General features: G+C 42.5%; 98 protein-coding genes, 1 tRNA gene and 1 riboswitch (1 of these 100 cut by a window edge). Of the genes, 45 read left to right on the top strand and 54 right to left on the bottom strand.

Annotated elements, in window-relative coordinates; genetic code table 11:
* Positions 1-214: 214 nt before the first annotated feature.
* From AC570H_RS10775 to AC570H_RS10755, 5 genes are all read left to right on the top strand, one after another.
* Complete coding sequence (locus tag AC570H_RS10775) at positions 215-832, top strand: hypothetical protein (protein WP_497354559.1); 618 nt, start codon at positions 215-217, stop codon at positions 830-832.
* 1,124 nt (positions 833-1,956) lie between these two features.
* A complete protein-coding gene (locus tag AC570H_RS10770) occupies positions 1,957-2,556 on the top strand; it encodes a TetR/AcrR family transcriptional regulator (protein ID WP_497354557.1) in 600 nt (199 codons plus the stop codon).
* 146 nt (positions 2,557-2,702) lie between these two features.
* Positions 2,703-3,821, top strand: coding sequence for an efflux RND transporter periplasmic adaptor subunit (locus AC570H_RS10765; protein ID WP_497354555.1), 1,119 nt, complete (start codon positions 2,703-2,705; stop codon positions 3,819-3,821).
* A gap of 9 nt (positions 3,822-3,830) precedes the next feature.
* Entirely contained in the window at positions 3,831-7,001 is a 3,171-nt protein-coding gene (locus AC570H_RS10760) for an efflux RND transporter permease subunit (RefSeq protein ID WP_497354553.1), read from the top strand.
* Positions 7,002-7,218: 217 nt separating this feature from the next.
* A complete protein-coding gene (locus AC570H_RS10755) occupies positions 7,219-8,628 on the top strand; it encodes an efflux transporter outer membrane subunit (RefSeq protein ID WP_497354551.1) in 1,410 nt (469 codons plus the stop codon).
* Between the two features lie 72 nt (positions 8,629-8,700).
* Here AC570H_RS10755 and AC570H_RS10750 read toward each other — a convergent pair whose 3' ends face one another.
* From AC570H_RS10750 to AC570H_RS10720, 7 genes are all read right to left on the bottom strand, one after another.
* Positions 8,701-10,062: a DUF3526 domain-containing protein gene (locus tag AC570H_RS10750; protein ID WP_497354549.1), complete on the bottom strand. Its 1,362-nt coding sequence runs from the start codon at positions 10,060-10,062 to the stop codon at positions 8,701-8,703.
* A gap of 5 nt (positions 10,063-10,067) precedes the next feature.
* Positions 10,068-11,513: an ABC transporter permease gene (locus AC570H_RS10745; RefSeq protein ID WP_497354547.1), complete on the bottom strand. Its 1,446-nt coding sequence runs from the start codon at positions 11,511-11,513 to the stop codon at positions 10,068-10,070.
* Between the two features lies 1 nt (position 11,514).
* Positions 11,515-14,019, bottom strand: a complete 2,505-nt coding sequence (locus AC570H_RS10740; RefSeq protein WP_497354546.1) for a TonB-dependent siderophore receptor — start codon at positions 14,017-14,019, stop codon at positions 11,515-11,517.
* Between the two features lie 8 nt (positions 14,020-14,027).
* Positions 14,028-14,723 carry an ABC transporter ATP-binding protein gene (locus AC570H_RS10735; RefSeq protein WP_497354544.1) on the bottom strand — a complete coding sequence of 232 codons (696 nt, stop codon included), beginning with the start codon at positions 14,721-14,723 and terminating at the stop codon, positions 14,028-14,030.
* A gap of 101 nt (positions 14,724-14,824) precedes the next feature.
* Positions 14,825-15,187 (bottom strand): hypothetical protein, encoded by a 363-nt coding sequence (locus tag AC570H_RS10730; RefSeq protein WP_497354542.1) that lies wholly within the window; start codon positions 15,185-15,187, stop codon positions 14,825-14,827.
* Positions 15,188-15,244: 57 nt separating this feature from the next.
* Entirely contained in the window at positions 15,245-15,937 is a 693-nt protein-coding gene (locus tag AC570H_RS10725; RefSeq protein WP_497354540.1) for a response regulator transcription factor, read from the bottom strand.
* A complete protein-coding gene (locus AC570H_RS10720; protein WP_497354538.1) occupies positions 15,937-17,361 on the bottom strand; it encodes a sensor histidine kinase in 1,425 nt (474 codons plus the stop codon). The genes AC570H_RS10725 and AC570H_RS10720 overlap by 1 nt, the downstream gene beginning before the upstream one ends.
* Positions 17,362-17,480: 119 nt before the next feature.
* Here AC570H_RS10720 and AC570H_RS10715 point away from each other — a divergent pair, with 119 nt between their 5' ends.
* A complete protein-coding gene (locus AC570H_RS10715) occupies positions 17,481-18,560 on the top strand; it encodes a serine hydrolase domain-containing protein (RefSeq protein ID WP_497354536.1) in 1,080 nt (359 codons plus the stop codon).
* Positions 18,561-18,782: 222 nt separating this feature from the next.
* Here the strand turns inward: AC570H_RS10715 and AC570H_RS10710 are convergent, their stop codons facing one another.
* The 20 genes from AC570H_RS10710 to AC570H_RS10615 form a co-directional block, all read right to left on the bottom strand.
* Positions 18,783-19,535: a LytR/AlgR family response regulator transcription factor gene (locus AC570H_RS10710; RefSeq protein ID WP_497354534.1), complete on the bottom strand. Its 753-nt coding sequence runs from the start codon at positions 19,533-19,535 to the stop codon at positions 18,783-18,785.
* A complete protein-coding gene (locus tag AC570H_RS10705) occupies positions 19,536-21,071 on the bottom strand; it encodes a sensor histidine kinase (RefSeq protein WP_497354532.1) in 1,536 nt (511 codons plus the stop codon).
* A gap of 15 nt (positions 21,072-21,086) precedes the next feature.
* Entirely contained in the window at positions 21,087-22,355 is a 1,269-nt protein-coding gene (locus tag AC570H_RS10700) for a TlpA family protein disulfide reductase (protein ID WP_497354530.1), read from the bottom strand.
* Positions 22,356-22,613: 258 nt separating this feature from the next.
* Positions 22,614-22,952, bottom strand: coding sequence for a HepT-like ribonuclease domain-containing protein (locus tag AC570H_RS10695; RefSeq protein ID WP_497354528.1), 339 nt, complete (start codon positions 22,950-22,952; stop codon positions 22,614-22,616).
* Positions 22,939-23,250, bottom strand: a complete 312-nt coding sequence (locus AC570H_RS10690) for a nucleotidyltransferase family protein (protein ID WP_497354526.1) — start codon at positions 23,248-23,250, stop codon at positions 22,939-22,941. The genes AC570H_RS10695 and AC570H_RS10690 overlap by 14 nt, the downstream gene beginning before the upstream one ends.
* Before the next feature lie 87 nt (positions 23,251-23,337).
* Positions 23,338-23,973, bottom strand: a complete 636-nt coding sequence (locus tag AC570H_RS10685; protein ID WP_497354524.1) for a class I SAM-dependent methyltransferase — start codon at positions 23,971-23,973, stop codon at positions 23,338-23,340.
* Between the two features lie 102 nt (positions 23,974-24,075).
* Positions 24,076-24,723, bottom strand: a complete 648-nt coding sequence (gene tenA / locus AC570H_RS10680; RefSeq protein WP_497354522.1) for a thiaminase II — start codon at positions 24,721-24,723, stop codon at positions 24,076-24,078.
* Complete coding sequence (gene thiD / locus AC570H_RS10675) at positions 24,710-25,558, bottom strand: bifunctional hydroxymethylpyrimidine kinase/phosphomethylpyrimidine kinase (RefSeq protein WP_497354520.1); 849 nt, start codon at positions 25,556-25,558, stop codon at positions 24,710-24,712. Before thiD ends, tenA begins: the two co-directional genes overlap by 14 nt.
* Before the next feature lie 7 nt (positions 25,559-25,565).
* Positions 25,566-26,201, bottom strand: a complete 636-nt coding sequence (gene thiE, locus AC570H_RS10670; RefSeq protein ID WP_497354518.1) for a thiamine phosphate synthase — start codon at positions 26,199-26,201, stop codon at positions 25,566-25,568.
* A complete protein-coding gene (gene thiM, locus AC570H_RS10665) occupies positions 26,201-26,998 on the bottom strand; it encodes a hydroxyethylthiazole kinase (RefSeq protein WP_497354516.1) in 798 nt (265 codons plus the stop codon). The genes thiE and thiM overlap by 1 nt, the downstream gene beginning before the upstream one ends.
* 61 nt (positions 26,999-27,059) lie before the next feature.
* A riboswitch (TPP riboswitch) is annotated at positions 27,060-27,152 on the bottom strand.
* A gap of 228 nt (positions 27,153-27,380) precedes the next feature.
* Positions 27,381-28,076 (bottom strand): 3-keto-disaccharide hydrolase, encoded by a 696-nt coding sequence (locus AC570H_RS10660; RefSeq protein WP_497354514.1) that lies wholly within the window; start codon positions 28,074-28,076, stop codon positions 27,381-27,383.
* Positions 28,077-28,109: 33 nt separating this feature from the next.
* Positions 28,110-29,567: a Gfo/Idh/MocA family protein gene (locus AC570H_RS10655; protein ID WP_497354512.1), complete on the bottom strand. Its 1,458-nt coding sequence runs from the start codon at positions 29,565-29,567 to the stop codon at positions 28,110-28,112.
* 21 nt (positions 29,568-29,588) lie between these two features.
* Positions 29,589-29,981, bottom strand: a complete 393-nt coding sequence (locus AC570H_RS10650; protein WP_497354510.1) for a c-type cytochrome — start codon at positions 29,979-29,981, stop codon at positions 29,589-29,591.
* Between the two features lie 241 nt (positions 29,982-30,222).
* Positions 30,223-31,923: a GMC oxidoreductase gene (locus AC570H_RS10645; RefSeq protein WP_497354508.1), complete on the bottom strand. Its 1,701-nt coding sequence runs from the start codon at positions 31,921-31,923 to the stop codon at positions 30,223-30,225.
* 23 nt (positions 31,924-31,946) lie between these two features.
* Complete coding sequence (locus AC570H_RS10640; RefSeq protein WP_497354506.1) at positions 31,947-32,522, bottom strand: gluconate 2-dehydrogenase subunit 3 family protein; 576 nt, start codon at positions 32,520-32,522, stop codon at positions 31,947-31,949.
* 43 nt (positions 32,523-32,565) lie between these two features.
* On the bottom strand, positions 32,566-34,299 hold the full coding sequence (locus AC570H_RS10635; protein WP_497354504.1) for a RagB/SusD family nutrient uptake outer membrane protein: 1,734 nt from the start codon (positions 34,297-34,299) through the stop codon (positions 32,566-32,568).
* A 17-nt stretch (positions 34,300-34,316) separates the two neighbouring features.
* Positions 34,317-37,316 (bottom strand): SusC/RagA family TonB-linked outer membrane protein, encoded by a 3,000-nt coding sequence (locus AC570H_RS10630; RefSeq protein ID WP_497354502.1) that lies wholly within the window; start codon positions 37,314-37,316, stop codon positions 34,317-34,319.
* Between the two features lie 293 nt (positions 37,317-37,609).
* Positions 37,610-38,305: a LytR/AlgR family response regulator transcription factor gene (locus tag AC570H_RS10625; RefSeq protein WP_497354500.1), complete on the bottom strand. Its 696-nt coding sequence runs from the start codon at positions 38,303-38,305 to the stop codon at positions 37,610-37,612.
* 95 nt (positions 38,306-38,400) lie between these two features.
* Positions 38,401-40,215 carry a SusR-related protein gene (locus AC570H_RS10620; protein ID WP_497354498.1) on the bottom strand — a complete coding sequence of 605 codons (1,815 nt, stop codon included), beginning with the start codon at positions 40,213-40,215 and terminating at the stop codon, positions 38,401-38,403.
* 180 nt (positions 40,216-40,395) lie between these two features.
* Complete coding sequence (locus tag AC570H_RS10615; protein WP_497354496.1) at positions 40,396-40,743, bottom strand: nuclear transport factor 2 family protein; 348 nt, start codon at positions 40,741-40,743, stop codon at positions 40,396-40,398.
* A 350-nt stretch (positions 40,744-41,093) separates the two neighbouring features.
* On the opposite strand from AC570H_RS10615, the gene AC570H_RS10610 reads away from it, so the two are divergent.
* The 8 genes from AC570H_RS10610 to AC570H_RS10575 all read left to right on the top strand — a co-directional run bounded on the left by AC570H_RS10610 (position 41,094) and on the right by AC570H_RS10575 (position 53,163).
* Positions 41,094-41,687, top strand: a complete 594-nt coding sequence (locus tag AC570H_RS10610; RefSeq protein ID WP_497354494.1) for an RNA polymerase sigma factor — start codon at positions 41,094-41,096, stop codon at positions 41,685-41,687.
* Between the two features lie 112 nt (positions 41,688-41,799).
* Positions 41,800-43,002: a FecR family protein gene (locus AC570H_RS10605; RefSeq protein ID WP_497354492.1), complete on the top strand. Its 1,203-nt coding sequence runs from the start codon at positions 41,800-41,802 to the stop codon at positions 43,000-43,002.
* Positions 43,003-43,313: 311 nt separating this feature from the next.
* Positions 43,314-46,919, top strand: coding sequence for a SusC/RagA family TonB-linked outer membrane protein (locus AC570H_RS10600; protein ID WP_497354490.1), 3,606 nt, complete (start codon positions 43,314-43,316; stop codon positions 46,917-46,919).
* An 11-nt stretch (positions 46,920-46,930) separates the two neighbouring features.
* Positions 46,931-48,385, top strand: coding sequence for a RagB/SusD family nutrient uptake outer membrane protein (locus AC570H_RS10595; protein WP_497354488.1), 1,455 nt, complete (start codon positions 46,931-46,933; stop codon positions 48,383-48,385).
* A gap of 24 nt (positions 48,386-48,409) precedes the next feature.
* Positions 48,410-49,270 carry a zinc-binding metallopeptidase gene (locus AC570H_RS10590; RefSeq protein WP_497354486.1) on the top strand — a complete coding sequence of 287 codons (861 nt, stop codon included), beginning with the start codon at positions 48,410-48,412 and terminating at the stop codon, positions 49,268-49,270.
* A gap of 57 nt (positions 49,271-49,327) precedes the next feature.
* Positions 49,328-50,602: a DUF4302 domain-containing protein gene (locus AC570H_RS10585; RefSeq protein ID WP_497354484.1), complete on the top strand. Its 1,275-nt coding sequence runs from the start codon at positions 49,328-49,330 to the stop codon at positions 50,600-50,602.
* A 546-nt stretch (positions 50,603-51,148) separates the two neighbouring features.
* A complete protein-coding gene (locus tag AC570H_RS10580; protein ID WP_497354482.1) occupies positions 51,149-52,459 on the top strand; it encodes a hypothetical protein in 1,311 nt (436 codons plus the stop codon).
* Positions 52,460-52,470: 11 nt separating this feature from the next.
* Positions 52,471-53,163, top strand: coding sequence for a GIY-YIG nuclease family protein (locus AC570H_RS10575; RefSeq protein ID WP_497354480.1), 693 nt, complete (start codon positions 52,471-52,473; stop codon positions 53,161-53,163).
* Positions 53,164-53,194: 31 nt separating this feature from the next.
* Here the strand turns inward: AC570H_RS10575 and AC570H_RS10570 are convergent.
* Positions 53,195-53,269 (bottom strand) — tRNA-Arg (locus AC570H_RS10570).
* A gap of 137 nt (positions 53,270-53,406) precedes the next feature.
* On the opposite strand from AC570H_RS10570, the gene AC570H_RS10565 reads away from it, so the two are divergent.
* A complete protein-coding gene (locus AC570H_RS10565) occupies positions 53,407-56,931 on the top strand; it encodes a T9SS type B sorting domain-containing protein (protein WP_497354478.1) in 3,525 nt (1,174 codons plus the stop codon).
* Here the strand turns inward: AC570H_RS10565 and AC570H_RS10560 are convergent.
* Positions 56,928-57,938, bottom strand: a complete 1,011-nt coding sequence (locus tag AC570H_RS10560) for a PorP/SprF family type IX secretion system membrane protein (protein ID WP_497354476.1) — start codon at positions 57,936-57,938, stop codon at positions 56,928-56,930. The genes AC570H_RS10565 and AC570H_RS10560 overlap by 4 nt on opposite strands.
* 519 nt (positions 57,939-58,457) lie before the next feature.
* Here AC570H_RS10560 and mgtE point away from each other — a divergent pair.
* Positions 58,458-59,834: a magnesium transporter gene (mgtE, locus tag AC570H_RS10555; RefSeq protein WP_497354474.1), complete on the top strand. Its 1,377-nt coding sequence runs from the start codon at positions 58,458-58,460 to the stop codon at positions 59,832-59,834.
* An 876-nt stretch (positions 59,835-60,710) separates the two neighbouring features.
* On the opposite strand, the gene ychF is transcribed toward mgtE, so the two are convergent.
* Positions 60,711-61,805 (bottom strand): redox-regulated ATPase YchF, encoded by a 1,095-nt coding sequence (gene ychF / locus AC570H_RS10550; RefSeq protein WP_497354472.1) that lies wholly within the window; start codon positions 61,803-61,805, stop codon positions 60,711-60,713.
* 313 nt (positions 61,806-62,118) lie between these two features.
* Here ychF and AC570H_RS10545 point away from each other — a divergent pair, with 313 nt between their 5' ends.
* Positions 62,119-62,580, top strand: a complete 462-nt coding sequence (locus AC570H_RS10545) for a DUF5362 family protein (protein WP_497354470.1) — start codon at positions 62,119-62,121, stop codon at positions 62,578-62,580.
* A gap of 144 nt (positions 62,581-62,724) precedes the next feature.
* Here the strand turns inward: AC570H_RS10545 and AC570H_RS10540 are convergent, their stop codons facing one another.
* Both AC570H_RS10540 and AC570H_RS10535 read right to left on the bottom strand, forming a co-directional pair.
* Positions 62,725-63,054 (bottom strand): DUF3276 family protein, encoded by a 330-nt coding sequence (locus AC570H_RS10540; RefSeq protein ID WP_497354468.1) that lies wholly within the window; start codon positions 63,052-63,054, stop codon positions 62,725-62,727.
* A gap of 144 nt (positions 63,055-63,198) precedes the next feature.
* Positions 63,199-64,983, bottom strand: a complete 1,785-nt coding sequence (locus tag AC570H_RS10535) for an ABC transporter ATP-binding protein (protein ID WP_497354466.1) — start codon at positions 64,981-64,983, stop codon at positions 63,199-63,201.
* A gap of 113 nt (positions 64,984-65,096) precedes the next feature.
* Here AC570H_RS10535 and AC570H_RS10530 point away from each other — a divergent pair, with 113 nt between their 5' ends.
* From AC570H_RS10530 to AC570H_RS10490, 9 genes are all read left to right on the top strand, one after another.
* Positions 65,097-66,185 (top strand): Glu/Leu/Phe/Val family dehydrogenase, encoded by a 1,089-nt coding sequence (locus AC570H_RS10530; RefSeq protein ID WP_497354464.1) that lies wholly within the window; start codon positions 65,097-65,099, stop codon positions 66,183-66,185.
* A gap of 36 nt (positions 66,186-66,221) precedes the next feature.
* On the top strand, positions 66,222-67,175 hold the full coding sequence (nusB, locus tag AC570H_RS10525) for a transcription antitermination factor NusB (protein ID WP_497354462.1): 954 nt from the start codon (positions 66,222-66,224) through the stop codon (positions 67,173-67,175).
* A gap of 4 nt (positions 67,176-67,179) precedes the next feature.
* Complete coding sequence (locus tag AC570H_RS10520) at positions 67,180-67,632, top strand: DUF1573 domain-containing protein (RefSeq protein ID WP_497354460.1); 453 nt, start codon at positions 67,180-67,182, stop codon at positions 67,630-67,632.
* Positions 67,633-67,792: 160 nt separating this feature from the next.
* Positions 67,793-68,104, top strand: a complete 312-nt coding sequence (gene yajC / locus AC570H_RS10515) for a preprotein translocase subunit YajC (RefSeq protein ID WP_497354458.1) — start codon at positions 67,793-67,795, stop codon at positions 68,102-68,104.
* Between the two features lie 68 nt (positions 68,105-68,172).
* Positions 68,173-69,120, top strand: a complete 948-nt coding sequence (locus AC570H_RS10510) for a CdaR family protein (RefSeq protein ID WP_497354456.1) — start codon at positions 68,173-68,175, stop codon at positions 69,118-69,120.
* A complete protein-coding gene (gene coaE, locus AC570H_RS10505) occupies positions 69,120-69,710 on the top strand; it encodes a dephospho-CoA kinase (RefSeq protein ID WP_497354454.1) in 591 nt (196 codons plus the stop codon). The genes AC570H_RS10510 and coaE overlap by 1 nt, the downstream gene beginning before the upstream one ends.
* Before the next feature lie 8 nt (positions 69,711-69,718).
* The gene (locus AC570H_RS10500) at positions 69,719-70,675 is read left to right on the top strand and encodes an exonuclease (protein WP_497354452.1); all 957 of its coding nucleotides are present in this window, start codon (positions 69,719-69,721) and stop codon (positions 70,673-70,675) included.
* Positions 70,675-70,878, top strand: coding sequence for a C1orf53 family protein (locus tag AC570H_RS10495; RefSeq protein ID WP_497354450.1), 204 nt, complete (start codon positions 70,675-70,677; stop codon positions 70,876-70,878). The genes AC570H_RS10500 and AC570H_RS10495 overlap by 1 nt, the downstream gene beginning before the upstream one ends.
* Positions 70,856-71,305, top strand: coding sequence for a MarR family winged helix-turn-helix transcriptional regulator (locus AC570H_RS10490; RefSeq protein ID WP_497354448.1), 450 nt, complete (start codon positions 70,856-70,858; stop codon positions 71,303-71,305). Before AC570H_RS10495 ends, AC570H_RS10490 begins: the two co-directional genes overlap by 23 nt.
* On the opposite strand, the gene AC570H_RS10485 is transcribed toward AC570H_RS10490, so the two are convergent.
* From AC570H_RS10485 to AC570H_RS10475, 3 genes are read right to left on the bottom strand one after another with little or no spacing between them, the layout of a single operon-like run.
* A complete protein-coding gene (locus AC570H_RS10485) occupies positions 71,302-72,021 on the bottom strand; it encodes a ZIP family metal transporter (RefSeq protein WP_497354446.1) in 720 nt (239 codons plus the stop codon). The two genes, AC570H_RS10490 and AC570H_RS10485, sit on opposite strands and share 4 nt — an antisense overlap.
* On the bottom strand, positions 72,021-72,584 hold the full coding sequence (locus tag AC570H_RS10480; RefSeq protein ID WP_497354444.1) for a phosphatase PAP2 family protein: 564 nt from the start codon (positions 72,582-72,584) through the stop codon (positions 72,021-72,023). The genes AC570H_RS10485 and AC570H_RS10480 overlap by 1 nt, the downstream gene beginning before the upstream one ends.
* A complete protein-coding gene (locus AC570H_RS10475; protein ID WP_497354442.1) occupies positions 72,581-73,312 on the bottom strand; it encodes a class I SAM-dependent methyltransferase in 732 nt (243 codons plus the stop codon). Before AC570H_RS10475 ends, AC570H_RS10480 begins: the two co-directional genes overlap by 4 nt.
* A 170-nt stretch (positions 73,313-73,482) precedes the next feature.
* On the opposite strand from AC570H_RS10475, the gene glmM reads away from it, so the two are divergent.
* Together glmM and AC570H_RS10465 are read left to right on the top strand one after the other, a co-directional pair.
* Positions 73,483-74,871: a phosphoglucosamine mutase gene (gene glmM, locus AC570H_RS10470; protein WP_497354440.1), complete on the top strand. Its 1,389-nt coding sequence runs from the start codon at positions 73,483-73,485 to the stop codon at positions 74,869-74,871.
* 11 nt (positions 74,872-74,882) lie between these two features.
* Positions 74,883-76,031 (top strand): cysteine desulfurase family protein, encoded by a 1,149-nt coding sequence (locus AC570H_RS10465; protein ID WP_497354438.1) that lies wholly within the window; start codon positions 74,883-74,885, stop codon positions 76,029-76,031.
* Between the two features lie 75 nt (positions 76,032-76,106).
* Here AC570H_RS10465 and AC570H_RS10460 read toward each other — a convergent pair whose 3' ends face one another.
* Positions 76,107-76,445: a hypothetical protein gene (locus tag AC570H_RS10460; RefSeq protein WP_497354436.1), complete on the bottom strand. Its 339-nt coding sequence runs from the start codon at positions 76,443-76,445 to the stop codon at positions 76,107-76,109.
* Between the two features lie 294 nt (positions 76,446-76,739).
* Here AC570H_RS10460 and AC570H_RS10455 point away from each other — a divergent pair, with 294 nt between their 5' ends.
* From AC570H_RS10455 to AC570H_RS10440, 4 genes are all read left to right on the top strand, one after another.
* Positions 76,740-76,946, top strand: coding sequence for a hypothetical protein (locus tag AC570H_RS10455; protein WP_497354434.1), 207 nt, complete (start codon positions 76,740-76,742; stop codon positions 76,944-76,946).
* A gap of 63 nt (positions 76,947-77,009) precedes the next feature.
* Positions 77,010-77,909, top strand: coding sequence for an MBL fold metallo-hydrolase (locus AC570H_RS10450; RefSeq protein WP_497354432.1), 900 nt, complete (start codon positions 77,010-77,012; stop codon positions 77,907-77,909).
* Positions 77,910-78,268: 359 nt separating this feature from the next.
* Complete coding sequence (locus AC570H_RS10445; RefSeq protein WP_497354430.1) at positions 78,269-79,591, top strand: cytochrome ubiquinol oxidase subunit I; 1,323 nt, start codon at positions 78,269-78,271, stop codon at positions 79,589-79,591.
* Positions 79,592-79,593: 2 nt separating this feature from the next.
* Positions 79,594-80,598, top strand: coding sequence for a cytochrome d ubiquinol oxidase subunit II (locus AC570H_RS10440; protein WP_497354428.1), 1,005 nt, complete (start codon positions 79,594-79,596; stop codon positions 80,596-80,598).
* 264 nt (positions 80,599-80,862) lie between these two features.
* Here the strand turns inward: AC570H_RS10440 and AC570H_RS10435 are convergent, their stop codons facing one another.
* The 5 genes from AC570H_RS10435 to accD all read right to left on the bottom strand — a co-directional run bounded on the left by AC570H_RS10435 (position 80,863) and on the right by accD (position 85,527).
* Positions 80,863-82,068 carry a S41 family peptidase gene (locus AC570H_RS10435; RefSeq protein WP_497354426.1) on the bottom strand — a complete coding sequence of 402 codons (1,206 nt, stop codon included), beginning with the start codon at positions 82,066-82,068 and terminating at the stop codon, positions 80,863-80,865.
* A 71-nt stretch (positions 82,069-82,139) separates the two neighbouring features.
* Positions 82,140-82,604, bottom strand: coding sequence for a YciI family protein (locus tag AC570H_RS10430; RefSeq protein WP_497354424.1), 465 nt, complete (start codon positions 82,602-82,604; stop codon positions 82,140-82,142).
* Between the two features lie 77 nt (positions 82,605-82,681).
* A complete protein-coding gene (locus tag AC570H_RS10425; protein WP_497354422.1) occupies positions 82,682-83,770 on the bottom strand; it encodes a winged helix DNA-binding domain-containing protein in 1,089 nt (362 codons plus the stop codon).
* A 4-nt stretch (positions 83,771-83,774) separates the two neighbouring features.
* Positions 83,775-84,512, bottom strand: coding sequence for an N-acetylmuramoyl-L-alanine amidase (locus AC570H_RS10420; RefSeq protein ID WP_497354420.1), 738 nt, complete (start codon positions 84,510-84,512; stop codon positions 83,775-83,777).
* A 169-nt stretch (positions 84,513-84,681) separates the two neighbouring features.
* Positions 84,682-85,527 carry an acetyl-CoA carboxylase, carboxyltransferase subunit beta gene (gene accD, locus AC570H_RS10415; protein ID WP_497354418.1) on the bottom strand — a complete coding sequence of 282 codons (846 nt, stop codon included), beginning with the start codon at positions 85,525-85,527 and terminating at the stop codon, positions 84,682-84,684.
* 213 nt (positions 85,528-85,740) lie between these two features.
* On the opposite strand from accD, the gene fbaA reads away from it, so the two are divergent.
* The 4 genes from fbaA (at position 85,741) to AC570H_RS10395 (ending at position 88,383) form a co-directional block, all read left to right on the top strand.
* Positions 85,741-86,820, top strand: a complete 1,080-nt coding sequence (gene fbaA, locus AC570H_RS10410) for a class II fructose-bisphosphate aldolase (RefSeq protein ID WP_497354416.1) — start codon at positions 85,741-85,743, stop codon at positions 86,818-86,820.
* Positions 86,821-86,933: 113 nt separating this feature from the next.
* Positions 86,934-87,404: a low affinity iron permease family protein gene (locus AC570H_RS10405; protein ID WP_497354414.1), complete on the top strand. Its 471-nt coding sequence runs from the start codon at positions 86,934-86,936 to the stop codon at positions 87,402-87,404.
* A gap of 4 nt (positions 87,405-87,408) precedes the next feature.
* Positions 87,409-87,834 (top strand): GNAT family N-acetyltransferase, encoded by a 426-nt coding sequence (locus tag AC570H_RS10400; RefSeq protein ID WP_497354412.1) that lies wholly within the window; start codon positions 87,409-87,411, stop codon positions 87,832-87,834.
* A 9-nt stretch (positions 87,835-87,843) separates the two neighbouring features.
* Positions 87,844-88,383, top strand: coding sequence for a hypothetical protein (locus tag AC570H_RS10395; protein WP_497354410.1), 540 nt, complete (start codon positions 87,844-87,846; stop codon positions 88,381-88,383).
* Between the two features lie 4 nt (positions 88,384-88,387).
* Here the strand turns inward: AC570H_RS10395 and AC570H_RS10390 are convergent, their stop codons facing one another.
* The 5 genes from AC570H_RS10390 to AC570H_RS10370 all read right to left on the bottom strand — a co-directional run bounded on the left by AC570H_RS10390 (position 88,388) and on the right by AC570H_RS10370 (position 95,780).
* On the bottom strand, positions 88,388-89,239 hold the full coding sequence (locus tag AC570H_RS10390) for a hydroxymethylglutaryl-CoA lyase (protein WP_497354408.1): 852 nt from the start codon (positions 89,237-89,239) through the stop codon (positions 88,388-88,390).
* A gap of 238 nt (positions 89,240-89,477) precedes the next feature.
* Positions 89,478-90,800, bottom strand: a complete 1,323-nt coding sequence (locus AC570H_RS10385) for an NAD(P)/FAD-dependent oxidoreductase (RefSeq protein WP_497354406.1) — start codon at positions 90,798-90,800, stop codon at positions 89,478-89,480.
* Positions 90,801-90,947: 147 nt separating this feature from the next.
* Positions 90,948-93,905 carry a protein translocase subunit SecDF gene (secDF, locus tag AC570H_RS10380; protein WP_497354404.1) on the bottom strand — a complete coding sequence of 986 codons (2,958 nt, stop codon included), beginning with the start codon at positions 93,903-93,905 and terminating at the stop codon, positions 90,948-90,950.
* A 118-nt stretch (positions 93,906-94,023) separates the two neighbouring features.
* Positions 94,024-94,509: a dihydrofolate reductase gene (locus tag AC570H_RS10375; protein WP_497354402.1), complete on the bottom strand. Its 486-nt coding sequence runs from the start codon at positions 94,507-94,509 to the stop codon at positions 94,024-94,026.
* 476 nt (positions 94,510-94,985) lie between these two features.
* Positions 94,986-95,780, bottom strand: coding sequence for a thymidylate synthase (locus tag AC570H_RS10370; protein ID WP_497354400.1), 795 nt, complete (start codon positions 95,778-95,780; stop codon positions 94,986-94,988).
* A 148-nt stretch (positions 95,781-95,928) separates the two neighbouring features.
* On the opposite strand from AC570H_RS10370, the gene AC570H_RS10365 reads away from it, so the two are divergent.
* The 5 genes from AC570H_RS10365 (at position 95,929) to AC570H_RS10345 (ending at position 100,251) form a co-directional block, all read left to right on the top strand.
* On the top strand, positions 95,929-96,513 hold the full coding sequence (locus tag AC570H_RS10365) for a DUF1287 domain-containing protein (RefSeq protein ID WP_497354398.1): 585 nt from the start codon (positions 95,929-95,931) through the stop codon (positions 96,511-96,513).
* A gap of 50 nt (positions 96,514-96,563) precedes the next feature.
* Positions 96,564-97,367, top strand: coding sequence for a 4-(cytidine 5'-diphospho)-2-C-methyl-D-erythritol kinase (gene ispE, locus AC570H_RS10360; protein WP_497354396.1), 804 nt, complete (start codon positions 96,564-96,566; stop codon positions 97,365-97,367).
* Between the two features lie 424 nt (positions 97,368-97,791).
* Positions 97,792-98,205 carry an OsmC family protein gene (locus AC570H_RS10355; protein ID WP_497354394.1) on the top strand — a complete coding sequence of 138 codons (414 nt, stop codon included), beginning with the start codon at positions 97,792-97,794 and terminating at the stop codon, positions 98,203-98,205.
* A 75-nt stretch (positions 98,206-98,280) separates the two neighbouring features.
* The gene (locus AC570H_RS10350) at positions 98,281-99,447 is read left to right on the top strand and encodes a trans-sulfuration enzyme family protein (RefSeq protein WP_497354392.1); all 1,167 of its coding nucleotides are present in this window, start codon (positions 98,281-98,283) and stop codon (positions 99,445-99,447) included.
* A 129-nt stretch (positions 99,448-99,576) separates the two neighbouring features.
* The gene (locus AC570H_RS10345) at positions 99,577-100,251 is read left to right on the top strand and encodes a DNA alkylation repair protein (RefSeq protein ID WP_497354390.1); all 675 of its coding nucleotides are present in this window, start codon (positions 99,577-99,579) and stop codon (positions 100,249-100,251) included.
* 110 nt (positions 100,252-100,361) lie between these two features.
* On the opposite strand, the gene AC570H_RS10340 is transcribed toward AC570H_RS10345, so the two are convergent.
* From AC570H_RS10340 to tgt, 5 genes are all read right to left on the bottom strand, one after another.
* Complete coding sequence (locus AC570H_RS10340) at positions 100,362-100,643, bottom strand: hypothetical protein (RefSeq protein ID WP_497354388.1); 282 nt, start codon at positions 100,641-100,643, stop codon at positions 100,362-100,364.
* Between the two features lie 2 nt (positions 100,644-100,645).
* A complete protein-coding gene (locus tag AC570H_RS10335) occupies positions 100,646-103,429 on the bottom strand; it encodes a TolB family protein (RefSeq protein WP_497354386.1) in 2,784 nt (927 codons plus the stop codon).
* 1,354 nt (positions 103,430-104,783) lie between these two features.
* Positions 104,784-105,683 (bottom strand): DMT family transporter, encoded by a 900-nt coding sequence (locus AC570H_RS10330; RefSeq protein ID WP_497354385.1) that lies wholly within the window; start codon positions 105,681-105,683, stop codon positions 104,784-104,786.
* A 1-nt stretch (position 105,684) separates the two neighbouring features.
* Positions 105,685-106,788, bottom strand: a complete 1,104-nt coding sequence (locus AC570H_RS10325) for an LptF/LptG family permease (RefSeq protein WP_497354383.1) — start codon at positions 106,786-106,788, stop codon at positions 105,685-105,687.
* Entirely contained in the window at positions 106,788-107,918 is a 1,131-nt protein-coding gene (tgt, locus tag AC570H_RS10320) for a tRNA guanosine(34) transglycosylase Tgt (RefSeq protein ID WP_497354381.1), read from the bottom strand. Before tgt ends, AC570H_RS10325 begins: the two co-directional genes overlap by 1 nt.
* A 213-nt stretch (positions 107,919-108,131) precedes the next feature.
* Here tgt and AC570H_RS10315 point away from each other — a divergent pair, with 213 nt between their 5' ends.
* Positions 108,132-109,286 (top strand): glycosyltransferase, encoded by a 1,155-nt coding sequence (locus tag AC570H_RS10315; RefSeq protein WP_497354379.1) that lies wholly within the window; start codon positions 108,132-108,134, stop codon positions 109,284-109,286.
* Between the two features lie 10 nt (positions 109,287-109,296).
* Positions 109,297-109,932: a 16S rRNA (guanine(527)-N(7))-methyltransferase RsmG gene (rsmG, locus tag AC570H_RS10310; RefSeq protein WP_497354377.1), complete on the top strand. Its 636-nt coding sequence runs from the start codon at positions 109,297-109,299 to the stop codon at positions 109,930-109,932.
* A gap of 20 nt (positions 109,933-109,952) precedes the next feature.
* On the opposite strand, the gene AC570H_RS10305 is transcribed toward rsmG, so the two are convergent.
* The 3 genes from AC570H_RS10305 to AC570H_RS10295 form a co-directional block, all read right to left on the bottom strand.
* The gene (locus tag AC570H_RS10305) at positions 109,953-110,594 is read right to left on the bottom strand and encodes a TlpA family protein disulfide reductase (RefSeq protein ID WP_497354375.1); all 642 of its coding nucleotides are present in this window, start codon (positions 110,592-110,594) and stop codon (positions 109,953-109,955) included.
* Positions 110,595-110,675: 81 nt separating this feature from the next.
* Entirely contained in the window at positions 110,676-112,364 is a 1,689-nt protein-coding gene (locus tag AC570H_RS10300) for a M56 family metallopeptidase (RefSeq protein ID WP_497354373.1), read from the bottom strand.
* The gene (locus tag AC570H_RS10295; RefSeq protein ID WP_497354371.1) at positions 112,364-112,732 is read right to left on the bottom strand and encodes a BlaI/MecI/CopY family transcriptional regulator; all 369 of its coding nucleotides are present in this window, start codon (positions 112,730-112,732) and stop codon (positions 112,364-112,366) included. Before AC570H_RS10295 ends, AC570H_RS10300 begins: the two co-directional genes overlap by 1 nt.
* A 144-nt stretch (positions 112,733-112,876) precedes the next feature.
* Here AC570H_RS10295 and dprA point away from each other — a divergent pair, with 144 nt between their 5' ends.
* Together dprA and AC570H_RS10285 are read left to right on the top strand one after the other, a co-directional pair.
* Positions 112,877-113,968, top strand: a complete 1,092-nt coding sequence (gene dprA, locus AC570H_RS10290) for a DNA-processing protein DprA (protein WP_497354369.1) — start codon at positions 112,877-112,879, stop codon at positions 113,966-113,968.
* Between the two features lie 131 nt (positions 113,969-114,099).
* A protein-coding gene (locus AC570H_RS10285) for a pyridoxal-phosphate dependent enzyme (RefSeq protein ID WP_497354367.1) crosses the window boundary here: on the top strand, positions 114,100-115,343 show its 5' portion. It continues 118 nt past the right edge of the window; 1,244 of the gene's 1,362 nt are visible here — the first part of the coding sequence; its start codon is at positions 114,100-114,102; its stop codon lies beyond the right edge, outside the window.

Genomic DNA, 115,343 nt, shown 5'->3' with positions numbered 1-115,343 from the left:
CAAGTCAGGCCTTTGTAGGCTTAGGCGCTAAGACTTGCACTAGATTGGGGTACAGTCAATAATTCACTGACAGATTATAATGATCCGGATACCAGGATTACTAGTTCGTTAAGAAGAGACGAGTTTTGTACCCGTAGAATTGATTCACAGATTCGAAAAGAGCAAGGCAAGGTAGAAAGAGCAGTGCCTTCGTTCAAAAAAAACATACTGATATATGAGATATTTTATTTTGATTTTAGTAATATGTATTATAGCTACAGGCTGTAAAATTAAAAGCACATATCATGAGCCTAATGATATATCAATATTGAAACAATGGAATGAAAAAACAATGAATTCTATTGAAGAGGAGTTAAATTCAAGAAAAGAATCGTTGTTAAAGGATAGACTTCAAAATCAGCTAGATGAAACGAAAGTTTTCATATACAATAATACCACAGGAGCCCTCGGTGGAGAGGAAAAAACACTTAGGGCTAAGTTTCTGGAGGAAATTTCAAAAAGTAAAATCAGGAATTATTTTGTGTTAGAAGTTGTAAAAAGTGGCGAAAAGATTGAAATAAAAAACTTACTCATATTAAACATGAAAGACGAATTATCAGTAGCGTCCTATGAATATTTTGGGAATAAATGGAACAAACTAAAAGATACAACAATAAATAAAATTGATTTTCACGCTGAACTAATGAAAAAAAGACATGTAAATGATCGTAGAGATAGTGGGCTACTCCATGTAATACTTAGCGAGTTTAATGGCTCTAATATCACTTCTCGGTTTTATCTAGGGGATATGATTAGTAAACAAGATGCTTTTTTTGAACTATTAAGTCAGTAACTGATAATTCAGAAGTATCCTTAATACATGGCTTAATAAAAACCCAAGTCAGGTCTTTGTGTAGGCTTAGGCGCTAAGACTTGCGCTAGATTGGGGAATTGAAATAGGTGCTGAGTTCAGCTAATGCTTATGAGAGATTTAGTTATAAAAGCAATTCCATCGGTACCCAAGCTCACGATGAGGAAGCAATGAGGAAATATTATAGTTCAAATAGCTCTTCCACTGGGATGTTTGGCATGTCGCTTCTACCTAGCTTAGATGGACATAATTTTAACGCTGATTATTTAAGGAATTATCCTTGCCTCTAAACCTAATGAAGGTACAGGCTGGGGGAGATCCACACATAAAATCTAAACCACACAATCACTAAGTTATGAGATGCTATATTCTATTTTTTTTAATAATTATTTTGTTCCCATCCTGTACCAATCAAATGGATGGGGAAAAGGCAGCAAAACAATATTGCGATTGCATGAAAAAAAATCAATACAACCGTTACTATTTTTACGCTTCAACGATTTGCGAAGCGGAAATTGCAAAGAAGTATAGGTTTTATAGGATATTTTATATGGACACACAAGATAAAGAATTCAACGAAAGCCTACCTCAGTCAACAAGGGATAGTACAAAGAAGTTCATTGATGCTTTTCTTGATTATCGCAATAAAAATGATTGTCCTCGTTAGCTTCAAACTTCAGCATACAGAGCGAGGGGGGCAAGGGGTTGATATGGGAAAGGTAAGCTATTAATAGACTTAAAAGTCGTGAAAATGTATTTAGATGTTATTGTTAAGCTGTTCAAAGTGCTTGCACTTGTCTCACTTGGGATCTATCTTATTAAAATTACTTCAAAGGAATCTGAAAATTATTGGCTGAAAGATACTCGTAGCCGAATGAAGATATTCATTCTGGCAATCGCCCTAATCGTATCAGCTATTGTGCTAGCTTTTGAATATATTAATCAGCCTTCCTGACTCAAAACCATAATTTTTTCAATCAAAAATCTCCCTTTAAGCCCTCTAAACATGTATTTCATTTTATCTGACAAATAAATGATACGGTGTTTCAAAATCCTTTCTACATTTGCCTAACGGTGTTAGATTATTTTATATCATTTAATCGGCCATGGGAAGTAAAGAGAGAATTCAACGACAAAAAGAAGATACCCGTAAAGGGATACTGGATGCGGCCCTGCAAATTGTAAGGCACGAAGGGTGGAATGCGTTGAGTATGCGTAAGATTGCAGATGCAATTGAATATACAGCTCCAATCATTTACGAGTACTTCCCCAACAAAGAGGGCCTTTTGATAGAATTAACCCGACAAGGCTATACTACCCTGGGCAAGAAGATTAAAAAGGCCCAAGACAGCGAAACCGAACCGGCCAAACAATTAGAAGCCATGTGGATGGCCTACTGGGAATTTGCCTTCAAGAGCAAGGAAATGTACCAGCTAATGTATGGTGTAGACATGAACTGCTGCGAGCTCAAAAAATCGTTGCCCGAAGCAGAATATACAACTAAGCTTTTTTCAGATGCAATAGAGAAGCTGATTACAAAAGATCCGCTACCCGAAGACATCATCTGTTTAAAATATTATACTTTTTGGTCGGTCATACACGGCCTCATATCGATCAACCTAACACAAAAAGGTACCAACGAGGAAATTAATCAGCAGATTTTGAGAGGCGCTATCCAGGCGATTATCAGAACCATCAACGATTAAAATTTTTTCCGCTTCTACTTAACACTGTTAGATTAATTTATTAACGTAAAATAAACATTAAAATCCCAATAATCATGAAATATATCTCCAATTTCACTCCGTCGCTTAACAATGTTAAGTTATCTAACTATGTTAGATTATTTGTCTTGTCAACAGCCCTATTCTTAGCAAGCTGTGCAGGCAAACAGGAGCAGGCTCCAGCAGGCGCAGCTCCATCACTACCAGTAATTACCATTAGCCAAAGTTCGCAAGAAACATTTGTAGACTACCCTGCTGCCATTGAAGGCGCTGCAGATTTAGAAATCCGTCCGCAGGTTTCGGGTATCATAGATCGCATTTATGTAAACGAAGGCCAATTGGTAAGCAAAGGCCAATTGTTGTTCCAAATTTCGCCATTGCCATTCAAGGCCCAATTGAATAACGCCAAAGCTGCCCTACAAGCCGCACAGGCTGCGGTTTTAAATGCGCAATTAGAAATAGACAAGCTTACGCCATTGGTACAGAACAAAGTGGTTTCTGCTTTTCAGTTGCAAACTGCAAAAACAGCACATCAAATTGCGATAGCCAATGTAGAACAGGCCAAAGCCAGCGTAAATAATGCCCAAATCAATTTGGCTTATACCGAAATCAAAGCACCAATTAGTGGTTACATCGGCCGTTTGCCAAAGAAACAGGGAAGCCTGGTTGGCCCGGCAGATCCTGAGGCTTTAACCAACCTTTCTGATGTGCACGAAGTACATGTGTATTTCTCCTTAGCCGAAACAGATTTTATCAATTTCAATGCTAAATACGAAGGAAATTCGGTAAACGACAGGTTAAAGCATTTGCCTCCAGTTGCATTGGTATTGGCCGATCAGACTCTGTATCCAATCAATGGCAAAATTGATATGGTTGATGGCCAGTTCGACAAAACTACTGGTGCCATTACTTTAAGGGCAAGTTTCCCTAACGCCAAAGGCATATTGAGATCTGGCAATACCGGTAAGGTAAGGTTAGGCATCGAGCACAGCAATATCCTTTTGGTGCCACAAGCAGCAACCATCGAAGTACAGGATAAAGTATTTGTGTATGCTGTTGGCAAAGACAACAAAGTAAGTAAACGTCCAATTAAGGTACTAGGTACAAGCGGTACCAATTATTTAATACAAGATGGCCTAAAATCGGGTGAGCAGATCATTTCTAAAGGCTTCGAGAGCTTAAAAGAAGGCGACTTGATCCAACCAGAAATCAGCAAACCTGTAACAGCCTACAACGCTTCAAAATAAGACAAAATCATGTTCAAAATATTTCTAAACAGGCCGGTACTCGCTACGGTCATATCTATCCTATTGGTTATACTTGGGGTTTTGGGACTGTCCAAATTGCCCTTGCAGCAGTTTCCTGATATAGCGCCACCGGCGGTTCAGGTAATGGCTTTCTACCCAGGTGCCAATGCCGAAACCGTATTGCGTTCGGTAGCGCCATCGTTGGAAGAATCAATCAACGGTGTTGAAAACATGAGCTATATGAGCTCAACAGCCAGTAACGACGGTTCATTGGTGATCACGGTTTATTTTAAACTGGGCACCAATCCCGATCAGGCAGCGGTAAACGTACAAAACCGTGTATCGCAAGCCACCAGCCAATTGCCTGCAGAGGTAGTACAAGCTGGTATTACTACGGCCAAACAACAGAACAGTTTGATTATGGTGGTCGATTTGTTTACAGACGATGAAAAGAACTATGATCAGACCTTCTTGGCCAATTATGCCCAAATCAATATCATTCCAGATATTAAACGTATCCCGGGTGTAGGTTCGGCCACTATTTTCGGTGGTAACAAAGACTACTCGATGCGTGTTTGGCTTAATCCTTCGAAAATGGCGACTTATAATTTGACGCCAAAAGAGGTGATGGGCATTATCCAAGACAAAAACCTGGAAGCTGCGCCGGGTAAATTCGGCGAGAGCAGCAAAGAGTCTTTCGAGTATGTAATTACCTATAAAGGCAAGCTCAATAAGCCAGAACAGTATGGAGAAATGGTAATCAAAGCCAATCCAGATGGTTCTGTATTGAGGCTAAAAGACTTGGCCAGAATTGAATTTGGCGCCTATTCTTATACCAACTTTACCCGTGTAAACGGCAAGCCTGGTGTAAACATCGGTATTGTACAATTGGCAGGTTCAAACTCTAACGAGATCCAGATCGCGATAGACAAATTGATGCAAAAGCTGTCTAAAGACTTTCCGAAAGGCGTAAAACACCTCATTTTATACAATACAAAATATTCGTTAGACCAATCAATTGATCAGGTAATCCACACTTTAATCGAGGCATTTATCCTTGTGTTTATTGTGGTGTTCGTGTTCCTGCAGGATTTCAGGTCGACCCTAATTCCAGCCATTGCAGTGCCGGTGGCCATTTTGGGAACTTTCTTCTTTATGTGGATTTTTGGTTTCTCTATCAATCTGCTTACCCTATTTGCATTGGTATTGGCCATTGGGATTGTGGTAGATGATGCCATTGTGGTGGTAGAGGCGGTTCATGCCAAAATGGAACACCGGCATTTGCCTCCTAAGGCGGCAACGGCTGCAGCCATGAGCGAGATTACGGGTGCGATTATTTCCATCACCTTGATCATGTCGGCGGTATTCTTGCCGGTAGGTTTTATGGAAGGCTCTACAGGTTTGTTCTACAGACAGTTTGCCTTTACCTTGGCCATTGCGATCGTTATTTCGGCAGTAAACGCCTTGACCTTGAGCCCTGCATTGGCAGCCTTGTTCTTAAAAGAGCATCATCCGGTAGCAGGGGAGAAGAAGACCTTCAAGCAAAAATTCTTTGCAGGCTTTAACTCTGGCTTCCAAAAAATAACCGATCAATATACCAATACCTTGAAGTTCTTGATCCGTTTCCGTTGGGCTACCGTTGTGGCACTGATTGCCGTAATTGTGGCTACCGGAGTGATGATCAAACGCACACCATCGGGCTTTATTCCTTCCGAAGACCAAGGTTTCATTGCTATTTCTTTATCTATGCCAGCGGGTGCCTCTTTAGACCGTACCACTGCCGTGATCAAGGAATTGGAAAGCATCTTGGGATCGATGGAATCGAAACAAACCTTGATGGGCCTTTCTGGTTTCAATATGCTAACCCAGTCTTCAAGCCCTTCATCAGGTGTGGCTTTCGTGTTGTTGAAACCTACCAAAGAGCGTGGAAAAATCAAAGATATCGACGGCATTATGGGCGAGGTGAGACAAAAACTTGCGGCCATTAAAGGAGCGAACTTCTTTGTGTTTACTTTCCCAACGGTACCTGGTTTTAGTAATATTGATGGTTTAGACCTCGTATTGCAAGACAGAACCGTAGGCAAACTGGATAAATTTAGCGAGGTATCATCTACTTTTATCGGCGAGCTGATGAAACGTCCAGAAATTGCGGTAGCCTTTACTTCGTTCAGGTCTGATTATCCGCAATTGTCTATGGAGCTTGATGAAGTGAAAGCAGCTCAGTTAGGCGTAAGCGTAAGAGATATTCTGCAAACCATGCAGGCTTATTTTGGTAGTGCACAAACGTCCGATTTCAACCGCTTTGGCAAATACTATCGCGTGGTGGTACAGGCTGATCAAGAAGACAGGGCCAATCCGGCAGCCATGGATGGGGTGTTTGTAAAGAACAGCAGTGGCGAAATGGTGCCAATTAATACCTTGGTTAAACTGAAAAGGGTTTATGGTCCAGAAACGGTATCACGTTACAATTTGTTCAGCTCTATCGGCTTGAATGCCATTGCAAAACCTGGCTACAGTTCGGGTGATGCCATCAAAGCGGTAGAAGAAGTAGCGGCCAAGCATTTGCCTGGCGGTTATAGCTACGAATTTTCGGGGATGACCAGAGAAGAGATCTCTTCTGGAGGCCAATCGGTGATCATTTTCTTGCTGTGTTTGTTGTTTGTATATTTCTTGTTGGCGGCACAGTATGAAAGCTATATCCTGCCTTTCTCGGTAATCCTGTCTATCCCAACTGGTATATTCGGTGTATTTGCTGCCATTGGCTTTACAGGTATCTCTAATAATATTTATGTACAGGTGGCACTGGTGATGTTGATTGGTTTATTGGCCAAAAACGCCATCCTGATTGTAGAATTTGCCATCCAGCGCAGAAGAGCCGGACAAACCTTGCTTTCATCGGCATTGGAAGCTGCCAAATTGCGTTTACGCCCAATTATCATGACTTCATTGGCCTTTATTGTAGGGATGATCCCGATGATGAGGGCTACTGGTCCATCGGCATTGGGTAACCACTCTATCAGTATTGCCGCTGCTGGTGGTATGTTTTCGGGAGTAGTACTTGGGGTATTATTTGTTCCGGTACTCTTCATCATCTTCCAGTTTTTACAAGAAAAAATTACTGGTGCGCCTACAAACGCTCACCACGAAGAAGATCAACATTTAGTTCACGATGGAAAATAACCCAATTACAACGCAAGAGCCTTCGCTCATTGAAGAGTTTTTGCCCCTCGTTTCTTTATGGTTGAAGAAATGGTATAATTAAATTCATGGAAAGCATGGTTTTTTAAGCTGTGCTTTCCATTACAACACTATTAAATCATCATGATTTTAACAAAGCCTGCAAAGGAATGATTACAAAATCATGATAGCTTCATTACAGTTGAAAATAGATAAACAAATGAAAACAATTATAAATAGCTTTTTGGCCTTGTTAATCTTGGTCGTAAGCAGCTGTAGTTTAACCAAAAACATAGTCAATCCCATTAAGGATGTGCCTATGAATTTTAGGGATATAAACGCTACAGATACCAATAGCATCGGTTCTTTGCCGGTGAAGGATTTTTTCGGCACGGCTGCTGTTCGCAGTTTAATTGATAGCGCTTTGTTGAGGAATATCGATTTGCAGCTAGCATTAAAAAACATTGATGCTACCGATCTGATGCTTAAAAGAGCCAAAATGGGCAATGTACCCCAGCTCAACCTACAGGTTACGGCTAGCTCTAACCGTCCATCAGATAACAGCCTTAACGGATTGAGCACTTCGCAGTTTTTAAAAACGACACATATCGAAGATTTTAATGCCAATTTGGGATTAAGTTGGGAAGCAGATATTTGGGGAAAGATCAAAAACCAAAAGGAAGCGGCTTATGCGGGTTACTTGCAGTCGGCCGAAGTAAAGAAAGCCGTACAAACCCGTATCGTTGCCGAAGTAGCCTCTGGCTTTTATCAGTTATTGATGCTTGATGCGCAATTAAAAGTGGCGCAAAAGAACATCGAACTGAATAACAACACGCTTAAAATGATCAAAATGCAATTTGATGCAGGTCAGGTAAGCTCGTTGGCCATTCAGCAGGCAGAAGCCCAATTGTTGAGCGCAACCCAATTGATTCCACAAATTACAACTGCGATCAGTATTCAAGAAAATGCCTTGAGCGTATTGACGGGCAAATTTCCGACCGCAGTTGAGCGTGCTACAACTTTAGATCAACTGACTATTCCAGACCAACTGGCTGTAGGTGTTCCGGCAAATTTATTGAGCATCAGACCTGATGTTAAAAGCGTAGAACTGGGTTTGCGGATCGCGAATGCCAAAGTGGGTGTTGCCAATGCAATGATGTATCCCAGCTTAACCATTTCGGCCAGTGGCGGATTGAATTCTTTTAAAGCCAGCAATTGGTTTAACATTCCTGCTTCTTTGTTTGGTGTAGTTGGCGGTGGCATTACACAGCCCATCTTCCAAAGAAAAGAATTGAAAACACAATTCGAATTGGCCAAAATAGAAAGAGAGAAATCGGTATTGCAGTTTAGACAGACCGTAATTGGTGCTGTAGCCGAAGTTTCGAACGAACAAGCCAAACTCCTCAACCTTAAAAACGAATATGCTACGGTACAAACGAGGGTACAAACCTTGCAGTTAGCCGTTAAAAATTCTGACCTGTTGTTTAAAAGCGGCATGGCCAACTACTTAGAGGTCATTACTGCCCAAGGAAACCTATTGAGGGGAGAATTAGATTTAACTACCATTAAAACGGCCCAATTGAATGCCGGTGTAGCTTTATACCGTGCATTGGGTGGCGGCTGGCAATAACAACTCGATCATAAAAATAAAGCCCCGTTCAGATTTTATCAGGACGGGGCTTTTTTACGGGTAAATGCAGGGTTAATTAAAGGCGTGTTTCAAACGTCTGCTAGCTAAGCCTATGAGGATGAGCGTGAACAACAGAATCGGTAAAAACTGGCCAAAACGAATAGCTGTTTGCGGGCTGCTGTATTTTTGAAGTTTGAATTGCTCAAAGTTCATATCCGATACTGATTTTTCGCTAAAGATGTAGGGATAAAAATGAAACCTCATCTGTTCATGCCGGCGTCTGGTGGCTTGCTGAAAATCCAGGTGTTGGCTCAGGTCTGAACCCGCAGCTTCATTTAAACTAAGCTGGGCTTGTACCACAGGCATAAACAATGCCGAAATTGTAGTGAACTTTTGCCTTTTTTCCAGCTTCTCGGCTATGGCTTTTTTACTGGACAAAGCCTGGTCATCGCCCATTTGCTGCATGGCATAATACCAGTACCAGCTAAAGCTTTTTTCGGCAGGGAAAGGATATTTCTTAAACTGCGGATAGTGGCTGTAAAACTTTTCCATGGTGAGTTCTTTTGGCATATCCCACTTTTCGTGATAGCCTTCCCGCTGGTTGATCACGTTTTGCATGGCTTCGTTTACCGGATAGGTTTTGCTGAGCGTTAAGTTCAAAGAAGCTGGCAAAAAGATGCACATCAATACCCAAAGGCCAATTAAAGCCGAGGCATTAAAGCTAGACGATTGGCCAAAGGAAATGATGAAAAAGGCAAGTGCAAACCAAAAAAGCAGGTAAAAGCCAATCATCAGCAAGATGCTTAAAAAATGAAGATCTATCGGGAGGCTTAGATAAAAGCAGGCGATAATCATCAGCAAGAAGGCTAATAGGTAAACCAAGGCCATTCTTACCAATAATTTGCTCAAGATCAGTCGGAACAACCCATTGGTTTGGGCCTTGAGCAATGGCCACACCCCAGATTCCTTTTGCGCCGAAAGCAGGTTATAGGTAAAGGCTACAATGATAATGGGGAAGAGATAGATAAATACGAAGCAAAGATCCATGTTGCCTAACAAGGAAGTAACCGGATTATTGAGTTCGGTATCGTACAATTGTCCCTCAAGAGCCAGCATGGTTACGTTGGTTAAATAGGGATTGATGTCGCGCTGTCCGTTGGCAAAGGCAACCCAATTGCTGGGCTCATCGGCAAATGAAAACTTATGGTGGTAAAGCAACAGGCCCAATTCATTTCCAAAATGATGAATGTCTTTGGCCATATTTGTCTTTTGAAGCAATGTGGCCTTTTCAATAACGGATTTTTGATGCTCGACAAACGTTTTTCCAAAGTATAAGCCAGCCAATCCGTTTAAGAAAAGCACCAAGAGGCCTATCCAAGTGGCTTTATTACTTAAAAACAATTTAAATTCAAGTAGATATGGTCTATTTTTCATAATAATTAAAGTGTTTTAGTGAACCTTGGAGCAATTTGAACAAATAAGACAGCAGCAAAGAGCCAAAAGCAAAGCGCTAAAAGAGAAGTTGCCCTTTGCCCAATAACCTCATCGATAGTTGCAAAGCGATAATTGAAATCGGGTTGACTGGCCCAGTTAGATCGGTTAATCGTCAATGGTTTTTCATGATCGCCCGGTGCAATGTTGCTGATTTTATCTATTTGGAGCTTGTTCATCTGTTGGGCCAAGCTATAGCGATAGGCTTCTGCCTGTTGCTGAAAATCAATATAGGTCCTAAAATCTGATGCCGTAAGTGCCATTGAAATGTTCTTGAGGGCGAGGTAGGGATTTAAAAAACCTGTGGCCATGGTGATGTTGTTCTGTTGCTCAAAAATCTGGTTCAGTTGCTTTTGATGATTGCTGTAAATGTTCGATGTAATTTTTTCTCCTTCGGCCATAATGTAGCCGCCATAATTAAATGGGAGTTTTTTTACATCATCTACTTGGTAGGTCCTCAAGAGTGAATCTTTGATCGAGGCATAATGCGGATCGTTTGGATTGTGGCTATCACCCTGTTGCTGTACATCTTTGGCAATGGCATCCAAAAACTCAATTTTAGATGGAGAGGGGTGGAGCTGTACGCCAATCGCCTGCGTAATCCTGGGCATAATCACCATAAAAAACAGCCAACAAGCCAAAAGCAAGGTTAGTGAAGCTCTTGAACTCCGTTGAAATGCCGATACCAATACGGTAAGCGCCGCGCAGACAAAGAAATAGCCCGAATAGCAAAGCAAAATCAAAGCCATTCGAATGGCCGAATCGACGCCGATGCTCCAATTGCTGAGCATAGCCCACAACAATAGGGTGAGGAACATGATCGGCAGAAACAGGGTGAGGCTTAGGCCGATAATACCCAGGGTTTTACCCCATAACAGCTGACGCCAATTAACACCTTGACAAAGCAGGATTTTTAAGGTGCCATTTTCACGTTCTTCGGTAATACTATTATAGCCTAAAAAGATGATGAGCAGGGGCACCAGCAACTGCAAAACCATAGCTACGTTGATTTCGCCAAAGCGGAGCATGCCGTTGGAGAAACCTGCTTCACTAAAATTAACCGTGTTTTGTTTATGTGCCTCGAGGAAAACAGATACCCCGGCAAAGCTTTCGATGCCGAAATCAAAAAAGCTCAGCTCATGTTTCTCACGGAAGGCCAAATAGCCATAATGCGCCATGCGGTGTGGATGTTTATCGGGCTTATCCAGCCATAATTTCCGTACTAATTCTTTGTAATGCAGCCTTTGTTCTTGTTGCATCTTGAAGTTTTGCCAACCTACATAGGTAGCCAGGAAAAGCGTTAAGCCCAATAACAGGGTTAAACTCAATGTGGCTTTATTGGCAAAGGCAGCCTTCCAAGTGCTTTTGGCAATGGTGACAATCGGATTGTTCATTTTAGAATTTATAAGTGATGTTGAACATTACATTTCTTGGTGTGCCTGGGAAAAGCCTCAGGTAGTTTTGTGCACCTACCCAATACGTTTTATCCAGCACGTTGTTCATATTCATGGCCAGCTGTACCTTAGCGCCTGCTGGCGAATAATACAAAGCCAAATCAACCAAGGTATAGGCAGGAATGGCAAAATCGCGGATGTAAAGCGGCAATTTGTTGCTACTATATTGTACGCCTAAACCAAAACCAATGCCTTTTAACAGGGTGTTGTCTGTTAAATCGTACCTGGTCCAAACACTGGCACTATGTTTTGGCGTATTTTGAATGCGCTGGCCGATGAGGGCTGGATTGGAATCCTCTTTAATAATGGCATCGATAAAGCTATATCCCGCATTGAACTGCCAGTTGGGTCTAATCATGCCTGAAGCTTCCAATTCTATGCCTCGGCTGCGCTGCGCACCACGCGCCACCAACAGGTTAGCCTCAAACTGGTCGTTAAGCAATAGGTTTTTCTGATTGATCTCAAACAGCGAAAGGTTAAACATCAGGTTGCCGTTCATCCACTCGGATTTAAGACCAAATTCCTTCAAATCACTTTCTAAAGGCTTGAAATAAGTGCCGGCAGGTGGTGGCAAAATAACAAGGGTTGCCGTATTGCCTTGTGGCTGATAACCCTGTAGGTAGGTTGCGTATAAATTGATGTTGGCCGTAGCACTGTAGGTAAGGCCGGCTCTTGGCAAGAGTTTATGCAGGCTTACCTTTTTCTCGGCAGGAAGCTTGTAAGAACTGTAGTCCTCATACCATTCCTGTCTCAGGCCAAGGGTTAGGGTCAATTTATCATAGCTGATCTGATCCTGGATGTAAGCACCATTGACCAAATAATAAGCTGGCGGAATTTCATTTTTGGTAAAAGCATAATCGCTCAGGTTGCGCAAGGTATAAGCCGGATTGGCCAGGTTAAAATGCTCCACATTGGGAACTGGGGCATCCACTCCGTTGATGGCTTTCATCTGGTAAAGGTCTTTCTTGGCAGGATCGTATTTGGCCGCAATGGTTCCATCCTTTAGTTTGTAGCCTTGGGCCGAGTTTTCGGCACCGCCCCTAAATTTTTGGGTATTCATCCGGTCGTAGCCAATAACCAGTTTGTGCTTAATGCCAAATGTTTGGGCATTGATGCTCAAATACGTGCTCAAATTGTCTGTATTCCATTTTTGTTGGCGCTGTATGGCCCGCATGGCCGCCAATGTAGGTATGGCTTTGTTAAATTCGTCGACGCCAAAGGCATTGGTGGTACGGTGTTCCAATAAATCTTCGTTCCAGGTTTGTTTCATGTAGGCCAGGTTCCAAACGATATCCTTTGTAAAGGCATGCGACATGTTGGCCATCAGCATCAGGTCTTGTGTGTTAAACTTATCGTTGGTTGCCCCCATGTTAAAAGTAATGGGTGTGCTATTCAAGTCTGTTTTTCCGGCTATGGCACCAAAAATCGCCTGTCCGCGGTCTAACCTCGAATTGCTGTTGTTGAGTACCATTTCCACATTAAAACTCGTCTGTTGGTTCGGGATGTAGGAAAAAGAGGGGGAAATCAGATAAGCTTTTCGGTACTGCAGATCCCTGAAGCTTTTGCTGTCTTCGTAGGCAACATTTAAGCGGTAAAGCAATGTTTTTTCTGTATTCAAAGGGCCGGTAAAATCCAAGGCACCACGAACGGTACTAAAACTTCCGGCCGAGATGCTCACTGTTTTACGCTCTTCTGCTAATGGCTTTTTGGTCACCAGGTTAATGCTTCCACCAGGGTCTACACTCGAAAAAGTGGCACTGGCCGGACCTTTGATGACCTCAATGCGCTCTAGATTGGCAGTTAGAGGCTGGTTAAAGTAATATTGTCTGGTCCGCATGCCGTTAATGATCGCACCTTCTTCGTTTTGGTTGGTGCCCCGGATGGAAAACTGGTTGTAAAAACTGCTCTGCGATACGCCAGTTACGTTCTTCACCGCATCGGCTAACATAGCAGCCTGTCTATCGGCAATGAGTTCTTTGGAAATGGAGGAAATCGCCTGTGGAATATCCTTGTTTAAGGTAGCGGTTTTAGTCGCGGAGAAGGAATACTTCCCATAATATTTCTGTTTACTGGTGCCTATTACCTCAACGGTTTGCAAAGCCTCATTGGTATGGCTTAAAATAATCGGATCTATCTTAAATTCGGTAACATTTACAAGGCTATAAGTGCCATTGTGTGCTGCGAAACCCATGGCAGTAACCGTTAGGATATAATTTCCTTCTTTTTGGAGGACAAGGCTAAAATTACCTGTCGAATCGCTTAGCGCCACACTGATATTTTTGCCGGTTTTAAATTTTAAGGTGGCGCCTGGTATGCCTTGTTTTTGAGGGTCGAGTACCTGACCCGTCACTTTGATTTGCGCAATAACGTGCAGTTGGAGAAAGCTGATCAAAACCAGGATCAACATTGTTCTGATGTTTATCAGTTGATTGAATATTGTTTTCATTAAGGATTTTAAATGGTCTGTAAGTACAATTTTTGAAGATCACCTGCGGTAATGTCGCTGGCCTTTAAGGTGTGGATGAGTTCGCCTTTTTTCATAATGCCAATGTGTGTAGCCACATTTACGGCATTAAAAATATCGTGGGTGGCCATCAAGATTGATTTCCCTTCTCGCGCTAGTTGTTGCACAAGCACCGTAAATTCTTCGGTAGCCTTAGGGTCGAGGCCACTGGTAGGCTCATCCATTAAAATGGCAGATGCATTTTTGGCCAAAGCGATGGCAATGCCCACTTTTTGTCGCATGCCTTTGCTAAAGCCCGAAAGGTATTGATGATGTGCTTCTGTTTGCAGGCCACATTGCGACAAGAAAGCTGCCAGCTGCTCTTTTGAATAGCTAAAGCCTGCCAGTTTGGAGAAGTAATCGAGGTTGTCTATCGCCGAAAAATTCTGGTAAAGCATCACCACTTCTGGAATATAAGCCAAAGACTGCCTTCTGTCGCTGTCTTCAAAAAGGGCTTCTTTGTTATTGATGATGATCTTGCCGGCACTCGGCTTGATAAAACCCAGAAACAGGTTGATGGTGGTGGTTTTACCTGCGCCATTTTGCCCTAAAAGGCAATAAACTTCGCCTGGATTAATTTGAAGATCGAGGTTGCGCAACGCTTGGTGCGACTGATAATTTTTGGATAATGAAATTGCCTGTAGCATAATTAAAATAAAAAGCATAGCAAAAGCCGTATGGCTCCGCAATTTTGATGAATTGGAAAGGGTACGCTGCTCAAGAGCGTTAGAGGTAGAGAAAGGGTAGGTTAGAAGCTTGGGGGACCTTTATTGGTACAGCTTAATATAAAAGCCTTGGCTTGTCGTTCAAGAAAATGAACATAGTTGATCACGAGTTCGGGCTGGATGACCGAATAATGAGCAGTTACGGGCAAATCGTAAAAATGGGCATTATGTTTAATCAGGTCGCACAATTTACATTTGAACTGGGCCGAAAGGATAGAAGTCTGCTGATGGGCTTTGCCCGGTTTTTGAATAGCTATGGCTGTTTTGGCCTGAGTATGGTGGTGAAAACTCTCCATCAGACTGGCATTGAGGAAAGCAGCCAATAAGAAAATCGCCCAAATTTTGGAGAACAATTGCTGTCTATATAATTGGCCAATGGTTTTCAATGCAACAAAGTTACATTTAAAAACCGAAATGTAAAGATTTAGGACTTTTAAATCAGGCTAACAAATAAATTTATAGCCTATACCACGAATATTGATGAGCTGGATGGCTGGTTCCGATTTGAGGTATTTCCGTAGGTTGGAAAGAAAAACATCCATGCTTCGGGTGTTGTAGTAGCTATCGTCGCCCCAAATCTGGCGCAAAATATGTTGCCTTTCCAAAAGTGTATTCTTATTCAGCAACATGATTTCGAGCAAGGCTACTTCTTTAAAAGAGAGCTTATAAGTGCGTACAGAAGTGGTCAATTCTTGGAGCAAGGTATCTAATCGGCAGTTGCCAAACTCGTAAAAACGTTCGCCTTCTTTTTTATTCGATGCTGTTTCAGGCTCAATTCTTCCCAACAGCGATTTGATCCTGATCAGCAGTTCGTCAATGCTGAAGGGTTTGCGCATATAATCGTTTCCACCGCTTTTAAAGCCTTTAATTACATCATCGGTTAAGGTTTTTGCACTTAAGAATAAGATGGGCACCTTGGCATCTATCTTTCTGATTGCTGTCGACAGTGTGTAACCATCTTTCATGGGCAACATTACATCCAACAGGCAAAGCTGAGGCCGTTCTTTAATGAAATGTTGCAGGGCCAATTGGCCATCGCTCAGGTGGCTCACGTCATAGCCGCTGCTCCGCAGGCCATCGCTTACAATTTTCGCCAGAAAAGGCTCGTCTTCTACATACAAAATCTTCGCTGCCATTATTGATAAGGAATTAAGAGGGTAATGGTGGTGCCTTTATGGACTTCGCTTTCTACTTGAATGCTCCCTGAATGGGCTGCTATGATTTCTTTTACATAATTGAGGCCCAAGCCGGTACCCTTCACATTGTGGAGATCGGCAGTTGGGATCCTAAAAAAGCGCTCGAATATCTTTTGATGATAAATTGGGTCGATACCTGGTCCATTATCCCTAAAACTAATCGATAGCCTATCGCCCTTTGGCTCACAAACAATAGTAATTAAGGCATTGGGCGAAGCATATTTCAAGGCATTCTCTAGCAGGTTGTAAAACACATGGGTGAGCTGCAAGGCATCGGCCTCAATCACGCAGTCGCTATTGCATGCTACCTCAATCTTGGCCTCATGAACCGTGATTTGTAATTTTAGGGAAGCGATAACTTCTTCCAATAGCTGACGAACGTTAACCCGTAGCTTTTTGGGTTGTTGATAGGCATCGCCATCATTTAAGCTGAGCACTTTTTCAATCATGATATTTAGCCTTTTCAATTCGCTTTGGCTAATTTCTAGGTATTCGTGCAGCTTTTCGGGCTCATTGGTCAATTTGTATTTCACAATCGATTCTAAGGCAACTGCTACCGTAGCTACTGGTGTTTTAAACTCATGCGTCATGTTGCTGGTAAAAGAAAGTTTGGCATCGGCATACAGCTTTTGGCTTTTGAGCAGGCGCAACAAGAAATAGAAAGCCATTATGGTAAGCAGTACCATCAGTAAAGAAGAAAGCAGGTAATAGCGCATTTGGTAAAATACTGCACCGTTTAAGCCCTTATACAGTAGCTGGTAAGTATGCGCATAAGCCAAATGAAAAACGTAACGATCGCTGCGGTAATGGCTTTGGGCTTGGCTTTGGTAAAACAAACTGTCGTTGTTATAGCTGTAAAGTGCATAGCCAGTTTTGTTGATGCCCAATTTTTCAACACCCGCCTTAACCAGCGAATCCATCAATTTCAACGAACTTTTTTCGCTTAGGCTTAGCGGTTCATTTTGTGGCGATTGCTTTTTTTGATGGCTAGCAGGCGCATTTTTGAAATTGAACTGCATATGGAGCAAGGCGCTATCTAGGCCAATTTCATAGTGGAAACCGGTGTGTACACCATCGATTTTTAAATTATCAAATGCTTGCTGCAACTGTAGCCATTGGGGCGATAAGAGGAATTCCTTGAGTTTTGGGAAGTTTTGCAGCTGTTGCTTGCCACGTTCATCACTCACAAAAGAACGGTACCTTGCTTGTTTGGCAGCTGAACCTACTACGTCTTCAATGCTTTTCTTCAAATCGTTGCGCTGAGATACATATAGCCCGTTTAGCCAAACAAACTGCAAAGCGATGCTGGCTATTAGCGAGAAGAGCACCAGCGGGTATATCAATTTTGACGAAAGCCATTTCACATTTTAAATTGATGAAATTTTACAACAACAAACAAGAGCCGACGAAGATTTAACTCTATTTAACGGAGCTTAACTTTCCATTAGCCAAGCCTTGCCTAATTTAGGGCAAACAATAAAAAATGAAAATCAATAAACTTTTAGCCCTTTGTCTCTCGCTGTTGCCTGTATTTGCTGTTGCCCAACTGTCAAAAGTTGAGAAAGTAATGGATTCGTGCATCAACCAGCGCAATTTTAATGGAGTGGTACTCATTGCCAAAAATGGCAAAATCGAGTATTTGAAATACACGGGTTTGTCCAATAGGCATTACAGCATCAAATATGATGAAACTACAAGGTACCAGATCTGGTCGCTAACCAAAACCTTCACCACGGTTTTGATCATGCAACTGTATGAACAGGGCAAAATCAATCTCGATTCTACAGTTCATACCTATTTCCCCGAGTACAAAGGAGAGGGTGCTACAAAAATCACCATCAGAAATCTGCTCACCTATAGCAGCGGCAGGTTTCATAAAGACATCAGTAGCCCAGAAATGATCCATGAGGCCTACAATAAGACCATTTGGGGCTTAGATGAATTCATTAAAAGATACCTTTCCGAAAAATTGATTGATACGCCGGGAACCAAGTTTGCCTACAACAACGGCGATTTTATTTTGCTGGGGAAGATAATCGAAAACATTTATCAAAAACCTTATGAGCAGGTATTGAGGGAACAGATTCTGATTCCCTTGAAAATGACGGAAACCGATTTCTACCACCACGAAGATATCATCAAAAACATGGACGAGGGTTATTCGCCTCGAGAAACCAACGTGAAAGAGGTTTACATGCCAACCAATGGGTATATCGATAATTTTTATTCGGCAGGGGCCATGTATTCCACGCCAAAAGACCTACTCAAGTTTGACCAAGCCATTTTCAAACATCAGATCCTTAAAAAAGAAACAGTTGAACTGATGACAACTAGCTACCCGAAACTGGGCGATGTGGCCTTTGGCTTTTGGGTTTACCCGGCAAAATTCGGAACGGTAAATACCATTTTAGCCGAAAGGCAGGGCGGAGGCTATGGCCATACGGCTAATTGGGTACACCTGATCGATAAAGACCTGACTTTTATCCTGATCTCTAATACGACTGAAATAGACGAGCTGAACAAAATGCGAATGAAGGTGATTGGTGCGTACCTTGGGCAGTAATTTAGGCTTATGTTTTCTTTAATCGTTTAAACACATAGGCACATAGGTGAAACTGGTTTGTTTTTTACCATGTGAGGCATATAAGCTGGTTGCTTTCTATGTGCTACTAGGTGTCTTTAATAGTTTAACCACATAGGAGAAGCTATTGATACTTACCATATGATGCATGTAAGCTGTGCTTCCTATGTGTTCCTATGTTTCTATGTGTTTATTAACAGAAGCTTAAGCTTTGAATAAGGACTTGATCAGGGCTTTTTTCTGTCGGGAGATTGGGATTTTAACATTGTCATGATCCATGATAAGATAGCCCGAATCTTCGTTTAAAATACTTTTCACATGTTTTTTGTTGACCAAATGCGATTGGTGGCAACGGATGAACCCGTAGGGCGACAATAACTCGTCGTATTCGTAAATGGGCCTCGAAATGAGATGGGAGAGGCCGTTGGTTAAAAAGAAAGTGGTATAATTATTTGACGATTCGCACCTTACAATGTCTTTGATTGGCGTGAGGAAGATTTCTTTTTGGGTAGGCAAGGCGATTTTCTCATTCTCATCCAGCTGTTGTTTGTCTAGCAGCTGCAATAGGTTATCCAGTCTTGAGTTCTTCTTCTTGCTGTTTACCGAATCCTCTATTTTGCTTACTGCTGTTTTCAGTTCTGCTACATTAATGGGTTTGAGCAAATAATCTAAGGCTGAGAATTTGATGGCCATAATGCCATATTCATCATAGGCAGTTACAAAAACCACTTCAAAACAAGGTTCCTTGATCGATTTTAACAGGTCGAAGCCATTCTTTTCGGGCATTTGGATATCCAGAAAAACCACATCCGGTTTGAGTTCCAATATCAATTCTTTGGCCTGATCGGCTGTTGTTGCCGTTGCAATGACTTCGATTTGTGGACAATGGCTGGTTAGCAGCGCTTTCAAATTACCGATGTTGATGGACTCGTCGTCGACTAATATGGCTTTGATCATTTAGTTTATCCAGTTGTGAAAGGTGAGAATAGCTTCTGTACCATTCTGCCTGTCGAATTTAAGCACAATTTTCTTTTCTTTTCTCAGTTTGTTGATGGCCGAAATCCTATCTGCAGTTAACTGAAGCCCATAACCAAAACTGATTTGATCAGCTGGCCATTTGCCGTTGTCTTTGATGCTGATGCTTAGGGAATCATCATTTTCGTCTGTAGTACAGCTGATCAGCAATTTTCCTTCACTACCTAGTGTGGCTATGCCATGTTTAATGGCGTTTTCTATCAAGGGTTGTAACAACAGTGTGGGGATTTCTATTGTTGAAGAGCTCATGTTGAGTGATAACTGGATCTCCCAACTAAAATTATAACGCAGTGCCTCTAGCCTGATATAGGTTTGCATCATTTCTAGCTCCTGATCTAAAGTATTGAAAATCTGCTGACCTTTGCTCAGCGTTTTTCGCAGCAATGAACTGAAATCCTGTAGGTAATCATTGGCTTCTGCAATCCGATTGGTATTCATCAAACCTTGAATGGAACTTAAGGCATTAAAGGTAAAGTGGGGGTTAAGCTGTGATTGGAGCCTCAAAATAGATTGTTCGATCTCTGTTTGCTTCTTTTGTGAGAGGTTAACCTTGTTTTTTAAACGGAAAATAATGATAAAAGCGATGATCAAAATGACAAGCCCTGTTGCAAAGCCATAAACAATTGGCAATTGGTACCATTTCGCCTTTACATGGATTCGGTAAATGCTTGCACTTTCGGGCTGGATACTGTAACTGCATCGCAGTTCGTAATCAGTGTTGGCTATCAGCACTGGAAGTTTTATAAACGCCTTGTCGTTAAAGTACTTTGGCTTTCCGGTTTTAAGGTTGATTAAGGTATAATTGATGCGCTGGTCTTGCAAACCGTCTTTGTCTTCAGACCTTAACTCAATCTCGTCAGTTGCGGAAACTGAGAGTTGCCTATTTTCGGTGACCTGTATTTTTGTGCCACTTGCTTGATTTGGCGCTAATCGATAAATGCCTATTTCGGGAATTGCCCTTAGTCTTTTGATCGAATACCTCTTGACTAAGGTATCGGTTTGATTATCCAGGATGTCTATGTTAAAAATATCGTTAACCCTTAAATAAGCCAAGCCCATTTTTTGGTCTTGCATGAACAATTTTTTTGAAGCAGCGTTTGGAGAAAGATCAGTTTGATTGTTGTCGGCCCCCTTTGTTGCAAAGTAGGTTTTGTAATAGAGGCTATGGAGGCGGTAATAGTTGAGCGAGGCGCTATCGGCAGCTTTCCCCAATTTCGAAAAACGAATTGCTGTTCCGAGCCTATTATTGGTTGGGCGCATACTGATAAAACCGCCCGCAAGGTAAATGTAATTGGTTTTTCCCTTGTTGATTTGGATAGATTTTTCAATTTGTCCTACCAATAAGCCATCGCCCGTGAGGAACAAAGAGGGCTTGTCTAAAAGTGTAAATTGCCTTTGTGCAGAGGCCAAATGACTGCAAAGGAGCAACAACATGGCCATATATCTTCTTCTATTCATTGCTGTAAATTTAGATTATTGTTCTTTGGTTAAGGCAATCATGGCTTCCATTTCGTTAATCAGTTCGGTGTCTGAAGAAAATCCAACCGACAAAAACCTTTGTATGCCCTGCTTATCGATTACAACCTTGGCCGGAATGCCTTCGGGCTTATAAGCCGATAATGCCTCGAACATTTTTGGTTCATTGGCCAAAGGAATATCCAGCAGTACCTGAAAGGCATATTTGTTATCCTGAAGATAGGTTTTGATCCGGGTCAAAGCATTTGCTTCGGTTTCGTTGGTGGCAATAAACAAAAATACAACCTCTGGATGTTGTTTCACGAGTTTTTCCATAGCCGGAAATGAAGCCTTGCAGGGTGCACACCAGGTTGCCCAAAAATCGAGGACTACTATTTTGCCTTTCAGTTCGGCAAGCGATACTTTTTTGCCTTCTAAATCAAATAACGTAAATGCTGGTGCTGGGCGATCCAACATTTTTTTCTTGAGGGTGTTTTTTGTTTCCCGAAAAATATCATCGTTAATGCGGGCAAAAAATGCATCTATATCGCTGTCGTTGCCGTTCTTTTTAAGGTATAGCCTCTTCAGTTGTGTATTCATGTTCGTACTGGTCTTGCCCAGCTTGGCCAATTGCAATAAGAGGTCATAAGCTTTTTCATTTTGGTTGTTTAATTCGAGGAGCAGGCTATAACGTTCTGCCGATGGCAAATACGCTTCTTCTATAGTCGTCTCTGCCAATGCTTTTTCTTGGTAAACAAGTGCTTGCTGGTACTTTTTATTGGCAAACAAGGCCGAAGCATAGGTATCGCAATAAGGACTGTTGGCCATTTTCATGAACCTGTGCCAATCTTCTAGAGGGAAATTGACAGGTTTGGCGCTCGGTTGGTCTTTATAGGAATAATAGCGGTCGAGGGTTTGTTTGGCTATCTTTTCGGCATAGACTGTGATTTTTTGTTGCAGCAATTGTTCTGCGGCCATGTTCAAATAAGAGGTTTGATTAAACTTGTTGCTGATCATTCCAATATATTTTTCAAACTGTGGGTATTGATGGGCACTCAGAAAAGAGAGGGCAATGCTGCCTTTCATGACGTCTAAATCTTCGGCATCTTTAACGGGATCAAGCTTGTAAGTTTTGATCAGTTTGTTCATGAACGCGATTTTCTTTTCAGGATTTTTTTCCTTTAACAACTGCTGCACATGCACTTGAAACGAACTGTCTTTTTGGGCACTGGCGCTCAAGGCCATGTAGCAAAGAACTATAATTAAAAGAGTTTTAATCGTTTTCATCTTTTGTCGATTTGTATTTCATAGGCCAAAGATGAGCCACGGAAGTACAAAAAGATAACAGCAATGTGAAAGCGGGAATAATGGCTGTGAATCTGTTCAGGGGTCGTTGCTGTAGTACTTTTACCACCTTAGACACCCAAGATAGGCTAAGTTATGGGTTAACCGCAAACCTGCCTGCTGGTAGGCGGGATATCAATCCTATGCTTCCGTACGATGACGTTAGCCTCAAATAGGCGTAATGAAAAGCTTCTATTCTCCTTAATGCTCTGAAATGATTGCTTGGATTTCTATTTCAAGATTAGGCAATTTAGCAACTATAATATCCCAAACTATGTCATAATCCACCCCAAAATAGTCATGAATTAATCGATTTCGAGTATGGGACATTTTTTTCCACTCCACATTAGGATATATAGATTTAAAATCTGGGTGGACTTTAGTACTTGCTTCACCAATGATTTCTAAGCTTCTGATAATCGCTCTTGAGAGTATAGGATCGTTAATTACCGAATCTTTTTCTTTTCCCTTAACTGCATTTAGAACAAAAGATACCTCATCTACAATATGCCTTAGCAATTCTATATTAGATGGCAACATGTTCTGCCTGTTTTAGGATATGCGAACCAATATATTTGCTTAGTGACTTTGGCGTTACCACCTCAACTCTTCTGCCTAATAAATCCTCTAGAAAGAATGATAAATCCATAAAATTATCATAACTCTTTTCATTTGGATTAAAATCAACCAAGAGATCAACATCGCTTTCTGCATTGATTTTTCCAGTAATAAACGAACCAAATATGCTAAGATTCGAAACCCCATAAGATTTCAATTGTTGGCCATTGGCTTTAAGCAATGATATTAACGTTTGTTTATTTTGAACTGCAGTTTGCATATACAAAGGTACTAAAATATGATATTACTAAAAGTATCTTTATTTGCTATGTGATTGACCTTATGGATGCTATGTGGTAATGTTATCCTAGCCTTTCTTGCATTTAATCAGAAAAAACGGTTGGCTTTCGCTAATGGGCACGATTTCGAACAATCCGTATGCGTCGAACTCCGCATGGATGGTTTCTTCATCATAAAAGAACATCTGAACCCCATCAAATATTTCATAACGGTCTTTGCTGATCAATTTGCCTTGTCCATAGGTGCGGGCTTCTTTTGAAATGCCTGTAAAGATCACGTACCCGCCATCAGCAAGTTGGTTGTAACAGTCGCGGATGAGTTTTTTCCTTTCCTTGCTGCCTAACAAATGGATTAAGGCATAGCAGAAGATGCCCTCATACTTGTTATCGTCAAAAGGCATATCCGTAACCGAGCCATGATGAATCACCATAGCCGTTCCGTAGTGCTTTCTCGCCATTTCAATGGCTGTTTTCGAGATTTCGATCCCTGTTACCGCCATGCCATGGTCAATAAAAAGCTGTGCATTGCGCCCATAGCCAATGCCGGGAACCAATACGTTTTTTACCGATTGCTCCACAAAAAAGTCCTTCGTCAATACCGCCGATTTGGCCGGTTCGAAGCCCCACATTTCCTGTTTTTCGCCAAAAGCTGTTTCCCAAAACTCTGGCTTATCCTCATTTGTGTTGTTGCTATGATGTTGCATTTGTGCAAAATATAAAGAAGTAACGAGTATTTGTAAAGCAGATAAGATTTAGACAAGAATTTGACGAAAGCAAGTAGCAACTTGGATAAACTTAAGTAGCAATTAACTGCCGGTTTTGAGTCGGTACGCACTATCCCAAAAATCAAATTCTAAGCGACTGGCGGTTATAAATGCTTCAGTCATCGCCACCTGTTGCTGGTCGCTGGCATTAGCGGCCAGCCGGTCGCAAATGGAAATCGCTCGGTTTACCAAGATGCCAAATTCTTCACCTGCATAAGTGTCGATCCATTTTTGGTATGGATTGGCCAAGCTTTGCTGATTTTGGTAGATAAAATCGCCTACTTCCTTATAGATCCAAAAACAAGGCAACACCGCTGCTGCCGCTACTTCCACACTTTCTAAGGCTGCGGTACTTTTCAAAAAACAGGTATAATGATGACAGGTTGGACCCATCAAGCCTTTTTCTACATTAAAATCTACGAAATAGGATTCGTGCAATGCCGACTCTACTATAATTGCACCTTCGGCAAAACGGATAAAAGCCAGGGCATCATCCAAGTTTTGCAACCTTGAGGCAATCAGCGAGAGCGCTCTTGCAAAATGCTCGAGGTAATGGGAATCCTGTGCGATATAGAATTGGAATTTTTCAATAGGAAGCGTGCCATTCATCAGTTCTTCGATAAAAGGCATGGCTATAATTCGCTGATAGATGGGCTGCGCCTGCATCCAGGTATGCTTAGACCAATTCATTTTTGATTAGTTTTTCGGGGTTAAAAAAATGGTTCAATGGGCCGTTTCCCTTTCCGGTTACAACGTCTTTCCCGTTATAAATGGCTTGTTGCACATAGTCTTGGCCAAGGCTAACAGCTTCTAAAAGTGATTTTCCTCTCGCCAGGTAAGTGGCAATGGCCGATGAAAGCGTACAGCCAGAGCCATGGGTATTGTTGGTTTCGTATTTTTCGAAATGAAATTCATGCACCTGCCCATGTTCATCGAAGAAAAGGGAGGTTAGTTTGCTTGATCCGGTAGCAATCGGATTGAGGTGGCCACCTTTGAGTAAAATGGCATTGGCACCCAATTTCTGGATCTTTTTGCCAGCAATATACATTTGGTCAACAGTCGAAACTTCCATCTCCACCAGCACCGAAGCTTCGTCGAGGTTAGGGGTAATCAAGCTAGCCAAGGGGAAAAGGTGTTTGATGATGGCCAAAATAGTATCATCCTCAATCAATCGATGGCCACTCGTGGCTACCATAACCGGATCAAAAACCAGGGGGATATCAGGATGCGATTTTAAGGCTTCAACGATGGTAAGTACCAGTTCGCTGGTGTGCACCATGCCAATTTTGATGGCATCGGGATAAATATCGTCCAAAATGGTATCGATTTGTTCTTTTACGGCCTGATCAGGGATGGGATAGATCGATTTCACGCCCCTTGTATTCTGCACGGGGAGCGCGGTGAGTACTGAGGTGGCAAAACAGCCCAGTGCCGAGATGGTTTTCATATCGGCCTGTATGCCGGCACCGCCACTGCCATCAAAACCGGCAATGCTGAGTACGCTTGGATAAGTATATTTTTTCATCTGTTGTTTACAATGCTTTTTCAATTTGTTCCCTGATTTGATGCGATGCTTTTAAGGGATCTTTTGCGCTACAAATAGCCGATACCACAGCAATACAATCGGCGCCAGCTTCGATTACGCTAAAAGCATTGTCTGCATTCATGTTGCCAATGGCTACCAGTGGTTTGGTCGTCAGCGATCTGATTTTTCGAATGCCCTCTAAACCCCATTGCGTTACGGTATCTGTTTTGGTGGGGGTGGCAAAAACCGGACTGATCCCCAAATAGTCTGCTATTTGGCTTTCCCTCGATTCGAGTTGCTGCAGATATTCGATCGAGTAGCCAATCGATTGGCAGTTGTTCCATACAGCTTTGATTTGGCTGGGAGGAATGTCTGAATTGCCTACATGGATGCCAAAAGCATTGACCTGCATCGCAACGTTGAGGTTATCGTTAATCACCAATGGGACGTTGTATTTGGCTAAAACTTCCTGTACCCGCAATGCACTGTCGATAAATTCAGGGTCCGATAGATTTTTCTCCCTCAGTTGTACCAAGTCTACGCCTCCTATAACGGCCTGTTCAACCAATTCAGGCATGCTTTTCCCAGCACAGTTTGCTGCTGCAACTACGAGGTATAAACGATAGGGAAATTTGTTGATCATTAGTTTTGCTGGAGCTTGATGTATTGCAGAAATTCTTGCTCCTTTAGGTTATAGAGCTTGTCGAGCAGCAGGCTTTGCAAGCTACCAGGGCCTGTAGCTGTAGCAGCGGCCAATTCTCCTGCGATGCTCATCAGTGAGGTTGCGGCGGCAACTGCTGTTAAGGTATCGTCGATTACGGCAATAAATGCGCCGATAATTGCAGTGGCAGAACAGCCTAAACCAGTTACCTTGGTCATCAATTCATTTCCGTTTTGGAGGAAGAGTTGCTGGTCTTTAGCAACGATGATATCTGTTGCTCCCGAAATACAGATCACCGAGCCAAACTGCTCATTCAGGCTCATTGCGGCTTCGATTGCCTCATTGCTTTGGGCAGTACTGTCTACACCCTTTGTTTTGCTGGTGTTAAAGTTGGCCAGCGCCAAAATTTCTGATGCATTTCCCCTGATCACCTTTGGCTTAAAGGCTAATAACTGTGCTAAAACGGTGTTTCGGTAAGTTGTTGCGCCAGCACCAACAGGATCCAGTACAAAAGGCTTTTGAAGCTCATTGGCCTTTGCTGCGGCTTTGAGCATAGAAGCCACCCAATATTCATCCAAAGTGCCGATGTTAATCACCAGTGATTGGCAAATGGCTGTCATTTCATCGATTTCGCTATGCGCATGCGCCATAATGGGCGAGGCACCAACGGCCAATAGCGCATTGGCGGTATTGTTCATCACTACAAAATTGGTAATGTTGTGTACCAAAGGCGATTGTTCACGAACGAGTAGGGTGTGCTTCCAGAGTAATTTTTCCATAATTTTTTAAAATATAATTATGGCCAAAGGGTTCCCACCATGGAGAACAAATAAAGGAAGAAATGGAATTCTAACTTTTCCCTACGTCAGTATCAACTGAATCAGGTTCAAAGGGACTGTCTCAATTCTTTGCAGAATACCCCTAAAGCCAAAACAAAGTTAACGATTTTCTGCTTAAGGGAGAAGGTTTTTCTGCATTGGAAAATGCTCCAAACACCAGTTTAGTTAGTTTTTAGGTAAAATGTAAGATGGAAGATGGAGGACAGGCTGTCCATTGTCATTCCATATCCTACATCTTTATGTTCTTGATATAGGAATGGAAAATGCAAGATAGAGGAACAAAGCTGTCCATCTGCCATCTTACATCTTCCATTCTGCATCCCTATAGTTCCTTGATCATGATATTCCTGTACCATACCTCGTCGCCGTGGTCCTGCAGGGCGATTTTGCCGGTCTGGTAGGTGCCGAATCCCTGCCACTTGGCAAACTTGCTGCCCGCGACCAGGGCCTTCCAACTGTCGTCCCATAAAGTGGTATTTACAACCTTCACGCCGTTCAGAATAAAGGTCAGTTTGCCTTTGTCGCTGATGATCTCGGCCTTGTTCCATTCGCCAACCGGCTTTACGGGCTCCGAAGAGCTTTTTACCAGGTCGTACAGGTCGCCGGCGCGGTGTTTTGCAATCTTTCCGTCGGGGTGGCCGTCGTTGTCCAAGACCTGCATTTCCGGGCCTGTGCTGTAGGTCTGGCCATATTTGGGCAGTTCCTCGTGCACAAAGAAAATGACGCCGCTGTTGGCCTTTGGCGCCACCTTCCATTCGAGGCTCAAATGGAAATTCGAATACTCTTTATCGGTTACGATATCGCCTCCGTCGTTGTTCTTCGCTTTCGGATCGAGATGCAGGGCACCATCTTCCACTTTCCATCCCTGGCCAACCGTAGTCTTTCCGTAGGAATGCCAGCCGGCAACAGATTTGCCATCAAACAGCAATTTAAAACCCTTGGGCACCTTGGCGGTCTGTGCAGCCGCGCCAAAGCCCATCGCCAATAAAACGGCAGCTGATAATAGATACTTTTTCATTATAATATTTTTAATATAGCTTTTTTAATCTCGTTAGGCGCCAAGGGTCCAGCCCTTGCGGTATTCCCTTTTTACGAACTGGTTCACCTCGTCGAAATTGGTCACCTTCATCTGGTCGTTGTCCCAAAGCAGCTTGGTGTACCTGCCCGGATAGCTGATTTTGCCGTCGGCGCCCTTTCTCTGGATATCGGCCCCCCTAATGGCCAAATTCGCCATCAATAAAGCTTCGGTTAATGGACCTGCAATCTCAAATGGCGAGCTGACCTCGTTTTTGCCATAGCCGGCAATGGCGGCTTCAACCCATTGGGCATAGTGGCCGTTGGCCTGGTTGGGCACGCGGGCAAACTTTGGCGCCACCCTGATGTCGGCATTTTTAGACAAAGGCAGCAAACGCGGATTGGCACTATAGGTGCTGGCCATCATTTTTCCCTTGGTACCGATAAACAGTGTTCCGTTGCCTCCGTCGCCAAAAGTTTCGCTGGCCTGGAGCTCTTCCGGCCTTTCCGGCTGGATGCCGCCGTCCATCCAATGTACGGTTACATCGCCTTTGGTCTTGGTGGTTTTGGGAAATTTGAGGGTAACATGGCTCGATGGAGGGCAGCTTTCGGGGAAGTAGCCACGTTTGAATTCGTCGACATAGACAGAGCCCACGCTGGCCTGTACCTCGGTGGCGTATCTGAGGTTCAATACACTGAATGGAGCTTCGAGCAGGTGGCAGCCCATATCGCCCAGCGCACCGGTTCCATAATCCCACCAGCCGCGCCAGTTAAAAGGCACCAGTTTGTCTACATAGTCCTTGTATGGAGCCGTTCCCAGCCACAGATCCCAATCCAGTTCCTTTGGCACTTCGGCCCTGTTGGCAGACCAGGCAATGCCCTGCGGCCAGACCGGCCTGTCCGTCCAGGCGTAAACGGTATGCACGTCGCCGATGAGGCCCGCATCGTACCATTCCTTCATCTGGCGCGGACCGTCGTTTGATGCGCCCTGGTTGCCCATCTGGGTTACCACCCTGTATTTCTTTGCCGCTGCGGTCAGTGCGCGGGCCTCGTAGATATCGTGGGTCAGAGGCTTCTGGACGTACACGTGCTTGCCCAGCTGCATGGCAGCCAGGGTTTGTACGGCATGGTTGTGGTCCGGGGTAGATACCGAAACCGCATCGAAGTTCTTATGCTCCCTGTCGTACATTTCGCGCCAGTCGCGGTAGTATTTCGCCTTCGGGAAATCCTTTATGCTCCTGGCTGCACGGCGGTCGTCTACGTCGCACAGAAAGGCGATGTCGGCCTTGCCGCTGGCTGCGAATGCCGCGATGTCGCTCTGGCCCTTGCCGCCCACGCCTACGCCCGCCACCAATAGCCTGTCGCTGGGGGCGAGAAAGCCCCTGCCGCCCAATACGTGGCGCGGAACGATCGTGAATGCAGCGGCGGCTATCGCTCCCGCCTTGATGAAGCTGCGTCTGCTTTGTACTTCCGGTTCTTTTTTTTCCTTATCCATAGCTTAAGTTTTTAGGGGATGTTATTTTTTGAGCGATAAGATATATTTTACCATCAGCTGCGCATCGTCGCTGCCGATTTTTGGATGCGGGGTCATCGGGATTGCTCCCCAAGTGCCTTTGCTTCCCTTCATGATCTTTCCTGCCAGTGCGGCAACGGTTTCCGGCGTATTTGGATATTTGGCTGCGATTTCCCGGTAGGCGGGTCCGATCAGCTTGTCTTCCTTGTGGTGGCAGCCGATGCAGTCCGACTTGACGATCAGCAGTTCGCCGGGCTCCATGGCCGGTTTGGCCGCCGCGGAAGGCGGCGTTTCGGTATTTGCCGCTGAAGATTCGTCCGGACTGGAACCGCCGCAGGATGCAAGAAATAATGCCAGTCCGCTTAAGAATAAAAGTGTTTGCTGTGAAAGTTTCATTGGTGTACTTGTATTGGTTTTGTTTAAATGGATATTGCTAATTTTTACAAATCCGGTTATTGGCTTCCAAGCGATGGATAACGCCAGTAAAGGCATCTTTTCCACCGCCAATCATGCCCATTTTTTTATTATTCATAGGTTTTGAGATGTAGGGTCTCGGGTTGAGGATTTTAGATTTAAGGTTTAGGATTTAAGGTTTTAAAATTTACCCGATACCTCAACCTTTACCTGCTTCCTCTATTTAAATGTTGCCTTTCTTTAATTCGCTTACGGCGTAATCTGCTGCCCTTGCGGTTAATGCCATATAAGTTAGCGAAGGGTTTTGGCAGGCTGCCGAAGGCATGCATGAACCATCGGTTACAAATACGTTCTTCACCTCGTGCATCTGGTTCCATTTGTTTAAAACCGAAGTTTTTGGATCCTTGCCCATGCGTGCCGTTCCCATTTCGTGGATGGCCATGCCCGGTATAGAACCGCTATCGTAGGTATTTACATTTTTAATGCCCGCTGCTTCCAGCATTTCTGCTGCATCGTTCATCATGTCTACCCGCATTTTTTTCTCGTTCTCTCCAAATTCGCAATCGATGGCCAAAACATTTTGGCCCCATTTGTCTTTTTTGGTTTTGTCGATGTACACCTGGTTTTTGTGGTAGGGCAATGACTCGCCGAAACCGCCCAAGCCCATGCTCCAAATGCCCGGTGTAGAAATCAGGTCTTTGAAATCGCCACCAAAGGCCAATTCAGCTACATTTTTGTGCCAGCCCGAACGGCCTGCACCGCCTTGGTAACCAAAGCCGCGAACATAATCGCGCTTGTCGTTGCCTATGTTTCTGTAGCGGGGAATATAAATGCCATTGGCTCTTCTGCCATAGGTGTATTTGTCGTCAAAGCCCTCCGCTTCGCCAGATGCGCCACAACGGAAATGATGGTCCATCAGGTTATGGCCCAATTCGCCACTGGCATTGCCCAAGCCGTTTGGATGCTCGGCCGAAACAGAGTTCAGCAATAAGAAAGTAGTGCCTAAAGTAGAACCGTTCACGAAAATGATTTTGGCGAAGTACTCATGGTGTTCCATGGTTTCCGAATCAATGATGCGGACGCCTTTTGCTTTTTGGGTTGCCGCGTCGTAAATAATTTCGTTTACCAAAGAAAAAGGGCGCAAGGTCAAATTACCGGTTGCTACTGCCGCGGGAAGGGTAGAAGATTGGGTGCTGAAGTAGGCCCCAAACGGACAGCCCCGGCTACAGAGGTCCCTGTATTGGCAGCTGCCCCGGCCACCGTGTTCCACGGTAAGGTTTGCCGTACGGCCAATGGTCATGATACGGGCCTTGTTATAATGCTTTTCAATGCGTTCCTTCACCGATTTTTCTACGCAGTTCAGCTCCATGGGTGGCAAAAAATGTCCATCGGGGAAATGCGGGTAGTTTTCGGCCTGGCCACTGATTCCTGCAAATTTCTCTACATAATCGTACCAAGGGGCAATGTCTTTATAACGGATCGGCCAATCTACGCCATGCCCGTCTTTGGCATTGTCTTCAAAGTTAAGGTCGCTTAAGCGGTAACTCTGGCGGCCCCACATCAGCGATTTGCCGCCTACATGGAAGCCACGGTACCAATCGAAGCGTTTCACTTCGGTATAAGGGCATTCCAAATCGTTTACCCAAAAACTTTCATTGTATTCCTGATAGGGATAGTCACGTTTTTGAACGGGATGGCTGGCTTTCTGGGCTTCAGTTAAGCGGCCCCGGTGCTCAAATTCCCAGGGCTTTTTCATGGCCGTGGTGTAATCCTTAATGTGTTCGATGTTTCTGCCGCGTTCCAGGAGCAATACTTTCAAGCCTTTTTCGGTTAGTTCTTTTGCTGCCCAGCCTCCGCTAATACCCGAGCCCACTACAATGGCATCGTAGGTGTTTTGTGCTGTAGCTTTTGTGTTTAAGTTCATGTGTGTGTTTTAGAAATATTAAATTAAGATGCCCAAACCCGCTGACCCGGTTTCAGGTCTACGCAACCATCGTAACGACCCGGTATTTGCACATAGTCATAAGCTTTGGTAGCGCCAATTTCTGAAGTGAAATAACCCAGCATGGTGAGGTCTCTAGCGATAGGGAAAAACAAGGGTGTTTCTTTAGCTTTTTCTTCCTTTTGTGCAGTTAGGGTTTCATCACGCAATTTGCTGAGCAACTGCTCGCGCTCTTTTACCGAGATGGCCAGGAAAGACTTGCCGAAATCTTTTTTCGAACGTTCTTCCAGGTCGTTGAGACCTTTAACAAAGGCTTTTTGAGCATCTTCAGGATAGCAGTCTTTTATCATCATGGTTATAAAAGGCCCCACACCGGCCGCTTTGGCGCCTGGCGATTTTTCGGTAGTTGGGATAATGATGTCGGCCAGTTCGGCAACTAGTTTTTCATGCTCGGCAGTGAACAAGTGCGCACTGTTTTTCCCCGGCTCATTGCAGCTGTCGAATAGGGTGGTAATCGTAGTTGCACATAAGGCGCCGCCCATTAAGAAAGCGACACTCTTTACGGCTTCTCTTCTGTCCATAAAATTTGATTTAGGTTAATAGTGTGTTGTAAATGAATGTTTTTTAATAGCCTGGGTTTTGTACAAGCTGAGGATTGGCCCCAAGTATATCCCGGCCAATGGGGAAAATCTCGGTATGTTTGCCTCCATCAGGCTGTTTATCCCACCAAGTACCGCTGCTGAAAACGCCCCAACGGATCAAGTCTGTACGTCGCCTGGCCTCTCCCAAAAATTCCCGTCCCCATTCGTCCAGCATTTCCTGATCGGTTAATTGGCTGCCGTCAGTCAGGTATAAACTAGGCGAACCAGCTGGGTAATTTCGTTTGCGTACCGCATTTAAGAGGGTGGCGGCTCCTCCTTTATCACCGGCCCTGTATTTACATTCGGCCAGTGTATAATAAATTTCCGATAGCCTTACTTCTGCATAGGCAGAGGTGATCCGATTTGGGTCTGGTGTAGGGTATAGGGGATATTTTAAGAAGAAAACACCCGAATTATGATCTGCATAATTCATGTTTGATTGCTTGTCGGCAATTTTGGTACCTGGTTTGGCATCCAAAAAGCGTCCCACTTGATCGCGAATAAACAAAGGGTATTTGCCTTTGTTACCCTGTACATATTCTGTTGTGGTAGTACCGTTAACTGTTTTTTGATAAGGCAGATAACCATATAGGAACATGCCTTCTCTTTGGCTGTTGCCCAGGTTTTTATAAAGCTTCAGCCTGTAGTCGTCGGGATATTTTTGGAATTTGACAAAGGGCTTGCCCAGTTTAAAACTGTATTCTACACTGTCTACGTCTCTGCCAGGCTGCAAAGCATACTTTGGATTGGCCTGTCCGAAATCGGTAAAGCCACAGTAAAGCGGAGCGGCATCATAAGTCATCGCAAAAAAGTACATGCCCCCGTCGTATTGCCAATGGGTACGCGAAAGGCTGCTTGGAAAACCATAGATCACCTCAGAGTTAAGCGTGGTATTGGTATAATCAAAAGGCGCATCCCATTTGGTGTCTAAGAGGTAAGCTCCATATTTTCCATCAATAATATCCTGGCAAACGGCAGCGCATTCGGTAAATTTATCAACGCCGGTGTATACTTTCGAATTAAAGTACAAGCGGGCCAGTAAAGCGGCTGCGCCAGCTTTTGTCCACCTGCCAATACCTTTTGCGCCTAATTCTGCACGAGTAGGCAAGTTGGGTATGGATGCCTTAAGTTCTGATTCGATAAAATTAAAAGCCTCTTGGGGTGGTACCTGTTTGTTGCCCTGAATGGCGTTTTTTACATCTGTGATAATTTCTATGTTTCTGTAAAAATCAAGTGCCCTCAGGTTAAACCATGCCCTTAGGGTTTTCAGTTCGGCCTTAAAATCGGCTAGTTCTGCAGGTGTTACATTCAGTTTTGTAGGGTCTTGAATGCTTTCCATGTCCTGTAGCGAATTTGTAGCCAGTACAATGCCCTGGTATAGATTTGTCCATACCCCGCTGGTAAAGCCATCATTAATGGTCCAGGTATGGTAGTGCATCCGTTGGTAGTAGCCGCCGTCCTGCCAGTCGCCCTGTCTATTGATCGTCGCCAGCTCATCGGTGCTGTTTTCTACGGCCGCATAGTAATCGTTTCCCTGTATGCTCCAGTAGGCATGTTCAAACGGTCTCAAAAAATCCCTGATCACGTCGTCTCTGCGGGTCAGAAATTTACCGGCATCCACTTTATCATATACTTCCTCGTCTAGCTTGGTACAGCCATTGGCAAACAGCAATAGGCTTACGATGAGGCTGCTGTAGATTATATTTTTATAGTTCATGGTTACAAAAATTTAGATTAAAAAGTGATTTGGGCCCCGAACATCAACTGCATCGTCGACGGGTAATAGTTTAAGCTTGTATTTACGCCTGGATCGAGCCCATTAATGGGTACCAGGTCTGGATCGCCCCCTGTGTATTTAGTAAAGGTGTACAGGTTTCTGGCGGTGGCGTAGAACCTGGCTTTGCTGATGTATTTTGACTTAATAGGACCAGTGGTGTAGCCCAGGGCTACGTTGTCTATCTTTACGAACGAACCTGATTCAAGAAAATAATCTGATGGTATGGAAGTAGTAGCGGTATTGGTGAGTTTTGAGTATTTGCTATTGCTGTCGAATGCCGAAGAAAGCAGGTTGGCATCGGGCTGAGAAGAGGGGGTGCCAAGGTAGAAGGCTGGTGTGTTGAATATTTTATAGCCAAAGTTGCCACGCAAAAAGATGCTCAGGTCCCAGTTTTTATAGCTAAATGTATTGCCCAAGGCAGCGGTAAATTTAGGAAGGCCATTGCCTACAAATTGCTTATCGTCATTATTGGCCAAATTTCCCTTTACAATGCTGCCGTCTTTCTTGTAAACCAATAAAGTACCGGTTTCGTCGACACCTGCCGATCTAAAGGTATAGAAGGATCCAACTCTTTCTCCCTCCTGCAGGCGCTGTATCGTGCCTGGGCTGCCTGGAGCCGGCAATCCGGCGCGGTCTTGAAAAGGCGCCCCCTTGTATAAATCATTAGAAAAAGAAACGAATTTATTCTTGATAAAAGCTCCGGTAAAAACAAGGTTGTATTTAAAGTTTTCCTGGTTTACGGCACTAACGTTAAGCTGCAGTTCGATACCCGAGTTTTTAAGCGTGCCTACATTGGTATAGGTGGTAGACTGTGGATTTGGCGGCAAAGGTACATTGTAATCGCCAAGCAAATCTTTATTGGTTCTGATGTAATAATCTAGCGATCCGGTAAGCCTGCCTTTAAACAATTCAAAATCGACACCTACGTTAAAGTTGACTGCTTTTTCCCAACTCAAATAAGGATTTGCATTTTGGCTTGGACCAAAAACCTGATAAGTAGTACCGTTAAAAGGGAAATAGCCAAAACCTCCATACAATAACAATGACCTATAGTTGTCGAAATTCTGATTGCCCGTTACGCCATAATCGGCCCTTAATTTGAGGTCGTTGAGCCATGAGATCTTATTTTTAATAAATTCTTCGTCCGAAATCCGCCAGGCCGCAGATACTGCAGGAAAATTTCCCCATTTATTGTTCGGCCCAAATTTAGAGGAGCCTTCTCGCCTTAAACTGGCCGTAAGAATGTACCTGCTGTTATAGGAATAGATCAATCTCCCAAAAAAGGCAATCAGCGTAGAGCCATTTTGGGTTGAACCCACTGCGCCCTGCCCGTTGCCCTTATCGCCGCCATTAAAGGCACCAGAACCCAAATTGTTCCAAAGAAAGGTATCGAAAGGAAAATCGTAGTTGTTGGCATTAAAAGATTTGTAGTTCGATAGCGCGTAAGAATAGCCACCCAAGAGCTTAAAGCTGTTCTTGTTGATGTTCAAGGCATAATTGCCGATCCACTCTAAGTTTTTGGTGTCGTATTCTTCTTGTTGCTGAGAGGCATAATTTGTTTTAACCGTTGTATTTGAATTGACAATGCTGCTTCGGGTAGAAGGGTTAAAATTAAGATTTTTAAAAGAGCTGCCCACCTGGGAGATGGTGACCGTAGAACTTAGGTTTTCGAGGATGTTCACCTTAAGCGAGGCGCTGATATCCAATCTTTTTTGTTCCTGTTGAGATGAATTGACCAAGGCATTTTCTACCGGATTTGGCGAGAAAAAACCAGTGTTGATAAAGGCATATTTCCCCTTGTCGTCATAAATGGAAAGTGTTGGATTTAAGGTGAGCGCACTATTAAAACCACCATAATCGGCATGGTTTACCTTGCCATACCGGGGCGCAGCGGTTAAGGTTACCGTATAAATGTTATTGGCCGAAGTATGGTTGAGGTTAATCCTCGTGCCGTATTCCCTTTTATTGCCCCTAAGGTCTATGCCGCCCGCATCTCTGTAATCGGCAGAGGCGAAGTAATTCGTCTTGGCCGAACCGCCTGAGAGCTGCAAGGTATGTTTTTGTCCAAAGGCAGGCGATTTGCTTACTGCTTTTAGCCAGTCGGTATCGCCACCATAGTTCTGTCCCTGAGGTTTGTCTACGTTTACCCTGTATTTTAAGAAGTCAGCAGTTGAGAGTACCTCCAGTTTATTGGTGGTATAATCAAAACTAGCATAACCATCATAAAACAAAGTTGATTGGGAACTGCCTTTTTTGGTGGTGATAATGATTACGCCATTGCTGCCCCGTGTACCATAAATGGCAGAAGCCGCGCCACCTTTCAGCACATCGATAGACTCGATATCATTTTGGTTAATGTTATCAACGCTGCCACCAGGTACGCCATTCACAACATACAAAGGCCCCAAGCCCGCATTTCTGGAAGAAACGCCCCGCATCTGTACACTTGGTGATGAATTGGGATCGGCCGAAGACGTATTGGAAATGGTAAGCCCGGGCACCTTGCCCTGCAAAGACATCAAAGGACTATTGCCGGCAACGGCCAACAGATCTTTTGAGTCCACATGCGAAATGGCACTTGAGATCTCTCTCTTATCTAAGGTACCATAGCCCACGCTAACCACCACCACTTCCTGTAAAGTGGTTTGATCTTCTGTTAAGCTGATATTGAAAACAGTGCCTTCTTTTACGCCAATGCTTTGCGTCCTGTAGCCAATCATAGAAACAATGAGCGTATCGGCAGTTGCAGGGAGCGATAGACTAAAATTTCCCTTTGCGTCTGTAGTGGTACTGATAGCAAGGTTTTTGGCCTTGATGCCTACGCCTGGAAGCGGCGCATTGTCCTTTTTGTCGGTTACCTTTCCAGTTATGGTTTTTTGCTGTGCCATTGCAGGCAAGGCAGCAAAACTTAAACATACAAAAAGGCCCAAATGGAATAATTGTCGAAGTTTGATCATAGGTCAATAATATTTGGTTAGGTTTTTTTGCTACCTGGAAATGCAGTCAACCTTAATCGCCTTTACTGATGAATGAAAGATCAAAGCCTATAGGTATCCTGCCATCCAATGGACTGGAGCAATAATAAAAGTAAAAGACTTTGCAATGCAGTTATAGAGATGTTGTGTGGATAGGCACTTACTTGATCTTAACAATGCCTAACTTTTTGCGAATGCCGAACAATTGCCTCGGCCAAAGCAAGAAGGGCAGCTATTTATGACAGGAAAAGCCTATTGACATTAAGCGGAAATACTTAAAGAATCTGTATGCGCTTGTTTAAATCGCCTCGGTAGGCATCAGATACCGGAATAACGGCTTTGTTGATGATCAGTGATTTTCCCTCTATGGTATCTACTTTGTTAATGTTGATGAGGAAAGAGCGGTGTACCCTTACAAAAATATGGTTTGGCAATTTTTGTGCGATTGTACTGATGGAAGAGTGGATGGAATAAACCTGGTTTGAAACATGGATGCTCACATAATTGCTCTTTGCTTCCAAATACAAGATCTCATCTAATTTGATCTTTCTGATGGTGTAAGAATCGCGAATAAAGATAAATTCGCCGTTGGCAATAGGTTTGGCCGAATGATTGGCCTCAAATAAGGTTTTGGCCTTTTCAATGGCCTGATTAAACCTGGCAAGGGTAATGGGCTTAACGATATAGTCTATAATGTTGAGGTTATAGGCTTCGAGCGCATGGTCAGGCTCTGAAGTGACCATGATAATCAGGGTCTGTTTGCCCTCAAGGATTTTGGCCAATTCAAGGCCACTCATTCTGGGTAATTTAATATCGAGAAAGAGGAGGTCGATTTGCTGACTCGTAATTTCATGATAAGCGCTTACGGCATCCTCACATTCGCCAATCAGGTTGAGCGTGGGGTAGAGGCCGATCATATCTTTAATCAGCTCGCGAAAAATTACTTCATCATCAACAACCAAACAATTCATAGGGATCTTCTAATAAACAGCCTGCTATTTTAGGGTTCATTCAAATATAACAAAGTTTTGGTGCTTCCAATGTCCTGGCGCTTATTTGGATGTATTTAGGCCAATGGCAGTTCAATAAAAAAGATGGTTCCGTTATTGCCGTTGCTTTCTATCCAGATCCTGCCTCCATGTGCTTCTACAATCTGTTTGCAGATAAAGAGGCCAAGCCCAAAAGATTCTTCGCCAATTGTTCCAGTCCTGTTGGTTTCTGAAGAAAGCTGGAAGATCTCTTTTTGCATTTCCTGCGGGATGCCGATGCCGTTGTCTTGGATGCTGATCAATGCCTGCCCGGCCTTTCTTTCCAATTTGACATTGATAAGGGTGTCTTTAGGACTAAATTTGATCGCATTAATGATCAGGTTGCTCATTAGCCTCCAGATTTTTTCCCTATTCACGTTCAGGATGATTGGTGTTGTTTCGACCTTGATTTGCTGCCTCTTTTCCGCCGCTTTGTACTGGAGCAGACTTACAGAATAATGGATGAGCGTATGCATTTCAACAGCTTCTTTTGCCAACCCATCGGCTGTAGCATTCATGTTCAGCAGGTCGGCAATCATTTCCATCGCGTTGCTGCTCGATTCTTCTAGCAGCTGGACCATGTTTCGGTTCTTTTCGTTAAGATCGGTATTCCTCAATAAGGAGCCGGTTACGCCCAGGGTGGCTGCCATTGAGCCCCTAAGGTCGTGCGCCACAACCTTCATCATCCAAGTATTTTCTTTCTGGCTTTGCTCAAGGGCAACAAGCGCCTTTTGCATATCGGCATTTTGCGCATGGATTTTCCCGTTCAGCGATTTTAGCCGGGTCCTGCTGTACCATACCCCAATAATGACGAAGGCCAATATAACCGACACCAATATGGCCACCACCACCTTGCGCTCTGCCCCCAACATGTTTTTTGCAGCCACATAGGGGAGAAGGGAAGAAATTTCGACCTTGCGCGATCGCGATCCAAAGAAATCTGCACTTTCCATGGCTTCCTGCATGAAGATATAGGCGTTTTTTAGATCGCCCAACTTGTTGAACTCTTCCCCGAGCCTAAACGCGGCCGCGGTTTCCTTGGTAGAAGACCGAATGTCATTAATAGCCGCAACGAGCAATAAATCTATTTTTTGTTGGCCACTGTACAGGTCGCTTAGCATATAAGCTACCATTGCGTTTTTATGGAGGGCTATATTGTCGCTGCGCGATAAATAATTTATGTAATAGTTGTAGTTTCTGAGCCGATTGGCCTTTGTGCTGTCGGAAAACCTACCCAAAATCTCCCGCTCAAATAAGCCAGGCCTGAGCAATAATAGCACAGAATCGTTGTATTTGCTGCTTTTTTCACGATAATAAGGCGCATAGATATTATCGGCATCGTAGTCTGCCAAGCCCTCGTACAAGCGCCTGTTCATATCGTAGTATTCTCGCTTAAGCTCGTCATTTTCAAAGCGTATCGTTACTGTTCCTATGCATTCGGTTGCTTCCATGTACATTCCCGACGAAATAAGGACATTGCCCAATTTGAGCTTGGCCGTATTGATCTTTGACCGGTCATTGATTTGAAGGCCTATCCGAAGAAGCGTATGGGAGTAGACCAAGGCAGAATCTCTTTGATAGGCATAGTATTCCTTCCAAAGAGACAGGTTAAGCTGATATAGAACTTTAAGGTTGTTTTTTGGGCATGAAGCTATCGCTTTCTTGATCTTGCTGATCCGATTTTCTTTTTGCTGGTCGTAGGTTTTTTTCTTGAGCAGCTCTTCTTTAAACACAAGCAGCAGGCTGTCCTTGGCGCCGAAGGAAAAAACAGACAAATGGGCGAATAACAATCCTAAGAGTAGGATTAGCGTCTTGATGCAAACATGTTTTTTTTCTGTTTTGATCCCAGTCATAAAAATCTCCAGCTTAAGCTAAATATAATTGTTTTATGCTTACAATCTAGAGCTTGTTCCGATAATCAGCAGGAATTAGGCTTTTTTGTTTTGACGCTTTAGGGCTCGATGCTCAGCCTACTCCAATTTGGAGAATCAGGTGGCTGGTGTTGCTAGCACCTCAGGAAATGGGCTCGATGACTAGGCTTTGATCACGAAAGCCCTTAATGCAGCCATTTGGCCATCGCGAAATTTCCACACGTCGCAATAGTGATAATCGACCGTTTTGCCGTCTTCCTCCTTTAAGCTTATTTTGCCAATTGCGGTCACGAACTCACCTTCGGCAATGAGGTCTTCCACTGCGAATTTCGGTGGTTCCTTATAGGTGATGGCCATATACTGTCGTACGGCTTCCTTGCCCTTTAAGGCCCTGTCGCCTATAAATACCCATTCGGTATCTTCAGTGCAACAAGCTAAAAAGCCTTCATAGTCGCCAGCAGTGATTGCCGCATTTGCCTTTTCTAGTGTTGCTTTGTTTTTCTGTGTCATAGGGATATTTATTTGATGTGTTTGAATAGCTAATGAGTGGCTATGCTTTAGTTAAACAGCTGGCGTTATTATAAGTTTTGCTGGTTATATCCATCAAATAAAAAAAGCCTGCAAATAATTAGCTCAGTTTAATACCTGCGATTACTAATGGTAGTTATTACTTAGCTTAATATCATTAGCTTTTAATGTCATTATTTGCGGATTTAACTTTTGCTGCTCATGCAATTCGTTCGCTATTGATTCATATTGTTCAGCATCATTTATTTTTTCAAAGGCAATTCAGCTAAGAATGAGCACAATCGGCCAGTTGTATAACATTTTTGTTATATTAGCCTCCGGGAGAAGATCGGATGTCGGTATATCATACATATAATGAGGAACAATTGATCGAGTTTTTACGATCAGGTGATCATGCGGCCTTTACAGAAATCTACAATCGCTATTGGGAAAAATTGGCCGACGCTGCTTACCAGCGTTTGCATTCTCGTGAAGATGCAGAGGAAGTGGTACAAGAGGTGTTTGTAAGCCTTTATATGCGTAGAAAAGAACTCAACCCAAAATCTACTATAGAAGCCTATTTAAAAACTGCTTTAAAATTTAAGGTGATTGATGCCTACCGGGCCCAGCAACTCCATTACAACCATATTGATAAACTGATACAGGAGGGGAGCCTGCCACAATTGGCTATTGATGATCAGCTGGACATAAAAGAACTGCGGCAGCGTGTAAGAAAGGCAACAGAAAAACTGCCAGAAAAATGCCGCGAAGTTTTTATGCTGAGCCGTTTCGAACAACTATCTCTCCAAGAAATTTCGGTACGTATGGGAATTACAAAAAGTACCACAAAAAAACACTTGCATAAAGCCACCCAATTTTTAAAAGAAGAATTTAAGGGTAACCAATTTGATCTTTTATTGGTACTGCTTTTACTTTTTGCAAGATAAAATCTTTTATTTATTAAAATTATTTTATTGATAGTCAGTTGTTTATATTTTTTTATTTAAAAAAGATAGCATTTGAGTAGAACCTTCTGCCTGCTTTTACGAATAGGAGTATATGGACAGCAATGAAGAGGAATACAAAAAACATCTGTTAGAAATCATAGCTCGGTTAAAAAACGGCAAGGCAAGTGAGGCCGAAAGTCGTGAAATAGATCGGTGGTATGAAGAATCTACATCTGAAGAAAAGTATGCAGATGGGATGTCGAATGCTGAAAAGTTGCAGGCAAAGGAGAAAATGCTACAGCGGATCAACAACCGTATTTACCATGAAGCGGTTCCCGTAAAAAAAATCAGCGCTTATGCCAACTTAAAAAAATGGGCAATAGCTGCGGTTTTGTTGATGGTAGTGGGTGGAAGCCTGTTCTATTTCTTGAGCAATAAAGCACCTAAATTTGATGCGGAAGCACAAGCCCATAACATTATCCCAGGTGGAAATAAAGCAATTTTAACGCTAGAAAATGGCCAAAAAATTAGCCTCACCGATGCCCTTAATGGCCAATTGGCTACCCAAGCCGGCATCCGGATTACCAAAACAGCACAAGGCCAATTGATTTATCAGGTGGCCGAAAGTGTTCCATCAAAAATCGATGAGCCTAAGTACAATACCATAGAAGTTCCTGCTGGTGGCCAATGGCAGGCAGTGCTTTCAGATGGTACCCATATTTGGCTGAATGCACTTTCCAGTATTACTTTCCCTACAACTTTCATTGGAAAAGAAAGAAGGGTAGAAATTATGGGAGAAGCCTATTTTGAAGTTGCCAAAGATCAAGCCCACCCTTTTATTGTAAAAACGAAAACCCAGGAAGTCGAAGTGTTAGGTACCCATTTCAATATCTGTAGCTACGAAGAAGAATTGGTAACCAAAACCACTTTGTTGGAAGGAAGCATCAGGGTTTCTCCTAGTGGCAGCAATGCTTCAGAAATCTTGAAACCTGGAGAACAAGCGGTGGTTTCTAACAAGGGCATTAGTGTAAATAACACAGATGTGGAGGAAAGTGTAGCCTGGAAAAACGGATACTTTATGTTTAACAATGAAAAACAGGAAAGCATTATGCGGAAAATTTCCAGGTGGTACAATGTAGAAATTGAGTATGCCGATCCTGCAGCTAAAGAGGTAACCTATTACGGTACGGTAGGGCGCTTTGAAAAAGTAGGACAGCTTTTGCGCAAGCTAGAACAGACCGGAGAAGTAAGTTTTGAGCTTACAAAAAACAAGATCATTGTACACAAAGAAACTAAGAATAACCAAAAGGACTAACCAGCCTTTCTTAATAAACTATTAATCAAACACCTAAACTAGAAAACATGCAACAGAAACAACAAGCCACTTAAACTGACTGGGTTAACAAAAAAAAGGAGTGCCTTGGAACACCCCTTTTCAATTACCTGTTTAACCCGCTGGCAAAGCCAGCTATCGATCAAAAAATCAATTATTTCTTGGATTAACCACGAAACGCTTTTTCGCGCTTAAACAAATCAGTGTTTCGTAAAAAAACAGACTATCAAATGTATAAAATTTATACTAAAATTTTATGTACGCTTCCCGGCTACATACCAAAAACGTTATTGATGATGAAGCTAATTACGGTGATACTGCTTGCCTCGCTCATGCAAGTGAGCGCCGCTTCTTTTGGCCAACGGATTACCTTAAAGGAGAAGAACGTAACGCTCCGGAAAATGGTAAAGGAAATCAGAAAACAAACGGGCTACGATCTGTTGCTTTCTACCGATAAGATAAGCGTTGCTTCAACATTAGACGCTAATTTCGAAAATGCGACTATTGAAGAGGTAATGGGCAAAATCTTATTGGATAGAGATTTAACCTACACTATTGAAGACAGAACCATCCTGATTAAGCCCAGGCAGAAGAGCCTGATCGAAAGAATAGTCGATTACTTTACCGTAATAGAAATCAAGGGTAAGGTAACAGATGCAGATGGAAAGGGCATACCCGGCGTAAGCGTACGCGAAAAGGGCGGAACCAGCCTTGTTACAACAGGCGCCAATGGAGAATATGTAATTAAGGTAGACGACAAAGCAACCTTGGTTTTTACCTATCTGGGCTATAATTCTGTAGAGATGCCAATTAATGGGCGTACCACCATCAATGTAGAGATGAAAGAGAATGTTAACGCACTTAAACAGGTTGATATCGTTTCTACAGGCTTCCAGAATTTAAATCCGAAACTGTTTACCGGTGCGGCAACTGCAATTAAGGGCTCAGATGTAAAACAAGAAGGGATAACCGATGTAAGCCGCATGCTCGAAGGACGCGTAGCCGGTGTATCGGTGCAGAACGTTTCCGGTACATTTGGGGCAGCGCCAAAAATGCGTATTCGTGGTGCTACTTCTATTACCGGCGAAAATAAGCCGCTTTGGGTAATTGACGGAGTAATATTAGAAGATATCGTTAATATTTCTAACGAACAACTCTCCTCAGGTGATGCCAGTACCTTGATCGGTTCGTCTGTTGCAGGATTGAACGCTGATGATATCGAAACCTTTAACATCCTGAAAGATGCTTCTGCAACTGCACAATATGGTGCAAGAGCCATGAACGGGGTAATTGTAATTACCACAAAGAAAGGGCGGATAGGTAATCCGATAGTAACCTATACGGGAAATTTTTCTACCTATCTCAAGCCAAACTATAACCAGTTCAATATCATGAATTCTGCTGATCAGATGTCGGTAAATGCAGAACTGGCAAGAAAAGGTTGGCTGAACCATGCCGATGCCGCCAACCAGATCAATGGTGGGGTTTTTACCAAAATGTACCAGTTAACGGATACGTTTGATCCGGCAACCGGCACTTTTGGCTTGGATAATACACAAGAAGCCAGAGAAAATTTCTTAAGCCGCTACGCCAGGGCCAACACCAATTGGTTCGACGTTTTGTTTAAGAATTCATTATTGCAAGAGCATGCAATCAGTATTTCAACCGGAACAGAAAAATCGCAGGTCTATTTTTCTACCAGTTATTTGAACGATAATGGCTGGGCCATGGGCAATGAAGTAGAAAGGTACACAGCTAACCTGAATGCGAACTTTAACCTGACCAAGAAGCTAACAGTAAACTTTATTACTACAGGCTCTATCAGAAATCAAGCTGCGCCAAATACGGTAACCCGCGCAAGTAACCCAGTAGAGGGCAAATACTCGAGAGATTTTGACATTAATCCTTTCAGCTATGCCTTAAATACCAGTCGTACGCTTACTGCTTTTGATGAGCAGGGCAACAGGGAGTTCTTTACCAGAAATCTGGCACCATTCAATATCCTCACTGAGCTGGAAAACAACACTTTAGATTTGAGTGTGGTAGATTTTAAACTGCAGGGTGGTGTGAAGTATGACATTACTAAAGAGTTGAAATTTGAAAGCTTGGGTTCTTTGAGGTATGTAAAATCTACTTCCGAAGGAAAGGTAAGAGAGAATTCGAATATGGCCAATGCCTACAGGGCTATGGGCACAACGGAGATTATGGACAAAAACCGTTTCTTGTACCGTAATCCTGATAATCCGGATCTGCAACCAATTTCTATTCTCCCTTACGGTGGTTTTTACAACCCATCTGATGATTTCTTGAAGGCCTATACGGTTCGAAACTCCTTAGAATTTAATAAAACCATCAACCAGGATCACCTGATGAACTTTTATGTGGCCCAGGATATTCGTATTGCCAATCGTCAGTACAGGTCGTCTACAGGCTATGGTTATCAGTTTGACAAGGGTGGAGTGCCTTTTATCGATCCAAATGCCATTAAACAGGCTGTTGAAGGTAATCAGGCCTACTATGCCATGGGAAATAAATACGATCGCTTTATAGCCTTTTTAGCTAGGGGAGCCTATTCTTACAAGGGTAAATACAGCTTTAACGCTACAGCTCGCTACGATGGCTCCAACAAATTGGGCAAGTCGACAACGGCCCGCTGGCTGCCAACCTGGAATGTTTCTGGTGCCTGGAACATCGATACCGAAAGTTTCATGACCGAAGACATCAAAAAGACACTGAACAGGGCAACCCTGCGTGCTACCTATGGTTTAGTGGCAAGTATTGGTGCGGCAACCAATTCTAGCGTAATTTTCAGCAATGGCAGCCCATACCGCCCAACCCTGCGCGATTTGGAATCTATCCTCCGTATCGAAAGTTTGGGAAATGACGACCTCACTTGGGAAAAGCAATATGAAACCAACATTGGTTTAGATTTAGGCTTTTTTGGCGATAAACTAAACCTTGTGGTCGATGTTTACAAAAGGAAAGGGTTTGACCTCATCAGTCCCTACCGCACAACCAGTATCGGCGGCCAGTACATTAAAAATGTGAACTATGCCGATATGGAAACAAAAGGTATCGAAGCTACCTTGAGCGGCGCAGTAGTCAACACGAAAGATTGGGGCTGGAGAACCAACCTGAATTTTGGCTACAATAAAAACAAGGTTACCCGTTTGTTAGGCGGACAAAGAACCATATTTGAACTGGCTGCAAATGACGGTGGACCAATGCAAGGCTTCCCATACAGGGGATTGTATTCTATCGATTTTCAAGGCCTTAACCATGATACGGGTAATCCCGAGTTTATCAATGAGAAGGGCGTGCGGAGCGGAAATGTAGATCTTCAGTCTCAACAAACCCAATACATGAAATATGAAGGTCCAACCGATCCGAAATTAACCGGAGGTTTTTCTAATCAGCTCCGTTACAAGAACTTTACCTTTAGTGCCTTGTTTACTTTCGCAACGGGTAATGTAGTGAGATTGAGACCGATCTTTGCCACTTCTTATTCAGATCTGGATGCCTTGCCTCTAGAGTTTAAAAGAAGATGGACATTGCCGGGCGATGAGCTCACTACCAACATTCCTTCTATTCCAAGCCGTTACAATGCCAACGATATATCGGGTACCTATCCTTATAACAACTATAACTATTCAAGTGCCAGGGTGGCCAAAGGCGACTTTCTGAAGTTGAAGACAGTAACAGTTGGCTATAACCTGCCGGTAAAATGGATTGGAACTATTGGTGCCAAAAACGCATCTCTTACGGTAGTAGCCAATAATTTTTGGCTGATTTACGCCGATAAAAAACTGAACGGCCAAGATCCCGAGTTTTTTGAATCAGGCGGGGTTGCCCTTCCTATCCCAAGGCAATATACCTTATCTCTTAAAGTTGGTTTTTAAAAATATTCGATATGAAAAAATACTTATTTCTATTATTGCTTACGGCGCTGAGCTTTAGTGCCTGTAAAAAGTTTCTGGACCACCAGCCAGACGACAGAACGGAATTGAATGGCGATCCTGTTAAAATTGGTGAATTAGTGGCTACAGCCTATCCAAAGGGAAGTTATATCACTTTCGCTGAGGCCATGTCTGACAATGCTTACGACAAGGGTTTGCTCGATCAGGTGGAAGTGAATGCCTTTCCATGGCAATACATCGATCAGGATAAAACAGATGACGATACTCCCAATAATTATTGGCAGAGCTGTTATGCAGCAATTTCTGCGGCTAACCATGGTTTAGCGGCTATAAAAGAGGCGGGAGATGGCCCCAAATTTTCGGCAATCAAAGGTGAGGCTTTATTGGCAAGAGCTTACGCACATTTTATGCTGGTTACCTTATTTGCCAAACCCTACGATGCTAGCACTGCAGCTACCGACCTGGGGATACCTTATGTAACCAAACCCGAAACTATTGTAGAAGGTACTTATACCAGAGGCACAGTAGCATCTGTTTACGATCAGATTGAGAAAGACCTGTTAGAGGGGCTTCCATTGCTTCGCAACGAATCTTACAAAGGCAGAGACGTTTGGCATTTCAGCACCACTGCCGCCAATGCATTTGCCTCGAGGTTTTATCTTTTCAAAAAGAACTATCCAAAAGTAATTGAGTATGCAAATGCAGCATTCCCGGGAACTTCTATTTCAAACAATATGAGGCCATGGAACTCTAGCTATAGCGTTTTAGCTTATTACGAATTTCAGTCGCAATACAACAGCTCTACAGAGCCTTCAAACCTGTTGCTGGCAGAAGCCAGGAGCAATTGGGGAGCTACTTTTCCAGGTTACTGTTATGGATTTGACAATACCATGCTCACTTTTATGGGCAGAAGTCCAATTGGAGGAACTTTGGTTTTTACAAGCAAGGTATTCGGTGGCACGCCAGATGTTTACAATATGCCAAAATACCGCACGCAAGAAGTTAAAACAGGTTTAAATGCAAATACCTATGAGGCTTACAATATGGTTAACCTCTTTAATGCCGAAGAAGTGCTGTTTAACCGTGCCGAGGCCAATGCAAATTTGGGCAATAATGCTGCGGTAGGGCAGGATATGGATATCTACCTGTCAAAACGGATTCGCTCGTACAGTGCAACTACCCATAAGTTTACAGATGCCAAAGCACAGGCTGCCTTCGCTACTTTGCCACTTAAAGACGCGCTTATTTCTTGTGTGCTCGACTATAAAAAGAAAGAGTTTGTATTTGAGGGGCTGAGGTGGCTGGATATCTTGCGTTTGAAGATACCGGTTAAACATGCTTCCAGAAATGGCAAGATCAATATAACCTTGGGGCCAGATGATCCTAGAAGGTCTTTACAGCTGCCAAAAGAGGTAATTGCCTATGGCCTAACCGCCAATCCAAGATAATTTTAATCATTAAATTTTATGATCATGAAAACAAGATTTTTAATAGTATTTATGGCAGTTGTTGGTCTTTCAACATTTTATGGCTGTAAAAAAGACGACCCAATTGGCCCAGTTGACTTAACGGGCCTGGGCGGAGATAAATGGACAAAAAACGATTTTGATGTATGGATAGCCGAAAACCTGACCAAGCCTTACAATATAGAGGTAAAGTACAAATGGGACGGAACCGAGGTGGCCATGGGTTATAATCTGGTGCCTATATTGGAAGCTAATGTAATTCCGGTGCTAACTGCGGCCAAACTAGGGTGGATAAATCCATACGATAAAGTGGCAGGCATCAATTTCATGAAGAAATATAGCCAAAAGGAAGTGGTACTTGTAGGTACCGGACAATGGCTTTCTAATGGAACCCGGATCATCGGCGCGGCAGAAGGCGGTCGGAAGATATCTATTCTGGAGGTTAACAAGTTCGATAAAAAGAATGTAGCCGTTGTACAGGAGATGTTGCATACCATGCACCACGAGTTTGGACACATTATGAACCAGAACATTCCGGTTACGCTCGATTATCAACGCATAACCCCAGATGGCTATGAGGCAACCTGGTTTAACTTTAGCGATGCCGAGGTAAGGGAAATGGGATTTATTACAGCCTACTCGCGTGCCAGTAAAGACGAAGATTTTGTAGAAATGCTATCCATGATGCTAACCTTAGGCAAAACGAAGTATGAGGCTATTCTTACAGGCATCAAATCGGCAGATGCAGTAGCTAAGCTGCGCAAAAAAGAAGCGATTGTTCGAGCCTATATAAAAGGTTCGTTCGGTATAGATTTCGATGCCTTGCAAACAGCAGTTCAGGAAGGAATGATAGAGATCTCAAAATAAAACAAAGTATAAATCAAGTTGATGGTAATTCATCTCATTGACAATAAAATTATTAAAATGAAAAAATATATATGCTATATGATTGGGTTGATTTTGACTTTGTCAGCCTGCAAGAAATTTGAGGACGCGCCTAAGGATACGGTTGATACGCGTCTAAATGAAAAGATGTCCGACTATCAAGCGCAATTGGTATCAAGCCAATTTGGTTGGAAGGGCTATTTGCAGACGGCATCAAAAATACCGCTGATTTTTACCTTTAAGTTCGATGACAAGAATAGGGTAGTAATGACAGCCAATTATAAAACTGGCAGTCCAGAAAGCTCTTATCGCTTAAAGGCCTTGCAGCAGCCTACCTTAATTTTTGATACCTATTCCTTGTTGCATCTGTTGTCCGATCCCGATCCAAATGTTTTTAATGGAGATGCTGGAGCAGGCTATTCTTCAGACTTTGAGTTTGGCGTGGTAGCCTCAAGTGCAGATACCATCCATATGGTGGGACTTACCAATAAAAGCAAATTAACCCTCATCAGAGCTACGGCTAATGTAACGATTGCCGATATTTTTAAAGAAAAAGATGCTTTAGAGAATACTTTTGGTTTATTGAGAACCTACTTTAAACGCGTTAACATTGGAGGAACCGAATGTGAAGTTAACCTCAATGCCAACTCAAGGTTGTTCACTGCGAGCTATCTGGATGGAGGTGTTTTAAAAACGACAAGCAGTATTTATTATGTGAGCGGTACCAGCATTGGCTTTTTCGATCCTCTTGAAATTGGAAAGACTAAAGTATCAAGCATCAGCAGTATTGTTTTCGATGCAGGATCGAACTTAATCAAAGGGCGATTAAACGGCAGCGAAATACAGATTAAAGAAGCAAATGCCCCATTGCAGTATAATAAAGGCGATGCGCCTAATTTTTTACTTCCACATATTGTGAATGGCATTTTTGGACCTTCCAATCAGTCTTGGTGGGAATCTACTACCGGTTTTACCATAGATGGAAAAGTTGACGCGTATAACATCAAAGGCATTACCGGCTTTACTGACTTGGATTATTATGTATCTGGAACAAATATCGGAACTTTTGTATGCTATGTTGGTCGTAACTATTCTTATTACTACAAGCTTAGCTCTGTAATATCACCTGATGGATACCTGATCAATACGGTAACTTCTACGGTTGGAAGCACAACCAGTGCACCTGCTAAAACTACAATCGATAATACTACCCAGGCATTTACAGATGGGAGAGGGTTTTATGTAATCCGTGTTGGAAGTGGCTTTGATATAGTAGCCGTTAAAGATGCCCGAAGCTGGATCAGTTTTGAATAAAAAAATTGGCATTAGTTTATACGAGACTAATGCCAATACTTAGGATCCTACATCTACAAATTAATCCTCATACAGTTTCTAGTTAATGATTTGCGGTAAGATGGATGTCTTGCCGCATTTCTTAATTTAGGCTAATCGGTTCCTTGTTAACCAGAAAAATTAACAAATAGCGTAACTCACCTATGATAACTTTAATAACAATGGAAAATTTTTCTGATCAAATTGTTGGAACGCAAACTAACGCGCCTGAAATAACTGAAAATTAAAATCATTGTAAATATTAAGATATATTGCGTTTGGACTGAAATACTTGCTTGTAAAAACAAAAAACCACCCCTAATCTTCATTAAAGGTGGCTTCAAATATTTAGTGTTCCCGAAGGGATTCGAACTCCCATCATCAGAACCGGAATCTGACATTTTATTAAATGAATTATTAAAAATTGATTTTTTACTTAATAAATTGGTCAGAAATTGTAAGTAAAAGGATGAGGGGAGAATTTTGTCTCAGGTTAAAAGAGATGTCAAATCAGTATATTTAGCCTTAATGAAGAATATTTTTGATTTCAATAATACCTATGCGGGAAGTATTCAGACCGAAACTTCGCAATATCCATGTTCGCTTTCCTTTTCCAGCACCAATAGTATTGTGTTTTCGATTATCCTGGAAAACAACCCTATGAAAGCAAATAGCTTAAAGAGCTTTTCCGGTTATGTTTCGACTGAAAGCGGGATAAAAAACTTCAAAGCCCTGGATGTGTTTCTGATATCGGAACAGACAACATGGAACACTTATTCTAAAATTCAATTTGTGGCCAACACATTATTGGTAACCGATGAAATAAATGATATCAACAACAAATATTTTGCTCAGACAAACATTGTATTTAACGAATTATCAAAAATTGGGAATTTTGCTCATGTAGAAAAAATTGATTTACAAGGAAATAGTTTTAAGCTGGTTCAGGAATTCGAAGATGTGGCATTCTCAGAAGATACAAATCTGGAGAACCACGTTAGTTGGATGCATAAAAGATCAGATCCCAAAATTTTCTCCGTATTGCTCGAACCTTATTTTGCTAAAAAGTTAAAAACCAAGGTAACATATAAGGAAATAGGGAGCATTGTATTTGAATTAGGCTGGTTTATACAATTATTGTTTAATATCAGGCAAGTGGCCAGCGATATTATATTGTTTGATACGCCTGTGGGGGAAATGCAAGAGGGAAGAAATAAATTCCAGTTCTACTTTTTCAATAAGGAAATCATCTCTGCAAAAAGAAATGCCGAACCAGTTCCCTCTGGGCACCTTATCTATAAATTGGAGGATATTCAGCACGATATCAGAGAATATTATAACAATTGGACTGCTTTTGATCAACGTCAAAAACTAATCTGCAGGCTGTTTTTTAACGAAATAAACTCAAAGGAAGATATACTGGATGACCGTTTTAAAAATCTTTGTGCAATTATTCAGGGATTGGAAGTCATGGGCCATACTGTTAAGATCCCAGACGTAAAGGGAGACATGAATAAAAAACTTAGAAATGCAACTGATATAACCTTAGAAACACTATTCTCAGAGTTTTTTGATATACAATATCTCTATAAGCTGTATGATAAAATAGCAATCCAAAGAGATCACTACCAGCATTTAAGCAAGCGTTTGACATGTGATCTGAGTGTTAACCCAAAACACATAAGAAGTATAAACTCTTTATTGCAGACAATTATAAGGTATCACCTGTTAAAGGCAATTGGCTTAGATGTCGTTAAGGTTGTTAAATTGATAAAGCAGGACATTGTTGGCTTCAAATCGGGTCTGTTGAGTATTAGAGTTACCTTTACACAGTTATAAAAAAATAAAAGATGAAATATTCATTTTTAAGGCCATGGCTCAATGGAAAATATATTTTGCCAAGTCTGACTGACCTAAATCAAGCCGAACCGGATTTAGAATTTGTATGGTTAGCCATAAATTATCAGCAACCGTTTCATAAAATCAATGAAAATAAAATACTGGGTTTAGCCGAGGCATGGGATCTAAACAGAACTTATGTTGAAAAGGCAATAAAGCTTGTTCCGCAATATATTGACGGTATATCACTCGATACAGAAGACAGATGGAATATCTTGGAAGAATTGGGTGAGCCGCCGGATGTATCACATCCAATTTACATAATAACTATTAGTGATGTGAAAAGCGAAGAGGTTGTTTATGTTGGTAAGTCGGCATCAAATCATTCCCGATTTAACGGAGGGCATTCAACAGCAATTAAACTGCTTGATCCGAAATATAATGCATTTGAAAAGAATGTCTATCTCTGCCAAATTATGCTATATAACCGGGAGCATGCCTATTTGCCCCTTGAGTTTGTCGGAGATAAAGATTTCTCTCATCAATTACTTGATGATGTTGAGAGCATACTGATCAATAAATTCAGGCCTATTTTTAATAGCAAAAAAACAAAAAAATTTAAGACCAGGCATCATTTTAGGGTGCAGATCCAGAATGAATTTTCAGACAGCTTTATCAAAAATGGTGAGTATATCGGTCATTAATAAAAAAATCCTGACCATTATAGTCAGGATTTGGTGTTCCCGAAGGGATTCGAACCCCCATCATCAGAACCGGAATCTGACATTCTATCCATTGAACTACGAGAACAGAACGGCAAATATAGCTAATCAAGTTCTTAATTTGCTCATTGCTTTTTAAAATCCCTGCTTAAAAGTGTTTAATTTTTGTAGCCAGCATTAGGCAATACTTGCATTTAATTGTATTTTGGCTGTTCAAATTAATTTATGCGCTTTTCTAGATTTCTGGCTCTCACGCTACTTTTTTTTTGCTTTAGCAAGCTTTCGGCCCAAGTTTATACCGTAACCAGCAATGCCGATAGCGGTCCCGGAACCCTCAGACAGGGTCTGATCGATGCGAGCTCAACTACCAGAACAAGCACTTTTACTATCAATTTTCAGTTGCCGGGCAACCCGAGCGATAATGCCAATCGCACCATCAGATTGCGTTCGGCACTGCCGGTAGTTACTTCCAATGTAATTATCGATGGCAGTTCACAAGCCGCTTGGCCAGTCCTGGGCGTATCGGGTGCGAAGGTAATCCTGGAGCCAGAAAATCCAAATACCACTTTTTCAGGCTTGGTCATCGGCCAGTTTTCCAGTACGGGCATCCAGACTACAGGTGTAGAAGTATATGGTTTGTACATCCGGAATTTTGCCAGCATCACTAATCTGCAAACCGTAAACATGAGCCAGGGATCGGGTATTGTGGTTGATTACCGATCGAGCAATATCACCATTGGCGCACCCGGAAAAGGAAACGTAATCGGCGGCAACATCAATGGCATTATCATTCAGAACTCTTCTAGTTTTACCACCAATCCGCTGACTAAAATCAAGATCCAATCCAACCTGATCGGCTTGGTTTACGATGGGATCAGTCCACATACCAACGTGATCGGGGTTTCGGCCGGATTATACGATTGTTCCTTGGATTTGGGAGGCGATAATGCAGGCGAGGGCAACGTCATTGCGGCGAACAGAATTAACGTCGACATCAAACGCTCTTTTACCACGAGCACCCGCTTTGATATCAACGTGATCAACAATAAAATAGGGGTCGATTATACCGGACAAAAAGATTTTCATGATTTGCCGATTTTCCTTTCTTCCTCTTCTTTGGAGATTGCCGGATTAAAGGTCGACGCCGTAAACACGGCACTTTACGTACGCAACAACGTGGTGGGTGGGAACCGCACCGTAGGTATTTCTTTGGCCAATGCCGATTTTATCCTCACGGGCAACGCCATAGGGACTGATGTAAATGGAACGGTAAACATGGGCAATGGCATAGGGATCAAGATCGAAACCAACAGTACGGGGACCATTGGTGGAGCTACGGCTACAACCGAGCGAAACCTCATTGCCAATAATAACTTTGGAATAGAAACGGTATCGTCAAGGCCAGTGAAGATTACCCGCAACAGCATGTTTTGCAACCGCACTTTTGGCATTGGCAAAACCCTGACCATTTTGCAGCCCTATATCCAGATCCTTAAAAAACAAGCAGCCTATGTATCGGGCAGGGCGACGCCAAACTCGGAAGTAGAGCTTTTTTATACAGAGAACTGTCAGGGAATTTGCGAGGGCAAAACCTATATTGCCACAGTACAGGCAGGTAGCGATGGCCGTTGGGAGTATAATGGCGCATTAACTGGAAAGGTAACGGCCACGGCAAGTTTGCTCAATGCCACCACATCGCCTTTTTCTACTGCCGAACTATTGCCTAACGAGGCTTTGGTGGAGCCGGTAACCTGTAATTCAAATGGATCAATCACCATTCCAGAACCGCGCGAAGGCTTCACCTTTAACTGGGTTAAAATAGAAACCGACGGCAGCCGTGTACCTAAAGGAACCACGCAGAGCATCAGCAATTTGGATATTGGTATTTACGAAGTTACCATTGACGATGGCTGTAAGGCTTTTGCCACGCGTTTCGACATTAAAGACCAGAAACTGACCAAACCGGTTATCGTGCCGCCGGTTCCCGCCTGTGGACAAACCAGTTTTTCTTTTCAGGCGCAAGTGCTGAGGGGAAAAGGAACTTTGCGTTACGAATGGTACAATTCGGCTAATCCAACGGTAATTATTGGCACTACCAATCCGGCCACCTTCCCCGAAGGAACCTATTTTGTAAGAGTAAAGGACGAAGCCGGCTGTACATTGGATTCAGATCCTGTTCAGATCAGCAGAAAGCCACAACCTAAAATCAACAACAGCAGCATTAACATCACTGCAGCGGCCTGCGGAAAAATCAATGGGGCCATCAAAGGCATCAAAATAGATGATGTAACTGGAACAGCTACTTTTAAATGGTTCAAGCGCGATCCGATTACAGGCGTATTGGGAACAGTTGAAGTAGGAACAGCCCTCGATTTGGAGAATGTAGAAGGAGGCAATTATACACTTTTTGTGTATGATGGTGGCCAGTGTTCGCCGGTTTCGCAAGCTTATACCATTTCCATCTACAATAGCGTGATCATTAGCAATGCCTCGATTACCCCAGGCAGGTGCGGTTTAGACAATGGCGTATTGGATAATGTAAGCATTCAGGATGCCGATACTTATGAATGGGTTGGCCCTACGGGAGCATCGATCAGAAAGGGAAGCTATTCTGTGGGCATGTCCTTGCGCATCACCGATTTGGCACCGGGATCTTATACCTTAAAGGCCAGCAATACGCTTTCAACCTGTGCGGCAACTCGTACATTTATAGTGCCGGCATTGGCACCAACAGTTTATACCTATAACCAAGTGGTAAATAATGCCACTTGCGAACTGATTAATGGCAGCATCAACATCAATTATACTTCTACGGCTACTCCAAGCAGATTTGAATGGCGAGATGAATCGGGAACGATTATTCCAGGTACAGTACGGGAAATCAAAAACCTCCCAGCAGGAAACTACAGGTTGTTTGCCTACGATATCAACAACTGCGAAACCATTTTAGGACCGTTTGCCATTGTAGCTATTCCTAAGCTCAATATTAAGCCAAACAGTGCAATGGTTGCCAAAGATGGCTGCGGATTGAAACGCGGTTCGGTTAAGGGCATTGAAGTAATTGGTGGTGTACCGGATTACGAATACAAATGGATTAACGAAGCAGGAGAGGCCGTTCAATACACCAGAGACCTGATTAATGTAGGCGGTGGCAAATACCGTTTGGAAGTGAAAGACAAAACCACTTGTGGCTATGCCATTAGCGAAGAATACATAGTAGAAGACGAACCTTTTAAAATTCTCCCTCCGGTGCTGAACGATATCCGCGTATGCTACGTTTCTGATATCGCCCTACCTGTAATTGGAGCCGAAGAAGGTACTTATCAGCTTTTTGCCAATTTGGGCGACGAACGTCCGATTTTAGAAACCACTACCGGAACATTCAACTTTAAAGTAAGCAAAACAGCCGATTATTACGTGAGAAGAAAATTGGGAACCTGCGTAAGTACTTTCACCAAGGTGCATATTGAGGTTACGCATGATAACTTGGAGGTGGGCAACGTGATTACGCCAAATGGCGATGGACTGAATGATACCTGGATGGTAAAAGGCCTGCCCGATTTTAAAGGAAACAACATTAAGGTTTACAACCGAAGCGGACAATTGGTTTACGAATCGATAGGAAACTATACTAAACCTTTCGATGGCCGTTTCAGGGGCGAGGAATTGCCAGCTGGCGTTTATTATTTCGTCATCGACCTGCGTGCCGAATGTAAGCCTTTAGCCGGAAGCGTTACTTTGTTGCGTTAAAACTGGCGGGTAGCGCACTTTACGTCGTAGCGGTTGTTCAGCAAAAAGCCAAGTACGATTTCGTGCGTGCCATTGTTTACGTTGCGCAGGGCCGAAGTACTCATGTCGTAAGAGTAGCTCAGGTTCACAAAGGAGGCGACGTTAAGTCCGGCCAGCATAGAAAAAGAATCGTTGTTTCTGTAGCTGCCACCCAACCAAAACTTATCCTGGTAGGCCAGTTTTAAATTGGCATCGATGGCCAGAGGTGCATTTTTCCAATAACTTACCAGGGTAGAAGGAATCATGGCGATATCTTCATCCAAAAAGATCTTAAAACCTGCAGTGCCGTAAATCGCGGTTGACTGGTAAGCCAAAGACTTGGCTTCGTTATTGTCGATAACGGTTCTTGTGCCCAACAGCTGTTTGGCAGAGGCGCCTATAAAAAACCGCGGACTGTACAACCATAAACCCAAGCCCAAATCTGGACGAAGCCTGTTGTTGTAATCGGCGCTAAACAAAGGGTCTTCACTGTGTTCGGCCACAATTCTTTCAATGTTAACGCTTAGCGAATTAAAACCACCCGAAGCGCCAACCGATAAGTTGAGCTGGCTGCTCAAACCCAAATGATAGGCATAGGTTAAGCTCACGCCGCTTTGCCTCACCAATCCGGCTTTGTCGGTCATGGCAATCAGACCGATGCCATGGTGAGGTTCTGCTGCGGTATAGGTATTTACAAAACTCCTGCTTAAGGGGTTGTAGCCTCTTGAGGAGAAGGAATTGATGGAGCTTCTTACAAATGCTTCGCCCAAGGGCAAGTTTAAAGAAAGGTATTGGGTACTCGGTGCACCTTCAATGCCCGACCATTGTTTGCGGTAGCCTATTTTGAGATCGGTGTAGTTGTCAATGCCCGAAACGGCTGGATTGAGCAGGAAATTATTGAAAATGTATTGGGTGCTGCGAGGCGTTTCTTGCGCATAGGCCAATGTACAACCCGCTAGGGCCAAAAAGAGCGTTAAGAGAAATTTCATTAATAAAGAAGGTGTCTTATGGGGTTAAATATAGCAAGATGTATTTAGAAACTATTTAAATTTTGTTTAATAATATTTTACGGAAACGGGATTAGACCTGCCCGCAAAGCCCCCGAAGCAACTTCTTTGTTCTTGCCCCAACCAGATTCTGAGATGTTGCTTTATGTTTTAACAGCTCATGCTTGGTTTTAATACGGAGTTCGTTCGGAGTTATAGCTGTTTTTCCGAACAAAGTCCGAACAAAGTCCGACGAAACCTCGACGAATCAATCATGAAATCCCCTAAAATTCTCTGGATCGCCCTTGCAAAAACCAGGTGGCTAAATGGCCAAATACTCAGAAACTTATTTAATGTTTGCGTTGTTAAAAAGAGGCTTGATTTAACAGTAACAGCCTTAACTATTATTTAATGTGCAATCGGGTATTTTGAGTGGATTATAATTGCCATTCTAAAAAGAAAAAGCCATTTTTGCAAAAAAAGACGGAATAGACTGCTTATGTAAATTTAAATTTGACGGATATGGAAGAACTGCTAGTAGAAGAAGTGTTGCAATTGATAGAAAATGAGAGCGATAAGCAGTTAAAGGCGTTTTTAAACGAGCTGAATATATCTGATGTAGAACAGCTCATCGACGAACTTCCACAATATGCCGTTAAGTTTATAGAAACACTTTCTACCAAAAGGGCAGTCAATGTATTCCGTATCCTCGATTTTCCTACGCAGGAAAGGATCATTAAAAAACTGCAGAGCAATAAATTAACCGAAATCATCAGGCAATTACCTCCAGATGACAGGACCGCCTTATTGGGCGAGCTCAAAGGCGATGCCGTTAAAAAATTACTGATCTTATTGCCGGATAACGACAGGATCGAAGCCCTGCACTTGCTGGGCTACGAAGAAGACAGCGTAGGCCGATTGATGACACCAGATTTTATTGCGGTAAAAACTGACTGGACTGTTAATCGGGTGCTTTCGCATATTCGCCGCTATGGCAAAAATTCTGAAACGATTGATGTGGTGTATGTCATCGATAAAGATGGGGTGTTGCTGGATGACATCAGGATCAGGGAGATCTTATTGGCCGACCCGGAAATGCGTATTGGCGATTTAACCGATAACCGTTTGATTTCGTTAAAGGTAAATGCGCCGCAAGAGGAAGCCATCAACGTATTTAGGATGAACAACCGCGTGGCCCTGCCCGTAGTGGATGACCAGCGCATTCTATTGGGCATTGTAACGGTGGATGACATTTTGTGGATTGCGCATGAAGAATATACCGAAGACATGCAGAAAATAGGGGGTACCGAGGCTTTGGACGAACCTTACCTGGATATGCCCATTTTAAGATTGGTAAAGAAAAGGGCAAGCTGGCTGATCGTACTCTTTTTGGGCGAAATGCTTACCGCTACGGCCATGCAGCATTTTGAAATCGAATTGTCGAAAGCAGTGGTGCTGTCTTTGTTTATCCCCTTGATCATGAGCAGTGGAGGCAATAGCGGTTCGCAGGCCTCAACGTTGATTATCCAGGCAATGGCATTGGGCGAGGTTACCTTGGCCGAATGGTGGCGGGTGATGCGCCGTGAAATTGTTTCGGGCTTGCTGTTGGGCTTTATTTTGGGTACCATAGGTCTGATCAGGATTGTTTTATGGCAGAATCTGCATATTTATGATTATGGCACGCATTGGTTCCTGTTATCGGTAACCATCTTCTTTACCTTGATCGGAATTGTACTTTGGGGCAGTTTAATTGGCTCGATGATGCCGATCATCATGAAAAAGCTAAAACTCGATCCGGCTACTTCTTCGGCGCCTTTTGTGGCTACCATGGTAGACGTAACGGGAATCGTGATTTATTTCAGTATTGCGGTGTTGATTTTAAGAGGGACGTTGCTTTAGTTGATGGTTGATAGTTGATAGTTGATGGTTGATAGTCCATAGTCGATAGTCAGTAGTCTTTAGTCCATGGTTCATAGTCCATAGTTGATGGTTGATAGTCCATAGTCTTTAGTCCAGGATTCATAGTGCTATTCTCTTTACAGTAAATTTGTCCCCCTTTGGAGGGGGCAGGGGGAGGGGGAGGAAGCAAGTTTCAGTTCTTTGCACCAACCTCGCGAGCCTTGCGGTTAAACTGTAAATAAAATCAAGAACAAATGTCAGTCTGAGCTTGTCGAAGACAGATGCAGAAACTTTTGAGGTGTTTCGACAGGAATTTATCGATACAGATTCCTCCTGCGTCGGAATGACAAAAAAGCGGTGCCGGACATAACGGTTTGCGATAAATTTGTCCCCCTTTGGAGGGGGCAGGGGGAGGAAGCAAGTTTCAGTTCTTTGCACCAACCTCGCGCGCTTTGCTTTAAACTGTAAATAAACTCAAGAACAAATGTCAGTCTGAGCTTGTCGAAGACAGATGCAGGGACTTTTGAGGTGTTTCGACAGGAATTTATCGATACAGATTCCTCCTTCGTCGGAATGACAAAGGAGCGGTTCTGGACATAACGGCTTGCGATAAATTTGTCCCCCTTTGGAGGGGGCAGGGGAGGAAGCAAGTCTTTCGGAATGAAAAGAATGGTCAAGGTCTGGTATTCCTGCTTGGGGTAAATTTTCTCCGGTTCGTCATCCCGGACTTGATCCGGGATCTAACTCGAGTGAGATGCTGGATCGGTGTCCAGCATGACGAGTCGTCGGATTATTCTTGCATAAAAAATCCCGTAGGCTAAACCTACAGGATTTCTCTTGTTGGTGTCCTCACCAACAAGCTTTAAAATACAATTCTTATACGTTAAACCTGAAGTGCATGATGTCGCCATCTTCCACTACATAGGTTTTTCCTTCTACACCAAGTTTTCCGGCATCTTTACAGGCATTTTCAGAACCTAGGGTTACAAAATCGTTGTATTTAATTACCTCTGCACGGATAAAGCCTTTTTCAAAATCGGTATGGATTACGCCAGCAGCCTGTGGTGCCGTGAAGCCTTTGGTAATGGTCCAGGCTCTTACTTCTTGTACACCAGCAGTAAAATAGGTATACAAATCCAATAGGCGATAAGCTGCCCTGATCAGTTTGTTTACGCCTGATTCGGTTAAGCCCAAATCGGCCAAAAACTCCTGGCGTTCTTCATAGCTTTCCAATTCGGCAATTTCTGATTCGATTTTTGCCGAAATCACTAGAACCTCTGCGTTCTCTTCAGCTACGTTGGCTTTCACCAAGTCCACATATTTGTTTCCGCTAACTACCGATGCTTCGTCAACATTGCAAACGTACATTACAGGTTTTTGGGTCAATAAGCCCAAATCGCTGATAAAGTCAAAATCTTCTGCCGAAAGAGGAGCGGTACGAACCGATTTCCCAGTCTCTAAATGCGCTTTAACTATGCTCAAGCTATCGAACGTTCTTTTAGCGTCTTTATCTGTTTTAGCCTGTTTCTCTACTTTTTGGATGCGTTTTACCACGGTATCCAGGTCTTTCAACTGCAATTCGGTATCGATGATCTCTTTATCGCGAATGGGGTCTACAGAACCGTCAACGTGGATCACATTACCATCGTCAAAGCAACGCAATACGTGGATAATGGCATTGGTAGCCCTGATGTTCCCCAAAAATTGGTTCCCCAAGCCTTCGCCTTTAGAAGCTCCTTTTACCAGACCGGCAATGTCAACGATTTCGATAGTGTTAGGCACTACCTTTTGCGGATTTACGAGTTCAGCAAGTTTGGTTAAACGATCGTCGGGTACAGTAATTACGCCCACATTGGGTTCGATGGTACAGAACGGAAAATTGGCCGCTTGTGCCTTTGCGTTAGATAAACAGTTAAATAAGGTTGATTTACCTACATTTGGTAAGCCAACTATACCACATTGTAATGCCATTTATATTTTATTTACGATTATAATTCGGTTTTTAGTTATCAGTTGCTAGTTATCAGTTGCTAGTTATCAGTTGCTAGTTGTCAGTTGCCTATTAACCGTTATACATTTTCCCAACTCACTACTCCCAGCTCAACACTCTCAACTCAACACTCCCAGCTCCCAGCTCACTACTCACTACTCACTACTCACTACTCACTACTCACTACCAAGAAGCGCGCAAAGATATTAATTTTTAAGCCCTTTCCCTAGTCTTTGTAAAGACGTAAATATTAATTATGTTTATCTTTGAGCTGCTAATCATAATGCAAGAGCTATGGAAAATGAAGAAATAATGCCAGAATCGTCGGCAGGCCCACAATTGATCGTTAGTGAAGAAATGCGCAGCTATCTTTATGAGATGGCCAAATGGGCGGGTTTTTTAGCCATTGTAGGTTTTGTTTTTACAGGATTAGCCGTAGTGAGCGCTTTTACAGTGGGTGCCGCCATTGGTACCAGTCCTGAATTGGCAAGCCTCAAACCATTTGCCGCTTTAGGCAGTATGGGCTTTACCGTTGTTGGCCTTTTGTATGCCTTTGCTATATTTTATCCGAGCTTATTGCTGTTCAAATATTCGGCTAGAGCAAAGCTTGGGGTATTGTATGCTGACCAAAACAGCTTGAATGAAGCTTTGTTTAGGCTAAAATCGTTATTCAAGTATTGGGGCATTATGACCATTATCTTGATCAGCCTCTACATTATTCTGGTGGTTTCTACAATAATGACCACACAAATATAACAGCTCGAAACAGCGTTAATATGCTTCCTACTTGTTTCCCTTTGGAGGGGGTAGGGAGAGGAAATAGCGTTTAAGGGGGGTAGCCGGAGAAAATAAAGCGCAAAAAAAATCCCTCAGTGGAGGGATTGAATATTGGTGGCTCTTTTAGTAAGAAAAATCGTCGTTGTCAGTTTTAGCAACATTATACTCTGCATTTTCAGAATATTCGTAGCGTTTTTCCACTACTTCTTGATGTGATTTGATGTAATCGATCGTATCTGATAAACCTTCCGTGAATTTTTCGAAATCTTCTTTGTATAGAAAGATTTTGTGTTTCACAAATACACCATCCTCTAATCTCTTTTTGCTCTCTGTTAGGGTAAGGTAATAGTCTCCTGAACGTGTCGCTTTTACATCAAAAAAATAAGTCCGTTTGCCTGCTCTTACCTTCTTGGAAAAAACCTCTTCTCTCTCTTTGTTGTCAAAATCTCCCATTGTTGTGTGTAGTATTAGTTTAAGGTTGTCGTAAATATAAAGCAATAATTTTCAAAGTTCAAAATAGAAAATCGCAGTTTTTCTATTTAGTTAAAAAACTGAACTTTAAGACAAGCGTATTTTTATGGGCATTTTTGCAACGGATTAGCCGTTTTCTTCTTCCAATAGTTGGTTGTCGTACATTTCGGCGTAGGCGCCACCAAGGTTCAGTAACTCTTGGTGCGTACCCTGCTCAACGATACGGCCTTCATCCAAGACAATAATTTTATCGGCATTTTTTATGGTCGATATGCGGTGCGCAATCAAAATACTCGTCTTTCCCTGCATTACGGCACCCAGGTTACCCAAAATTTCCTCTTCGGTTTTGGTGTCAACTGCCGAAAGGCAATCGTCGAAAATAAGGATCTTAGGTTCTTTGATTAAAGCCCTTGCAATAGATACACGCTGTTTTTGTCCGCCAGAAAGCGTAATTCCCCTTTCACCCAACATGGTTTCAAACTGCAGGTCAAAAGCAATGATGTTCTGGTAAACGGCCGCATTTTTGGCCGCCTGCTCCACCTGTCCGGGTTTAATCTCATCCAGGCCAAAGGCGATGTTGTTTTTAATGGTATCGGAGAACAGGAAAACTTCTTGGGGCACAAAGCCGATCTGGTTGCGGTAGCTCTGTAGGTTCAGGTCTCTCAGTTCTTTGCCATCAATGGTAATGCTGCCCGAATCAATGTCGTACATCCGCATAATCAGGTTGGCCAAGGTCGATTTGCCAGAACCCGTTCTGCCAATAACGGCTAGGAATTGTCCTTTTTCAATTTCGAAACTCAGGTTCTTCAAGGCTTCGATGCCCGTATCGGGATAGGTAAAGCTTACGTTTTTAAAGCTGATCTTGCCTGTAAATTCGTGTGCTTCGGTATTGGTCGAACTGATGTCTGGCTGCAGCTGCAAAAATTCGTTGATGCGTTTCTGCGAAGCAGCGGCTCTTTGGATCAGCGTAGTTACCCAACCTAACATCGTTACCGGAAAAGTAAGTTGGTTCACGTAAACGATGAACTCGGCAATATTGCCGGCGGTAATCGAGCCCTCCATTACCTGTTTGCCACCAATGTAAACGGTTAGGGTAGTGCTGAGGCCCACCAATAAAAGCATCGAGGGAAAAAACAAGGCCTGCACCTTTACCAAGCCCATCGAATTGTTCTTGTAAGATTGGCTTTCTTCGGCAAAAACGGCTTGCGTATGTTCTTCTCTTACATAAGATTTAATAACCCTAATGCCCGAAAACCTTTCCTGCACAAAGCTCGACAAACGGGAAAGCTGTTCTTGTATGCGTTCGCTTTTTTGGTTGATGATCGTATTTACATAATAGATGGTGAGTACCAAAATGGGCAAAGGCAACAAACAGTAGATGGCCAAGGTACTATTTACCGAAAACATGAAATAAATGATCAGGAAGAATAATACGGTGGTATTTATGGTGTACATAATGGCCGGACCAACATACATCCTTACCCGGTTCACGTCTTCGGTGGCCCGGTTCATTAAATCTCCGGTATTGTTGCGGCGATAAAAGCCCAGGCTCAATTTTTGGTAATGCGCATAGATTTCGTTCTTCATGTCAAACTCGATATGCCTCGACATGAGGATGATGGTTTGGCGCATAAAAAACAAGAACAAGCCCCTTAAAAGGTAAAGCACCAAAATGAGTGCGCCGAAAAAGAAAAGGCTGTAGCTGAAGATGTCGTAAATTACCTGCTGACGGTCAAAACCATTGCAGAGCTGGTAGATGGCGATGTTTTCGGTAATGAGGTTAAAGGCATGGCCAACTACCTGTGCGGGTACAACGCCAAAGATGTTGGAGATCACCACAAAGATTATCCCCGGAATAATCCACCATTTATATTTGTAAAAGTATTTGTTTAGAAATAGGAGGTGCCTCATGTATAGGCAAAGTTAGCCAAAAGACTTTTCTTTTTTTCGCAATTACATAAAAAACAACGTAAAATAATGGTTTTTTTATTTTAATTTTGTCCCCATCAATTCAAGAAATTTGTATGTCTGGTAACAGTGCTATCGTTCCTTCAGTTTTAGACCAATTAAGTGCAACAGGCCATAAAAAAGTGGTTTTTTGCAATGATCCAGATACCGGCTTAAAAGCCATTATAGCTGTTCACGATACTACTTTGGGCCCAGCCTTGGGCGGTACGCGCATGTGGACCTATAATTCTGAAGCCGAAGCATTAGAAGATGTACTGCGCCTTTCGAGAGGGATGACCTACAAATCGGCCATTACCGGATTGAACTTGGGCGGCGGCAAAGCCGTAATTATTGGCGATCCAAGAAAACAAAAAACAGAAGCCCTGATGCGCAGCTACGGCCGTTTCATCAAAAATATGAATGGCGAGTTCATTACGGCGGAAGACATGGGGACTACAACCAGGGATATGGAGTACATCCGCATGGAAACCAACTATGTAACTGGCGTTCCAGAATCTTTAGGCGGGGCGGGCAATCCAGCTCCATATACCGCAAAAGGCGTATTTTTGGGGATCAAAGCTTGTGTGAAGGAAGTTTTTGGAACCGATATGCTGGCCGGAAAATCGGTAGTTGTGCAAGGAATTGGTAACGTAGGCGAACACTTGGTAGAATTGTTGAGACAAGAAAACGTAGAGGTTTACATCAGCGACATTAACCAGGACCGTTTGCAGGAAGTAGCCCGCAAATACAAGGCAAAGCCGATTGATGCCGATAAGATCTTTACCATTGGCGCCGATATCTATGCACCATGTGCATTAGGGGCAACCGTGAACGACAAAACCATTAAAACCATGAAATTTGCCATTATCGCAGGTTCTGCCAATAACCAATTGGCCGATGAGCAGGTACATGGACAGTTGTTATTGGAAAAAGGCATCTTATATGCGCCTGATTATTTGATCAATGCCGGCGGACTGATCAACTGCTATGCAGAATTAACCGGTTTTGGCAAGAAAAGGACCATGCAATTGACAGAGAACATTTACGAAGCTACCCGTGAAGTAATCAAATTATCAAAAACAGAGCAGATACCAACCAATTTGGCCGCAAGCCGCATTGCAGAAAAAAGAATAAGCGACATCAAAAAAATCAAATCCTCATATTAATTTTAAACGGTAAAAATACCAATCGTTCTTACATTCATGTTAAACAGAAGGCACCTCAGAATCAAAGTCCTGCAAAATATTTTTGCTTGGCACATGACAGACAAAAAAGACATCGTAAGCAATCAAAAAAAGCTGATGCAAAGTATTGATGATGTTTACGAGATGTATATCCGTATGTTGGCCCTTTTGGTTGATGTAACGGAATATACAGCTCACGATGCATTGGAAAGAGCAAACAAGCATTTGCCAACTGCCGAGGATTTAAATCCGAACCAAAAACTGCTGCACAATAAATTTGCGGTAACCCTTAGAGAAAATCCAGAGTACAGCGCCGCGGTGAACAAGTACCAGGTGAATTGGTTTGCCGATCCAGAATTGGTGAAATCGATTTTCAATAAGCTCAGGGCAACCAAAGAGTATGAGGCTTACCTGGCCGAAGATGGAGAAGAAACTTTGGAGAGCTCTAAGGAAATCATCAAGTTCATTTTCCGTAAGCTATTGCTCAAAAACCAAAATATCATCCAGGCATTTGAAGATAAATTTATCAATTGGCCGGTAGATAGAGAGGTGATGCAGGGCATGATTGCCAAAACCTTGAAAAATTTCACGTTTGAAGATTCGTTCAAGAACAAATTAACGCCAATTAGCGCCGATTGGGATGAAGACAGCAAATTTGTGAGAGACCTTTTTGCCTATACCCTTAAAAACGACGACAAATACCAGGAATTGATTGCCGAGCGCACCAAAAACTGGGAATCGGAGCGTATTGCCCTAATGGACACCATATTGATGAAAATGGCCATTTGCGAGCTAATGAATTTCCCTTCAATCCCGGTTAAGGTAACCATTAACGAGTACCTCGAGCTTTCAAAAGATTACAGTACGCCGAAAAGCAATTCATTTATAAACGGTATCTTAGATAAGATTTTAAACGATCTTAAACGAACCAATAGTATCAAGAAAATTGGCCGAGGCCTTATTGAAGAGTAACATCATGAAAAGATTATTGATCATGGCTTGCGTTGTAATTGCTTTTACAGCTTGCAACAGAAGCAAATCAGCTACGGTAGAGCAAAAAGCAGAAGCAACAGCCACTACCACAGGTACGCCAGGTGTAACGGAAGCAGATGCCCCAAAAGTGAAATTTGAAGAGGAAATTTTCGATTTCAAGCAAATTGCACAGGGAGAAAAAGTGCATTTCGAATTTAAGTTTAAAAACGAAGGCAAAACCCCGCTTATTATTACCAATGCAACTGCAACTTGTGGCTGTACCGTTCCAGAATATCCTAGCGAACCGGTAAAGCCAGGAGAAGAAGGCGTAATTAAAGTGGTTTTTGATAGCCACGGCAAAATGGGCATGCAAGATAAGGTAGTAACCATTACTTCGAATGCAAACCCAGAAATGCCAAAACTGCACTTGGTAGGAGAGGTTACGGCTAAGCAGTAGGCTTTAAGACGTCACCTTGAACTTGATTCAGGGTCTATCTCGAGAGAGATGCTAGATCAGGTCCAGCATGGCGACTGAAGGATAGGCAATTTATCAATTTTCAATTGGCGGTTTGCAGTAGCAGTTAAACAATTAATAATATAACAATAAAATAAAAATAATGAATTCAGCAACAATCTTACAGGCAGGTGGTAACCAACTTTATAGTACCATTATCCCTATGGTTTTAATCATGATCGTTTTCTATTTCTTCATGATCAGACCTCAAGTTAAAAAAGCAAAAGACCATAAAAAATTGGTTGAAGACCTTAAAATTGGCGACAAGATCGTAACCACTGCAGGCATACACGGAAAAATTATAGGCTCAACCGATACTACGTTTTTAATCGAAGTAGAAGGCGGCACAAAGATCCGTTTTGATAAATCGGCCATTTCTTTAGATGCAACCAAAGCCGCTGCTCCAAAAGCATAATTGATTTTTCAACGATAAAAAGCCGCTCTTCCGATAAAGTAGAGCGGCTTTTTTGTATTTTTACCTTCATGCCCTTGATTAAGCTAAATAAACTGGAAAGAAAGCGTTTAGGAATGCTCATTACCTGTTTAATCTGTGCCGTAGGCGCCTGGCTGTTTATGTCGCTTAATCGAAAATATAAATACGTAGCCAAAACCGAACTTTTATACAAAGACGAACCGCAAAACAAGGCCTTTAAGCCTCTACAGCCAGATGTGGTTGACTTACAGGTAGAAGGAACAGGCTGGCAATTGCTTTTTTCTCGGCTGCGCATCAAACCACAGTCGGTTACGGTAAGCCTCAAACAATTAAGCAACCATAGCTATATCCTGTTTTCTGATCAGCTGGAGCAGATCAACAAGCAGCTGGAAACCTCTCAAAAAGTAATTTCTGTAAAACCCGACACCCTTTATTTCGATTTCTCTAAACGCACCATCAAGCGTATCCCTATTAAACTGGTATCAGATTTAAGCTTCGTCAAGCAGTATGGCATCTCTAGCCAGGTACAGCTTTTGCCGGCTTATGTTAATATTTCTGGTCCGCAGGAAGAGTTGGCTAAAATCAACCAATGGTATACCGATACCTTAAAGCTTAAAGACCTGCAGCAAACTGCCAATACAAGGTTGGCCATCAAGCAAAATAACTCCAATAACGTCAGTATCTATCCTACCAGCATTGGTGTAAAGATCCCAATTGATGAATTTACCGAGAAAACGGTAGATGTTCCCTTAAAGGTCATCAACAACAACGATTATTACAATGTAAAGCTCTACCCCAAAAAAGTACAGGTAACCTTTATGGTGGCGCTTTCGAGCTATCAGGAAGTAGACGAAGATTTTATTGAGGCGACGTTGGACCTGAACGAATGGAAGATTTTGCACCACGACAAGCTTACGGTAAAAATTACCCGTTTTCCGGAATATTGCAACCTGATCAAAGTGGTGCCTCGCAAAATTAATTTTATCATCGAGAAATAATGCTCAAAATAGGAATAACGGGAGGAATAGGCAGTGGTAAGACCACGGTGTGCAAGGTGTTCGAAACTTTGGGCATTCCGGTTTTTTATGCAGATACCGTGGCCAAAGACCTCATGGTTAGCGATCAGATTTTAATAGCAGGCGTAAAGGCGGCGTTTGGCCAAGAGAGCTATGCCGCCAATGGCACACTGAATAATAAGCACATTGCGCAGATTGTGTTCAATAACCAGGCTGAGCTAGCCAAACTCAATGTACTGGTACATCCGGCCGTATTTAGGGCTTTTGACAGTTGGGCCGAAAACATCCCCTCAACCGTACCTTATACCTTAAAAGAAGCCGCCTTGTTGTTTGAAAGCGGTTCTTATCAAATGTGTGATAAGAATATACTGGTCACCGCCCCGCTAGAACTGAAGCTGGCCCGGGTAATGCAACGCGATGGCGCAAGCCGGGAACAGGTGCTAGCGCGTATGGACAAACAGTTTAGCGATGAGCAAAAAGTGAAGATGGCTGATTATTTTATAGAAAATACCGAGCAGAAATCTGTTATTTTGCAAGTATTAACGCTTCATGAACAGTTTTTGAAGCTTTAACCTGATACATGTCCGAGTCTGCCCCCATCATCAACGATTTTATTGTTCAAACCAAAATTGGTCTATTTTGCAGCTATGGTAATTTTTACCTCGATCCTAAAGAGCCTGTAGCCGAAGCCGTTATCTCGCATGCGCATGGCGACCATGCCGTGAGCGGCAATAAAAATGTATACTGTACTGCACCCACTGTAGCTTTTATGCAACACCGTTACAGAAAATTCGCAGCCGTTCAGTTTCACGAAAAAAAATATCTTGAAATTTTTATCCTCAATGGGGTAGAGATCAGTTTTTACCCTGCCGGACATATGTTGGGCTCTGCTTTGGTGTTAATGCAGTACAAAGGCGTTAAGTACCTTTATACGGGAGATTATAAATTAGAAGCCGACTCCACCTGCGAAGCGATTGAGCTGGTGCCTGCCGATGTGTTGCTAACCGAAACCACTTTTGCTACAAAAACTACGCAGCATCCTGATGCAGTTGAAGAAATCAAAAAGCTGAATGCAGTAGAAAGCAACATCATGCTGGGAGCCTATGCGCTCGGAAAAAGCCAGCGTTTGATCGCCCTGCTCAACGAATACTGCCCACAGAAGCGTATTTTATTGCACCACAGCATCATGCCTTTTGCCAAACTGTATGAGCAAATGGGGGTTGCGTTAGGCAAGTATGAAGTTTACGATAGGAAGGTGATGAAACAAAATTCCGCCCACATGATCTACATCGTGCCCCCAATGGTATACAATAGTTACTTTAGGGCAGTTAACGTTATCAGGGTTTTTGCAACGGGATGGAAAAATCTGCAAAAAAATAACGAAATTCAATTGTATATTTCTGATCACGTAGATTGGGATGCCATTTTGCAAACGATAGCAACCGTAAAACCCAGAGAGGTTTGGACTACTCACGGGAGCGGAACAGAGCTTCAAACTTACTTCGCGCCAAAATTGGTCGTTAAATTGCTTAATTAATGATAGAAGGTATCGATTATTATCTTAACGAAGACGGGTTGATGGTTTTTACAGCAGCGTACCACTTGAAAAGAGGCTCATGCTGTAAGAACAAGTGCTTGCACTGTCCGTGGAATTATGGGAAAGATAATCGTCTAAAAAAACCTTCTACTACCCAGCTTGAAAAACGCAATCCAAACAATGCAACTACAAAAGGAAATTAAGGCTTCTAAATTTGAAAACGTATTCCAGCAGGCGCTGGTCAATTTGACCTACACCTATTTTTGGAGCAGTCAGAAAGTAAAAGACATGCTCAATGTTTATGACATTACACAACAACAGTTTAACGTACTGCGGATATTAAGGGGACAGCACCCGAGCCCATCTACCATCAACCTAATCAAATCCAGGATTTTAGATAAGATGAGCGATACCTCGAGAATCATAGATCGACTGATCCAGAAGGGATTTGTAGAAAAAACCGTCAATAGCCATGACAAGCGCGCCGTAGATATCGTGATCTCCAGCAAAGGCCTGGTCTTGTTGAGAAAAATGGATAAGGAAGTGGATTTTTCTACTTTTATTGTAGGCAACTTAAGCGAAGAAGAAGCCGAACAATTAAATGTGCTGCTTGATAAAATGAGGGGTTAGTGGCCTGTGCCATAAAAACCAAGCAGCGCGATGCCGATACCTAAAAGTACGGCTATCATTTTGCGTTTGTTGATTTTATGATCTGCGCTCGACTCGAAAAGAATAGTGGTCGAAATGTGGAGGAAAATACCGATTACAATACCCATTACCTTGTTGTAATAAGGTTCCATGCCACTAATGCTTCCGTTGCTTAAGCTGGTGCTGAAATAGTAGCCAATCGGAGCCATCAGTGCAAAAATGACAATGTAGAAAATAATTCCCTTTGCCTTAAAGTGGTTTTGTATCAAGATACTGGCTAAGGCAAAAGCAGCCGGTATATGGTGCAAGGCAATGCCAAAAATCAATTCGTTGTTTTGGTCTTTAGCCAGTGGCATTCCCTCTAAAAAGGCATGGAGGCAGAGACTGATCATAATTCCCCATGGGAAGGCGTGCCCATCGTGGTGTTTATGGATATGGCCGTGTTCAACGCCTTCAGAAAACTGCTCCAAAAAGATCTGCAGCAAAAATCCAATCAGGATAAATATTCCAATCTCACCCTTGTCGTTGCCACTGTAGGCATCTGGAATAAGGTGGAGCACAGTGATGGCAAAAAGATAGGCCCCGCTAAAAGACAGGATCAGCTTCAGCAATTGCGACTTGTCGTTTTTGACCATAAAGATGGCCATGCCTCCAAAAAAGGCACAAAAAAACAAAACAAGGAACTTCCAGATTTCCATTACTGAGCAGGTTTAATTTTCTGGTAAATAAAAAAGGTAAAAAAGCCAATGGAAGTGCCTAAAAGCGCGCCTACAAAGGTATCTATCGGATAATGAACGCCTACATATACCTGCGCAAAGCTGATGAGCAGTGCCCAGAACAGACCCAAAGGCAATATGGGTTTCCAACTTTTGTAAAATAGGCAGATCAGGAAAATGGCAATGGCAAAGTGGTTGGTGGCATGTGAGGAAGGAAAGCTATAGCCGCTTCCACAAGGCACCCGATGGATAATATCGTGCACCAAATTAGGCTCATTGCAGGGCCTCAACCGGGCAACCGCAGGCTTGATGATGCGCGAGGCAATCAAATCGCCCATGGCAAAAGTGGCCAAGATCATACCGATCATGTAATAGCCGGTTTTTTTATAGTTTCTGATACAGAAAACAACAATAAACAGATACAAAGGCGACCAAAAGAAACGGTTTCGTACCAAGGGCATCAGCCAGTCGAAAAAACCATTGCTTAAGCCCCGGTGAACTTTTAAGAAAAGCTCCGTATCAAATTGCTGTAATTCTGCGATCATGCTTTTTTGCAAATGAGAATTAACCGATCAGACTTGGTCTCGTCAAAAGGAGCTAGGGCATAGCTTCCAAAGGTTTCGGTAATCACTAAGCCGCTTTTTTCGAACATGCGTTCAAAATCGGCTAGAAAAAAGGCCTGCACGCGCTCTTCAAAGGCATAGGTTTTTAAGCGGTGCTCAAAATTGATATGCTTGATGATTTTGCCTTCAGACACAAATTTTTTGAGGTGAAACTCGATGCCGTCAACGGTTTTGGTTTCCTGATGCGTCAGGTTTTTGATGATCTTTTGTGTATTGAAATAGTCGATCACCAAGGTTCCGTCTGCTTTAAGCCCTTTTCTAAAGGCTTTTAAGGCATTAACGTGGTCTTTTTCGGTATCAAAATAGCCAAAACTGGTAAACAGGTTTAAGGCAATGTCGAAATAGTTGATGTAAGACAGTTTGCGCATATCGTGCACATAAAAATGCAGGTTTTTCTGCTCAAACTGCTGGGCATATTTAATGCTTTGCTCCGAAAGATCGATTCCGGTTACATCATACCCCTTTTTGTTCAGGTAAATGGCATGGCGGCCACGGCCACAGGCAATATCAAGGATCCTGCTGTTGGCTACCGGCCTCAAGTGGGCTGATAGATTATCAATTAAAAATTCAGCTTCCTCATCATTACGCTGACTGTAAAGAATGTGATAATAAGGAGAATTAAACCAATGTTGAAACCATTTACGCTGCATCAGGCTATTTATTGACGTGTTTTGATAAGGCAAATATAGTATTTGTAGAACAGCAAACCTGATTTTATTTCTCAAAACGCAAACCTGTTGCTTTTAAAAATTACCTTAGCATGTGTTTAATTGGCATTCGTTAGTCAAAATTTTACTATTTTTGGAAAAATCTACAACCCTTGACATTAATAAAATCTATTTCTGGAATTAGAGGTACCATTGGCGGAAAAGCTGGCGATGGTTTAACCCCAATTGACATTGTTAAATTTACGGCAGCCTATGGCTCATGGGTAATTAACAAAACACAAAACAAAAAAATTGTATTAGGCCGTGATGCCCGTATTTCGGGTCCAATGGTTAATAATTTGGTTATTGGCACTTTACAGGGACTTGGCATCGAGGTTATTGACCTGGGCTTGTCTACTACCCCAACCGTAGAAATTGCCGTTCCATTGGAAAAAGCCGGTGGCGGGATTATTTTAACGGCCAGCCACAACCCTAAACAATGGAATGCCTTAAAATTGCTGAACGAAAAAGGCGAATTTATTAGCGATGCGGACGGTAAAGAAGTTTTAGATATTGCAGAAAACGCAGATTTCGCTTTTGCCGATGTAAACGAATTGGGCAAAGTAACCCCAAATGATAGCTACCTGCAAAAACATATCGATTTAATTTTGGCTTTGCCATTGGTTGATGTGGAAGCCATCAAAAAAGCAAATTTCAAGATTGCCATCGACTGCGTAAATTCGAGTGGCGGTATTTTCGTGCCGGCCTTGTTAAAAGCCTTAGGTGTGGAAACCGTTTTTGAATTGTATTGCGAGCCAAACGGTGAATTTCCGCATAACCCAGAGCCTTTGCCAGAGCACTTGACCGAAATTTCTAAAGTAGTACAGGCCAAGCGTGCAGATTTGGGCATTGTGGTTGATCCGGATGTAGATCGTTTGTGTTTTGTAAATGAAGATGGCAGCATGTTTGGCGAGGAGTATACCTTGGTAGCTATTGCCGATTATGTGCTTAAACATACACCTGGGAATACGGTTTCTAACCTTTCGTCGACTCGTGCCTTGCGCGATGTGACCGAAAAAGCAGGTAGCCAGTACCATGCCGCTGCAGTGGGAGAGGTAAACGTGGTGAACCAAATGAAGGCTACCAATGCCATTATTGGAGGCGAGGGCAATGGGGGCGTAATTTACCCTGAATCGCATTATGGAAGAGATGCCTTGGTAGGTATTGCTTTGTTCTTATCGCATTTGGCCAAAGTAGGCACGACCATTTCGGTGTTGCGCAGCTCTTATCCGGCTTACCATATTTCGAAAAACAAGATTACCCTTACGCCAGAAATGGATATCGATGGTTTGTTGTTGAAAGTGCAGGAAAAGTATAAAAACCAGCCACACAGCACCATTGATGGCCTTAAAATAGAATTTGAAAAGGAATGGGTACATTTGCGTCGTTCGAATACGGAGCCAATTATCCGTATTTATAGCGAAGCTGAAAATGAAACCGTAGCCGAAAACCTGGCCAACAAGATCATTACAGACATTAAAGAAATATTACAACTCAATTAATACCGAGCCAAATGAAAAGGGTTTATTTAGATAATGCGGCGACCACGCCTTTAGATGAAGCAGTAATTGCCGAAATGACCAATGTAATGCAGAATTTCTACGGAAATCCTTCTGCTATACACGCATTGGGCCGCGAGGTAAGAACATTGGTAGAAAAAGCAAGAAAAACAGTTGCTGGATTATTAAATGCTTCGCCATCTGAAATTTTCTTTACTTCTGGTGGTACGGAAGCCGATAATACGGCTATTCGTTGCGGCATTGCCGCTTACGGAATCAAACACGCCATCACCTCTAAAATTGAACACCATGCCGTTGAGCATACCTTAAACATGTTGCTAAAGGATGGTGTAATCGATAAATTGAGTTTTGTAAATATCGATAGCAAAGGAAACGTCGACTATAAGCACCTGGAAGAGTTATTGCAGACCAATGGCCGTACTTTTGTATCGCTGATGCATGCCAACAATGAGTTGGGTACCTTAACCGATATGGAAAAAGTAGGCGATCTCTGCGAAAAATACGATGCCATTTACCATGCAGATACAGTACAAACCATGGGACATTATACCCATGACGTACGCAAACTGAAAGCACATTTTATTGTTTGTGCGGCGCATAAGCTTCACGGACCAAAAGGAGTGGGCTTTTTGTATGTAAACAGCAACATTAAAATTCCGCCAATGATTTATGGGGGTGCACAAGAACGCAACATGCGTGGCGGTACCGAAAACGTATATGGCATTGTTGGTTTGGCCAAAGCCTTAGAAATTGCCTATGCAGAGATGGAAGCGCATCAACACCATATCCAAGAATTAAAAGACTATTTAAAAGCACAGCTGATTGCCGAAATTCCTGGTGTAGCCTTTAATGGCGAAACCGATGCCGACAAGAGCCTCTACACCGTATTGAACGTATCTTTCCCTGAAATGGATATGGCAGACATGCTGTTGTTCAATTTAGATATCAACGGGATCTGTGCTTCGGGTGGCAGTGCCTGCTCATCCGGTTCAAATATCGGTTCTCATGTGCTGAATGGCATTAAGGCCGATCCAAACCGCCCCGCAGTACGTTTTTCATTTAGTAAATACACCACTAAAGAAGATTTGGATTACGTGATCGAAAAAGTGAAAATGGTAGTGAAGCAAAATGCGCTAGCTTAAGCAGGGCAATCAGAGATAGAAATATAAAACCTCATAGTTAATCGCTATGAGGTTTTTTTGTGGTGTGGTTTAGGCTCAAAAGACAATGTAATCTCCAGATACATCGGTTGGACCATAGCCCGGAATGTCTACGATAAAGTTGTTCACGGTTATGGTGGTGATGGTTGCCGATGCCGAAGAATAGCTAAAGCTCGTAACCACGTTGCCTAAAGGACATTCAACGCCAATTACGGCGTCGATCCCCGTTCTAAAAGAGATATATACATCTTGGTTGCTAATGGGGTCAAACCTCGAACCTTGGAGAATGATCTTTTTCTTGATGGTTACGTTGGTTTTGGCAGAACTGGCTCGGCCTGGGTTAAGCACGCTAAACAATGCAAAGCATAAAGCCGACAATAGGATGATCTTTTTCATGATGTTGTTTTTAGGTTAGTTTATAGTGAATTGAGATTAAAGTTAGCCTTATGGCGAATTCGATCGCCTATCAGCTTACTATTGAACAAGATAACCAAAAAAACAATCTTTCCGTTACATTCATAATGAACAAGCTGGATAAATTGGACAAAACAATTCAAACTACAGCTGAATGATGTTTTTGGTATGCAACATTGCCCATCTACTCCCTTATTGTTTAAGTTAAAACCATGTTGTGAACAAACAATGCCAAGACTGGCTTGTTATTCAAAAGACATTAAAGGAGCAATTGTTATGGAAAATTACAATGAAAAAAAGAGACCGGTAAAAAATGATCTGATAGACGTTGATACCGAAAAAGATACACCGAGGAACGAAGAAAACATTGAGAAAAACAGTTCTTCGAACACCACCAGTAAATTTGAGAAAAAACATGGCCGCACTAATCAGGCTTTTGGCGATGGACATGAACCTGGTACCACTCCAGGCAGCGGTGTATAATCAAAATATTTAACTAAATTTAAACCACGGGATTTACTTTCGTGGTTTTTTAATTTCATCCATATGCACAGAAGACAATTCATCCAAAACTCTGCACTGGCTTTAGCGGTCCTTGCCTTTTATAAAACAGATCTATTTGCCAACCCCAATTGGGCTCGTGCCTACGAGTTTAAGGCTTTGAGAAACGACATTGGCATTTTTACCGAACAAGGGGGTACCATTGCTTGGCTAAATGGTACGAGCGGTTTTGTAGTAGTTGATTCACAATTTCCCGCCTCTGCGCCACATGTTATAGAAGAATTGAAGAAACTAGGCGATAAGCCATTTAAATACCTTTTAAATACGCATCACCATGGCGACCATACGGCGGGCAATATTTCCTTTAAGGGTTTGGCCGAGCATGTGGTGGCCCATCAGAACTCGGCAGTGAACCAAAAGCTGGCAGCCGAAAAGGCCAATAACCTCGATAAGCAATTGCTGCCTGATACCACTTTTGGCAAAGGTTGGAAAGCACCGGTAGGCAAAGAGAAAATAAGTGCCTATTATTATGGTTCTGGCCATACCAATGGCGATGTGGTGTATCATTTTGAAAATGCCAATATCGCGCATGTAGGCGATTTGGTGTTCAACAGACGCTATCCTTACATCGATCAGGAGAATGGAGCACATATCGGCAATTGGATCAAAGCATTAGATCAGATCACCAATCAATTCGACAATGATACCTTGTTTATCTGGGGACATAGCCTCGATCCTGAAAAAGTAACCGGAAACAAAGCAGACATCAAGGCTTTTCAAAACTATTTGCAATCGCTCATGGCTTTTGTGGGAGGCGAAATCAAGGCTGGAAAGAGCAAGGAAGAGATCCTCAAGGCAACAAGCATTCCCGGCGCCCCAGAATGGAAAGGCGATGGCATTGCACGAAGTTTAACGGCTGCTTACCAAGAGTTGACTACGGGCTAGTTGTGAGTTTTCAGTTTTCAGTTGCAAGTCATCAGTTCTTAGTGGGCGATAAACAATTCCCCTCCTTTTGGAGGGGCGCCCGAAGGGTGGGGTGGTTGACCACAGGCTAGTTGTGAGTTTTCAGTTGTGAGTTAAAGGTTGTGAGTTGATGGTTGTCAGTTTTGAGTTACCAAGGAGCCTTGCAACCTTTCAACTTTGCAACCTTACAACATTTTTCAATTAAACAATCCACTCAAGAGCACCTAATTTATCTGCAATTTATAAACGTTCTATATTGAAAATTCATCAGCTATTTTGTTGATTATAAAGGAAATCAATGCCTTGATGAGGTATATTTGTAACATGTAATTTACTCAATTATGGACGATTTCCTCGCTGCCCGTTCACAAATGGCCCTTTCCTTGGGCTTTCATATTATTTATGCTTGTATAGGTATGGTGATGCCGTTTTTTATGGCGGTATCGCACTATAAATGGCTCAAGACCAATAATGAGGTTTACAAGAACCTTACCAAGGCTTGGAGCAAAGGCGTAGCCATATTTTTTGCTACCGGAGCCGTTTCGGGCACCATGCTTTCTTTTGAGCTGGGCCTGCTTTGGCCAAAATTTATGGAACATGCTGGTCCGATTTTCGGAATGCCCTTTTCTTTAGAAGGTACTGCCTTTTTTATCGAAGCCATTGCCTTAGGCTTTTTCTTATATGGCTGGAACAAGCTGAACAAGTGGTTCCATTGGTTTACCGGTGTGGTAGTAGGCGTAAGCGGCTTGGCTTCGGGTATCCTGGTAGTGGCAGCAAATGCCTGGATGAACAGTCCGGCAGGATTTGATTACGTTAACGGACAATACTTAAATATCGACCCGATACAGGCCATGTTTAATAAAGCTTGGTTTACTCAGGCCCTGCACATGTGCCTGGCGGCTTTTACGGCTACAGGATTTGCCGTAGCAGGCGTGCATGCATTGATGATCTTAAGGAAACAAAATCAGGATTTTCATTACAAGGCTTTTAAGATCGCTGCGGTTTTTGCCACAGTGGGCGCCTTGCTGCAACCTATTAGCGGCGATATTTCGGCAAAAGACGTGGCCAAAAGGCAACCGGCTAAGCTGGCTGCGATGGAAGCACTTTACCATACCCAAAAACCTGCTCCCTTATTAATAGGAGGGATTGTTAACGAAGAAAAGAAAGAAGTAACCATGGCTTTTGAGGTGCCTGCCGCCTTGAGTTTCTTGGCCCATGGCGATTTTAAGGCCGAAGTAAAAGGCTTGGATAAAATTCCGGAAAGCGAGCATCCGCCGGTAGCCGTAACCCATTATGCTTTTCAGGTCATGGTAGGCATAGGAAGCTTGCTTGTATTGCTCTCGCTTACTTATTACCTAGTTTTATGGCGCAAAAAAGCAGTTGTTGATCGCAAGTGGCTGTTAAGGCTATTTGTAATCGCTATACCACTGGGCTACATCGCCCTAGAAGCAGGATGGGTGGTAACGGAAGTGGGTCGCCAGCCCTGGATTATTTATGGTGTAATGAAAACCAGGGATGCCGTAACCCCGATGCCGGGTATTGCCTGGTCGTTTTACCTCTTTTCGGCCATTTATGCTTCGTTAAATCTGATTGTAATCTTCTTGCTTTACCGACAGATTAAAATGGTGCCTACTTTGTATAGTCAAAACCTTAAAGAACAATAGCTATGGAATATGTTGTCATTTCTTTCTTGTGCCTGGCTATTTTGCTGTACTTTTTGTTGGGCGGGGCCGATTTTGGTGCGGGTATTATCGAGCTTTTCACTTCTTCCAAAAACAGGAGCAAGACCCGCAACACCATGTACCATGCCATTGGCCCGGTTTGGGAAGCCAATCACATGTGGCTCATCATTGCCATTGTAATTTTATTTGTGGCTTTTCCGCTTATTTACAGTACCATGTCTGTTTACCTGCACATCCCTTTGGCCGTGATGCTGGTGGGGATTATTGCTCGCGGAACGGCATTTGTATTTAGGCATTACGATGCGGTGAAAGACCAGATGCAGGAAGTATACAATAAGGTTTTTGTGTATTCGAGCTTTATTACGCCTTTGTTTCTGGGAATTATTGCTGGCAGCATGCTTTCTGGGCAAATAGACACCGATCCACATAATTTTGTACAGGCCTACATTTGGGGCTGGCTCAACCTGTTTTCTGTAGCTGTTGGCTTATTTACGGTTGCGCTTTGTGGCTTTTTGGCCGCCATTTATCTCATTGGCGAATGTAAAGCCGAAGAAGATAAAAAACGCTTTATCAAAAAAGCAGAATTCATGAACGTGGCTGCTGTACTTTTTGGCATCGTAGTTTTCTGGGCTGCCCATTCAGAAGACGTGCCCTTGGTGAGCTGGGTATTTGAAAACCCCGTAGGACTAACAGCCGTGAGCTTAGCGAGCCTTTCTTTGGTGCTGCTATGGTATTTGTTGCTCAAAGGCAAAACAAAGGTGTTGCGCATCCTGGCGGGCTTTCAGGTTACGATGATTTTATTGGCTATCAGTTACGCGCACTTTCCCAATTTCATCAGGTTGAGAAACGGCGATGCGATTTCGCTATTTGAAGCCATAGGACCAATCAAAACCATAAACACTTTAGGCTGGGCCTTATTGTTGGGCAGCTTGCTGATCTTGCCTTTCTTGGGTTATTTGTTTTACAAGTTCCAGAAGAAGGAGGAGTAGGTTTTGGTCAATAGACGATAGTCCATAGTCGATAGTTCATGGTCCATAGAATTTAGTTGATAGTTCATGGTCCATAGTTTGCATGCCTGATCAAAATGCTGGATTGGAACCCGGTATGATGACTGGAAGAAGAAATTCTATCTCTCATCCTTTTTTAGTAGGCTGCTTGCGGTATTTTTACTTTAAACTTTAAACCTTCAACTTTAGACTTTCAACTTTAGACTTTCAACTTCGGACTCCCGACCTCGGACTTCCGACTAACAACTACTTCTTCCCCACTTGCATTAAGGCCTCATCATTTCCGGCGATATAGTTTTTAACCGAATAGGCTACGGTTACATCTGGTTGAAGCGGGCCTTTTTTTCCTTTCCAGTTTTCCCAATATTTGGTAGAGTAAGCCACTACGATTTTCGATTTGGGCAATGCAAAGCCTCTAACCTCACCATAATGATTGATGTTGCCACTGGTGGGCTCGCCGATAAAGGTGGCATTCGAATTTCTTTTCAGTTCCACCGCGTTCATTACTGCCGATGAAAAAGTAGATCTGCCAATCAGTACAAAGAATTTTCCTTTTTGGTTCAGGTAGCTTTGTTGGATCTGTTCGATAAATGGATCTAAAATGGCTGAATTGCCACCGCTGTTGTAGCGCAGGTCTAACACAATTTTTTCGGGTCTGTATTGATTGATCGCAGCAAACAGTTCATCATTGAATTTTGAAAAAGGATTTGCTTGTTCCTCCCTGCATTTGGTATAGTTGAAATAAACCATTTTTTGATCTGGGCTATAATCAAACCAATAATTGCCTTTTTTCTTTTGTGAAAGGAGCGTATTTGAGCCTAGGGCTAATTTAACGTTGGCCAAATTGTTTCCGGCAACGGCATTGAGCTTTACCTTAACCTGTTTGTTGTTTTTATCTATCAGGGTAAATTCTGCCTCCTGATCTGAACTTGAAATGCCCAAACCTTTTAAAAACGCAGGATTATTGATGTAATGCAACAAATGGTCGTCAAAGTAAGATTGGTTTTCGCTTTGGACAACTTCTTTAAACAAGGCAATCACTTTGCTCACTGGCCGCTCATTGATGGCAACTAGTCGAGAATTTAACAAGGTGCTGTTTGTAGAATCAATAGCTGTAACAAACAAGCCTTCTTTAAAAAGATCGAATTGGATGGGCAGTATTTTAGTGAATTGGCGTTCAATGAAAGTATGTTCATCGGCAATGGCAACGGTGAGCTTAAAAAGCTCGGCACTAAAAGATTCATAGTCAAAAGTGCCAGCCTTGGCTTCAATGGCATCAACTTTTTTAACAAAGGTAGGCGAATCGATTTTAGCAAAAAGATTGGTATGCCTTGTAGGCAGCGTTTTTTTAAGGTATTCCAAATCTTCAATAAAATCGTTTTTGGAGAGCGATTGCGAAAAACAGGTGCTGCTGATTACTGCAAATAGGATAGGAAGGATCGTTCTTTTCATGCTAAGCGTTTGATTTTTGTTGCACAAAAGACAATCATTTCATCGCGACGTTGCACCTGTTCGTACTAAATTTAAAATTTATACTTGCCCAATTGCTCGTCTACTTTTAAATAGGCCGGAAGTGCCGCAGAGCCATACCAATTGAACAGTTCGGCATCTAAGAGCTTGGCCTTTACCGCCGGATCTGTAGCCAGCATTTCTTTAGCCTCATCTATCGATTTGGTATTGAGGATGAAAATGCCCCTGTAAGTTTTATCGTTTTTGCCCAATGGACCGGCAACGATCAATTTATGCTGCTTAACCAATTGACCCATATTGGCCATGTGCCCTGCAAAAAGACTATCGGTTTTGGCTTTGGTTTCGGAAGTATTGCTTCCTGTTTTAAGGATCACCAATACGTACATTTTCATGCCGTAATCATCGGCACCGTATTCTTTGGCCAATTTTTCGTCGTATTTGGGATTAGCCTTCTTTTCTTGGGCGCTAACCAATGCACAAGTGCTGATGAATAGGAGTGATAGCAGTAATTTTTTCATGGTAATTAGGGGTAAGAGGTAAAATGTAAGATGTAAAATGTAAGAGGTGAGATGTAAAATATAAGAGATGAAATTTTCTAAATGAGGTTTGGTAATTCAATATGTTTGGGGTCGATATCGAGAAATTTGCCAAATTGTTGCGCCATCTTTTTAACTTCCTGTTGTTCTTTTTTGTTAAGGGGCTTAAATGGTGTGGTTTGCAAGATCAGGTTCTTGCCCTTGATGGTCCGATACCAGCTGCCTACAACTTGTCCATTCAATACAATCATCCGGTTAAAAATGAAGCTGCTGTTGTTGGGCTGCTCTTTTGCTCTATTCAATACCGCCGATCGATCCTTATAGGCTATTCCGTATTCGTCATAATCAGGCATTAAAAAAGAGGTTTGCAATTGATGGGTATTTTCTATCTCTTGCGGACAAAAAATATATTCTTTTTCATTGATGATGGCAGTTTGAAATTGTGCCTTGACCATTTCATAGCCACGTTTGGCGCTTGTAAGCGTTAAACCCGACCAGGTTGCATAATCAGCTAGGGTTGCGGGTCCGCGACTGGCAAAATAGCGTTGGCTTAGGGTGGCCAAAGCTTCTTCCTCATCGAGCATGATCGCTTGCGGTGCCACATCGGCTATCAAGGCATAGCTGAACTGGTTTCCTTGGCGAGCCCCGCTGCAAATCAAGCCTTCCAATTCGGCATACATCATGAAAATCCCTAGTTGTACGCCATCAGCTATAATGTTTTGTTGCTTAAACAATTCGTTAATGGCGTTTCTGGTGAGTTGTTTGCCACTAGCTAATGCTTTTACAATAATATCGTTCGTTTGCGTGAAGAGTTTGCTATTCATTCCCGTTTTGCGGTACATGAAAGCATTTTGGGCATGTACCCTTGGCGCCGAGAGTTTTAAAATCCATTTGATATCTCTTGGCGATACAAAATGCCAGGTTGGCCTCAATACATGGGTACGTAGGATTTTGCCTTCGTTAATGGCTTTTTCTATGGTGGCTTCTTTGGCACTGGGCAGGCGTAGAGCAATTGCCCACTTGGCCATTGCATATTCTTGCGCCTGCATGGCTGCCATATAGCTTACTACCTCTTCCGGCTGACTAAAGGTACTTGAAGCAATTTTTTGGTTGCATAGCCGATGTAGGGGAATTTCTTCAAAAGTCATGTAGCTAATCCAGGTTTTTCTCTTTTAACCATTTGGCGAGCTCGGCTTTTAAGGCTTCGCCCATCTTTTTCTGGTTGGCTGGGTTTTGTAAGAAAGCTTTGCTTACTCCATTATCGCCAACCTCTAATAAAACCCTGTATTTGGCCGTATTTACATTCTCGTCAAGGCTGTAAAAGGCTTTTTTGCCGGTAGCTTTACAAGTATAGTCGTTTCTTCCAGTAGAGCTGTCAAAAAGAACGCCCCTGTTCTCTAAATCGGTGGCTGCAGTTATGGCTGCGATTAGTCGTGTAGCCAATTCTTTGTTCTCGGCTTCTTGGGCATCACCTTCATGGATATAGCCCCAAATGGCATGGCGCTTGGTGCCTCCGTTATTGTGCACAGCGATAAAAACGGTTGGTTTGAGTTTGTTCGATTCTTGCAGTTCGTAGGCATAGCCTGATATTTTTCCATCGATCACAGCGGTAGTATGTTCAATTACCGTATTGCTGCCCACATTGGGATGGTGTAACCCTTCTTTGTTCAAGCTCCACACTTTGTACTCGTTAAGTCGCGGTGCAGCGGCCATGGCGCCTTCAATAATGCCATTACAGGTTTCGGCTTCGCTAAAATCGACACCCGTATCTGTTTGGTGCGAAGGTTGCCATACAACCACCGTTCTAGGCCTTAAAACAGGGGTGACGGTTGCTGGAGTAAAGCTGGTACATAAGGTTAAGCCAAGCAGGGAAAGAAGGATCTTATTCATGTCGGGAAATTTGCTGAAAACTAAAGATAGCAAATCTCCATATATCGGTAAACTAAAAAAGCCAAATCAAACGATTTGGCTTTTTTAGTTAGTTATCAGTTATCAGTTATCAGTTGCCGGTTAGCAATTTAACTATTAACCATTTTAACAGTTACACAATTAACGCTGCTTAATTCTTCATCATCTTTAAGAAAGTAGCCAGTTTGGCTTTCATTTGTCTTCTGTCTACAATAAAATCCAAAAATCCGTGCTCTAATACAAACTCAGAGGTTTGGAAGCCTTTTGGCAGGTCTTTTTTAATGGTTTCCTTAATTACACGTGGTCCGGCGAAGCCGATCAATGCACCTGGTTCTGCTATATTGATATCGCCCAACATGGCATAAGAAGCGGTTACGCCACCTGTAGTCGGATCGGTGAGCAAAGAGATATAAGGAATTTTTGCCTGGCTCAACAAAGCCAATTTAGCCGAGGTTTTAGCCATCTGCATCAAAGAAAAGGCCGCTTCCATCATTCGTGCACCACCCGATTTTGAAATCATGAGGAAAGGCACTTTATGTTTAAGGCTGTAATCGATAGAACGGGCTATTTTTTCGCCTACTACAGAACCCATCGAACCGCCGATAAAGGCAAAATCCATACAGGCCACCATAATCTCTTCGCCGTCTATCTTGCCATGAGCCGCTCTAATGGCGTCTTTTAGGCCTGTTTTAGCCGTTGTTTCTACAATCCTGTCGGTATAAGGCTTGCTGTCCACAAAGTGGAGCGGATCGCCTGAAGTCAGGTTGGCAAAAAGTTCAGTAAAATCATTATTATCGAAAAGAACCTGGAAATATTCTTTAGAACCTATTCTAAGGTGGTAGTCGCAGTAGTGGCAAACGTACTTGTTTTCTATCAAATCTGCGCTGTGAAGTGCTTTTTTACAGTTAGGACACTTGTTCCACAAGCCATCTGGTGCTTCCTTTTTTTCTTCAGTTGAGGTACTGATCCCCTTTTTTTCTCTCTTAAACCAAGCCATGTTACTTTTAAAAAATGCGATTACAAAGAAACAAAAAAATATTTTAACACAAGGTTTGTTTTGATTTTAGAAATTGCGCTTTAAAATATAATTGTATATTAGCCGATGATATTGTAAAAAGTACACTAAGTTAATTGTTTAATACCGTTCAGGTTTAAGTGGTAATTTTTAAAATTTTTTATAACTTTCCAAAATCAACAAAACAAATATAAAATGAGTTTAAAAGGCTATAAAGGCGTAATTTACGGAGCAGCCGTTCAGGAGTTGTTTGAACAGGCTAAAAAACATCAATTTGCATTGCCAGCGGTAAACGTTACTGGCACCAATACCATTAATGCGGTAATGGAAACGGCAAAAGCGGTAAACTCGCCGGTAATGATCCAACTTTCTAATGGCGGTGCGCAGTTTTATGCGGGCAAAACATTGAACAACGACAACTTGAATGCTTGTGTTTTAGGTGCGGTTTCTGCAGCCAAGCACGTTCATTTATTGGCAGAGCACTATGGGGTGGCAGTAGTACTGCATACAGACCATGCGGCTAAAAAGTTGTTGCCATGGATTGATGGCCTTTTAGATCATGGCGAAAAATTCTTTGCCGAAACCGGAAAACCTTTGTTTTCATCGCACATGTTGGACCTTTCTGAAGAGCCAATTGAAGAAAACATGGAAATCTGCACCAAATATTTGGAGCGCATGAGCAAAATGGGCATGACCATCGAAATTGAGCTTGGCGTAACCGGTGGCGAAGAAGATGGTGTTGACAATAGCGATGTAGACAGCTCTAAATTATATACCCAGCCTTCTGAAGTGGCTTATGCCTACGAAGAACTGAGCAAAGTAAGCGATAGATTTACCATTGCCGCTGCTTTTGGCAATGTACACGGCGTTTATAAGCCAGGAAACGTGAAGCTGCAGCCTGTAATCTTGAAAAACTCACAGGATTTTGTGAGAGAGAAATTCGGATTAACTGCCGAAAAACCTGTTAATTTTGTATTCCACGGTGGTTCTGGTTCATCTCAGGAAGAAATTAGGGAAGCCATTTCTTATGGAGCAATCAAGATGAATATCGATACTGATATGCAATGGGCATTTTGGGAAGGCATTTTGGCTTACTATAAAAAGAATGAAGCTTATCTGCAAGGCCAAATCGGTAACCCGGAGGGTGAGGATAAGCCAAATAAAAAATACTATGATCCACGTGTGTGGTTGCGCAAAGGAGAGGAAGAGTTTGTTAAACGCTTAACCGTTGCTTTTGAGGATTTAAACTGCCTTAACGTAAACGAAAAATTGTAAATACAAACTTTTCTACACCAAAAATGTTTAAAGAAAGCGTGACAGTAGTATTACTCGTTACGCTTTTTTTATGCCCATATTTATTTGCAAATTAGTACTATAAAACCCATGTTATGACAAGTAGAAAAAAGAAAAGCAATCTGTTCGAGAATTTTGCCAATGCAGCCACCCGTTTTACCGGTAGTTCTTATGCTTTTTTGGGCGCTACGGCAATTGTATTGATATGGGCATTAAGCGGCCCGATTTTCAATTATTCAGAAACCTGGCAATTGGTGATCAATACCGGAACCACCATCATTACCTTTTTAATGGTGTTTTTGATCCAAAAATCCCAAAACAAGGATAGCAAGGCCATTCAGTTGAAGCTAAACGAATTGATCGCTGCGCATGAGCATGCCAGCAACCGCATGGTTGATATTGAAGACCTGACCGAAAAAGAACTCGACCAGCTGCATAAATTTTATGTAACGCTGGCCAGGCTTGCCAAAAAGGAAAGCGATATCCATTGTTCGCATTCGATAGACAAGGCCGAAGAAATTAACGAACTCAAAGCAAAACATACCCTAAAAACCGCAAAGAAATAATAAAATGGACACACTTCAAGTACACAAAGCAACCAGCAAAGAAGAACTGGAAAAAGTTTTTGCCATCCGTAAGATCGTTTTTGTACACGAGCAGGGCTGTCCGCCCGAATTGGAATGGGAAAACGAAGATGTTTCAACCCATTTTTTGGCTTTGTCAGACCATAAGCCTTGCGGGGCCTGCCGTTGGCGTAAAACCGATAAGGGCTATAAATTAGAACGTTTTGCCGTGCTTAAAGAATTTAGGGGCCAAGGCGTAGGAAGGGCCTTAATCGCTACCGCATTGGATGATTTGCCCGCAGATGCCAAGTATATTTATCTCAACTCGCAACTGGATGCCATGAGCCTATATGCCAAGTTTGGTTTTGTGGCCGAAGGCGAACAGTTTGAAGAAGCGGGTATCCAGCATTTTAAAATGGTGAAGAAAGTTTAAAAAAAGACTATGTTTTTAAAGGCAATTTTGCTTTCTGGAGTATTGTTTGGCATTTTATTGGTCAATTTTAATGGAGATTGTGACAATATTGCCAAGGAAGCTACTTTGCCAAAAGATACCATTAAACGCAACGATTATATCGTTTATAGCGTAATTAAGGATACTTTAATAGGGGGAATGAACATTGCCGTTCAGAATCAAAATATAGAGGGCAAGTACATCGTTCAGTACTTTAACCTTGATAGAAATACGGTGATTGCCAATTATTATCCAGAAATGCTGACCAATGTCAAGATCCGTAAAAACGGGAAGCTGTGGTTTGACCAATCCTTTCTCAAAAAAGACCTGCCCGAAAGCCCTTTAGACAGGTATAAGAACAAGGCCGTATTGAAGGAGATGAATTTTTGGGAATATATTCCTGAAGAAAAGATTTTCGTTTTCATGCTGGTTGCTCATGTACCCAATACCGATTTTGTGTATACCTACAAAATAGCGGTACTTCCCAATGGCAAGTATAGCATCAGGCATATGGGTGAGGAAGCGGATTAGGAGGTTAATGAAACACCTTGCCCGAATAGGCCATCGCCTCAAACCATTTTTCCATATCCAGTTCTAGCTTTTCGCCTTTAGCTTCTAAATAAGCAATCAAATCTTCGGTAGCCATATTGCCGGTCAGTTCATCGGCAGCCATTGGGCAACCGCCAAAACCTTTCAAGGCGCTGTCAAAACGTTTGCAACCAGCTTCATAAGCGGCCTCGATCTTTTCTAATCGGGTAGTGGGCGTGCTGTGCAAGTGGATTCCTATTTCGGTTTGTTCAAATCTTTTAACCAGGGCTGGTAAAATTGTTTTGATCTTTTCTGGCGAAGAAACGCCTGTTGTATCGGCCAGGGAAAGAATTTTTACGCCTCGTTTAACCAGCTCATCTGCCCAATGTTCTACAATTTCTACATTCCACTCATCGCCATAAGGATTGCCGAAACCCATAGAGAGATAAACAACCGCTGTTTTATTGTTTTTATCGCATAAATTGAGCATTTCTTCGACCGTGTTTAACGATTGAGCAATGCTTGAGTTCGTGTTGCGTTGCTGGAAGGTCTCAGACACCGAAAAAGGAAATCCGAGGTAAGTGATGGCTTGATGCTGAACGGCTTCTTCTACACCCCTTAAATTAGCTACAATGGCCAATAGCTTAGACCTTGTGCTTGACAAATCCAGCAAATCCAATACTTCTTTGGTATCACGCAGCTGCGGAATGGCCTTTGGCGATACAAAACTCCCAAAATCGATGGTGTCAAAACCTACCTTTAACAAAAGATTGATGTATTCGGCCTTAACGGTGGTAGGGATAAAGTCGTGCAGGCCTTGCATGGCATCGCGTGGGCATTCTACGAGTTTCATTTTCATTTGGTTAGGGGTATAGCGTATTGCGTCTAGCGTATTGCGTTTGGTTGTAAAGTTACAAAACGAATTGTCATGCAGAGCATAGCGAAGCATCTGTTCTTGAAATAGATTCCTCGTGCCTCGGAATGACAATTTTAGGTTAATGAAGTCATGACTAATAAGCTAACCAACCAATAAGCTAATGACTAATAAGCCAATGGTACCAACAAATAGTGGCAGTTTTGAGTTGCAGAGCAATGAACTAATGAACCAATGAACTATCCTTTTTATCCTCAGCTTCTAGCTTCGCTGTTTTAACAAATGGCCTAATGATCAAACGGGTACCCCTGTCATAACTAAAATAGCTCCATACCCAGTTTACAAACACCACGAGCTTGTTTCTAAAGCCAACCAAGGTCATCAAGTGCACAAACATCCAGGTAAACCAGGCAAATACACCTTGAAAACGGATTTTATTGATGTCGACCACTGCACGGTTCCTACCAACAGTAGCCATGGCACCTTTGTCAAAATATTTGAAGTTTTCCGTAGGTTCGTTATTGATGATGTGCATCAGGTTCTTGGCTAAAAGCTTGCCTTGCTGGATGGCTGCTGGCGCTACTCCCGGGTGCCCATTTGGGGTTTCATCGGTAATCATAGCTGCCACATCGCCAATGGCATAGATATTTTCATAGCCTTCCACTTTGTTGATCTTATCGACCTTTAAGCGATTGCCCCGCACAATTTTTTCGGGATTCAGTCCATTGAGCACTACGCCTTTTACGCCCGCACTCCAAATTACCGTAGAAGAGGCAATGGTTCTGCCATCTACAAAAGAAAGCACCTTTCCGTCATAAGCCTGTACACGGGTTTCGGTATATACTGTTACACCAAGTTCTTCTAAAAAGGCTTTTGATTTTTGTTGCGCCTGTACAGACATTGCACCTAAGAGCTCAGGAGAGCCTTCGATCAGGTAAATATTAACTTTATGGATATCCAGCTCTGGATAATCGTTTTTGAGTACGTGTTTTTTGAGTTCGGCAATGGCACCGGCAGTTTCAACCCCTGTTGGGCCACCGCCAACCACTACAAAATTTAAGAGTTCGGCCTCTTGCTCAGGCGTTTTGGCAATAAGCGAAGCTTCCAGGTTCTGCAAGATCAAGCTGCGCAGGTTCAAAGCCTCTGGAATAGATTTCATGGGCATGGCATTGTGCTCGATTTCCGTTTGCCCAAAGAAATTGCTGGTAGAGCCGGTGGCAATCACCAAATGATCGTATTTGATCTCGCCGATAGTGGTTAAAAGCGTATTGCTTTCGGGGATAACCTGTTCAACTTCGGTTACCCTAAAAGTAAGGTTTTTTTGGCCTTTGAATATTTTGCGGATAGGGAAGGCAATCGAGTCTGCTTCTAATCCGCCGGTAGCTACCTGATAAAGGAGTGGCTGAAAGGTATGGTAATTATGCCTGTCGAGAATAGTGACGTCTACATTCTTTTTGCGAAGTTTTTTGGCCAGCTCGATTCCGCCAAAACCGCCGCCAACAATTACTATTTTCTGCTTTTCGTTGTTCATATCTGATAAACCCATGAGCTTTGCATTTAGTTTAACAAATATAGATTTACTTTTAGCAATCCTGCTTAAACCAGTTTAAGAACGAGCTGTTTATGGTAATCTGATTGTAACAAAAAAAGGCCCCGAAACTTTCGGAGCCTTTTATATTATGGTTTTTTCAACTTATTTTTTCTTTTCGGTTTTCGACAAGTCGATTACGATTGGCGTAGAGATACACAATGACGAGTAGGTACCGATGATACGACCAATTAACAAGGCGAAGATAAATCCGCGGATGCTATCGCCACCGAAGATGAAGATCACCATTAACACGAAGAATACGGTTAACGAAGTTAGAATGGTACGGCTTAAGGTACTGTTCAAGGCAAAGTTGATCAATGTATTGCGTTCTTCGCCATATACATCGGTTTTGCCGCTTTCGCCCAATTTCTCGCGGATACGGTCAAATACAACCACGGTTTCTGTCATGGTGTAACCCATTACCGTTAAAATCGCGGCAATGAAATCTTGTCCAATCTCCAATGGGAAAGGCAACACGCCATCTAAAATAGTATAGAATGAAAGTACCAATAACACGTCGTGGAATAGCGCGATTACCGCACCCAAACCATATTGCCATTTTTTGAAACGGATCAAGATGTAGATAAACATCACCACACAAGAGAACAACACTGCACCATAAGCGCCATAGATAATATCATTGGCAATGGTAGGGGTTACCTTTTGTGAACTTTCAATGCTATATTTTGAACCCAATTCATCCAGACCTTTTCTTAAGGCGGTTTCAACTACTTTATCCGCATTTTGATCTTGGTCGTTGATATGGAAAGGGGTGGTGATTTTTAATGAATTGTCGGTTCCGGCTGTTTTAACCAAAGCCTCTTCGCCATCAAAATTGGCCGATAATTTTTTAGAAACTTCTTCAGTGTTCAATTGCTTGTCGAACTTCACCATGTAAGTTCTGCCACCTTTAAAATCGACACCTAGGTGCAAACCGCCATTTTTTACATAAAAACCAACACCGGCCAAAATGATCAATGATGAGATTACATAATAAAGCTTTCTGCGGCCAACAAAGTTGAAGGCAATATTCTTGAATGCATTTCTGGTTACGCTGTTATCGAAAGAGATATTCGCTTTTTTGCTCAATAAACCTTCGAAAATTACCCGAGAAATAGCTACGGCTGCAAATAACGAAGTTACGATACCTACCATTAAGGTTACCGCGAAACCGCGTACCGGACCTGTACCGAAGATCGCCAAGATTGCTCCCAAGATGAACAAGGTAACGTTTGAGTCGATGATAGAAGACATCGCATGCTTGAAGCCTTCTTTAATAGAAACGGCTGTGCTTTTGCCTTGTGCCAGCTCTTCACGCACCCGCTCAAATATCAAGATGTTCGCATCTACCGATAAACCAATGGTTAATACGATACCAGCAATACCTGGAAGGGTTAGCACCATACCGAAAGCGGCCAACACGCCCATGATAAAGAACAAGTTGATCAATAGTGCCAAGTTAGCTACCCAACCTGCTTTGTTGTAGTATAGGGCCATAAAGGCTAAGATTACAACGAATGCAATGATGAATGAAGCTAAACCGCTATCGATAGCTTGTTGACCCAATGAAGGACCTACGATGAAATCTGATACGATTTTAGCAGGAGCAGGTAATTTACCCGCTTTTAAGATATTGGCTAAATCTTTGGTATCTTCTTTGGTGAAGCTGCCAGAGATAGAAGAAACACCGTTAGGAATTTCGTTTTGTACAGTTGGAGCAGAATAAACCGTGTTATCTAATACGATAGCAATGGCTTTTTTGTTGTTTGGATCAGCTGCAGCATCTGCAGTGATTTTTTTCCATTTGGTAGCACCTTCAGAAGTCATGTACATGGTTACTTCTGGTCTGTTTTGCTGATCGTAGCTATCGCGTGCATCAGCAATGGCATCGCCACCTAAATCAGGTTTGCCATCTAAGGTGGTTACTTTAATGGCATAAAGCTCAAAAAGTTTAGTACCGGTTCTAGGTTTGGCACTCCACATGAACCTCATGCTGCCAGGAATAATAGGCTTTACTTCGGCTTTTGCAAAGAAAGCATTGATCTTAGCGGTATCTTTTTGCATCGCTACCCCAACAATTGCACCTGGTATAAACGACATTTGGCCGGCTTCATTTGGAGCAACAGAAGGCTGTAATACTGCAAATAAAGGGTTCTTTTTAGCTTCGTTAAGTGTTTTGCTTGCTTTAGAAGTATCGGCAGTGTTATTGCCTTTGGTAGTTAAGCCCGCTAATTTACCACCTTTTTTGGTGGTATCGCCAGCAACGGCAGGCGTAGCGGCCACTGTATCTTTTACCGAAGCAGCTAAGGTTTTGTTGATGTTATCTAAAATACCATAAGTTTCTTCGTTTTGGTAAACTTGCCAGAACTGCAATTCTGCAGAACCCTGTAATAATTTACGTACACGTTCTTTGTCTTGGATACCCGGCATCTCAATGAAGATCCTGTTTGAACCTTCTTGTTTTTGCATGTTCGGACTTACTACACCAAAACCGTCGATACGGCTACGTAGGATAGTGAATGAACGATCGATCGCGCTAGTGGCCTGAGTAGACAAGAAGCTCTTTACATCGGCATTGCTTGCGTTTGCTTTTAAGAGCGCAGCGTTATCTTGGTTAGCAAAGAAATCTGCTAATTTTCCGTTAGGTACAAGTTTTTCGTATTCGTTAATAAACAAAGAGATGAAATCCTTTCCACCGGCTGCCATTTGCTGTTGTGCATTTTTCAGTGCCTGGTTAAAATTGGCATCGTTGGTGTTACCTGCCAAAGATTTGGTCAGCTCTGCCAACGAAATCTCCATGGTAACGTTCATACCACCTTTTAAGTCAAGACCAAGGTTAATTTCCTTGCTTTTTACTTGTTGATAGGTTAGGCCTAATCCAGGATAAACTGGAAGTGTCGCCATCGAATCTAAATAGGCTTTTTCCTTAACGGCGTCGCCTTTGGCATACTCTTTGGCTTTTTTCTCTACATTATAAGTAACTAGATTAAACGAAAGTGAATACAGACAGACAATACCCAATAGTATTGCCATAAATTTAATAAAACCTTTACCTTGCATTTGTTTGTCTTTTGTATATAATTTTTTCTATAGTATGCTGTTTTTAAACAAGTCGGCAAATCTAATTATTTTTTTAAATAATAGGACTTCTTATTGTAATTTTATTAAGGAAGTTCGACTACAGGCGTTCGAGCGTTGAAAAAGTATAGCTAAATGCGTTTTTTTCGTCGGGAGAATGGCTTTCTTTATCGGTTTCCGTCCATTCGTTCCTATCGATTTCTGGAAAAAATGCATCTGCATCGAACGATTGATGCACGGTAGTGAGGTAAATTTTTTGTGCCAAAGGCAAAGCTGTTTTATAGATTTCGGCACCGCCGATTATAAACACTTCATTTTCATCGGCGCATAAGGCAATTGCATCGTTAAGGCTATTCACCACCGCTACGCCCTCAAGCTGTAGGTCGCTTTGGCGGGTAATGATGATATTCCGTCTGTTTGGCAAGGGCCTGCCAATAGAATCGTAGGTTTTACGGCCCATGATAATCGTATGGCCTGAGGTAATTTGTTTAAAGTGCTTGAGGTCTGCAGGCAAGTGCCACAGCAATTCATTGTTTTTGCCGATGGCATTGTTTTCGGCTATGGCTACTACTAGGGATAATTTCATTAGTTGATTAGAGGGTTCTAGATGATGCAAAGGTAGATGTACAAATGAATTAGGAAGAACTTATTTTCCAACATAGTGCTGTTATTCGAATTTGGTTTGTACTATAAGTTATCTTCGCCTCACTGCCGGCTGGGCTAGTCCTTTTGTCTTGAAACAAAAGTGACCAAAAGTTCAAGGCCTCAAACCTTTGTTGCAATTGCTAAATCTACGCGCTAGTGGCGCAAGGCCAAGCCGTGGTTACGGTAGTGCTTGAACTGTATTAGTGCACCACTTTTGCGCCCTTGCTGTTAATTGCAAAATGAAAGGTAGTGTAACGCTTCGATTTGCCCTTGCTTCCAAAGTTTTATAGGCCGGAAGGCAATTCGCCATTCCCCTCCCATGGAGGGGTGCCTGAAAGGCGGGGTGGTTGAGATGATGATTTATGAGATAGGTACGACCCCTAATGACTAATGAACTAGTGAACCAATGAACACTTATTAAACCGCAACAATTCCTTTAATATGTGGGTGCGGATCGTAATCTTTTAGGGCAAAGTCTTCGAATTTGAAGTCGAAAATGTTTTTGACTGCTGGATTGATTTCCATGGTTGGCAATGGCCTTGGATCTCTGCTCAATTGGAGCCTGGCCTGTTCGATGTGGTTGTTGTACAAATGGGCATCGCCAAGGGTATGCACAAAATCGCCATATTCCAATCCGCAAACCTGCGCCACCATCATGGTTAGCAAGGCATAAGAAGCGATGTTGAAAGGAACGCCCAAGAAAATATCCGCACTGCGCTGGTACAGTTGGCAGCTCAATTTACCTTCGGCTACGTAAAATTGGAAAAAGGCATGGCAAGGTGGCAAAGCCATGTTTTCTACTTCGGCCACGTTCCAGGCTGATACAATAATCCTTCTTGAATCAGGATTGTTTTTGATCATGTTTACGATTTGGCTGATCTGATCAATGGTTTGGCCATCGGGTTTTGGCCACGAGCGCCATTGTGAGCCATAAACGGGACCTAGGTTGCCATCGGCATCTGCCCATTCGTCCCAGATCCTTACGCCATTGTCTTTCAGGTATTTGATGTTGGTGTCGCCACTCAAAAACCAAATGAGCTCATGAATAATAGATTTGAGGTGCAGTTTTTTGGTGGTGACCATCGGAAAGCCCTCCTGCAGGTTAAAACGCATCTGATAGCCGAAAACGCTAATGGTGCCTGTTCCTGTACGATCGTGTTTTTGCGTGCCATGGTCTAGCACATGTTGCATCAAATCTAAATACTGTTTCATAATCTTTTAAAGCCGAGCGAGCTCTACCCGCTAGCATACAAAGTTAAGCAATTTTAGCTCCTTGGCGACTGAGGTTTTTCTTAACATTTGGTCATTTTTCCAATTCGTAAAAAAATAAATTAGCTTTGGACATCAAATAACCGTCATTATGCTCAGAAAAATAGCGCTGTCTTTTGTTTGCCTCCTGTTGGCTACTGGTGTTTTTGCACAGTCGCCAAAAGCGTTGCAATTGTCTGATGCCGCTTTGGCCCTCACTAAACAGAAGGTGGTTTACGATCCGGCCTATTTTAAAATTCCCTATCCCAATGGCGACGTGCCCGCTGGAAAAGGCGTTTGCACCGATGTGGTGATCAGGGCCTATCGTACCTTGGGCACCGATCTGCAAAAGGAAGTGCATGAGGATATGAAGCGTAATTTTAAGCTTTATCCCAAAGATTGGGGACGTAAAACTCCAGATCCAAACATCGACCACCGCAGGGTATATAACCTGATGGTGTTTTTTGGAAGAAAGGGCACCAAACAAACCATGAGCAAAAAGACGGAAGATTACAAGCCGGGCGACATCGTCTGTTGGAACCTGAGCGGCAATATCTCGCATATTGGTTTAGTGGTCAATAAAAAATCGGCCGATAACAAAAGATACCTTATCGTACACAACATTGGCAACGGGCAGGAAATCTCAGATTGCCTGTTTTCATGGAAAATCATCGGCCATTATCGGTATAAGATCTAATGGGCAATTCTTCAATCTAAAATTTAAATCTAAAATCGTCAATTTAAAACATGCTCGCTTTTGCCAATGCCAAGATCAATTTAGGGTTGTTGCTTACCGAAAAGAGGAGCGATGGTTACCATAACCTGGAAACGGTGTTTTATCCCATCAAATTGCATGATGTGATAGAACTGGTGGATGCAGACCATACTTTTTGTACCATCAAGGGGATCGATATTCCCGGCGATGCCGCAGACAACCTCTGTTTAAAGGCTTTTAAGCAATTACAGGCCGATTTTAACCTGCCACAGCAGCAAATCATCTTGTTGAAGAATATTCCTGTTGGAGCAGGCTTGGGTGGCGGCTCTGCAGACGCTGCTTTCCTGATCAAGCTGACAAATGAAAAGTTTGAATTGGGGATGAGTATTGAGCAAATGCAGGATTATGCCCGTGTTTTAGGGGCTGATTGTGCCTTTTTCATTGTAAACCAGCCTGCCTATGCCTACGAGAAGGGCGATCGATTTGAAAGCGTTGAAATAGATCTTTCCAAATATTTCATGGTATTGGTTAAGCCATCGGTGCACGTATCAACTGCTGAAGCTTATCGTAACGTAAAAGTAAACCAGCCTTCGGTTTCCCTCAAAGATTTGATACATTTGTCCATTGCCGAATGGAAAACAAGGATAGTTAACGATTTTGAGGCCTCGGTTTTTGCCCAATATCCGCAAATTGACGAAATAAAAACAAAGCTTTACGCCGCAGGTGCTACATTTGTGCTCATGAGCGGCAGCGGCTCTTCGGTGTTTGCAATTTTTGAGCAGCCTGTTTCCCTGCCGGAACTAGAACAAGAGAACCTGGTTTTTTATGATGTTTGAGGAAGAGGGAAGATGGAAAAGGTAAGATGGAAAAGGGAAAATGTAAGAGGTAAGATGGAAGAGGGGTTGCAAACTGTTAACTGAAAACTAACCAGGTCTTGCTACTTGATACTATATCTGGGTAAGATGGAAGAGGGATTGCAAACTGTTAACTGTTAACTGAAAACTAACCAAGTCTTGCTACTCGATACCTGCTACTTGATACTATATCTGGGTAAGATGGAAAAGGTAAGATGGAAGATGGAAAAGGGAAGAGGGAAGATGGATTGCAAACTGTTAACTGAAAACTAATCAAGTCTTGCTACTTGCTACTTGATACTTGATACTGTATCTGGGTAAGATGGAAAAGGGATTGCAAACTGTTAACTGAAAACTAACCAGGTCTTGCTACTCGATACTTGCTACTTGATACTAATAATACAACATGGAGATTAATCTCAGCCGCAAAAGCGGAAAATTCAATTTTGAAGCTGTAAATGAAAATGGATTTACGGTAGAGTTAGATGCCAAGCCGGCCATTGGTGGCGAAGGCAAGGGCTTTAGGCCTATGGAAACCCTTTTGGTTGGCCTAGGGGGATGCAGCGGCATCGACGTTGTAAACGTGTTGACCAAACAAAAAGAGCCTTTAGATGATATCAAAATCAATATCAAGGCAACGCGTAAGGACGAAGAAATGCCTCCGATTTTTGATGTAATCGATATCCATTTTGAACTTTATGGCGATCTAAGCGTAGCCAAGGTAGAAAGAGCCATCCAAATGACTTTTGATAAATATTGTTCTGTTTCCAATATCCTCGGCCGTTCGGCGACCATTAATTTTTCTTACGCAATTAAATAAAAAAAAATACGGCGTCTCGATACTTGATACTAATATCTTGATACTTGACACCCACATCTCGATACTAATAATACAATGAAAAACGAAAATTTTGAAACCATAGCCATCCGTACCCAAATTGAAAGAAGCCTGCACAAAGAACATTCTTCGCCCATCTTTTTAACCTCAAGCTACAAGTTTGATGATGCCGAAGAAATGCGTGCGCTTTTTGCCAATGAGAAGGAAGGAAACGTATACAGCCGTTACTCAAACCCAAATACTTCAGAGTTCATTGAAAAAATGTGCTTGTTAGAGGGGGCAGAAGACGGTTTTGCAACGGCAACGGGTATGGCTTCTATTTTCACTACTTTCGGTGCTTTTCTAAAAAGTGGCGATCATATCGTATCAAGTCGTTCTGTTTTCGGTTCCACCCACCAGTTGCTGACGAATGTATTTTCTAAATGGGGCGTTACTTTTGATTATGCCGATTTAGACAAACCTGATGATTGGGAGGGACTGATCAAGCCAAATACCAAGATCATTTTTGTAGAAACCCCATCAAATCCTGGAATTGATATCATCGATTTGGAATTTTTAGGCGCTTTGGCTAAAAAACACAATGTGCTTTTGGTAGTTGACAACTGTTTTGCTACCCCATACCTGCAACAGCCGATCAAATTGGGCGCGCACATTTCCATCCACTCGGCTACGAAATATATCGATGGCCAAGGTCGCGTTTTGGGAGGCATTATTTTGGGTAGCAAAGAGCTGATTGCTGAAATTGTTGCATTTGCACGTCACAGTGGACCTTCTTTGTCGCCGTTTAATGCTTGGATTTTATCGAAAAGCTTGGAAACATTGGCCGTTCGTATGGATCGCCATTGCGAAAACGCCTTGAAGGTTGCCGAATATTTGGAGAAGCACCCTAAAATCAAATTGGTGAAATATCCGTTCCTGCCATCGCATCCACAATATCAAATTGCCAAAAAGCAAATGAAACAGGGTGGAGGCATCGTAACTATTGTAGTGAATGGCGGTGTAGAAGGAGCGCGCAAATTTATGGACGGGCTTCAGATGTTCTCGATTTCTGCAAACCTGGCCGATACGAGGTCTATTGCTACGCATCCGGCTACGAGCACCCATAGCAAACTTACCGAAGAGGAACGCAATATCGTTGGGATAGAGCAGGGATCAATCCGCTTGTCTATCGGCTTAGAGCATATCGACGATATTTTGTCGGACATTGAACAGGCGCTTGCCTAGTTCATTGGCTCGTTAGTTTATTTTAATGAATTCGCCGGTTTCATTTATTGTTGGAAGGTATTGGCTGTTGAATTGTTCAAATGCTGTATTAACTTTACACTTTCAACGCTAAACTTTCAACTTGTCGAGATGAACGACTGCGACTTTATTATTTCCGAGCTTAAATCCCTTTCAGATCCGGCACATCACCAGAAAATGCTTCATTTTGGCGTTGATAATACCCATGCTTTTGGGGTGAGTATGCCGAAGGTAAGGGCGCTGGCCAAACAGATCCGCAAGAATCAGGAGCTTTCGCTCGAACTTTGGAAAACAGGAATCCATGAGGCCAGGATTTTGGCGACGATCATTGGCGACTATAAATTGGTAACCGAACAGCAAATAGATAGCTGGACAAACGATTTTGCTTCTTGGGATGTATGTGATCAGGCCTGTGGAAATCTGTTCGTTAAAACGCCTTATTTCAAGCCGAAGGCTTTGGAGTATACCCAGGCAGAAAAGGAATTTGTAAAGCGCACCGGTTTTGTGCTCATGGCCGAAGCAGCCGTGCACCTGAAAAAGGAACCCAACGAAACATTCTTGGCCTTTTTTCCAATCATAGAACGGGAAGCCTGGGACCATCGGAATTTTGTGAAGAAGGCTGTGAATTGGGCCTTGAGGCAAATGGGCAAGCGCAATGCGTTTTTGTATGAACATGCCATCGCCACCGCTGAAAATATTTTAGCCCAACAAAACAAAAAAGCCAATTGGATAGCACTTGATGCCCTGCGAGAACTAAGGAACAAAGGGCCTAAGATAGAGTCCTGAGTCTGTAGTCCTGAGTCCGATTGTGATGAGTCATTTTCGAAACTAGACTTCGGACTTCCGACTTTCTGACTTCTGACTTTCCGACTTCGGATTCCCAACTAAGAACAGCCTCAAGAAATATAATCCCGATCCTCGTCGCTCAAAATAGACTTGTTTTCTACAGGTTGGTGTTTTTCGATTTCGGTGTCGTAGCTAGACAAGGTTTTTTTCGGTCTTCCGGCAATGAAGCCTAAAATAAAGCCGATCAAGATGCAAACTCCAATAACGATAAGCTTTGAGATGTACACTTCTTTTCCGAAGATAAAATCGAAGGGAACGGCTTCCCTGTTCACGAACAAGAAAGTGGTCAGCAGTGCAGTAACAACGATGATGAAGATGGTTTTTGCTTTCATATTTAGAAACTGTAGTTGAATATAAACTCTAAGATAGGGTTTTGATTGTAAATTTTATTCACAAAAACGGCCCTTAGACCCAAATCTATAACAGGTTGATAGCGCAAAAGGTTTAAGCTGCTGCGTAATTCGAGTCCAAAAGTTTTAGGCTCGCCCAAATTGGTCTCGGTACCAATGTTCTCGTAGTGGCTAAAAAACCCACCCCTAAAATTCCTGATGTAGGCCAAAGAGCCGATCTCCGCATCTGGAAAAGCAATTGGAAAACGGTAGCTGAGCAGGAGTGTGTTTTTCAGCTCGCTCCTTGCCCTGATCTGCCCATAGCCATAAACCGTATTGATTTCATTATTGCCCTTGAGTGAACCGCTGCTTTCCTGATAGTTGAAGCTGGCCATGAACGAATGGTTTTTGAATAAGCCGGGAAAATAGAGGGCGCTTTCGAAAGCGATCAAATCGCCATTCAATTGCTTGTCGAAGGGTTGGTTGTAATAGGTGAAGGTAACAGACTGCGCCCATTTTGGGGCCACGTCCCGCTCGGCCGCACGTACACTGTGGCCAAGGCCCAAACGGTAGCTCATCGGAAATTTGAGTGTATTGTTGAAAAGCTTTGCTTCTAATGGCTCGAAATTTCTTTGGGTATAGCTCGTTCCGATCTCGCCCAAAAAACTGTAGTTGTGGTTGTAGGCGTTTACGTTCAAGGGCACACTGGCTTTTAACTCGAGCATGTTTTCTCGCCAGTTGGCTTCGCGGATCTGTCCGTTAAGACGGTAATAAGCCAAGCGTGGACGGTTCCTAAAAGTAGCGCTCAACACCGGATACAGGCTTTTGTAAGTCAATCCGGCATTGTACTCCAGCTTTCTCAAATCGCTATGATAGCTTACGCCACCAAAAAAATCCATGGTGTTCAGCAAATCGTTTGATTTAAGCGCGATGCCAAGTCTGTCGTCGTCATCAACCGTTGGGCTGACGCTGTGAAAGGAAAAAGAGTGTGCCAATGGGCTGTATGGCTTAGAAACGTAAGTACTGTCGGGGATTTGCTTAAACACGTCGCCTGTATTTTCCTGCGCTTCGGCAGCTTCGCCAAAATAAACGAAATGGTTGGCCTGAATGGCTTTTGCTTCGATCGGGGCCTTTGCAATTTCGTAGCCCATGGCCTGGTAGTTGTTGAAAAGGATCGACTTTCCATCCGGAGTTAAATTTGCATTAAACGCGCCGTATTTTGCTGACGTTAGAGCGACGATCTTTTTGTCAGCAGGTGTTACCTCGTAAATATTGCCAAGCCCGCTTAAATGGGCGTTAAATGCGATTTTATCGCCAATGAATATCGGTCTGCTCAGCTGTTGCTTCGTGGGTGTGATAATTTCCTCGGTTTTGCCCGTTTCGTCAGCCAGCCAGAGCGACTTGCCTGCTTCGTTTACCGCAACCCAGCTCAGCTTTGAGCCATCGGCATTGAGGGCTGGAGTTTGCAGGATATGATTTGAAGGATTAGCATAGGTCTTCGTTATTTTTCCGCTGGCAATGTCGATCGCCACCAAATTAAATTGATTGCTCAGGTCTGCCTGTACGGCCAGCAATTTTTTTCCGTCTCCAGAAAGCGTAGGAGAGAAGAGCCTGCTCCTGAACGTGAGCTGCCGTTTGCTTTTCGTGGTAAAATCGTAAAGACAGATGACGCTGTAGTTTCGCTGCCTGTAGCGTGGGTCGTACCTGATCTCGTCCCAAACCAAAAGATTGTTGGCATAACTGAACCAAGCCTGTTCTTGGTAGCCGATTTTGAAGAGCCTTTCCTCGCTTTGATTTTCATTGACCAAGACAAATCCTGATACTTCGCCTTTGCTTTCCTTGAGCGCGAGCACTTGGCCATTGGGCAGTGCGGTAGGCAGGTAGTAGTTGGTGGCAATTCGAGACGGACGATTGAGACTTTGGTAATTGTTGCCTAGGTTTTGTTCGTCTTGTTGTTGCCAATCTTTTTTCAATTGCTCCAAAGTGTGGAGGTAAAATTTTCTGGTATTGTAGCCGGTGTATTTTTTTAGGCTCTGCGAAAAAGGGTAGAGGCGGAGTGGCCGACGGTGGATGTCGCCCAACAAGCTGTCGACGATTCCTTTTCCAAATTCTTTGCGGAGCTGCGAAGTGAGTAGGTAGCCCAATTGGTAGTAGCCCGGGGTCTGGTCTTTGTTCGATCCGAAGTAAGCTTTCGAGTAAGAAAAATTTTGTCCGCTCAGTAGCGAAGCCCTGAAAGGCATGACCCATGAAGGCTGCCTGCCGCGACCCGCATGGGTGAGGGAAGTCTCGGTGCTCACCGCATCGCCTTCGAAGAACCAAGTGGGGATGCTCGCACCCAAGTAGGCGAAGTAAATTTCTTCGGGAAAAGGGTGGGCCTGGCCACCCGTAATTTTGTCGAATTGGGCAACGTGCCTGAGCTCGTGAACTGCCAAATTATTGAGCCAATCCTGACTGTCAAATTGCTGGGGTGGAGTGGTGTTGAATTGCGACTTTTTTGGGGCCAGTTGAACAAAGCCATTTGCGATGGTTCCGCGGTTCTGAAACACGATAGGGATGCTCGTTTTTTGTCGCTCTAAACTACGGCCTACATAAGGGTAAATATGGGTAATAGTATTGGCCATTCTTTGGGCCTCTTTTTCGAGTTCGCTCGGATAGATCAGCCTGAAGCCATTGTGCTGAATCTGGCGCCATTTTACACTAAGTGGGTTTTGTTCGCTGTCGAAAATTTGGCCAAAACCGCTAAATGAAATAAAACTTAATATGAGTATGGTTAAAAGTCTGATTTTCAATTTATTTATTGCTATATTAAGTTTCATTAAGATGTGTTGCTAAAATTTTTAGTTTTTCAGAATTTTAAATCGATCTTTTATTTGATGTTTTAATTTAAGTTAAATTTTTTAAAATACTGATTTACATATTTTTATGATGTTTATATAAATCAACATAATCTACGGTATTTTATTGGAATTTATGCTGTTGAAGGTGTTTTTTTACAGCTTTAAGGAAATCAGAGAACGTTTTTAAAACCTGCTATTAAGGTACACTATTTCCTTCGGATTTTAAGCAAATTTTTTCGGTAAATTTTTACACATGTATACGTTTCTTCACACCCCTACCCTAGGATTGGATTGTAGAAATCGACTAAAAATCGATGAAAAAACTACTTGGTTTTTGTCAGTTTGAGGTGTGATTTGTTGTCTGGTTTTAACGCCAATTTTGCTTGAGTTGAAGCTTAAAAAATAAGCGTTTTGAAGACGGGTATAACTCCTGTTTCACTGACAAAAATAAGCTGATTTTTTGATGTCGGATTTGGCTATTTATTTATGCTAGGAGCTGGTGAAAACATGTCTTTGTTGAAGTCCTTTTTGAGGTTGTATACAGGGCAAAAATGATGGTTAAAAGTGATGCATTTGCTTGATATATGGAATGGTTTTTCCAGTGAAATATTGGATTGGAATCAGGTTTTAATCTAGTGTTTTTTATGGTTGATGTTAATGAAGTATGGGGTAAATTCGTTGATTTTTTCTGGTAAATCAGGAGCTTTGGAGATAGGAGATGAGGTAAAAACTAGGGCTTCAATCCATCAGTTTTAATGGTTGGATACCCTAATTTTTAGCTGAATTTTAAAACCTATCTTGGTAAATGAGCTGTTTTTTGAGGTTGAAAATTTGAAAAACAGATGGTATTATTGCATTTTTCTGAGTTTATTTCCAGCTATGTGTCTATGTGGTGATTAAAATCTTAGGTACTATTAGGTGTCTTAGATGGTTTAAAAACTGGCTTTTTTTTTATAGGATGTTATCATATAAGGCATTTAAGACCATGTTAATTGTGGCATTGTTATTAACCACATAGGCACATAGCTTAGATAGCCCTTTTTGTTCCTTGTTGCATATTATTAACCACATAGGCACATAGCTTAGATAGCTCTTTTTGTTCCTTGTTATAATATTCTTAAATGTCCTTATGTGTCTTAAATGGCTGAAAATCGGCTCTCTATGGCATATAAGACACTTAAAATTATCGTAGTGATAGGTTGTTGTTGACAATAGGCAGAGCGATTGGAAAGCTGTTTATGCCCATTTGTGATTAATAATTTTACGTGTTTTTTAATTGGTTAAACGACTAAAATTGAGTCCAAAGCTAAGCCCTATTGCGACGGTTTTTGTAGATCGGATAGATGAAAACGGCAGCCAAAATGAGTAGAGATCCTAGGTAAAAACCGCCTGTCATCTGCTCTCTTTGACCAAACAAAATGAAGGCCAAAACGATGCCATATACCGGCTCCAAATTGGTGATGAGCGCTACGCGAAATGCCGATAAGGTGCGCATAACCGATACCCCTGCAACGTAGGCCAGGGCCGTGCAAATGGTACCTAAAACCAAGAGGTAAAACCAGTCCATCAAGCTTAAATTAAAGGTCTCTGTGAGCAGGCTTTTGTCGAATAGACGGTAAATACTGATCCAGAAAAAGGCGCCGGCAAGCTCATAAAATCCAATGATGCTAGGGTTGTTTTTTTGCACCAGAGTGGAGTTAATGGTTGAAAAAAAGCTGGCGGCTACTGCAGACAATAGTCCAAAAATAATGCCTGTAGTGTACTTGGTTTCGAATTTAAAGATGAGGTAAATGCCCAAAATGATGAGTAATCCCACAAAGATATCGCCTTTAGAAATGGCATGTTTTTTTATTAAAGGCTCTAAAATGGCGATGAAAAGCGTAACGGAGGAGAGGCAAATCAAGCTTACGGAAACATTGGCTACCTTAATAGAATGGAAGAAAAAGATCCAATGGGTAGCTACGATACTGCCTGTAAAAAAGAATTTTAGAAACTGCGTACGGGTGACCTTGATGCTGGTCTTGCTCAGTTTAAAGTAAACGAATAAAGTAATGGAGGCAATTAAAACCCTATACCATACCATTTGCACGGCGCTAATGGAAATGAGTGCGCCTAAAATGCCCGTAAAACCCCAAATAAAAACGGTGAGGTGTAAAATTAATAGGTTTCGATTGGTGCTTGGAGTGGCTTTAAGGTCTGATTTCATTTTACTTTGGTGCTCTTCGCAGCAAATATAAGCCTAGCAAACCAAAAAAGACTGTAGGAAGCAATGTTGCCACGAGTGGGGGCAGTCCGCCTTTGGTAGAAAACATCTTGGCAAATTGGGTAAAAACGATGTACGCAAAACTCAAAATGATGCCAATTCCCAATGGCAAACCTACGCCACCACGTACTTTTCGCGATGACAGGGCAACGCCGATTAACGTCAATACAAATGCCGACAAAGGCTGAAACCAGCGTTTATACTGTTCAAAAAGCAAATCGCTCATTACGCCAGACCCTCTGATCCTTTCCTTTTTGATCTTATCGGAAAGTTCTTTATTGGTCATGCTTTCAAATACGTTCTGGTACACTGAAAAATCATCCGGACGCATATCTAAAACCGTATCTTTTTGTTTGTAGTTGGCATAAACCATCGATTCTTTGAGGGCATCTACATTTCTGATGGTGTAATTGCTAAGTTTCCAGGTTCTCTTAACCGAATCCCAGGTAATCTGTTCGGCCATCAGCTTTTTCTTTAAAATATCGCCTTTAAACTTGTCTAGCGAAAAACGATAGCCAATATTGGTCTTGTTGTCGAAATTATCGATGTAGATATAGGTGTTGCTATCCACTTTCATGTGGATATTCATTTTAATATAAGGGTCTTTGTCGTTTACAACCTCGTTTTCGAACTTGTTTTTGATCTTGTTGGTGTAGGGAAGTACGTATAGGTTAGAGAACAGGTTGACCGAAAAAATGATAAATGCCGAGATGAAATAGGGCCTTAAGAAGCGATTAAAACTCACGCCTCCACTTAAAATAGGCACAATTTCGGTCTGGTCGGCCATTTTAGCCGTAAAGAAAATTACGGCTATGAAATTGATCAACGGCGAAAGCATGTTTACATAAAATGGTATCGAACCGGCGTAGTATTGGGTAATGGTTTCCCAAATGCTCATGTTTTTCTCCAGAAAATCATCCAATTTCTCAGACAAATCGAAGATCACAATAATCACAACAAAGATGGCCAGGGTATAAATAAAGGTACCCAGGTACTTGCCAATGATGTAGCCGTCAATAATTTTAATGCGTCGCCTAATGAAATTCATTATAATTTATTGCCTAATATACTCACCATTTTGTTCTTCCAAGTGTAAAATTCGCCCGAAATGATTTTTTCGCGTGCTTCTTTTACCAGCCACAAATAAAAATGAAGGTTATGCAAGGTAGCGATTTGAGCGCCTAAAATTTCCTTAGAATGCATCAAGTGCCTTAAATAGGCTTTAGAATAAACCTGATCGGCAAAAAGATCGCTTTCGGCATCAATTGGCGAGAAATCGCTTTCCCATTTTTTGTTGCCGATGTTGATGATGCCATTTCTGGTAAAAAGCATGCCGTTACGGGCATTTCTGGTAGGCATTACGCAATCGAACATATCTATTCCAAGCGCAATATTCTCTAATATATTAATCGGTGTACCCACGCCCATGAGGTAACGAGGCTTGTCTACAGGCAAAATATCGCATACAACTTCTGTCATGGCATACATTTCCTCGGCAGGTTCGCCAACTGATAAACCACCAATGGCATTGCCTTCTCGGCCCATAGAAGCGATAAACTCGGCCGATTTCATCCTCAAATCCTTATAAACCGAACCTTGTACAATGGGGAAAAGCGTTTGCTCGTAGCCATATTTTGGCTCGGTTGTATCAACGCGCTCGCAGCAGCGTTTAAGCCACCTATGGGTCATGTTTAGCGAATTGGCCGCATACCTATAGTCGCAAGGATAGGGCGTACACTCGTCAAAAGCCATGATGATATCGGCACCAATGGTTCTTTGGATGTCCATGGCATATTCTGGCGTAAACAGGTGCTTAGAGCCATCAATATGTGAGCGAAAAGTAACGCCTTCTTCTTTGATTTTACGCACTTTGCTTAACGAATAGACCTGATAGCCACCACTGTCCGTTAAAATAGGCTTGTCCCAGCCAATGAATTTATGCAATCCGCCGACAGGTTCTAAAACTTCTAATCCTGGCCTCAGGTAGAGGTGATAAGTGTTACCTAGTATAATTTGGGCCTCGATATCGTCCTTAAGTTCTCTTTGGTGCACTGCCTTTACTGTTCCGGCCGTGCCTACAGGCATAAAAATAGGGGTTTGTATTTCGCCATGGGCGGTAGTAATTACGCCGGCCCTGGCCTTGGATGACGGGTCTTTAGCCTGTAAATCAAATTTCATCTGTTCTGTATTTGTTCGCCATAATGATTTTCATGGCATTGCTTCCTCTTCAAAAATCCGACAAAAATAGCAAGAATATTCCTTTTTTAAGGCCATTGCGCCCTGTTGTTTTGAAGCTTGGCTAGAAACAACGTCTAAAACCTATAATAATTATGTGTTTTTTAAACATGGCCTTAATTTTTTATCAACATAAAGCTGGTTTACAGATTAAAAATGAGAGATTTGTTGGCTTTCAGAAATACCATCGTGGAATTAAATATATTAGAGATTAGCCTGCTCGGCGCTTTTGTTTTTTGTTTTTTGATACAGCTCTATTTTAGCCTGTTTGTGCATGCTAAACTGGCCAATTTTAGGGTGGAGGAGCTTCCCGAGCGTGCAGTTAATCCGATCAGCGTAATTGTATGCGCCCGAAATGAAATCCAAAATCTTCAAAAATACCTGCCAAGCATTTTAAATCAGGATTATCCACAATTTGAAGTTGTGGTGGTTAACGATCGTTCTTGGGATGGAACAAAGGAATTTCTGGAAGAAATGGACAAGCAATACGCCCATTTGAAAGTCGTTACCGTGGCAGAAGGCGAAAAGTTTATTGCGGGTAAGAAATTTGCCGTAACCATGGGCATCAAAGCAGCAAGTTATGAATGGCTGGTGTTTACAGATGCCGATTGCGAGCCAGCTTCGAACAATTGGCTAATGGGCATGCAACAGCCTGCTGAGAGCGATATACAGCTTGTGTTGGGTTATTCGCCTTATTTCAAAAAAAGGAACCTGTTGAACTGCCTGATCAGGTTCGAAACTTTTTTTACGGCAGTTAATTACCTTTCTTTTGCCCTTAAAGGCATGCCTTATATGGGCATTGGCCGAAATATGGCCTATAGAAAATCGCTTTTCTTTAAGAATAAAGGCTTTGCGGCCCATATGCATATCCCATCGGGAGATGACGACCTGTTTGTGAATGCACATGCCAATGCACACAATACGGCCATTAGGATAAATAAGGAAACACATGTGTGGAGCGAGCCTAAAACCTCATTTATAACCTATTTAAGGCAGAAAAAAAGACATGTTGGTGCAGGCAAGTTCTATAAGCCCAAGCATAAATTCATCTTGTCGATGCAAATTGCGGTACAGTTTCTATTTTATATGTTAGGTATTGTACTTGTTTGTTTGTCAGCTACGCGTTACCTAGGGATTGGTATTTTTGTATTGAGCATTTTGATCAGGAGCTTTGTTTATCCCCGCTTGTTAAAGCGCCTTAATTACGGTGAATTGCGCTGGTGGTTTCCTATATTGGATCCTATCTTATTTGTTTTTCTGGTGCTTAATGCCTTTCTGTCTATATTTGTGAAAAAAGTAAAGTGGAAATAAATCGCTGATCATGTCTGATATTAAACCAACCATCGTTTTAAAGTATTTTAAGGAACTTAGCGAAAAGCAAATTGCGCAGTTTGAGCAATTGTATGATTTATATAGCTTCTGGAATGCGCAAATCAATGTAATTTCTAGAAAAGATATCGATGAGCTGTACGAACGCCACATCCTGCATTCTTTGGGCATCGCCAAGTTTTGTACTTTTAAAGCTAGAGAAAAGGTACTGGACGTAGGTACTGGAGGTGGTTTTCCCGGTATCCCTTTGGCAATTTTATTTCCGGAAACACAGTTCCATTTAGTCGATTCGATTGGAAAAAAGATCAAGGTAGTGACCGAAGTGGCTGCTGCATTGGGCTTAAGCAATGTAAAGGCGAGCCATTTAAGGGCAGAACAAGTGACCGATAAATATAATTTTATCGTGTCAAGGGCAGTAACCCGATTGATCGATTTTTACCCTTGGATAAGAGGCAAATTTGCCAAAGAAAACATCAATGCCATTCAAAACGGCATTCTTTACCTCAAAGGTGGAGATTTGACGGAAGAGATCAAGGAATCGAAACTGAAAGCAGAATTGCACCCGCTTTCAGTGTATTTTGAAGAAGATTTCTTTGAAACCAAATACGTAGTTTATATCCCGCAATAAGCTTGCTGAAATCGTTATTGCTATAGATTGGCATTAATCAGCTTTTCTATTTCTTTTTGCTGCTGTTTTTCTCCGTCTTTTGTAAAGCCTGTCTTCTTGTAAGCTACATTTCCATTTTTGTCAAAAATAAAGATCGTAGGATAGCCTGAAAACCCAAAAATGTAATCAGGTAACAGTAAAGGATTCTTGTTTCTGGGCACGCCTCGTCCATCAAAAAATGCCCCTTCTTTTTTGAGTGATATCATTTTTTGAGTGGCATCTTTTATAAAATAAACAGGTAGTTTAAAGCTGTCAAGTTTCGAAAGTTGCTTGAAATAATCATAGGTTTGATTATTGGCCGTATTTCTGTTTTCGGTCAAAGGCCTTACAAATGCGCTATCTGTTATTGTAATCGTCATAAAGCAGACATTTGGATTGCTTTTGTACTTGGCATACAGCTGATGAAGCATATTCATCTCTTCAAAACAGGCTCCACAGGGAATAAACCAGAAATCTATAAAAGTTACTTTTTCCTTGCCCATTGTCTTCAAATCTGTTGCTTTTCCGCTTAAATCATAAATTGAAAGCTGAGGCATTGATTTGATCGTTCTTTTCTTTGGTTTTTGGGCAAATGAAGATAGGGATAACAATAATAGACCTACAAATACAGTAATTCTGACCATGTTGTGTCGATGAGGTTAAATAACAAACCCATCTACCCATGAAGAGCAGAAGGGCTGTACTAAAAAAATGTTTGTTCGGTTTTAAGGCTGTTTTTTGGCCGGAAGCAGTTCTAGCGTAATTGACTTGGTCTCTTTTTTAGGGTCTTTTGTGCTAGGTTTGACAGTCATGTATTGCAGTTTTCGCTGCCCATCTTTAGCTTCAGGGCTTTTGTAGGTATTATTTAAGTTTTGATAAACTTCTTTGGTCGAATGAAGATCTTTACCGTCGGATTTTGTTTGTTTTGCAGCAATTGAATAGTAGATTTTTTGATCAGATTTGAGATTTTGAAAATCCTGTTCAGTATTGGCATTCCCCTGTTGGCTTTCTTTTAGCGATTTAAGGTATATTGTTTTAACTTTTTCTGCGTCAGTACTTGCTACGGTTACACTTGGTAAAGCTGCAAGTTTTGCTTTTAAATCGGCATCGTCGTTGCCTTCTTTTTTAGAATCTGGCTTAACAATCGGCGGTGGAAACTTTACAATATCTTTTTTCGTTTTATACTTGCTTTTTGCGCCCGGTGGGGGTGGTTTAACTGCGGGTGCATCGGGTTTGACAATTGGTGGTGGAAATTTAACCGCATCTTTTGGCTCTCCTGGAGCTTGAGCTGCTTTGTCGGGCTTAACAACGGGTGGAGGAAACCTGACCGTTTTTACCGTTGGTGGCGGCGGCTCGATGGCAGGCGCATCAGGTCTTGTCTTATAGGCCTTAGCTTTTGGTGGTGGAAACTTAACCTGGTCTTTTTTTGCCTTTTTAATGTCTTGCACCTTAACTTCCTGCAGTTTGAGGTTCTCTGTCTTTACATCTTGTTTTTTAACATTCTCTACTTTTGGCACTTCCTGCACTAGGGCTTCGGTAGCTTTATTTTTCTCCGGAAATAAATCTACGTAACCATAATCTTTTGTAAATGCCATTGTTGAGGTACAGAGCATTGCGCCGCCCAAGGGTAGGGCCAACAACAACTTGAGCCTGGCCCAATTGGTTGTTCTTTTCTTGTTTAACATGTTAATTCTCCTTTTTAATATTGATTGATTGAAAATTTGGTTCGTAAGTTGCTGTGGCACAATGCCAAAGGAGTTTTCGATCAGGAACATCACATAATCGTGTTTCTGCTGATTGGTAGATGCGCTGAGTTCGTCTGCAATATATTCATGCAATAGTTTAACATCCCTCTTCATAAAATAGATGATCGGATTAAACCAGCAAATGATTTGCAAGAGCTCGAAGAACAATACATCTAAACTGTGTTTTTGTTTAATATGGACCAACTCATGCTTGAGTACAACTTGTTTTTGGGCCAGTTGGGGATGGATAAACAGCAGGTTAAAAAAAGAAAAAGCTTCGTTTTCATGTTTCAGTTCTACTAAGGTGAAGCTCTTGTTTCGGTGTTTTTTGGCACCCAGCCACAAGCCTATAATTTTTCCGACACCTAACAAAAGCTTAATGGCAAAGGCCAAAGCAATGATCATATATATGGCATATAGGTAATCGCTAAGCCCCATTGCAGGCTGTATAGGAGGGGATTGGGGTAAAATGATCATTTCATATACGATCGGGGCAGGTTTGAGGTAGCCTATTTGTAAGACGGGCAAAACGAAAGCCGTAAGGCTGCTCAGCAAAAGATAATAGCGGTTGCTATTATAAAAAGTCTGGTTTTGCAACAACAAACGGTAAAAACCGTAGAAAATGAGCAAATAGAGATTTGCCTCTAGCAAATAGTACAACCAATCCATTACTTGTCGTTTTTAAGTTTTTCGGCCAGTGCAATCAGCTCATCAAGCTCATTCATGTCCATGTTTTTTTCTTTTACCAGAAAGGATACCAGGCTTTGGTAATTGTTCTCAAAGTAATTGTTCATCACCTTGTCAAACGCAAAATGCTTGTACTGCTCTTCGCTGATCAGCGGGAAATAGATATGGGTATTGCCTACGGCCTTGTGCGAAATAAAGCCTTTGGTTTCCAAAACCCTGATCACAGTGGATACGGTGTTATAAGCTGGCTTAGGTGGATCCATCCGATCGATCACATCTTTGACGATGCCTTCATTCATTTCCCACAAAATCAACATGACCTGTTCTTCCGCTTTTGTTAACTCTCTCATTCTATTATTTTCTTATTACTTAATTTAAATTTACCACTATTTTTATAGTTAACAAACTATTTTTATAGTTTGGTTATAATTAATTGATTTACAGCTAAATAAAATTAATTCTTAAATCTAAATTTATTGATTATTTTAGATTTAATGAGTTTAACGCATCAAATAGCCCTTAGTCTGATCAAAGGTGTTGGCCCTATGTTGGCCAAAAACCTGTTCTTCCATTTTGGGAGTGCCGAAGCCGTATTCAAGGCCTCGAAACGTGAAATTAAACAGGTAGAGGGAATTGGTGATAAAATAGCAGATTCTATAGTGGGCACCGATGCTTTGGCAAAAGCGAAAATTCAGCTGGAATTTATTGACAAACACCAGATCCAGGTGCTTTTTTACCCAAATGAGAACTATCCCAAAAGATTAAGGAACTGCTATGACGCACCTTTGCTGCTCTATTATAAAGGTACTGCCGACTTAAATCAGCAACGCATTGTAAGCATAGTGGGCACGCGCAATGCCACGGCCTATGGAAAACAGCTATGCAAGCAACTGATCGAGGTGCTGCTCCCTTATGATGTAGTGGTGGTAAGCGGTTTGGCGTTGGGCATTGATGCAGCCGCCCATAAAGAAAGCCTTAATCAGAGGTTACCCACCGTAGGCGTGTTGGGTCATGGATTAGACCGCATTTATCCGGCAGCCCATAAAGAATTGACCCAGAAAATGGTACATCATGGAGGCTTGCTCACCGAATTTTTGCCAGGAACCAATCCCGATAGGGAAAACTTTCCCAAAAGAAACCGGATCATTGCCGGCATGAGCGATGTAACCGTAGTGGTAGAGGCTTCATTTAAAGGGGGCGCGTTGATTACCGCCGAGCTCGCCAATTCCTATAATAGAGATGTTTATGCCTTTCCGGGCAGGGTGAACGATGAATTTTCTGAAGGATGCAATTTCCTGATCAAAACCAATCGGGCAGGGCTTATTAACCATCCAAAAGACCTGATCTATTATTTGGGTTGGGACGATGAAATCCCCAAAAAGCAGGAAATCCAAGCCCAAATCCCTATCCACCTGAATAAGGAGGAACAATTGATCGTCGATATTTTAGCGGCTGACCCTTTAGGGATTGACGAGCTCAGCCTAAAGGCGAATACGCCTCAAAGCAAGCTGGCTATAACTTTGTTAACCCTCGAAATGCAAGGAATAATCGTTTCGCTGCCAGGCAAAATTTACAAGCTGGCCTAATTTTATAGTATAATTGTCTACTAATTTGGTAGCTTATGGAATTAAATTCCTTAAAATCGATTATTTAAAAATAATGTTTTAAATAAATATTAGTTTATAAAATACTAATCGCCAATGCGTAATTTTGTTGCATGTGGTACAATAACATTTTAGAAACCATTGGCAATACGCCTTTGGTTAAATTAAACAGCATTACTAAAGAAATACCGGCAACTGTATTGGCCAAAATCGAAACCACCAACCCGGGCAATTCGATTAAAGACCGTATGGCGGTAAAAATGATAGAAGATGCCGAGCAATCTGGAAAACTGAAACCCGGAGGTACGATTATCGAAGGTACTTCGGGCAATACAGGAATGGGCCTGGCCATGGCCGCCATTATAAAAGGCTACAAATGTATTTTTACCACAACCGATAAACAATCGAAAGAAAAAGTTGATGCCTTGCGTGCCTTTGGGGCAGAGGTAATTGTTTGTCCAACCAATGTTGATCCTGAAGATCCGCGCTCTTATTATTCGGTTTCTTCGCGCCTGGAGCGAGAAGTACCTAACTCGTGGAAGCCCAACCAATACGATAACCTTGCCAATTCACAAGCCCACTATGAGCAAACTGGTCCGGAGATTTGGGAACAGACCGAAGGAAAAATCACCCATCTGGTGGTAGGGGTAGGTACAGGCGGTACCATTTCTGGTGCTGGAAAATACCTTAAAGAGCAAAACCCTAAAATTAAAGTATGGGGAATTGATACTTATGGTTCGGTATTTAAAAAATATAAAGAAACCGGCATTTTAGACAAGGATGAAATCTATCCTTACATTACCGAGGGCATTGGCGAAGACTTCTTGCCACAAAATGTAAATTTTGATGTAATAGACGCTTTTGAAAAGGTTACGGATAAAGATGCCGCCTTAATGACCCGTGATATTGCACGCAAAGAGGGCATTTTTGCCGGAAACTCTGCAGGTGCGGCCATTGCCGGACTGTTGCAACTGAAAGCTTCATTGAAGCCTGAGGATGTGGTAGTGGTCATCTTTCATGATCATGGTAGCCGTTACATGGGTAAAATGTACAATGAAGACTGGTTGCGCGAGCGTGGCTTCTTGAAAGACGAAAAACTGACTGCCCGCTCTATTTTGGCTAAACGTTCTAACCAAGAGGTAGTGACCTTAGATTGTGAGAAAACAATCATCGAGGCCATTAATATCATGAAAACATTGAGCATTTCTCAGCTTCCTGTTACACAACAGGGCATGGTAATTGGCAAAATAACCGAAAGCAATGTGTTGGAATCGCTATTGGAGAATCCTTCGCTAAGATCGAGCCCAGTAAAAGAAATTATGACGGCATCACTTCCTTTTGTAGATTTGAATACTTC

This window comes from Pedobacter sp. B4419 (assembly GCF_059693725.1).
This window is presented reverse-complemented; position numbering and strand designations above follow the sequence as displayed.

What these genes read in the sequence shown, in the direction of transcription:
- AC570H_RS10560 (WP_497354476.1), bottom strand. Translation starts at nt 57,938, where the DNA reads ATGAAATTTCTCTTAACGCTCTTTTTGGCCCTAGCGGGTTGTACATTG.
- AC570H_RS10660 (WP_497354514.1), bottom strand. Translation starts at nt 28,076, where the DNA reads ATGAAAAAGTATCTATTATCAGCTGCCGTTTTATTGGCGATGGGCTTT.
- AC570H_RS10340 (WP_497354388.1), bottom strand. Translation starts at nt 100,643, where the DNA reads ATGAAAGCAAAAACCATCTTCATCATCGTTGTTACTGCACTGCTGACC.
- AC570H_RS10445 (WP_497354430.1), top strand. Translation starts at nt 78,269, where the DNA reads ATGGACGATTTCCTCGCTGCCCGTTCACAAATGGCCCTTTCCTTGGGC.
- AC570H_RS10530 (WP_497354464.1), top strand. Translation starts at nt 65,097, where the DNA reads ATGTCTGGTAACAGTGCTATCGTTCCTTCAGTTTTAGACCAATTAAGT.
- AC570H_RS10450 (WP_497354432.1), top strand. Translation starts at nt 77,010, where the DNA reads ATGCACAGAAGACAATTCATCCAAAACTCTGCACTGGCTTTAGCGGTC.
- nusB (WP_497354462.1), top strand. Translation starts at nt 66,222, where the DNA reads ATGTTAAACAGAAGGCACCTCAGAATCAAAGTCCTGCAAAATATTTTT.
- thiE (WP_497354518.1), bottom strand. Translation starts at nt 26,201, where the DNA reads ATGATCAACAAATTTCCCTATCGTTTATACCTCGTAGTTGCAGCAGCA.
- thiM (WP_497354516.1), bottom strand. Translation starts at nt 26,998, where the DNA reads ATGGAAAAATTACTCTGGAAGCACACCCTACTCGTTCGTGAACAATCG.
- fbaA (WP_497354416.1), top strand. Translation starts at nt 85,741, where the DNA reads ATGAGTTTAAAAGGCTATAAAGGCGTAATTTACGGAGCAGCCGTTCAG.
- AC570H_RS10605 (WP_497354492.1), top strand. Translation starts at nt 41,800, where the DNA reads ATGGACAGCAATGAAGAGGAATACAAAAAACATCTGTTAGAAATCATA.
- AC570H_RS10615 (WP_497354496.1), bottom strand. Translation starts at nt 40,743, where the DNA reads ATGACACAGAAAAACAAAGCAACACTAGAAAAGGCAAATGCGGCAATC.
- AC570H_RS10770 (WP_497354557.1), top strand. Translation starts at nt 1,957, where the DNA reads ATGGGAAGTAAAGAGAGAATTCAACGACAAAAAGAAGATACCCGTAAA.
- AC570H_RS10625 (WP_497354500.1), bottom strand. Translation starts at nt 38,305, where the DNA reads ATGAATTGTTTGGTTGTTGATGATGAAGTAATTTTTCGCGAGCTGATT.
- AC570H_RS10370 (WP_497354400.1), bottom strand. Translation starts at nt 95,780, where the DNA reads ATGAAACAGTATTTAGATTTGATGCAACATGTGCTAGACCATGGCACG.
- AC570H_RS10295 (WP_497354371.1), bottom strand. Translation starts at nt 112,732, where the DNA reads ATGAGAGAGTTAACAAAAGCGGAAGAACAGGTCATGTTGATTTTGTGG.
- AC570H_RS10745 (WP_497354547.1), bottom strand. Translation starts at nt 11,513, where the DNA reads ATGAACAATCCGATTGTCACCATTGCCAAAAGCACTTGGAAGGCTGCC.
- yajC (WP_497354458.1), top strand. Translation starts at nt 67,793, where the DNA reads ATGAATTCAGCAACAATCTTACAGGCAGGTGGTAACCAACTTTATAGT.
- coaE (WP_497354454.1), top strand. Translation starts at nt 69,120, where the DNA reads ATGCTCAAAATAGGAATAACGGGAGGAATAGGCAGTGGTAAGACCACG.
- AC570H_RS10695 (WP_497354528.1), bottom strand. Translation starts at nt 22,952, where the DNA reads ATGTTGCCATCTAATATAGAATTGCTAAGGCATATTGTAGATGAGGTA.
- AC570H_RS10580 (WP_497354482.1), top strand. Translation starts at nt 51,149, where the DNA reads ATGAAGAATATTTTTGATTTCAATAATACCTATGCGGGAAGTATTCAG.
- AC570H_RS10520 (WP_497354460.1), top strand. Translation starts at nt 67,180, where the DNA reads ATGAAAAGATTATTGATCATGGCTTGCGTTGTAATTGCTTTTACAGCT.
- AC570H_RS10385 (WP_497354406.1), bottom strand. Translation starts at nt 90,800, where the DNA reads ATGGGTTTATCAGATATGAACAACGAAAAGCAGAAAATAGTAATTGTT.
- AC570H_RS10590 (WP_497354486.1), top strand. Translation starts at nt 48,410, where the DNA reads ATGAAAACAAGATTTTTAATAGTATTTATGGCAGTTGTTGGTCTTTCA.
- rsmG (WP_497354377.1), top strand. Translation starts at nt 109,297, where the DNA reads ATGTCTGATATTAAACCAACCATCGTTTTAAAGTATTTTAAGGAACTT.
- mgtE (WP_497354474.1), top strand. Translation starts at nt 58,458, where the DNA reads ATGGAAGAACTGCTAGTAGAAGAAGTGTTGCAATTGATAGAAAATGAG.
- AC570H_RS10710 (WP_497354534.1), bottom strand. Translation starts at nt 19,535, where the DNA reads ATGATCAAAGCCATATTAGTCGACGACGAGTCCATCAACATCGGTAAT.
- AC570H_RS10400 (WP_497354412.1), top strand. Translation starts at nt 87,409, where the DNA reads ATGGACACACTTCAAGTACACAAAGCAACCAGCAAAGAAGAACTGGAA.
- accD (WP_497354418.1), bottom strand. Translation starts at nt 85,527, where the DNA reads ATGGCTTGGTTTAAGAGAGAAAAAAAGGGGATCAGTACCTCAACTGAA.
- AC570H_RS10510 (WP_497354456.1), top strand. Translation starts at nt 68,173, where the DNA reads ATGCCCTTGATTAAGCTAAATAAACTGGAAAGAAAGCGTTTAGGAATG.
- AC570H_RS10430 (WP_497354424.1), bottom strand. Translation starts at nt 82,604, where the DNA reads ATGAAAAAATTACTGCTATCACTCCTATTCATCAGCACTTGTGCATTG.
- AC570H_RS10305 (WP_497354375.1), bottom strand. Translation starts at nt 110,594, where the DNA reads ATGGTCAGAATTACTGTATTTGTAGGTCTATTATTGTTATCCCTATCT.
- AC570H_RS10750 (WP_497354549.1), bottom strand. Translation starts at nt 10,062, where the DNA reads ATGAAAAATAGACCATATCTACTTGAATTTAAATTGTTTTTAAGTAAT.
- AC570H_RS10345 (WP_497354390.1), top strand. Translation starts at nt 99,577, where the DNA reads ATGAACGACTGCGACTTTATTATTTCCGAGCTTAAATCCCTTTCAGAT.
- AC570H_RS10755 (WP_497354551.1), top strand. Translation starts at nt 7,219, where the DNA reads ATGAAAACAATTATAAATAGCTTTTTGGCCTTGTTAATCTTGGTCGTA.
- ychF (WP_497354472.1), bottom strand. Translation starts at nt 61,805, where the DNA reads ATGGCATTACAATGTGGTATAGTTGGCTTACCAAATGTAGGTAAATCA.
- AC570H_RS10365 (WP_497354398.1), top strand. Translation starts at nt 95,929, where the DNA reads ATGCTCAGAAAAATAGCGCTGTCTTTTGTTTGCCTCCTGTTGGCTACT.
- AC570H_RS10420 (WP_497354420.1), bottom strand. Translation starts at nt 84,512, where the DNA reads ATGAATAAGATCCTTCTTTCCCTGCTTGGCTTAACCTTATGTACCAGC.
- AC570H_RS10455 (WP_497354434.1), top strand. Translation starts at nt 76,740, where the DNA reads ATGGAAAATTACAATGAAAAAAAGAGACCGGTAAAAAATGATCTGATA.
- AC570H_RS10500 (WP_497354452.1), top strand. Translation starts at nt 69,719, where the DNA reads ATGTCCGAGTCTGCCCCCATCATCAACGATTTTATTGTTCAAACCAAA.
- AC570H_RS10435 (WP_497354426.1), bottom strand. Translation starts at nt 82,068, where the DNA reads ATGAAAAGAACGATCCTTCCTATCCTATTTGCAGTAATCAGCAGCACC.
- AC570H_RS10405 (WP_497354414.1), top strand. Translation starts at nt 86,934, where the DNA reads ATGACAAGTAGAAAAAAGAAAAGCAATCTGTTCGAGAATTTTGCCAAT.
- AC570H_RS10350 (WP_497354392.1), top strand. Translation starts at nt 98,281, where the DNA reads ATGAAAAACGAAAATTTTGAAACCATAGCCATCCGTACCCAAATTGAA.
- AC570H_RS10485 (WP_497354446.1), bottom strand. Translation starts at nt 72,021, where the DNA reads ATGGAAATCTGGAAGTTCCTTGTTTTGTTTTTTTGTGCCTTTTTTGGA.
- AC570H_RS10465 (WP_497354438.1), top strand. Translation starts at nt 74,883, where the DNA reads ATGAAAAGGGTTTATTTAGATAATGCGGCGACCACGCCTTTAGATGAA.
- AC570H_RS10700 (WP_497354530.1), bottom strand. Translation starts at nt 22,355, where the DNA reads ATGAAAACGATTAAAACTCTTTTAATTATAGTTCTTTGCTACATGGCC.
- AC570H_RS10355 (WP_497354394.1), top strand. Translation starts at nt 97,792, where the DNA reads ATGGAGATTAATCTCAGCCGCAAAAGCGGAAAATTCAATTTTGAAGCT.
- ispE (WP_497354396.1), top strand. Translation starts at nt 96,564, where the DNA reads ATGCTCGCTTTTGCCAATGCCAAGATCAATTTAGGGTTGTTGCTTACC.
- AC570H_RS10395 (WP_497354410.1), top strand. Translation starts at nt 87,844, where the DNA reads ATGTTTTTAAAGGCAATTTTGCTTTCTGGAGTATTGTTTGGCATTTTA.
- AC570H_RS10300 (WP_497354373.1), bottom strand. Translation starts at nt 112,364, where the DNA reads ATGGATTGGTTGTACTATTTGCTAGAGGCAAATCTCTATTTGCTCATT.
- secDF (WP_497354404.1), bottom strand. Translation starts at nt 93,905, where the DNA reads ATGCAAGGTAAAGGTTTTATTAAATTTATGGCAATACTATTGGGTATT.
- AC570H_RS10595 (WP_497354488.1), top strand. Translation starts at nt 46,931, where the DNA reads ATGAAAAAATACTTATTTCTATTATTGCTTACGGCGCTGAGCTTTAGT.
- AC570H_RS10565 (WP_497354478.1), top strand. Translation starts at nt 53,407, where the DNA reads ATGCGCTTTTCTAGATTTCTGGCTCTCACGCTACTTTTTTTTTGCTTT.
- AC570H_RS10325 (WP_497354383.1), bottom strand. Translation starts at nt 106,788, where the DNA reads ATGAATTTCATTAGGCGACGCATTAAAATTATTGACGGCTACATCATT.
- AC570H_RS10645 (WP_497354508.1), bottom strand. Translation starts at nt 31,923, where the DNA reads ATGAACTTAAACACAAAAGCTACAGCACAAAACACCTACGATGCCATT.
- thiD (WP_497354520.1), bottom strand. Translation starts at nt 25,558, where the DNA reads ATGAAAAAATATACTTATCCAAGCGTACTCAGCATTGCCGGTTTTGAT.
- AC570H_RS10390 (WP_497354408.1), bottom strand. Translation starts at nt 89,239, where the DNA reads ATGAAAATGAAACTCGTAGAATGCCCACGCGATGCCATGCAAGGCCTG.
- dprA (WP_497354369.1), top strand. Translation starts at nt 112,877, where the DNA reads ATGAGTTTAACGCATCAAATAGCCCTTAGTCTGATCAAAGGTGTTGGC.
- AC570H_RS10480 (WP_497354444.1), bottom strand. Translation starts at nt 72,584, where the DNA reads ATGATCGCAGAATTACAGCAATTTGATACGGAGCTTTTCTTAAAAGTT.
- AC570H_RS10600 (WP_497354490.1), top strand. Translation starts at nt 43,314, where the DNA reads ATGATGAAGCTAATTACGGTGATACTGCTTGCCTCGCTCATGCAAGTG.
- AC570H_RS10490 (WP_497354448.1), top strand. Translation starts at nt 70,856, where the DNA reads ATGCAACTACAAAAGGAAATTAAGGCTTCTAAATTTGAAAACGTATTC.
- AC570H_RS10760 (WP_497354553.1), top strand. Translation starts at nt 3,831, where the DNA reads ATGTTCAAAATATTTCTAAACAGGCCGGTACTCGCTACGGTCATATCT.
- AC570H_RS10575 (WP_497354480.1), top strand. Translation starts at nt 52,471, where the DNA reads ATGAAATATTCATTTTTAAGGCCATGGCTCAATGGAAAATATATTTTG.
- AC570H_RS10610 (WP_497354494.1), top strand. Translation starts at nt 41,094, where the DNA reads ATGTCGGTATATCATACATATAATGAGGAACAATTGATCGAGTTTTTA.
- AC570H_RS10375 (WP_497354402.1), bottom strand. Translation starts at nt 94,509, where the DNA reads ATGAAATTATCCCTAGTAGTAGCCATAGCCGAAAACAATGCCATCGGC.
- AC570H_RS10545 (WP_497354470.1), top strand. Translation starts at nt 62,119, where the DNA reads ATGGAAAATGAAGAAATAATGCCAGAATCGTCGGCAGGCCCACAATTG.
- tenA (WP_497354522.1), bottom strand. Translation starts at nt 24,723, where the DNA reads ATGAATTGGTCTAAGCATACCTGGATGCAGGCGCAGCCCATCTATCAG.
- AC570H_RS10535 (WP_497354466.1), bottom strand. Translation starts at nt 64,983, where the DNA reads ATGAGGCACCTCCTATTTCTAAACAAATACTTTTACAAATATAAATGG.
- AC570H_RS10630 (WP_497354502.1), bottom strand. Translation starts at nt 37,316, where the DNA reads ATGATCAAACTTCGACAATTATTCCATTTGGGCCTTTTTGTATGTTTA.
- AC570H_RS10775 (WP_497354559.1), top strand. Translation starts at nt 215, where the DNA reads ATGAGATATTTTATTTTGATTTTAGTAATATGTATTATAGCTACAGGC.
- AC570H_RS10440 (WP_497354428.1), top strand. Translation starts at nt 79,594, where the DNA reads ATGGAATATGTTGTCATTTCTTTCTTGTGCCTGGCTATTTTGCTGTAC.
- AC570H_RS10495 (WP_497354450.1), top strand. Translation starts at nt 70,675, where the DNA reads ATGATAGAAGGTATCGATTATTATCTTAACGAAGACGGGTTGATGGTT.
- AC570H_RS10715 (WP_497354536.1), top strand. Translation starts at nt 17,481, where the DNA reads ATGAAAATCAATAAACTTTTAGCCCTTTGTCTCTCGCTGTTGCCTGTA.
- AC570H_RS10315 (WP_497354379.1), top strand. Translation starts at nt 108,132, where the DNA reads ATGAGAGATTTGTTGGCTTTCAGAAATACCATCGTGGAATTAAATATA.
- AC570H_RS10650 (WP_497354510.1), bottom strand. Translation starts at nt 29,981, where the DNA reads ATGAAACTTTCACAGCAAACACTTTTATTCTTAAGCGGACTGGCATTA.
- AC570H_RS10740 (WP_497354546.1), bottom strand. Translation starts at nt 14,019, where the DNA reads ATGAAAACAATATTCAATCAACTGATAAACATCAGAACAATGTTGATC.
- AC570H_RS10475 (WP_497354442.1), bottom strand. Translation starts at nt 73,312, where the DNA reads ATGCAGCGTAAATGGTTTCAACATTGGTTTAATTCTCCTTATTATCAC.
- AC570H_RS10460 (WP_497354436.1), bottom strand. Translation starts at nt 76,445, where the DNA reads ATGAAAAAGATCATCCTATTGTCGGCTTTATGCTTTGCATTGTTTAGC.
- AC570H_RS10620 (WP_497354498.1), bottom strand. Translation starts at nt 40,215, where the DNA reads ATGACTGGGATCAAAACAGAAAAAAAACATGTTTGCATCAAGACGCTA.
- AC570H_RS10690 (WP_497354526.1), bottom strand. Translation starts at nt 23,250, where the DNA reads ATGCAAACTGCAGTTCAAAATAAACAAACGTTAATATCATTGCTTAAA.
- AC570H_RS10725 (WP_497354540.1), bottom strand. Translation starts at nt 15,937, where the DNA reads ATGGCAGCGAAGATTTTGTATGTAGAAGACGAGCCTTTTCTGGCGAAA.
- AC570H_RS10635 (WP_497354504.1), bottom strand. Translation starts at nt 34,299, where the DNA reads ATGAACTATAAAAATATAATCTACAGCAGCCTCATCGTAAGCCTATTG.
- AC570H_RS10330 (WP_497354385.1), bottom strand. Translation starts at nt 105,683, where the DNA reads ATGAAATCAGACCTTAAAGCCACTCCAAGCACCAATCGAAACCTATTA.
- AC570H_RS10735 (WP_497354544.1), bottom strand. Translation starts at nt 14,723, where the DNA reads ATGCTACAGGCAATTTCATTATCCAAAAATTATCAGTCGCACCAAGCG.
- AC570H_RS10705 (WP_497354532.1), bottom strand. Translation starts at nt 21,071, where the DNA reads ATGAATAGAAGAAGATATATGGCCATGTTGTTGCTCCTTTGCAGTCAT.
- AC570H_RS10540 (WP_497354468.1), bottom strand. Translation starts at nt 63,054, where the DNA reads ATGGGAGATTTTGACAACAAAGAGAGAGAAGAGGTTTTTTCCAAGAAG.
- AC570H_RS10655 (WP_497354512.1), bottom strand. Translation starts at nt 29,567, where the DNA reads ATGGATAAGGAAAAAAAAGAACCGGAAGTACAAAGCAGACGCAGCTTC.
- AC570H_RS10685 (WP_497354524.1), bottom strand. Translation starts at nt 23,973, where the DNA reads ATGCAACATCATAGCAACAACACAAATGAGGATAAGCCAGAGTTTTGG.
- AC570H_RS10425 (WP_497354422.1), bottom strand. Translation starts at nt 83,770, where the DNA reads ATGACTTTTGAAGAAATTCCCCTACATCGGCTATGCAACCAAAAAATT.
- AC570H_RS10640 (WP_497354506.1), bottom strand. Translation starts at nt 32,522, where the DNA reads ATGGACAGAAGAGAAGCCGTAAAGAGTGTCGCTTTCTTAATGGGCGGC.
- AC570H_RS10585 (WP_497354484.1), top strand. Translation starts at nt 49,328, where the DNA reads ATGAAAAAATATATATGCTATATGATTGGGTTGATTTTGACTTTGTCA.
- tgt (WP_497354381.1), bottom strand. Translation starts at nt 107,918, where the DNA reads ATGAAATTTGATTTACAGGCTAAAGACCCGTCATCCAAGGCCAGGGCC.